Annotated in this window: 105 protein-coding genes, 2 tRNA genes and 1 riboswitch (1 of these 108 only partly in view); of the genes, 53 read left to right on the top strand and 54 right to left on the bottom strand. The window is 65.3% G+C overall.

The annotated features are described in order from the left end of the window. Positions 1-1094: the 3' portion of a glycosyltransferase family 2 protein gene (locus ABFD92_02515; protein MEN6503389.1), read on the top strand. Its footprint begins 85 nt before the window's first position; the window shows 1094 of its 1179 coding nt (coding positions 86-1179); its start codon lies beyond the left edge, outside the window; its stop codon occupies positions 1092-1094. Positions 1095-1208: 114 nt separating this feature from the next. Here ABFD92_02515 and ABFD92_02510 read toward each other — a convergent pair whose 3' ends face one another. The 5 genes from ABFD92_02510 to ABFD92_02490 are packed head-to-tail and all read right to left on the bottom strand — an operon-like array spanning position 1209 to position 7083. Then, positions 1209-2111 carry an alpha/beta fold hydrolase gene (locus ABFD92_02510; protein ID MEN6503388.1) on the bottom strand — a complete coding sequence of 301 codons (903 nt, stop codon included), beginning with the start codon at positions 2109-2111 and terminating at the stop codon, positions 1209-1211. 2 nt (positions 2112-2113) lie between these two features. Then, positions 2114-3442, bottom strand: a complete 1329-nt coding sequence (locus ABFD92_02505; GenBank protein ID MEN6503387.1) for an FtsW/RodA/SpoVE family cell cycle protein — start codon at positions 3440-3442, stop codon at positions 2114-2116. Further along, entirely contained in the window at positions 3439-5409 is a 1971-nt protein-coding gene (locus tag ABFD92_02500) for a penicillin-binding transpeptidase domain-containing protein (protein ID MEN6503386.1), read from the bottom strand. The genes ABFD92_02505 and ABFD92_02500 overlap by 4 nt, the downstream gene beginning before the upstream one ends. A 4-nt stretch (positions 5410-5413) precedes the next feature. Further along, entirely contained in the window at positions 5414-5989 is a 576-nt protein-coding gene (locus ABFD92_02495) for a hypothetical protein (GenBank protein ID MEN6503385.1), read from the bottom strand. Beyond that, on the bottom strand, positions 5986-7083 hold the full coding sequence (locus tag ABFD92_02490) for a rod shape-determining protein MreC (GenBank protein MEN6503384.1): 1098 nt from the start codon (positions 7081-7083) through the stop codon (positions 5986-5988). The genes ABFD92_02495 and ABFD92_02490 overlap by 4 nt, the downstream gene beginning before the upstream one ends. 259 nt (positions 7084-7342) lie before the next feature. Here ABFD92_02490 and ABFD92_02485 point away from each other — a divergent pair, with 259 nt between their 5' ends. From ABFD92_02485 to ABFD92_02400, 18 genes are all read left to right on the top strand, one after another. Further along, positions 7343-8140 (top strand): 1,4-dihydroxy-6-naphthoate synthase, encoded by a 798-nt coding sequence (locus ABFD92_02485; GenBank protein ID MEN6503383.1) that lies wholly within the window; start codon positions 7343-7345, stop codon positions 8138-8140. After that, positions 8137-9918, top strand: a complete 1782-nt coding sequence (locus ABFD92_02480; protein ID MEN6503382.1) for a UbiD family decarboxylase — start codon at positions 8137-8139, stop codon at positions 9916-9918. Before ABFD92_02485 ends, ABFD92_02480 begins: the two co-directional genes overlap by 4 nt. Before the next feature lie 107 nt (positions 9919-10025). Next, a complete protein-coding gene (locus tag ABFD92_02475; GenBank protein MEN6503381.1) occupies positions 10026-11192 on the top strand; it encodes a hypothetical protein in 1167 nt (388 codons plus the stop codon). Between the two features lie 443 nt (positions 11193-11635). Continuing rightward, complete coding sequence (locus ABFD92_02470) at positions 11636-13111, top strand: nicotinate phosphoribosyltransferase (GenBank protein MEN6503380.1); 1476 nt, start codon at positions 11636-11638, stop codon at positions 13109-13111. A gap of 20 nt (positions 13112-13131) precedes the next feature. Next, positions 13132-15201 (top strand): NAD(+) synthase, encoded by a 2070-nt coding sequence (gene nadE, locus ABFD92_02465; GenBank protein MEN6503379.1) that lies wholly within the window; start codon positions 13132-13134, stop codon positions 15199-15201. 118 nt (positions 15202-15319) lie between these two features. Further along, the gene (locus ABFD92_02460) at positions 15320-16009 is read left to right on the top strand and encodes an NUDIX domain-containing protein (protein ID MEN6503378.1); all 690 of its coding nucleotides are present in this window, start codon (positions 15320-15322) and stop codon (positions 16007-16009) included. 46 nt (positions 16010-16055) lie between these two features. Further along, positions 16056-16727 (top strand): bifunctional nicotinamidase/pyrazinamidase, encoded by a 672-nt coding sequence (pncA, locus tag ABFD92_02455; protein MEN6503377.1) that lies wholly within the window; start codon positions 16056-16058, stop codon positions 16725-16727. Positions 16728-16729: 2 nt separating this feature from the next. Next, positions 16730-17203 carry an NADAR family protein gene (locus tag ABFD92_02450; protein MEN6503376.1) on the top strand — a complete coding sequence of 158 codons (474 nt, stop codon included), beginning with the start codon at positions 16730-16732 and terminating at the stop codon, positions 17201-17203. Continuing rightward, entirely contained in the window at positions 17203-18060 is an 858-nt protein-coding gene (locus ABFD92_02445) for a TIGR02452 family protein (GenBank protein ID MEN6503375.1), read from the top strand. Before ABFD92_02450 ends, ABFD92_02445 begins: the two co-directional genes overlap by 1 nt. Then, complete coding sequence (gene pnuC / locus ABFD92_02440) at positions 18057-18794, top strand: nicotinamide riboside transporter PnuC (GenBank protein MEN6503374.1); 738 nt, start codon at positions 18057-18059, stop codon at positions 18792-18794. The genes ABFD92_02445 and pnuC overlap by 4 nt, the downstream gene beginning before the upstream one ends. Then, positions 18791-19795, top strand: coding sequence for an AAA family ATPase (locus tag ABFD92_02435; GenBank protein ID MEN6503373.1), 1005 nt, complete (start codon positions 18791-18793; stop codon positions 19793-19795). Before pnuC ends, ABFD92_02435 begins: the two co-directional genes overlap by 4 nt. A gap of 13 nt (positions 19796-19808) precedes the next feature. After that, positions 19809-21008, top strand: a complete 1200-nt coding sequence (locus ABFD92_02430) for a hypothetical protein (protein MEN6503372.1) — start codon at positions 19809-19811, stop codon at positions 21006-21008. Positions 21009-21044: 36 nt separating this feature from the next. Next, the gene (locus tag ABFD92_02425) at positions 21045-21941 is read left to right on the top strand and encodes a metal-dependent hydrolase (GenBank protein MEN6503371.1); all 897 of its coding nucleotides are present in this window, start codon (positions 21045-21047) and stop codon (positions 21939-21941) included. Then, a complete protein-coding gene (locus tag ABFD92_02420; GenBank protein MEN6503370.1) occupies positions 21934-22335 on the top strand; it encodes a hypothetical protein in 402 nt (133 codons plus the stop codon). Before ABFD92_02425 ends, ABFD92_02420 begins: the two co-directional genes overlap by 8 nt. Continuing rightward, positions 22332-23264, top strand: coding sequence for an ADP-ribosylglycohydrolase family protein (locus tag ABFD92_02415; protein MEN6503369.1), 933 nt, complete (start codon positions 22332-22334; stop codon positions 23262-23264). Before ABFD92_02420 ends, ABFD92_02415 begins: the two co-directional genes overlap by 4 nt. Then, entirely contained in the window at positions 23261-24322 is a 1062-nt protein-coding gene (locus ABFD92_02410; GenBank protein MEN6503368.1) for an ADP-ribosylglycohydrolase family protein, read from the top strand. The genes ABFD92_02415 and ABFD92_02410 overlap by 4 nt, the downstream gene beginning before the upstream one ends. 14 nt (positions 24323-24336) lie before the next feature. Then, entirely contained in the window at positions 24337-24849 is a 513-nt protein-coding gene (locus ABFD92_02405; protein MEN6503367.1) for an NUDIX hydrolase, read from the top strand. Between the two features lie 41 nt (positions 24850-24890). Beyond that, entirely contained in the window at positions 24891-25466 is a 576-nt protein-coding gene (locus tag ABFD92_02400; protein ID MEN6503366.1) for an RNA 2'-phosphotransferase, read from the top strand. On the opposite strand, the gene ABFD92_02395 is transcribed toward ABFD92_02400, so the two are convergent. Genes ABFD92_02395 through ABFD92_02375 form a run of 5 tightly spaced genes read right to left on the bottom strand, consistent with a single transcriptional unit; the run spans position 25454 to position 33584 of the window. Continuing rightward, on the bottom strand, positions 25454-28243 hold the full coding sequence (locus ABFD92_02395; protein MEN6503365.1) for a hypothetical protein: 2790 nt from the start codon (positions 28241-28243) through the stop codon (positions 25454-25456). The genes ABFD92_02400 and ABFD92_02395 overlap by 13 nt on opposite strands. 5 nt (positions 28244-28248) lie before the next feature. Then, positions 28249-31059: a hypothetical protein gene (locus ABFD92_02390; protein ID MEN6503364.1), complete on the bottom strand. Its 2811-nt coding sequence runs from the start codon at positions 31057-31059 to the stop codon at positions 28249-28251. Continuing rightward, positions 31052-31768 carry a hypothetical protein gene (locus ABFD92_02385; GenBank protein ID MEN6503363.1) on the bottom strand — a complete coding sequence of 239 codons (717 nt, stop codon included), beginning with the start codon at positions 31766-31768 and terminating at the stop codon, positions 31052-31054. The genes ABFD92_02390 and ABFD92_02385 overlap by 8 nt, the downstream gene beginning before the upstream one ends. Then, positions 31765-32952, bottom strand: a complete 1188-nt coding sequence (locus tag ABFD92_02380) for an AAA family ATPase (protein ID MEN6503362.1) — start codon at positions 32950-32952, stop codon at positions 31765-31767. The genes ABFD92_02385 and ABFD92_02380 overlap by 4 nt, the downstream gene beginning before the upstream one ends. After that, positions 32949-33584: a hypothetical protein gene (locus tag ABFD92_02375; GenBank protein MEN6503361.1), complete on the bottom strand. Its 636-nt coding sequence runs from the start codon at positions 33582-33584 to the stop codon at positions 32949-32951. Before ABFD92_02375 ends, ABFD92_02380 begins: the two co-directional genes overlap by 4 nt. A gap of 146 nt (positions 33585-33730) precedes the next feature. Here ABFD92_02375 and ABFD92_02370 point away from each other — a divergent pair, with 146 nt between their 5' ends. The 7 genes from ABFD92_02370 to ABFD92_02340 all read left to right on the top strand — a co-directional run bounded on the left by ABFD92_02370 (position 33731) and on the right by ABFD92_02340 (position 40162). Then, complete coding sequence (locus ABFD92_02370; GenBank protein ID MEN6503360.1) at positions 33731-34654, top strand: STM4015 family protein; 924 nt, start codon at positions 33731-33733, stop codon at positions 34652-34654. Next, a complete protein-coding gene (locus ABFD92_02365) occupies positions 34626-35828 on the top strand; it encodes an STM4014 family protein (protein ID MEN6503359.1) in 1203 nt (400 codons plus the stop codon). Before ABFD92_02370 ends, ABFD92_02365 begins: the two co-directional genes overlap by 29 nt. Next, positions 35821-36648 carry an STM4013/SEN3800 family hydrolase gene (locus ABFD92_02360; GenBank protein MEN6503358.1) on the top strand — a complete coding sequence of 276 codons (828 nt, stop codon included), beginning with the start codon at positions 35821-35823 and terminating at the stop codon, positions 36646-36648. The genes ABFD92_02365 and ABFD92_02360 overlap by 8 nt, the downstream gene beginning before the upstream one ends. Next, positions 36635-37963, top strand: coding sequence for an STM4012 family radical SAM protein (locus tag ABFD92_02355; GenBank protein MEN6503357.1), 1329 nt, complete (start codon positions 36635-36637; stop codon positions 37961-37963). Before ABFD92_02360 ends, ABFD92_02355 begins: the two co-directional genes overlap by 14 nt. Beyond that, positions 37948-38820 (top strand): STM4011 family radical SAM protein, encoded by an 873-nt coding sequence (locus ABFD92_02350; protein ID MEN6503356.1) that lies wholly within the window; start codon positions 37948-37950, stop codon positions 38818-38820. The genes ABFD92_02355 and ABFD92_02350 overlap by 16 nt, the downstream gene beginning before the upstream one ends. A 185-nt stretch (positions 38821-39005) precedes the next feature. After that, positions 39006-39090, top strand: a tRNA-Ser gene (locus ABFD92_02345). Positions 39091-39163: 73 nt separating this feature from the next. After that, positions 39164-40162 (top strand): aldo/keto reductase, encoded by a 999-nt coding sequence (locus ABFD92_02340; GenBank protein MEN6503355.1) that lies wholly within the window; start codon positions 39164-39166, stop codon positions 40160-40162. A 52-nt stretch (positions 40163-40214) separates the two neighbouring features. Here the strand turns inward: ABFD92_02340 and ABFD92_02335 are convergent, their stop codons facing one another. From ABFD92_02335 to ABFD92_02265, 15 genes are all read right to left on the bottom strand, one after another. Then, positions 40215-40664, bottom strand: coding sequence for a hypothetical protein (locus tag ABFD92_02335; protein MEN6503354.1), 450 nt, complete (start codon positions 40662-40664; stop codon positions 40215-40217). 13 nt (positions 40665-40677) lie between these two features. Beyond that, positions 40678-41469 carry a type II secretion system protein gene (locus ABFD92_02330; GenBank protein ID MEN6503353.1) on the bottom strand — a complete coding sequence of 264 codons (792 nt, stop codon included), beginning with the start codon at positions 41467-41469 and terminating at the stop codon, positions 40678-40680. An 85-nt stretch (positions 41470-41554) separates the two neighbouring features. After that, the gene (locus ABFD92_02325; GenBank protein MEN6503352.1) at positions 41555-42118 is read right to left on the bottom strand and encodes a PEP-CTERM sorting domain-containing protein; all 564 of its coding nucleotides are present in this window, start codon (positions 42116-42118) and stop codon (positions 41555-41557) included. 234 nt (positions 42119-42352) lie between these two features. Next, a riboswitch (cobalamin riboswitch) is annotated at positions 42353-42545 on the bottom strand. 164 nt (positions 42546-42709) lie between these two features. Continuing rightward, positions 42710-43714, bottom strand: a complete 1005-nt coding sequence (locus ABFD92_02320) for a DHH family phosphoesterase (GenBank protein MEN6503351.1) — start codon at positions 43712-43714, stop codon at positions 42710-42712. Further along, a complete protein-coding gene (locus tag ABFD92_02315) occupies positions 43683-44630 on the bottom strand; it encodes a bifunctional riboflavin kinase/FAD synthetase (protein ID MEN6503350.1) in 948 nt (315 codons plus the stop codon). Before ABFD92_02315 ends, ABFD92_02320 begins: the two co-directional genes overlap by 32 nt. A 139-nt stretch (positions 44631-44769) precedes the next feature. Beyond that, complete coding sequence (locus ABFD92_02310; protein MEN6503349.1) at positions 44770-50499, bottom strand: PEP-CTERM sorting domain-containing protein; 5730 nt, start codon at positions 50497-50499, stop codon at positions 44770-44772. 291 nt (positions 50500-50790) lie between these two features. Then, on the bottom strand, positions 50791-51702 hold the full coding sequence (locus ABFD92_02305; GenBank protein ID MEN6503348.1) for a DUF58 domain-containing protein: 912 nt from the start codon (positions 51700-51702) through the stop codon (positions 50791-50793). Between the two features lie 277 nt (positions 51703-51979). Next, entirely contained in the window at positions 51980-53011 is a 1032-nt protein-coding gene (locus ABFD92_02300; GenBank protein ID MEN6503347.1) for a MoxR family ATPase, read from the bottom strand. 39 nt (positions 53012-53050) lie between these two features. Continuing rightward, positions 53051-57811 (bottom strand): hypothetical protein, encoded by a 4761-nt coding sequence (locus ABFD92_02295; protein ID MEN6503346.1) that lies wholly within the window; start codon positions 57809-57811, stop codon positions 53051-53053. Then, positions 57808-59508 carry a hypothetical protein gene (locus ABFD92_02290; protein MEN6503345.1) on the bottom strand — a complete coding sequence of 567 codons (1701 nt, stop codon included), beginning with the start codon at positions 59506-59508 and terminating at the stop codon, positions 57808-57810. The genes ABFD92_02295 and ABFD92_02290 overlap by 4 nt, the downstream gene beginning before the upstream one ends. Then, positions 59505-61940, bottom strand: coding sequence for a hypothetical protein (locus tag ABFD92_02285; GenBank protein MEN6503344.1), 2436 nt, complete (start codon positions 61938-61940; stop codon positions 59505-59507). Before ABFD92_02285 ends, ABFD92_02290 begins: the two co-directional genes overlap by 4 nt. Then, positions 61933-64647, bottom strand: coding sequence for a BatA domain-containing protein (locus ABFD92_02280; GenBank protein ID MEN6503343.1), 2715 nt, complete (start codon positions 64645-64647; stop codon positions 61933-61935). The genes ABFD92_02285 and ABFD92_02280 overlap by 8 nt, the downstream gene beginning before the upstream one ends. Before the next feature lie 13 nt (positions 64648-64660). Continuing rightward, on the bottom strand, positions 64661-65866 hold the full coding sequence (locus ABFD92_02275; GenBank protein MEN6503342.1) for a prenyltransferase/squalene oxidase repeat-containing protein: 1206 nt from the start codon (positions 65864-65866) through the stop codon (positions 64661-64663). A gap of 83 nt (positions 65867-65949) precedes the next feature. Further along, positions 65950-69693, bottom strand: a complete 3744-nt coding sequence (locus tag ABFD92_02270; GenBank protein ID MEN6503341.1) for a hypothetical protein — start codon at positions 69691-69693, stop codon at positions 65950-65952. A 145-nt stretch (positions 69694-69838) separates the two neighbouring features. After that, entirely contained in the window at positions 69839-70726 is an 888-nt protein-coding gene (locus ABFD92_02265; protein ID MEN6503340.1) for a ribonuclease H-like domain-containing protein, read from the bottom strand. Positions 70727-70806: 80 nt separating this feature from the next. Here ABFD92_02265 and ABFD92_02260 point away from each other — a divergent pair, with 80 nt between their 5' ends. Together ABFD92_02260 and ABFD92_02255 are read left to right on the top strand one after the other, a co-directional pair. After that, entirely contained in the window at positions 70807-71532 is a 726-nt protein-coding gene (locus tag ABFD92_02260; GenBank protein MEN6503339.1) for an SDR family oxidoreductase, read from the top strand. 43 nt (positions 71533-71575) lie between these two features. Then, positions 71576-72157: a CDP-alcohol phosphatidyltransferase family protein gene (locus tag ABFD92_02255; protein MEN6503338.1), complete on the top strand. Its 582-nt coding sequence runs from the start codon at positions 71576-71578 to the stop codon at positions 72155-72157. 205 nt (positions 72158-72362) lie between these two features. Here ABFD92_02255 and ABFD92_02250 read toward each other — a convergent pair whose 3' ends face one another. Further along, positions 72363-72737 (bottom strand): hypothetical protein, encoded by a 375-nt coding sequence (locus ABFD92_02250; GenBank protein MEN6503337.1) that lies wholly within the window; start codon positions 72735-72737, stop codon positions 72363-72365. Between the two features lie 200 nt (positions 72738-72937). Here ABFD92_02250 and ABFD92_02245 point away from each other — a divergent pair, with 200 nt between their 5' ends. The 5 genes from ABFD92_02245 to ABFD92_02225 all read left to right on the top strand — a co-directional run bounded on the left by ABFD92_02245 (position 72938) and on the right by ABFD92_02225 (position 80104). Next, positions 72938-73468, top strand: coding sequence for a hypothetical protein (locus ABFD92_02245; protein ID MEN6503336.1), 531 nt, complete (start codon positions 72938-72940; stop codon positions 73466-73468). Further along, complete coding sequence (locus ABFD92_02240) at positions 73455-75026, top strand: tetratricopeptide repeat protein (protein MEN6503335.1); 1572 nt, start codon at positions 73455-73457, stop codon at positions 75024-75026. Before ABFD92_02245 ends, ABFD92_02240 begins: the two co-directional genes overlap by 14 nt. Before the next feature lie 103 nt (positions 75027-75129). Beyond that, a complete protein-coding gene (locus tag ABFD92_02235; protein MEN6503334.1) occupies positions 75130-78777 on the top strand; it encodes a PQQ-binding-like beta-propeller repeat protein in 3648 nt (1215 codons plus the stop codon). A 10-nt stretch (positions 78778-78787) separates the two neighbouring features. Continuing rightward, a complete protein-coding gene (locus ABFD92_02230) occupies positions 78788-79603 on the top strand; it encodes a hypothetical protein (GenBank protein MEN6503333.1) in 816 nt (271 codons plus the stop codon). 144 nt (positions 79604-79747) lie between these two features. After that, complete coding sequence (locus tag ABFD92_02225; GenBank protein MEN6503332.1) at positions 79748-80104, top strand: hypothetical protein; 357 nt, start codon at positions 79748-79750, stop codon at positions 80102-80104. Between the two features lie 310 nt (positions 80105-80414). Here ABFD92_02225 and ABFD92_02220 read toward each other — a convergent pair whose 3' ends face one another. Next, positions 80415-81194 (bottom strand): sugar phosphate isomerase/epimerase, encoded by a 780-nt coding sequence (locus ABFD92_02220; protein ID MEN6503331.1) that lies wholly within the window; start codon positions 81192-81194, stop codon positions 80415-80417. Positions 81195-81354: 160 nt separating this feature from the next. Here ABFD92_02220 and ABFD92_02215 point away from each other — a divergent pair, with 160 nt between their 5' ends. Next, positions 81355-82731: an excinuclease ABC subunit UvrC gene (locus tag ABFD92_02215; protein ID MEN6503330.1), complete on the top strand. Its 1377-nt coding sequence runs from the start codon at positions 81355-81357 to the stop codon at positions 82729-82731. A 125-nt stretch (positions 82732-82856) separates the two neighbouring features. Continuing rightward, complete coding sequence (locus tag ABFD92_02210; protein ID MEN6503329.1) at positions 82857-83651, top strand: Nif3-like dinuclear metal center hexameric protein; 795 nt, start codon at positions 82857-82859, stop codon at positions 83649-83651. Between the two features lie 22 nt (positions 83652-83673). Here ABFD92_02210 and ABFD92_02205 read toward each other — a convergent pair whose 3' ends face one another. The 4 genes from ABFD92_02205 to ABFD92_02190 form a co-directional block, all read right to left on the bottom strand. Then, positions 83674-85029, bottom strand: a complete 1356-nt coding sequence (locus tag ABFD92_02205) for a sulfatase-like hydrolase/transferase (protein ID MEN6503328.1) — start codon at positions 85027-85029, stop codon at positions 83674-83676. A 209-nt stretch (positions 85030-85238) separates the two neighbouring features. Continuing rightward, positions 85239-85982 carry a phosphoadenylyl-sulfate reductase gene (locus ABFD92_02200; GenBank protein MEN6503327.1) on the bottom strand — a complete coding sequence of 248 codons (744 nt, stop codon included), beginning with the start codon at positions 85980-85982 and terminating at the stop codon, positions 85239-85241. Positions 85983-85993: 11 nt separating this feature from the next. Then, complete coding sequence (locus tag ABFD92_02195) at positions 85994-87361, bottom strand: nitrite/sulfite reductase (protein ID MEN6503326.1); 1368 nt, start codon at positions 87359-87361, stop codon at positions 85994-85996. A gap of 147 nt (positions 87362-87508) precedes the next feature. Next, the gene (locus ABFD92_02190; protein ID MEN6503325.1) at positions 87509-87943 is read right to left on the bottom strand and encodes an Rrf2 family transcriptional regulator; all 435 of its coding nucleotides are present in this window, start codon (positions 87941-87943) and stop codon (positions 87509-87511) included. A gap of 356 nt (positions 87944-88299) precedes the next feature. On the opposite strand from ABFD92_02190, the gene ABFD92_02185 reads away from it, so the two are divergent. Together ABFD92_02185 and ABFD92_02180 are read left to right on the top strand one after the other, a co-directional pair. Next, positions 88300-89493, top strand: a complete 1194-nt coding sequence (locus ABFD92_02185; GenBank protein ID MEN6503324.1) for a Gfo/Idh/MocA family oxidoreductase — start codon at positions 88300-88302, stop codon at positions 89491-89493. A 208-nt stretch (positions 89494-89701) separates the two neighbouring features. After that, positions 89702-91192, top strand: a complete 1491-nt coding sequence (locus tag ABFD92_02180) for a GDSL-type esterase/lipase family protein (protein ID MEN6503323.1) — start codon at positions 89702-89704, stop codon at positions 91190-91192. 183 nt (positions 91193-91375) lie between these two features. On the opposite strand, the gene ABFD92_02175 is transcribed toward ABFD92_02180, so the two are convergent. The 23 genes from ABFD92_02175 to ABFD92_02065 form a co-directional block, all read right to left on the bottom strand. Further along, positions 91376-91939 (bottom strand): phage protein GemA/Gp16 family protein, encoded by a 564-nt coding sequence (locus ABFD92_02175; GenBank protein MEN6503322.1) that lies wholly within the window; start codon positions 91937-91939, stop codon positions 91376-91378. Continuing rightward, positions 91936-92850, bottom strand: coding sequence for a DNA cytosine methyltransferase (locus ABFD92_02170; GenBank protein MEN6503321.1), 915 nt, complete (start codon positions 92848-92850; stop codon positions 91936-91938). The genes ABFD92_02175 and ABFD92_02170 overlap by 4 nt, the downstream gene beginning before the upstream one ends. After that, entirely contained in the window at positions 92847-93128 is a 282-nt protein-coding gene (locus ABFD92_02165; protein MEN6503320.1) for a hypothetical protein, read from the bottom strand. Before ABFD92_02165 ends, ABFD92_02170 begins: the two co-directional genes overlap by 4 nt. Next, entirely contained in the window at positions 93125-93376 is a 252-nt protein-coding gene (locus tag ABFD92_02160; protein MEN6503319.1) for a hypothetical protein, read from the bottom strand. Before ABFD92_02160 ends, ABFD92_02165 begins: the two co-directional genes overlap by 4 nt. Beyond that, on the bottom strand, positions 93373-93606 hold the full coding sequence (locus ABFD92_02155; protein ID MEN6503318.1) for a hypothetical protein: 234 nt from the start codon (positions 93604-93606) through the stop codon (positions 93373-93375). Before ABFD92_02155 ends, ABFD92_02160 begins: the two co-directional genes overlap by 4 nt. Before the next feature lie 2 nt (positions 93607-93608). Beyond that, positions 93609-93782: a hypothetical protein gene (locus tag ABFD92_02150; GenBank protein ID MEN6503317.1), complete on the bottom strand. Its 174-nt coding sequence runs from the start codon at positions 93780-93782 to the stop codon at positions 93609-93611. Between the two features lie 55 nt (positions 93783-93837). Next, on the bottom strand, positions 93838-94056 hold the full coding sequence (locus ABFD92_02145) for a hypothetical protein (GenBank protein MEN6503316.1): 219 nt from the start codon (positions 94054-94056) through the stop codon (positions 93838-93840). 11 nt (positions 94057-94067) lie between these two features. Continuing rightward, positions 94068-94487: a MazG nucleotide pyrophosphohydrolase domain-containing protein gene (locus ABFD92_02140; protein MEN6503315.1), complete on the bottom strand. Its 420-nt coding sequence runs from the start codon at positions 94485-94487 to the stop codon at positions 94068-94070. 22 nt (positions 94488-94509) lie between these two features. Beyond that, a tRNA-OTHER gene (locus tag ABFD92_02135) sits at positions 94510-94588 on the bottom strand. Between the two features lie 11 nt (positions 94589-94599). Continuing rightward, the gene (locus ABFD92_02130; GenBank protein MEN6503314.1) at positions 94600-95223 is read right to left on the bottom strand and encodes an AsnC family protein; all 624 of its coding nucleotides are present in this window, start codon (positions 95221-95223) and stop codon (positions 94600-94602) included. Between the two features lie 20 nt (positions 95224-95243). After that, on the bottom strand, positions 95244-95837 hold the full coding sequence (locus tag ABFD92_02125) for a hypothetical protein (GenBank protein MEN6503313.1): 594 nt from the start codon (positions 95835-95837) through the stop codon (positions 95244-95246). Next, the gene (locus tag ABFD92_02120; GenBank protein MEN6503312.1) at positions 95806-96135 is read right to left on the bottom strand and encodes a hypothetical protein; all 330 of its coding nucleotides are present in this window, start codon (positions 96133-96135) and stop codon (positions 95806-95808) included. Before ABFD92_02120 ends, ABFD92_02125 begins: the two co-directional genes overlap by 32 nt. After that, entirely contained in the window at positions 96132-96995 is an 864-nt protein-coding gene (locus tag ABFD92_02115) for an AAA family ATPase (protein MEN6503311.1), read from the bottom strand. Before ABFD92_02115 ends, ABFD92_02120 begins: the two co-directional genes overlap by 4 nt. A gap of 79 nt (positions 96996-97074) precedes the next feature. Further along, on the bottom strand, positions 97075-98718 hold the full coding sequence (locus tag ABFD92_02110; protein ID MEN6503310.1) for a hypothetical protein: 1644 nt from the start codon (positions 98716-98718) through the stop codon (positions 97075-97077). A gap of 1 nt (position 98719) precedes the next feature. Further along, positions 98720-99550 (bottom strand): hypothetical protein, encoded by an 831-nt coding sequence (locus tag ABFD92_02105; GenBank protein ID MEN6503309.1) that lies wholly within the window; start codon positions 99548-99550, stop codon positions 98720-98722. Continuing rightward, complete coding sequence (locus tag ABFD92_02100) at positions 99528-99836, bottom strand: hypothetical protein (GenBank protein ID MEN6503308.1); 309 nt, start codon at positions 99834-99836, stop codon at positions 99528-99530. The genes ABFD92_02105 and ABFD92_02100 overlap by 23 nt, the downstream gene beginning before the upstream one ends. Beyond that, a complete protein-coding gene (locus ABFD92_02095) occupies positions 99833-100162 on the bottom strand; it encodes a hypothetical protein (protein ID MEN6503307.1) in 330 nt (109 codons plus the stop codon). The genes ABFD92_02100 and ABFD92_02095 overlap by 4 nt, the downstream gene beginning before the upstream one ends. Before the next feature lie 4 nt (positions 100163-100166). Further along, positions 100167-100901: a hypothetical protein gene (locus ABFD92_02090; protein ID MEN6503306.1), complete on the bottom strand. Its 735-nt coding sequence runs from the start codon at positions 100899-100901 to the stop codon at positions 100167-100169. Then, a complete protein-coding gene (locus tag ABFD92_02085; protein MEN6503305.1) occupies positions 100898-101296 on the bottom strand; it encodes a helix-turn-helix domain-containing protein in 399 nt (132 codons plus the stop codon). The genes ABFD92_02090 and ABFD92_02085 overlap by 4 nt, the downstream gene beginning before the upstream one ends. A 60-nt stretch (positions 101297-101356) precedes the next feature. Further along, positions 101357-101878: a hypothetical protein gene (locus ABFD92_02080; GenBank protein MEN6503304.1), complete on the bottom strand. Its 522-nt coding sequence runs from the start codon at positions 101876-101878 to the stop codon at positions 101357-101359. Beyond that, positions 101875-102120 (bottom strand): hypothetical protein, encoded by a 246-nt coding sequence (locus ABFD92_02075; GenBank protein MEN6503303.1) that lies wholly within the window; start codon positions 102118-102120, stop codon positions 101875-101877. Before ABFD92_02075 ends, ABFD92_02080 begins: the two co-directional genes overlap by 4 nt. Then, a complete protein-coding gene (locus ABFD92_02070) occupies positions 102117-102560 on the bottom strand; it encodes a hypothetical protein (GenBank protein MEN6503302.1) in 444 nt (147 codons plus the stop codon). Before ABFD92_02070 ends, ABFD92_02075 begins: the two co-directional genes overlap by 4 nt. Before the next feature lie 25 nt (positions 102561-102585). Next, on the bottom strand, positions 102586-102825 hold the full coding sequence (locus ABFD92_02065) for a hypothetical protein (GenBank protein MEN6503301.1): 240 nt from the start codon (positions 102823-102825) through the stop codon (positions 102586-102588). 161 nt (positions 102826-102986) lie between these two features. Between ABFD92_02065 and ABFD92_02060 the strand changes: the two genes are divergently transcribed. The 16 genes from ABFD92_02060 to ABFD92_01985 all read left to right on the top strand — a co-directional run bounded on the left by ABFD92_02060 (position 102987) and on the right by ABFD92_01985 (position 114746). Next, positions 102987-103514: a helix-turn-helix transcriptional regulator gene (locus tag ABFD92_02060; GenBank protein MEN6503300.1), complete on the top strand. Its 528-nt coding sequence runs from the start codon at positions 102987-102989 to the stop codon at positions 103512-103514. Beyond that, a complete protein-coding gene (locus tag ABFD92_02055; protein MEN6503299.1) occupies positions 103511-103771 on the top strand; it encodes a hypothetical protein in 261 nt (86 codons plus the stop codon). The genes ABFD92_02060 and ABFD92_02055 overlap by 4 nt, the downstream gene beginning before the upstream one ends. Beyond that, positions 103768-104127, top strand: coding sequence for a hypothetical protein (locus ABFD92_02050; protein MEN6503298.1), 360 nt, complete (start codon positions 103768-103770; stop codon positions 104125-104127). Before ABFD92_02055 ends, ABFD92_02050 begins: the two co-directional genes overlap by 4 nt. Before the next feature lie 121 nt (positions 104128-104248). After that, positions 104249-104611 carry a hypothetical protein gene (locus ABFD92_02045; protein MEN6503297.1) on the top strand — a complete coding sequence of 121 codons (363 nt, stop codon included), beginning with the start codon at positions 104249-104251 and terminating at the stop codon, positions 104609-104611. A gap of 17 nt (positions 104612-104628) precedes the next feature. Next, complete coding sequence (locus ABFD92_02040; GenBank protein MEN6503296.1) at positions 104629-104946, top strand: hypothetical protein; 318 nt, start codon at positions 104629-104631, stop codon at positions 104944-104946. Between the two features lie 5 nt (positions 104947-104951). Further along, positions 104952-105134: a hypothetical protein gene (locus ABFD92_02035; GenBank protein MEN6503295.1), complete on the top strand. Its 183-nt coding sequence runs from the start codon at positions 104952-104954 to the stop codon at positions 105132-105134. Continuing rightward, complete coding sequence (locus ABFD92_02030) at positions 105097-105642, top strand: hypothetical protein (GenBank protein MEN6503294.1); 546 nt, start codon at positions 105097-105099, stop codon at positions 105640-105642. The genes ABFD92_02035 and ABFD92_02030 overlap by 38 nt, the downstream gene beginning before the upstream one ends. Positions 105643-105954: 312 nt before the next feature. Further along, positions 105955-107715, top strand: a complete 1761-nt coding sequence (locus ABFD92_02025) for a hypothetical protein (protein MEN6503293.1) — start codon at positions 105955-105957, stop codon at positions 107713-107715. A gap of 12 nt (positions 107716-107727) precedes the next feature. Next, positions 107728-109179 carry a phage portal protein gene (locus tag ABFD92_02020; GenBank protein ID MEN6503292.1) on the top strand — a complete coding sequence of 484 codons (1452 nt, stop codon included), beginning with the start codon at positions 107728-107730 and terminating at the stop codon, positions 109177-109179. A gap of 149 nt (positions 109180-109328) precedes the next feature. Beyond that, complete coding sequence (locus tag ABFD92_02015) at positions 109329-110408, top strand: hypothetical protein (protein MEN6503291.1); 1080 nt, start codon at positions 109329-109331, stop codon at positions 110406-110408. Between the two features lie 12 nt (positions 110409-110420). Continuing rightward, positions 110421-110687, top strand: a complete 267-nt coding sequence (locus ABFD92_02010; protein ID MEN6503290.1) for a hypothetical protein — start codon at positions 110421-110423, stop codon at positions 110685-110687. A 64-nt stretch (positions 110688-110751) separates the two neighbouring features. Then, positions 110752-111291: a hypothetical protein gene (locus tag ABFD92_02005; protein MEN6503289.1), complete on the top strand. Its 540-nt coding sequence runs from the start codon at positions 110752-110754 to the stop codon at positions 111289-111291. Positions 111292-111363: 72 nt separating this feature from the next. Next, positions 111364-112299, top strand: a complete 936-nt coding sequence (locus tag ABFD92_02000) for a major capsid protein (GenBank protein MEN6503288.1) — start codon at positions 111364-111366, stop codon at positions 112297-112299. 81 nt (positions 112300-112380) lie between these two features. Continuing rightward, positions 112381-112734 carry a hypothetical protein gene (locus ABFD92_01995; GenBank protein MEN6503287.1) on the top strand — a complete coding sequence of 118 codons (354 nt, stop codon included), beginning with the start codon at positions 112381-112383 and terminating at the stop codon, positions 112732-112734. A 155-nt stretch (positions 112735-112889) separates the two neighbouring features. Next, positions 112890-114239 (top strand): hypothetical protein, encoded by a 1350-nt coding sequence (locus ABFD92_01990; GenBank protein MEN6503286.1) that lies wholly within the window; start codon positions 112890-112892, stop codon positions 114237-114239. Positions 114240-114332: 93 nt separating this feature from the next. Continuing rightward, a complete protein-coding gene (locus ABFD92_01985) occupies positions 114333-114746 on the top strand; it encodes a hypothetical protein (protein MEN6503285.1) in 414 nt (137 codons plus the stop codon). Positions 114747-114768 lie beyond the last annotated feature (22 nt).

Genomic DNA, 114768 nt, shown 5'->3' with positions numbered 1-114768 from the left:
TCAAGGCCGAGGCGTTCGTCATCGACGACCGCGCGCCGGGACCGCCCCCTTCGCCGCCGAAGATCAGCGTGGTGGTGGCCGCCAAGGACGAAGAGATCTACATCGAGAACTGCCTGCGCACGATGCTGTCGCAGGACTATCCCAACTTCGAGCTGATCGTCTGCAACGACCGCAGCAGCGACAACACGGCGGCGATCATCGACCGCGTGGCGCGCGGCGACGATCGGGTGAAGGTCGTTACCATCACGGAACTGCCCGCCGGCTGGTGCGGCAAGAACAACGCGATGCAGCAGGCGATCGCCCAGGCCGACGGCGAGTGGATCTGCATGATCGACGCCGACTGCCGCCAGGAGTCGTCCCGCACGCTTTCAACGACCGTGCAGCACGCCATCGACGGCAAGATCGACCTGCTCAGCGTGCTGCCCACGCTGGACATGCTGAGCTTCTGGGATACCGTCGTGCAGCCCGTCTGCACCGGCACGATGATGATCTGGTTCAACCCGATGCATGTCAACGACCCGCACAAGCCCCACGCCTATGCCAACGGGGCGTTCATGCTCATCCGCCGATCGGCGTATGACGCCATCGGCACCCACCACGCCGTCCGAAACCGCATCAGCGAAGACATGCACATCGCCGCCCTGGTCAAGGGGTCCGGTCTGCGGCTGCGCGTCGTGCCCAGCGACGGACTCTATCGCGTGCGGATGTACGCCTCCCTCGGCCAGGCCATCCAGGGATGGACGCGTATCTTTTTCGGAACCTTTGGCACCGTCAGCCGCCTGATCATCTCCTGGCTGGCCATGTTCATCGTCGGGTCGCTGCCGTGGTTCACCCTGGCCGGCTCGCTGTGGGCCCTGCTCGCCGGCGGCGCTTCGCCCTGGTGGTCAGCCGCCGCGGGAGCCTCCGCCGCGGCGGTCATCTGCCAGATGATCGCGCTGCACTTCTTCTACAAGCAGATCCAAATCCATCCGGCAATGTCGCTGTTGTACCCGGTGGGCAACCTCATCGGCCTGTACATCCTGCTGGTGGCCCTGTCAAAGCACCTGCCCTCGAACCAGGTCATTTGGCGCAACACCAGCTACGCCCGCCCCTGAACAACCCTCGCCTGGGGTGCCATGGCGGTCGTTGTTCAGCCGCCATGTTTGCAGCGCCGGCCGGGGACATGGCGGCTTGAAAACGGCCGCCATGGCACCCAATACGCCGGTGTTTCAGGCCTTTGAGAATTGAACGCCCCGCAGCAGCGCCTGGTAAAACGCGGCGGGGTCGCTCTGGAACTCCAGCACGTGTGCGGCGTCGAACTCAACCCGCTGCGCCCGATCGGCGGTCAGTCGTGTCACGACCTTCGATGTTGCTTTGTTGTCGATGACGCGTTCGCGCCGCGCCAGCAGCAGCGTACACGGAACGTTCAGCGAACCGTCGGGCGCCCGGGCGATCATGCGGTCCAGCACGCGGCTGGCAAACATGAAGGCGGCGCTGGCCTTGCGGAGCCTCAGCGTGTCGGCCCGAAGGTACTCCCGCATCGCCGGGTTGTCGGTGAAGAGCTCATCGTCGTCCAGCGGAATCGCCAGGCGGACCTTCGGGGCCGCCAGCAGGCACAGCGCCACGGCCAGTTTCGTCGCCGCCGGAACGTCCACCATGGCAGCGATTCCGGGCGCGATCATCGTCAGCGACGCGATCGCCGCGCGGCGCCGCGGCCAGAGGCAGTATGCGGCCGCCAGCTTCCCACCCCAACTGGGTCCGGCCAGTGCCAGGGAGCGGTCGGGGTTCTCCCGCACGATCAGGGCGGCGGCGGCGTCGAGGTCGGCCAGGAGCTGCCCCGCCGAGCGTGCGTGTCCGCGATCAGTGCGATTGTGCCCGCTGCCGCGGCGCTCGATCTGATAGACGCGGCAGCCATGATCGGCCAGTGCCGCAGCGCTTCCGGCGAACCACCCCGGGTGAGACTGAATCCCGTGCAGGTACAATACGCACGGACCCGCCGCAGGCCCGCGCGGCGAATGGACGAGCATGCCCGTCTCGTAGCCGTCTGCAAGGCGCAGGGTCCGCGGCTGCGGGCGGCGGGCGCCCTCGAGCGGACAGTCAAGCGGCCACGGGATGTGCGGCGGTTCGCTCATGGTCAGCGGTTCCGAGAGCGTCGTTCCGGTTCGCCGGTGCTCATGGGGCCATACGGTGCTTCGGGGCCTTCCTTGGCGCCGTGCTCGAACGGTCGCGGCGCCAGCGAGATGGGGCGGCGCTGGGCGACGTTGACCAGCAGCCCCAGGGCAGAACAGTTGATCACCAGCGAGGTTCCGCCGTAGCTGACCAGCGGCAGCGTCATGCCGGTTACGGGCATCAGGCCGATCACGACGGCGATATTGACCACCACCTGCGAAAACATCAGAGCGGCCACGCCCACCGCCAGCAGTCGCCCGAAGGGGTCGTGGGTCCCCACAGCGATCTCGACGCCGCAGATGAAGATTACCGCGTACATCAGCAGCACGGTCAGGCAGCCGGCGATGCCCCACTGCCCGCCGATAACGGCGAAGATGAAGTCGCTCTCGCGCTCGGGCAGCGTGCGATAAAACTGGTTGATCTCGTTCCATCCCCCGCCGCCGAACAGCGCGCCGACCGACAGGATCATCTTCGACTGGCGCAACTGGTAGCCTTCGTCGCCGGCCTTGTCCGGATCGCCCTGCCCCAGCCAGCCCTCAATGCGCCGCAACTGGTGCGGTTCCATCACCGAGAGCATGACGGGCATGACGGCGTAGGGACGCCCCTGGAACTTCATGTTCGCGTACGACAGCGCCTGGCGGTCGGACGCCTCGGCGGCGGGCAGGCCGGAAACGTCGACCGGCCGCGGCAGCAGCATCAGCACGGTCGCCACGGCGATGATGCCCAGCAGGTGGCGCAGGCGCGCCCCGGCCATGAAGAGCATGAAGTACAGCGTCGGCAACAGCAGCAGGCTGGTGCCCAGGTCCGGTTCCTTGAGGATCAGGAACATCGGCACCAGCGCCAGGATGAACGGCGGGATCAGCCCCGACAGCGTGCGGTAGTGGTCGCCGTAGCGCAGGTACCACGCCAGCATCAGGATGAATGAAAGCTTGGCCAGTTCCGAGGGCTGAAACATGATCGGACCGAAATTGATCCAGCGGCGGGCGCCATTGATCGACGGGATCAGCCAGTTCAGCGCGTCGGTCTTGAGCAGGCGCGGAACCAGCATCATCAGCAGCAGCGGCAGCGTGACGCCAAAGAGGGCATAGGCGGCCTTGCCAAACCGCGGGTACGGCACCAGGGTGATCACGAAGAACGCCACCAGCCCCACCACCATGAACGCCGCCTGCTTGCCGGCCAGTTCCGTCCGGTCCGAGACGCTGATGGCCACGATCCCGATCGCCATCAGGGCGACCATCGCCACGATGATCGGCCAGATGTTCAGCCGCAGATAGCGCCGGATGATAGCCGTCATGGCGCCTCTCCGTCGGTTGCCGCGGCATCCTGGGGCGCCGGGCGCTGATTGACGTAGCCCCGCTTGCAGCAGAACTTGACCAGTTCGCGCGCCAGCGGACCGGCGTTGCGGCTGCCGCCGCCGACGACGTACTCGACCACCACCGCGAAGGAGATCTGCGGGTTCTCGCGCGGGGCGTAGCCGGCGAACCAGGCCATGTCGCCCTGGCGCACGCTCATCCCCTGCCATCGCTGCGGCGGGACCGTGGCCGTGCCCGTCTTGCCGCAGACCTCCACCTCCGGCGCCGCCAGCACCGAGCGGTGAAAGACATCGTAGCTGGTGCCGTCGGAGTCGTTGACTACCTTGTACATCCCTTCCTGAATCAGCGAGATATAACGCGCGTCGACGCCGATCCGCCGCCGCGCCTGCGGAGCGGCACCCCCAACCACCAGCGACGGCGAGACGAACTCACCCCTGCGGGCGATGGCCCCCATGTAGTTGGCCACGTGCATTGGAGTGACCACTACCGGTCCCTGGCCGATGCCCATCAGGCGCGCCGCACCCGGACCGGGATGGCGGTTCAGCCAGCTCGCGCTGGGCAGTTGCGCCCGGCTTTCCTCGGGCAGTCCGGTCCCGGCCACGTCGCCCAGGCCCCACTGGCGATACCAGTCGACCAGGCGCTCCGCCGTCACCAACTCGCCGGCATGATAGAAGAACACGTTGCAGCTGTGCTGCAGCGCGCCGACCACGTCGAGCATGCCGTGACCGATGTGGGCCGAGGGCCAGATCCAGCACCGGAACGAACTGGGATTGATCAGATACCCGCGGCACTCGTACTGCGTGTCGCCCTGGACAAGTCCCAGTTGCAGCGCCGCCAGGCCCGACAGCGGCTTGAGCGTCGAGCCCGGAGGGTACAGGCGCGTCACCGCCCGGTTGTGCAGCGGAAAGTTCAGGTCGTCCTTGACCAGCTTGGAATACTGGCGCCCGTATTCGTTAAGGTCGAAGGTCGGCCACGACACCATCGCCAGGACCTGCCCGGTCTGCACCGAAACGACGGCGATGCTGCCGTTGCTTCCGGTTGAGGCCAGCAGGTCGGTCAACTCTCGCTGCAGGTCAATGTCGATGGTGAGTTTTACGGCGGCGCCGGGGATGGCCGGTTCGCCGTCCTCGAGAGGCTCGCCGGTGCGGCGGTCGAGCTTTCGATACCCGCGGTTGCCCCGCAGAGCCTCTTCGCACATCTTCTCGACGCCGCGTTTGCCGATGATGTCGCCGCCGCGGTAGTTGCGGCGCAGGCGTTCCAGGTCGTCGCCCTGCTCGCGGGGAAGATTCAACCGCCGCATCTCGACGTCGTTGACCTGCCCGGTCAGCCCGATCACATGGCACGCCAAGGCGCCGTAGGGATAGTGCCGCTTGAGCCGGGGCACCACCGACGCCCCGATCATGCCCTGCGTGTCGACCATCGTCGCCATGCCCGGAACGACCGGGTGGGCCTGGTACTGCTCGAGCACCGGCGAAATCCGCGCCGCGTCGCGAATGGCGTTGACGCGACGGCGCGTCCGCTCGATCAGCGCGTCGACGGCGTCGCGGTCCATCCCGTTAGACAGCCCGATCTGGTACACGCGCGCCCACGTGGCGTGGATCCGCTGCCGCAGCAATGTGGTCGCCCGCTCGGACGACACCTTCTCTTCTTTCACGATGCGGCTGCGCTGGCGCTTGAACCACTTCTCGTAAAAGGCCTCGTCGTCGCTGAGCAGGCCGTACTCGAGGCACAACTCGTACCAGGGCAGGTTGTCGGCCAGAACCTTGCCGTTGCGGTCGGTGATCAGCCCGCGCACCGGCGAGAGCATCTTCACGTCGGTGAGCATCTTTCCGGCCTGCTCGCGATAGTCCTCCGAACTGAACCCCTGCAGGTGCACCAGGCGCGCGACGATGGCGAGGAAGACGACGGCCGCCAATACCATGAAGCATTTGATGCGGAACTTGTACATGGTCTCATCGGTGTCCGATGGTTCCGCGCCGCCCGCGAGCGGTCGCGGGCACGGGGATCAGCCAGCGGCGCAACTTGCGCAGCAGCAGATATCCGATCGGCGCCAACAGACCGGTATAGATCGACAGCAATACCGCCTGCAGGACCATCTGCCCGTACGATACCCACAGCACCGCGCCGCGGGCCAGCACCGACTGGTACGTCACCCACAGCAGGTGGCTCATCAGGCAGAACACCGCCGCCAAAAACGCCTGCGGCAGCGGGCGCTCGAAGTAGAACCCCTCGCGGATGTAGAAGATCACCCCCGCCGCCACCGCGTAGGCGATGGCCATCGGTCCGATGGCCGTGGCGCAGCCCGGGGCCGTCGCCGTCGTCAGGTCCAGGCCCAGCCCCAGGCCCCATGCCGCCAGCATTCCCATCGTCGCCGTGCGCGCATTCAGGGCGATGAAGACCCCCACGATCGCCACCAGGTCCGGTCCGATCGTGCCCAGCGAAGCCGAGGGGAATGTGATCAGCCCGCCCACCGTCGTCTGCATCAGCAGCACAACATACGCCACCACCACAAAGAGCGTCCATCTCATGGCGAGGCCTCCGGGGTGGCGCCGCGCGGAACCACGATGTACACCTCGCGCAGGGCCGACAGGTTTACCGCCGGTTCGACGCGGAGTCGCACGAACCCGGCGTGTTCAGGAATGGGCGTGACCTCGACCACCTCGCCGATGAGCACCTCGGCGGGCATGAACATCTCGTCGTCGCGCGTGACGAGCTGGTCGCCCGCTCGCGGGGGCAGTTCCGGGTTGTACGCTTCGCCCGGTCCCAGCCATCCCCGCGCCCGCACGCCCTCGCCGTCCCATACGCCCTCGACGAGGACCGACTCTTTGCCGTCGCCGTTGGCCGGGACGCTGTCGATCAAGCTGTTCTCAAGCGTCAGCGGCTTGAACTCGCTGCTGCCCTTGGGGCGGATCATCCGGGGGTGCTGGCGGTCGATCCTGCGGCGGATGCGGGCTTGGATGCTGAAGTTCGCGTCGGTCACCAGTTGCATCCGCGCCGTGAAGTCCGACGTGTGCGTCAACCGCCCCACCAGCGCCGAACCGGTAATCTGGAGCAGGTACGGGTGCTTGCGTTCGATCTCGACGGCGATGGCCGCGGTTCCGGTGGGCTCGATGGCCTTGGAGCGGTCGGTCTTGAGCACCCACGACGTCACCGGAGCGCCCTTGCGCGAAGCGACGGATTGCCGCACGCTCAGGACCCGCCCGCTGCCGTAAGGCAGCGACTCATCCCCCGCCACCCACGCCGGGATGATGTCGTACGGGAACTCCTGGCTGGGACCAAACCGCCCGCCGAACTGCTTTCGCAGCCCGGCGATGATCGTCGCCCGCTGCCACCACTGGTCGCGCTGCTGCACGAGGCTGTAGACCTGCTGGCGAAGCTGCGTGTTCTCCGTCTGCAGGGCGCGGGCCTCGTCGGCGGCGATCGGACGCGGCGCCCGCGCCGTGATCCGCCCCTTGAAATAGCTGACGAAATACATCGCCCCCTCGCCCGGGGCCACGAACAGGTAGCTCGTCACGTTGCGCAGAGGCTCGGCCACCCGCCGCCCCGGAAGGGACGTCAGAAACGCGCAGGCCATCAGAGCGGCCAGCACCATCGCTGCGCTGGGTTTGGGCAAGCGTTTCATGTTCACACGTCGGCGCGAGGGCGCCGCAAAGTGCTCATGATACTCCCTTTGCCCACGCCCCATCAAGCGCCGCTGCCGTCGAACGCCGCCCGGCGATGGCCCGGTGGCAGCGACATGGGTTGTTCAACGCGTCGCCATGGGTTCGCGCAGAGCATTATGGCGACCCGCCGCGTGTCGCTATGCCACCGGGTCATAGTTGGGATATTTCAAACTCGCGGCCTATTCTTGCATAGCCTCTGGAAAGGATTGCATCCTGAATTTGACGCTGGCATATTCGCCGTGTCCCAACGACACGTTCATTTTCAACGATCTGGCGGCAGGGACCTTGCGCCTGGACGGATATGATCTCGATGTGCATCTGCACGATGTCGAGACGCTCAACCGCGCCGCCCTCGAAGGGCGATACGACATCACCAAGCTGTCGTTTCCCGCCTACCTGCGGGTGTGCGGACAGTATGAGCTGCTCAACGCCGGATCGGCCATCGGTTACGGCTGCGGACCGCTGGTGGTGGCCCGGCGTCCGATGCATCCCGACGAATTGGCACGGGCATGCGTGGCGGTTCCGGGCGAGTTGACTACCGCGAATCTGTTGTTTCGGTTGTGGGCTCCCCAGGCCGCGAATCGCTTCTTCACGCGTTACGACCAGATCATGAACATGGTCGCCGCCGGAGAGGCTGACGCGGGCGTACTCATTCACGAGGGGCGTTTCGTCTACCGCGCCCGGGGGCTGCACCTGGTGGCCGACCTGGGGGCGTGGTGGCAGGAGCGAACCGGCCTGCCGATTCCCCTGGGCGGCATTGCCGCGCGGCGCACCCTGGGCGAGCGGACGATCCGCGCCTTCGACGCGCTGCTGCGCAAGAGCGTCGAGAACGCCCTGGCCCATCCGCAAGGGGCGGCTGCCTATGTCCACGCGCACGCGCAGGAAATAGATGCCGGTGTGCAGGCCCGGCATATCGAAATGTTCGTCAACGACTTTACGGTGGATCTGGGCTCGGCGGGTCGCGCCGCCGTGGCGCAGTTGGAGAAGCTGGCCGGCGGGGCGGGGGTGATCACGTGAGCCTCACCGACTTGCGAGCGTTCATCAACCTCCTGGAGTCTCGGGGACAACTCGTGCGAGTGGCGGCCGAGGTCGACCCCGACCAAGAGGTCACGATCATCCAGCACCGCGTGCAGGCCCAGGGCGGGCCGGCGCTGCTGTTCGAGCGCGTCAAAGGCTCGCCGTACCGGCTGGTGAGCAATCTCTTCGGCACGCCGCAGCGGGTGAAAGAAGCCTTCGGGTGCGAGCCGGGCGAGATCGGCCAGAGCCTTGTCCGCCTGGCGCAGCGTCTCGTGCCGCCAACGGCCGCGGCGGTCTGGTCGGCGCGCGGACCCATCCGCCGCCTCCTGCGCGCCCGCATGAAGAGCGTCCGCACCGGTCCGGTCCTGCAGGAATGTTTCGACCCGCCGCACCTGGACCGCCTGCCGTGCCTGAAGTGCTGGCCGCTGGACGGCGGGGCCTTCTTCACGTTGCCGCTGGTGCATACCGTCGACCCGGTCAGCGGCGCGGGAAACCTGGGCATCTACCGCCTGCAGCGACTGGGCTCCGCCGCCACGGGCATGCACTGGCAGATCGAAAAAGGCGGCGCCTTCCACTTCCGCAAAGCCTGCCAGATGGGGGCGCCGCTGCCGGTGAGCGTGATCCTGGGCGGCCCGCCGGCCCTGACGCTGGCGGCCATCGCCCCGTTGCCCGAGGGGCTCGACGAGCGGTTGCTGGCGGCGCTGATCATGGGCCGCCCGCTCGATGTGATCCATCGCCGCTCGACGGGGCATCGCGTGCCCGCCGCGGCGGAGTTCGTGCTCGAAGGCGCCGTCAGCGCCGGCGACGTTGCCCGCGAAGGGCCTTTCGGCGACCACCTCGGACACTATTCCCACAGCGCGGACTTTCCGGTCTTTCGCGTCCACCGCGTGCTGGCGCGAAAGGACGCGATCCTTCCAGCCACGGTCGTCGGCAAACCGCCACAGGAAGACTACTACATCGGCCAGGCGCTGCAGGAAATGATGGCCCCGCTGCTGACGATGGCGTTTCCGGGCGTCGCGAGCGTTTGGGCGTATCCCGAGACCGGTTTCCATCCCCTCGCCGTCGCGGCCGTCAGGCAGCGCTACGCCCACGAGGCTCTCAAACACGCCCTGGGCCTGCTGGGCAGCGGTCAGTTGTCGCTGACGAAGGTTCTGATCGTCGTCGACGAGGATGTCGACACGCACGATTTCGCCCAGGTCAGCGCCGCCCTGTGGGAGAATCTCGATACCGCCCAGGGCCTGCACCTGCTGGCCCCGACGGCCCAGGACACGCTGGATTTCACCGGCCCGGCAATGAATACGGGCAGCCGCCTGATCCTGCTGGCCACGCGAGACGCCGCCCGGTCGCGTCGGAAACCGCCGCCGCCCGAGCCGCCGCTGCCGGGTGCGGTGCATAAGGATATCCTGGCGATGACCCGCCTGGGCCCTGCCGTGCTCGTCGCCCAGATCGATCGCGCCGGCGACAGAACCGCCGTGCGCGAGGCGCTGGCGGCCCATCCGCTCACGCGGGAGTATCTCTTGCACGTGCTGGTCTGGCCGGACGTGCCGTTGGACGACCCGAGGCTGATCCTCTGGGGTTGGTTCACGCGTTTCGACCCGCTGGTGGACCTGCACCCGGCGGGTCGCGACGCCGCCGGCAATCGCATGATCCTTCGATGCCCCATCTGCATCGACGCGACGTGGAAGAGCGGTTACCGCCAAAGCGTCGCCTTCGACAGCGATCTTTTCCATCGCGTCGAGAGGAACTGGGACCGCTACGGCATCAGGCTCTCAACATAAAGGTTGACCTTTTCCACCTTGCGCCCCAGAATTCGCGGTCGCCCCGGTGACAACGGGCGTTTCAAACACTGGGCAACCCTCTACTCTTGCGAAAGGGATGTGACAACATGGCAAAACAAATGATCCTCTGCTGCGTGAGTGGCCTTGTGCTGCTGACTCTGGCGGGCGCTGCCGCTGCGGGACCGCACTGCTGCCCGATCATCGTCGAAGACGTCAAGCTCATCAAAGAAGACCAGCTCAAGCCTAACGCGACCTTTCATCTGCCCGTTCCGATCCTGGGCAAGAGCACGCACCGCACCCGGAGCCGTCCCTCGGTGGTCATGATGTCCGTCCACCTGCCGGAGAACTACGATCCCAAGAAAGCTCATCCCGTCGTGGTACACCTCGGCGGCGGCGTCGACCAGCGCAAGTTCATCGGACGCTGGACCAGCATCACCGGCAACAAGGACTTCATCATCCTGCTGGCCGAATACACCTCCCGCCTCGACTCGGGCCCGCGAAACGCCGCCCAGATGCTGCGGATTCTCGCCGCCGCCACGCCCGTCAAGTACGGCGCCGTGGTCCTGGCCGGAATCTCCTCGGGAAGCTGGGGCATGAACACCAACTTCGCCGACCAGTTCTACACCCGCGGGTTCATGGACCCCTGGGACGGATTCATCTTCATCGAAGGCAACAACAACAAGCACATCACCGTCACGGCCGAGAAACTTCGCGGTCGTCCGGTGTTCTTCGTCGGCGGAAACTCCGGCGGCGCCAGGGCCATCCAGTTGAAGTCGCACGAGGCGGTCAAAGCCGCCGGCGGCGACAGCACGTTTTTCGACGAGGTCTCGGGCTACGGCGACTTTCCGCACACTTGCGACAAGCCCATCATGGAATGGCTCAAGACCAAGATCCTGGACAAACAGGCCAAGTACGACGCCTTCGACAAGAAGGTCGCCGACGCCGGCGACAAGCCTGACGCCCTGCTGGCCCTGTTGAAGGAGCCGCTGCATTACTGGCACGCCAAGCTGAATTGCCTGACCCGGTACATTGAGCTGGCCAGGAAAGAAACTGACGCCGCCAAGCGCACCGCCATGCTTGAGAAACTCAAGACCATCGCGAATCTGCCCATGACCAACGGCGGTCCGTCCCAGGACGCCATGGTGTGGCTGAGCCAGCAGAAGGGCTTCGACACCTTCGTCAAGACCACCCTGGCCAAGCACAACCCGTTTATCGATCCGGTCGTCGATCCCAAGAACGGATACGGCCCCAACGTCGACTTCAGGGCGCGGTAGGATCTCAGGGTTCTTACGCACTGCACGGCGATACGGGTGGCATGGGCGAGACGGTTCTGTTTCTCGTGGGTCGCCATGACCACTCTCATTGCCGGATCCGTCGGATTGATGTACGGCATAGTCGCGAGGCCTGTCGGCGATTGCCGTCAGCAGACCGTTTGTCACGCGGCTGGAGTGTCGGAGTTCATAGTCGACCCGTGGCTAATTCAGATATGCAGCGACTCCGATAATTCGACGTAAGAAGCAGGAATCGTGGCGATGGTGCGAACAATCTCCGCCGGGTAGACATTCCGTGGCGACCTGAGCGGCCTCTCTCGGCGAAGTCCTCGGCACCCGACGGGTGTCTTGATGCCCCAGCCTCATCTTCATATTTCCGCGTTCCAGCTTGACGCGACGGAAAACTAAGTGTATTATTAACACGAAGGCATTAAAGGAATGATCCCATGAACGCCGCGACGACAATCTACAAGCCCTCCTTGGCGCTGCTGACGGACCTGTATCAGCTCACGATGGCGTATGGATACTGGAAGTTGGGCCACACCGACGACCAGGCCGTCTTCCATCTGGTGTTTCGCAAGCACCCGTTCAAGGGCGGCTACACGATCGTCAACGGCCTGGAGAGCGTCGTCCACTTCCTCAAGGCCTTCCGCTACGATGGCGACGATCTGGCGTATCTGGGCACTCTGAAGGGCAGCGACGCCAAGGGGCTCTTTGAGCCGGCGTTCCTGGACTACCTGGCCGCCATTGAGTTCTCATGCGACGTTGACGCCGTGCCCGAGGGCACAGCCGTCTTCCCGCACGAGCCGCTGGTGCGGGTGCGAGGCCCGCTGCTTCAGTGCCAACTGCTGGAGACGCCGCTGCTGAACCTGATCAACTTCCAGACGCTGGTGGCCACTAAGGCCGCGCGAATCTGCCAGGCCGCCCGGGGCGAGCCGGTGCTGGAGTTCGGCCTGCGGCGGGCTCAGGGGATCGACGGCTCGCTGGCCGCCAGCCGAGCTGCCTACGTCGGCGGGTGCAGCGCCACCTCCAACGTGCTGGCCGGGCGGATGTACGGCATGCCCGTCAAGGGCACGCACGCCCATAGCTGGGTGATGTGCTTCGACGATGAACTGGAGGCCTTCGACGCCTATGCCCAGGCCATGCCCAACAACTGCATCTTTCTGGTCGACACCTATGACACGCTGGAAGGCGTGCGCAAGGCCATCGAGGCCGGTCGGCGGCTGCGGCAGCGCGGCGGGGAGATGCTGGGCATCCGCCTGGACAGCGGCGACCTGGCGTACCTGAGCATCGAGGCCCGCAAGATGCTTGACGCGGCCGGCTTCGGCAGCGCCTTCATCGTCGCCAGCAACGATCTGGACGAACACATCATCGCCAGCCTCAAGCAGCAGGACGCCAAGATTTCGGTCTGGGCGGTCGGCACGCGCCTGGCGACGGCCTTCGACGAGCCGGCCCTTGGCGGCGTGTACAAGCTATCCGCTATCCAACGCCCCGGCCAGCCGTGGCAGCACAAGGTCAAGCTCTCCGAGCAGGTCATCAAGACTTCAACGCCCGGCATGCTGCAGGTGCGCCGCTTCCGCCATGACGGGCAGTTCCTGGCCGACATGATCTTCGATGAACTGACGGGTCTGCCGCAGGGCCAGACCACCATTGTCGACGTGAAGGATCCCACGCGGCAGAAGATCGTCCCGCAAGATACGCCATGGCAGGACCTGCTGGTGCCGGTCTTTCGCGGCGGCCGATGCGTCTATGACCTGCCCGCCCTGGCCGACGTCCGTAGCCGCACGCAGGAGCAACTTGCCGCCCTGCACGAAGGCATCAAGCGATTCCTCAATCCGCACGAATACCCGGCCGGTCTTGAGAAGAACCTGCACGACCTCAAGACGCGGTTGATTCTCGCGGCACGGGGCCTGAACGCTTAGAATCTCGCCGGGAAGAAATCATGAAACTCATCAAGGTCGCCGCCGGGATCGTCAACACTACGCCGCTGGATTGGGACGGCAATAAGGCGGCTATTCTCGGGGCGATCGAGGCCGCCAGGGCTGACGGGGCGCAGATCCTCTGTCTGCCGGAGATGTGCCTCTGCGGTTATGGCTGCGAGGACGCGTTCGCCTCGCCGGGGCTGCGGCGGATGGCCCGCCAAGTGCTGCAGGAGATATTGCCCGCCACGCGCGGCATCATCGTCTCACTGGGCCTGCCGGTGCTGTATCACAATGCCTTGTTCAATACAGCCTGTCTCGTGGCCGACGGCAACGTCCTGGGCTTTGTCGCCAAGCAGCATCTGGCCGGCGAGGGGCTGCACTACGAGCCGCGATGGTTCAAGCCCTGGCCGGCCGGCGTGGCCGCCGAGGTGGAGCTCGACGGCCGCACTTACCGCATGGGCGATTTGTTCTTTGATATCGGCGGCGTGCGGATCGGGTTTGAGATCTGCGAAGATGCCTGGGTGGCCAAGCGGCCCGGCGGCGATCTTGCCCAGCATGGCGTCGACATCATCCTGAACCCCTCAGCCAGCCACTTCGCCTTCGGGAAGATCGCCGTGCGCAAGCGCTTCGTGCTCGAGGGCAGCCGCGCGTTCGGCTGCACATACGTCTACAGCAACCTGCTGGGCAACGAGGCCGGGCGCGCCATCTACGACGGCGGGGCCCTGATCGCCACCGGCGGCGCGATGGCCGCCGCGGGGCCGCGCTTTGGCTTCGAGAGCTTCGCCGTGACCTCGGCCGTGGTGGATATCGACGCCACGCGCCTGGCGCAGTCGCGTACAGGCAGCTTCACGCCGGCCGCCGGCGACGGCGCGTGCATCCGCGCGCCCTTCGACTACGCCGCCGGGCCGCTCTGCCGCCCCGCGGCCGATCAGCCCGGCTGGGAGTACGGGCCCAGCGTGCAGGAAGAAGAGTTCACGCGGGCGATGACATTGGGGCTGTTCGACTATCTGCGCAAGAGCCGCTCGCGCGGATTCGTCGTGTCGCTCAGCGGCGGTGCGGACTCGTCACTGGTGACGTGCCTGGTCGCGATGATGGTCCGCAGAGCGTGTGCCGCCCTCGGCGTGGAAGCATTCAAGAAGCGGCTGGGGTATTTCGGCCTCCAAGGCAGCAGCGAGCAGCAGATCGTGCGGGCACTGCTGACATGCGTCTACCAGTCCACAGCCAACAGCTCCGACACCACGCGCAGCGCCGCCCGCCAGGTCGCCGAGGCCGTCGGGGCAGAGTTCATCGAGCTGGACGTCGATCCGTTCTTCAAAGGCTACGTGGCGGCCGTCGAGGGCGCTCTGGGCCGCAGGCTCGCCTGGCAGAGCGACGACATCGCCCTGCAGAACATCCAGGCGCGCGTGCGGGCGCCGGGGGTGTGGATGATCGCGAACCTGCGAAGCGCCCTGCTGCTGGCCACGAGCAATCGCAGCGAGGCGGCCGTCGGGTACGCCACGATGGACGGCGACACCTGCGGCGGGCTATCCCCCATCGCCGGGATCGACAAGGCGTTCATCCGCCGCTATCTGCGGTGGCTCGAGGCCGCCGGCCCGCACGGCCTGGGCCCGATCCCGCAGTTGCACGCGGTGAATGTCCAGCAGCCTACAGCGGAGCTTCGCCCCAGCGAACAGGCTCAGACCGACGAAGCCGACCTCATGCCCTACGACCTGCTCGACGCCATCGAACGGGCCGCCATTCGCGACAAGAAGACCCCCGTCGAGGTCTTCGAATTGATGCTGGCAGAGTTCCCCCAGCACGGCCGCGGGCAGTTGGCCGCGTGGATCGATCGCTTCTTCCGCCTGTGGTGCCGCAACCAGTGGAAGCGCGAACGCTATGCCCCCAGCTTTCATCTCGACGACAAAAACCTCGACCCCAAAACCTGGTGCCGCTTCCCCATCCTCTCCGGCGGCTTCGAAAGAGAGCTGGCCGAGTTGCGGCAGCGAGTTTCTGTCATGACCACAGAGGCGGCGCCGAGTTCCCTCAGCACTCAAGGACGTTCGGCAGCGCAACAGCCTGTCTCGCCCTCCAACATGCCCCACATGCCTTAAAGATGCTGCCGCCGCAATGATCATTGCCGTCGCAGATAATATTTTTGCATTTCCTGGTTGACATAGTGTCCTACCTACACTAATCATAGTGTATAAGTGACACGAAAGGAACGGAACCATGGCACACACGTACGAATATCCGCGGCCGGCTCTGACGGTGGATTGTGTGGTCTTCGGGCTTGACGACGAAGACCTCAAGGTCCTGCTGATCCAGCGCGACCTGGAACCCTTCGCAGGCAAATGGGCCCTGCCCGGCGGGTTCGTGCGGATGGACGAGTCGCTGGAGGACGCCGCCCGACGCGAACTGGCGGAAGAGGCGGGTGTGGCAAACGTTTTTCTCGAGCAGCTCTACACCTTCGGCGATGTCGGCCGCGATCCCCGCGGGCGCGTCGTCACGGTAGCGTACTACGCCCTGGTCAAGCTGGGCGACTTCGCCGTCAAGGGCGCCTCCGACGCCCGCAACGCGGCCTGGTTTGCCCTGGAGGACGCGCCGACGCTGGCGTTCGACCATCAGCGCATCCTCGACGTTGCCCATGATCGCCTGCAGGGCAAGGTTCGCTACCAGCCCATCGGCTTTGAGTTGCTGCCGGGCAAGTTCACGCTGACGCAGCTCCAGCGGATGTACGAGAAGGTGCTCGACCGCCCCCTGGACAAGCGCAACTTCCGCAAGAAGATCCTGGCCATGGGGATTCTGCAGGGGCTCGACGAGGTCGAGACCGACGTGGCCCACCGGGCGGCCCAGTTGTACCGCTTCGACAAGAAGCGATACGACGCCCTGGTCAAGCAAGGCTTTAACTTCGAGATCTGACCTATGGCACGGGCCCCTCGCCCGTGCAGCCGGAAAGGAACAGGCCATGAACAACACTACAAACAACATGAACAACACGAAGAACACGCGACGGGCCCTGATCCTGGTGGACATCCAGAGCGACTTCTGCCCCGACGGAGCGCTGCCCGTGCCCGCAGGCGACGAGGTCGTCGGCGTGGCCAACCGACTGATGGACCTGTTTGACGTGGTCGTGGCCACGCAGGACTGGCACCCGCCCGCCCATGGCTCTTTCGCAAGCACTCACGGCCGCAAGGTCGGCGAGATGGCGGAACTGGCCGGGCTGGAGCAGATCCTCTGGCCGGACCACTGCGTGCAGGGGACGCCTGGTGCTGAGCTGGCGGCCGGGCTGAATGTGGCCGGCATCGACAAGGTCATCCGCAAGGGCACCGAGGCGCTCATCGACAGCTACAGCGCGTTCTACGACAACGCCCACCGCAAGGCCACGGCGCTGGGCGAGTACTTGGCCGCCCGCGGCGTGGGCGAGGTGTTCGTGATGGGTCTGGCGACGGACTACTGCGTGAAGTTCACGGCCCTGGATGCCCTGGGCCTGGGCTACCGCACGCACGTGGTGATCGACGGCTGCCGCGGCGTGAACGTTAAAGAAGGCGTCGCCGCCCGCGCCATCGAAGAAATGGCCACCGCCGGCGCCATCATCCTGACCAGCCGCCACCTCCTCGAAACCAGAAAGGCAGCGTAACCGTGAACGAAATCATCTTCTACAGCACCAAGAGCGAGAACGGGTATTTGTCGAACTTCGCCGCATACCCAATCGAACTGGACGGGCAGATATGGCCAACAAGCGAGCATTACTTTCAGGCTCAAAAGTTCCCACGTACCGAGCATGCCGTGAGGATACGCCAGACGCCCTCGCCGATGATTGCCGCGCGTCTGGGCCGCAGCCGCCGTGTCCCAATCAGACCGGACTGGGAGCAGGTCAAGGACGCCGTAATGCTGGCGGCCCTGCGGGCAAAGTTCTCCCAGCACCCCGACCTGCGCGAGATGCTGTTAGCGACGGGTGAGGCACGGATCGTCGAGCGTGCTAAGAAGGATCGTTACTGGGGCGATGGCGGCGACGGCAGCGGGCGCAACCGCCTGGGTGAGCTGCTGATGCAGGTGCGCGACGAACTGCGGCGCGCGGGTACATGTGGCGTCGATGCGACGGAGGTGCCCTGATGAAAGCGGCCAATCGCAATGACAGGTCGGCCATCGCGCAGGAAACGCTGGCGATCGTAGAGAAAGGCTTTTACCTCAGTCCGCTCGGACGACGAGTCGATCTTGGACCGATGATCGAGGAGAGCCAACAGGGTACCGAGTTGCTCCGCCCGCAGAACTGGGCAGAGATCCATGCCGCTGCACAGGCGGTGCCGCAAGCCGATCACCCTACGATGATCGAGGTTACCGCGGAAACCACACTGGCGGCGGCGCGGCGGTTATCTTGCGTGCCGGGCAGTCGTGTGCTGGCGTTGAACTTCGCCTCGGCCAAGAATCCCGGCGGCGGATTTCTCGGTGGCTCACAAGCCCAGGAGGAAAGCCTGGCCAGAGCTTCAGGGCTGTATCCGTGTTTGCTGAAGTGCCCGGAGTATTACCAAGCCAACCGCACCTGCGGCACGTTGCTTTATACCGACCATGCCATCTACAGCCCATCGGTGCCGGTGTTCCGCGACGATGAGGACCAGCTGATCGAGGAGCCATTTGTCACAAGCTTTGTAACCATGCCGGCCCCGAACATCGGGGCGATGCGAGCGGGCAGCCTCCAGATTGCGGATGTGGAAGGAGTCCTGCGCCAACGCGTCGACCACGTGCTGGCTCTTGCGGTTGCGCGCGGCTACAGCCATCTGGTGCTTGGCGCGTGGGGCTGCGGCGTATTTGGCAATGATCCGGCCGTCGTGGCCAAGGCGTTTGAACAAAGCCTTATCACCTGGGGCACACGCGTCAAAACAACCACCTTTGCAATCTTCGACACCATCGGCCACACCCGGGAGGTCTTTGCCCGGCAACTTGCCCCCGAACAACAAGAAGGAAGACCATGAGCCTCTCGTCAATTGAACAGGAAGCGATCTCGCCAGTGCAGGCGCCTGCTGCTTCACGAGGCACAGTCGTGGGCTGGCTGAAGTATGGCCTCTGCACTGTCGCCTCGGCGGTGCTGGTGGTGGCGGCGTGGCGGCAGTGGATTCCGACGTCACTGACCGAAGCGTTGGGTTTTGCCACCGGCGCGTTCTGCGTGTTGCTCACAGTCGATGCCAAGATCGCCAACTTCCCGGTCGGGCTTGGCAACAACGTCTTCCTGTTCGTCGTGTTCCTGGGCGCGCGGCTGTACGCGGACATGAGCCTCCAGGTCGTCTTCTTTGTCCTGGGAGTGATCGGCTGGTGGAGCTGGCTCTACGGCGGGCCCAGCCGCACGCGACTGACCATCACTCGCGCCCGTCGCTGGGAGTGGATTGTGCTGCCGCCACTCGCGGCCGCCCTCACGTATGGCATGTCGGTGCTGCTGGCGTATCTGGGCGACGCCGCGCCGCTGCGCGACGCCGCGACTGCGGTCCTGAGCATCGCCGCTCAATACCTGCTCAACCGCAAGCGCTTCGAGCACTGGTGGGTCTGGATCCTTGTCGATTTAATCTCGATCCAGCTCTACATCGATCGGCAGATCTACCTGACGGCCGGGCTGTACGTGCTGTTTCTGGGCCTGTGCGTGGCCGGCTTGTGGCAGTGGCGCCGCACGCTGGCCGCCGCCAGCCTGCAGCCCGCGGCGGGAGGCGAAGCATGAAACCGTTCCGCACAGGCGTGATCGCGGGCAAGTTCTACCCGCCCCACCGCGGGCACCAGTTGCTGATCGAGACGGCCCTGGCGAAGTGCGACGAGGTCTACGTGCTGGCGTGCTTCAACGCCTCCCAGACGATCCCCATCGCCCGGCGCGTCGAGTGGTTGCGGGAGATGTGCCCAACTGCTCACGTCCTTTCGGTGCTGGACGTGCCGGCCGATGATGATTCAGCGGGCTGGGCGGCGTACACACGGCAGATTCTGGGCCTCGCCCCCGATGCGGTCTTTTCCTCTGAGGCCTATGGCGACACCTACGCCCGCTGCCTTGGGGCCGTCCACGTCAACGTGGATCCGCAGCGCGGGCAGGTGCCCTGCTCGGCCACGATGATCCGCAACGACCCGCTGGCGCACCTGGACTATCTGGCGCCGTGCGTCCGAGCGTGGTATATGCGGCGCGTTTGTCTGGTCGGCGCGGAATCCACCGGCAAGACCACCCTCGCCGCGGCGTTGGCCGATCACTACCACACGGTTTGGATGGCCGAATACGGCCGCGAGTATTGCGACGTCAAACTCGCCAACGGCACGCTGGAGCAGTGGGACTCGGTCGAGTTCGAGCATATCGCCCGCGAGCACGCGCGGCGCGAGGATCTGCTGGCCCGCCAAGCCAATCGCCTTCTGATCGTCGATACCGACGCCTTCGCCACCGCCATCTGGCACCGGCGATACATGCAGGACTGCCGCAGCCCCGCCGTCGAGCGCCTCGCGGCTGAGCGACAGGGCTTCTACGCGCTTTACCTGCTGTGCGAGACGGACATTCCCTGGGTTCAGGACGGCACGCGCGACGGCCAGCACGTGCGACAGGCAATGCAGGACACTTTCGTTGCGGAACTGACCGCCACAGGCCGGCCTTGGCTGCGGTTGACCGGTTCGCACGACGAACGTCTGCGACAAGCTGTCGCCGCCATCGATGCCGTGCCGACCGGGCAAACTCCAATGCATACGCCATGACAGGAGAACGACCATGAAACTCATCACCATCAGACAGGGAGAGCGGGTTGCGGTTTGGGATAAGAGCGGGCGGATGCGGGTGGTGGATGGGCCGCGGCGGGTCTTTCTGTTTCGCCAGACGGCCCAGCGGCTGCAGCTGTTCAGCGCCGAAGCCAGCCAGTACCTGGCCGTTCGCTATTGCGACGGGCACTGCCAGAACGTGCGCGGGCCGGCGTCGATCTTCTGGGATCCGGTGCTGCACGAGAAGATCACTGTCGAAGAGGCCCTGGCGATCAACGCCCATGAGGCCGTCGTCGTTTACGCACGCGAGGACGGCAAGGTACTGCGGCGCGTCGTGCACGGGCCGGCGGTATTCGTCCCCAGCGAGAAGGAATGGCTGCACGAGTTCTCGTGGCACGGGGCCGACCCGCGAAACCCGCACCGCAAGGTTCCCCACGGCCTCAAGTTCAGGACGCTCTGGACCATCCCCGACCAGATGTACTTCGACGTGCCCGAGGTGCGCACGGCCGACGACGCGCTGCTGGTGATCGAGCTGATGATCTTCTTCGAACTGGCCGACATCGAGCGGATGCTCGACCAGACCCACGACCCGATCGCCGATTTCGTCAACGCGGTATCGGCCGACGTGATCGACTACGTGGGGCGGCGGACGTTCGAGGAGTTCAAGAGCCAGACCGAGAAGCTCAACGACCTGTCGGCCTACGCCAACCTCACCCAGCGGGCCACCCGCATCGGCTACCGGATCAGCAAGGTGGTCTATCGCGGGTACCTCGCCGGCGAGAAGCTCCAGGCCATGCATGACGCGGCGATCCAGGCCCGCACCAAGCTCAAGCTCGAAGCCGAGACCGAGCGACAGGCCCAGGAACTGGCGGACCTGCGCCTGGCCCGCGAGGCCGCCCGGGCCGACCAGCAACGTCAGATGGAGCAGGCCCAGGCCCAGCACCGCATCGCCCTGGAGCGCCTGGGGCACGATGAAAAGCTCCGAGCCCGCACGCAGGAGCAGGAAAACGAAGCCGCCGCCACGCAGCGCCTCAACGCGATCGACCTGGAGCACCGCAAGGCCGCCGACGCCCAGCGCGTCGACCTGCTGCGAGCCATGCAGGCCCTGCAGGTGGACCTGACGAAATACCTCGTCGCCCAGTACCAGAACCCCGACCGCCTGATCCGGGTCGAAGGCGAAAAGCGCACGCAGCTGCACCTGCATGAGAATTAGAGGCGCCGTGAATACCTTGAAAACATTGGACTGCGCATGAACATCATTACACATGTCATGACGGGCGTAACTATTGCGACGCCTCTGGCTGTTCAGCGGCCGCTGACCGCTGCCGCCATCGTATTCGGATCGCTTCTTCCCGACCTGGACGTCCTGTCGCGATGCTGGGGCAAAAAGGCGTTCCTGCGCTTTCACCAGACACTCACACATTCGCTGCCGTGCATCGCGGTTATGACTCTGGCGATGACGGGCGCGTGGCATTGGATGGGCTGGCCGGAGTTGTGGGCGCCGGCCGCCCTGGGGGCGGGCATGATGATTCATTCCCTGATGGACTTTGCCAACACGTATGGCACGACGATCATGTGGCCGTTTGTGCGCCGGCGTGTGGCCCTGAACTGGATGTTTTTCACCGACGCCGTCACGGTGGCCGTCACGACTACCTTGGGCACGGCGTGTATTTACAGCGCCTTGCATGAAGGGTTTTCCGCCTTACCGGCGGTCATTTTCGCCATATTCATTGCCGGATGGTGGACGCTCCGGGCGGTGCTGGCACGGCGAGCACGAGAACTCGCGATCACCCCCGGCGACAGCCTTGTCCCGGGCTCATGGTGGCATTTCTACGGTTGCCACGTCGATGCCGGCGGCCTCGCGGAACTGTATCTCATCAACGCAATCAACGGGACGCGCCGTACGCGGGGCCGGTGCCTCACGATGGACGAGCAGTATGCCCCGCTGCTGGCCAGCGTCCCGGAGTACGTGATGATGCGGAGCCTGTCGAGCGAATATCACGTCGTTGAGGCCCAACCGTGCAGCGAAGGGCTCAAGCTGATCTGCCGCGACCTGCGGACGCAGAACTTCGGTGGACGCTTTGGACAGTTGACCGTCACACTCGACCGAATGGGCAACGTGCAAAGGAAGGTGTTCGATGTCTGAAGACACACTGCCATGGTGGAATGCACAACGGCACAAAGGCTTCAGGTTCTCGCTGCAGGATGCGGTGGCCGTGGCGGCCGCAGTACCCTTGACATGGGTTCTGTGGTCAGCGCTGGGTCCAGTCGGTTTGTTCCTGCCGGTTGTCCTGGGCCATTTCTTTCTGTTCTGCAACGTGTTTCGCGTCGGGAGACGGTTCGAGATCATCTGGGCCATGCTGTTCATGGTCAACGCGTGCGCCCTGCTGTGGTTTGAATCGCTGGTCTGGTGGCGCGCGATTGTGCTCCAGATGCCGGCGACTCTGACGATCCTGGCCGTCACGATCGCCCGCCGGAACTACCGGGGCATCGGGTGGACGAGGATTCATCGCGCTGCTCGCGCAGGGAGCCTGTCATGACGCTGACTGAACGTTATCTTGGGGCATTGATTGGCTTGGCTGTCGGAGACGCGGTCGGAACAGCGCTGGAGTTTCAGCCGCCTGGGAGTTTCTCACCGATCAAGGACATGATCGGCGGCGGGCCTTTCGGGCTCAAGCCCGGGCAGTGGACTGATGACACGTCCATGGCGCTGTGTCTGGCCGATAGCCTCGTCGAGATGAAGGGCTTCGACGCCGCCGACCAGCTTCGACGCTATGTGCAATGGTACAAGCACGGGCAATTCAGTTGCACCGGACGGTGCTTTGACATCGGCGGCACAACCCGCGCCGCGCTGCAGCAGTTCATGCGAAGCGGAGAACCGTATTGCGGTTCGACTGATCCGCACGCGGCCGGTAATGGATCATTGATGCGATTGGCCCCGGTGCCGATGTTCTTCGCCGGCGATGCGGCTGTGGCGATAGAGCGATCCGGCGATAGCTCTCGCACTACGCATGGCGCGACGACGGCTGTGGACGCGTGCCGGTACTACGGCGGGTTGATCGTGGCGGCGCTGAATGGCGTGGACAAGCAGACGCTTCTGTCGCAGCGATACTGTCCGGCCGCCGACTATTGGCAGACCCACCCGCTGTGCCCAGAGGTGGATGCGGTGGCCGCGGGCTCGTTCAAGCACAAGCAGCCGCCGGCCATTCGCGGCACCGGGTACGTGGTCGACGCCATGGAAGCGGCCTTGTGGGCGTTCGATCACTCGACGAACTTCCGCGACGGGTGCCTGGCGGCCGTCAATCTTGGCGACGATGCCGACACCACCGGAGCGATCTACGGCCAACTTGCCGGCGCGTACTACGGTTACTCGGATATCCCGCAAAGCTGGCGTTACAAGCTTGCCCAGCACGAAATGATCGAGTCCTTCGCCAAGAAGTTGTTGACGGGCCGGTGTGAGGCACAATGAACTCATTCGAAATGCATCCCGTGACGTACGCCGGACTGGCGGGCCTTCTGGTCGGCACGGCGATCGGGGACGCTATCGGCCTGCCGAGGGAGGGACTGTCACGGCGGCGGGCGATGCGGCTGTTTGGGCCGGCGCCGCTGGAGCACCGGCTGCTCTTTGGGCGCGGGATGTTCAGCGACGACACGGAACATGCCTGCATGACGGCGCAGGCCTTGCTGGCACATAGCGATAACCCGGCGAAGTTCGCGCGATCGTTGGCCTGGCGGCTGCGGGGATGGTTCCTGTCGCTACCGCCCGGGATCGGCATGGGCACGGCTAAGGCGTGCATGAAGCTCCTGTCAGGCTGGCCCGCCAACCGTAGCGGAGTGTGCTCGGCGGGCAATGGCCCGGCTATGCGAGCGCCGATTATCGGGGCGGTGTTGGCCGACCGGCCGGACCTGATGCGCGAGATGGCGCGAGCATCCACGCGGCTGACGCACACAGACTCGCGAGCCGAAGAAGGCGCGTACGTGATCGCCGCGGCCGCCGCACACGCGGCGGCGGGCGAAATAGATGCTGAGAACTTCTTCGAGCAAGTTCTGCCCCAGATCCAAGGGCAGCAGTTGAAACAGTACTTGGCTGCGGCCCGGCAGCAGTTGGCGGCGGGCGCGTCGCCAGCCGAGTTCGCAACCGAGATGGGCATGGGCATAGGCATCAGCGGCTATATCAACCACACCGTACCGGCAGCGATCTTCTGCTGGCTGCGATATCGCGGCGACTTTCGCCGCAGCGTGGAGGAGGCCGTGCTGCTTGGCGGCGACAGCGATACCGTCGGCGCGATTGTCGGCGCTCTGGCGGGCGCATCGGCGGGGCTGGAAGGAATTCCTGCTCAGTGGATTAAAGGTTTGTTCGAGTGGCCGCGGACGGTTGATTGGATTAAGAATCTGGCGCGGCAGTTGGCCGAGGGCAAGGCGGCCAATGCGCCGCGGCTCTTCTGGCCGGGCGTGCTGCTGCGAAACATGTTGTTGCTGATGATTGTTCTGGCGCACGGCCTGCGACGGCTGCTGCCGCCGTATTGAGAAGGAGGTATCGCGTGGACAGACAGATTGTATGGCAAGGGCGGTTTCTTCGGGCGGTGGTGCGGGGGCGATATGAATGCATCGAGCGGTGCAATATCAGCGGGATCGTCGGGATCATTGCCGTGACCGATGAGGGAGAGTTGGTGCTTGTCGAGCAGTTTCGCCCGCCGCTGCAGGCTCGTGTGATCGAGCTGCCGGCCGGGCTCGTCGGCGACACCGACGCCGGCAGAGATGAATCGCTCGAAACCGCGGCGCATCGCGAACTGATGGAAGAGACGGGATACGTGGCCGCGAGCATCGAGCCGGTGGCCTGTGGCGCGGCCTCGGCGGGAATGTCCAACGAGACGATGACCCTGATGCTGGCGCGAGGGCTGACCAGGACCGCCGCGGGCGGCGGAGACGAGCACGAAGATATCACCGTCCACCACGTGCCGCTGAAGCAACTGCTCGACTGGCTACGCAGGCGGACGGCGGAGGGAATCCTGGTCGACCTGAAGGTCTATGCGGCGATCCCTTTTTGCCAATAACAACCGTGCAGTGAGGACATGGCACCCGGAATGGAAAGATCATGTTGAGTGATAAAGAACGAGTACGAATCAGCAAGTTCCTCAGCCTGGTGCTCAGGCATCAGCCGCAGGCGGCGGGGTTGACCCTCGACCACGCCGGCTGGGTTGATGTGGCCGCGCTGCTGGAAGGCTGCCGCCTAGCCGGCCGGGCGATCACGCCGGAGCAACTTGCCGAGGTGGTGGCGACCAACGACAAGAAGCGGTTCGAGTTCAGCTCCGACGGCCTGCGAATCCGCGCCAGCCAGGGGCACTCCGTCGAGGTGGAACTGGGCTATTCGCCAGCCGACCCGCCGGAGACGCTCTATCACGGCACGGCAGAGCGGAACCTTTCAGCCATCCGCGTCGAGGGGCTTCGCAAGGGTCAGCGGCATCACGTGCATCTGTCGGCCGACGAGCGGACAGCCGCCAGCGTCGGGCAGCGATATGGCAAACCGGTCGTGCTGGCGGTGCAAGCCGGCCGCATGCACGCCGATGGGCACGCGTTTTTCATTTCCACCAATGGCGTATGGCTGACAGGTCACGTCCCACCGCAATACCTGGACTTTCCCCGCCCCGCCGCCCAAGATCACGGCAGCTGAAAGATGCGCACCTTGAACGATTCGGTCACGACGGCAAACTCGCCGGCGTTGCCGGTGTTGAGGACGGCCAGTGGGCGTTCATCGGGCACGTCAAAGCCGCCGATGTACTTGAGGCCGCTCTTGCGAATGTCATAAATGCCCCCCTGCCCGCGACTGGCGACTACCACCATGCCGCTGCTGGTGAAGATCGCCAGTGGGTCGAGCATGCCTTCGCCGAACTTCACCTGTTGCGGCCAGTCGGCGTCGGTGAAGATGACTCGCGCCCCTTCCTCCAGCGTCACGACGATGCGGACAGGCGAGTACGGCGCTGCGGCCGCCATGCTGACGATCGGTGTTTCAAATTCGAGCGTCTCCAGTTGGTCCCCTTGGCGGCGGAACTTTTGACTGTCCCAGTAGAGCTGGTTGCCGATGGCGAACCACACGCCGTTGCTGCAGGGCACGAACATCGGCACAGCCGCCGCCATGCCTGCCGCCAGGCCCACAAAATGCGAGTGCTGCAGTCGCCCGTCGCGGCAGTAGCTGTCCAACTGAAGCTGTTCATTGACCCGGCAGAGCACCCGAAGGCCCACGTTGTCATAGGCTATCGCCACAACGTTCTCAGGGGCCCATGCAGGATACCCGCCCAGGAACCGCCGCCCACTGGGCAGAACGGCTTGCCGCTCATGAAGGCGCCGCCCGCCCGGGCTGGCGACAACCACGTGGCTGGGGCTGTTGGGGTCGACGGCCAGCAGCAATGGCTCGTGACTGGCACAAACCTGCCTCAGGCGCAGGATGTTGTGGCCGGCCTGCCAGTCGTGGGCCAGGATGCACGGCAGGTGCTGGCTGTCGTAGCCGGCGGCGTAGAGAAAACCGTTGGCCGCGGCAAAAACGCTCCACTCGATCGCCTTGGCTTCTTCAACCGGCAACTGCAGCGTTCGCACCAATGCCGCCTTGCCCGCGGACACGCTGGGGCGAACCGGCGCCGCCTGGGCGCTATGCAGCTTCGATTTGGCGCCGCAGTAGCGGTCGACGTCGCGGCTGAGCAGCCGGTCGTGCGGGCACAGACGCACCAGTGTTCGGCCGATAGCGACGGCCGCCGACGGGCTGGCGCCGTCGAGCGTCATGCCGGCCACCACGCGAACGGCGTCGCCGATCACGCGCCGTGTAGGATGATCGGGATACCCTTGCGCGGCGGCGGCCAACGACTCGACCAGCGTGACGGCGTGGCGAGGCAGCGTCTGCGATTGCAGTGTTCGCACCAGCGACTGTGCGTCGCCATGTCGGCCCAGCCGCCCCAGCAGCGAGACCCGCTCCTGCAGGCAAGCCCCCGCCTGCTTCGTCGCCGGCCAGGCCTGGGCCAGAATGTCCAGCGCTTCTTGAGGCGCCTTGAGCTTGGTCTCGAGCAAGGCGGCGGCAGCGAGACTGTTGCCCTCGTGCAGCAACTGGTTCACGGCTTTGCGGAATGCCTCGCCGGCATCTTCCGGGCGGTCGAGAAGCGTGTAGAGATCGCCCACCTTCTCGAAGTGTTTGTGCTCCTGAAAAATCGCGATGGCCTCCAGCAGCAGTCCGCCGCTTTCGAGGCATCGGGCGGCCTCGAGAGGATTCTTGAGATGATCCCTGAAGACGGCGGCGGCTTCGCGGAAGTGCCTGCCCTGCTTGAGCACATTGGCGGCGCTGTGGTGGTCGCCGAGGAGAACAGCGTAGATATAGGCTGCGCGGCGGAAGCGGCCCAGGGCGATCTCGCGGTCGGCGGCCTGGCGGTACTGCCGCATGAGCTGGGCCTGGTATTCGTAAGGCATGTCCCAGAAGTCGGCCGCTTCGCCGCCGCCAAGCCGGCTGAGGTTGAAGTCCGTCGAGCGAGGCCCCAGGCGTGATCCCGGCCGCGCCACGCCGCGATGGGCGGTCGACCCCGCCAGAGGCAAGGCATATCTCAGGCCCGCGTCGGGGTCAGATTCCATCAGCCGCATCAGCCTCGCGAGTTCCTTAAACCGCGCCGCCATGAGGCGCTGGCTTGCGGTTGAGGCTTTCTGCGCCGCCCATTGGGCCATTTTGTCCAACCAGCCTGGGCCATCGCCTCCGGGGCGGCCGCCGGCGCCGGCGGCTGCAGCCTGGCCGCCGCTGGCCCTGGCGCCTCGGCGCAGGGCCGCCAGACCCGCCGCAATCGCCCCCAGCCCTGCCGAGGCGGCCCTGGCCGCCGCCCGTCCCAAGATCCCTCGGGCGGGATCGTCGGGCAGTTGGGCGATCTGGCCGGGGGAATCGCTGGAGATATCCTCCCGCCCCGCCTCGATGATATCGCCGAGTTCATCGAGTTGCGGCCCCGTCACGCTGCGCAGCCTCGGCGCGGCCAGGCCCGGCACGGCGCGGTCCCACGGACGCGAGTCGACGCACGGCGGAGCCACCAACTGATGCGCGGCGACGGCGTCGTCGCTCTGGAAACCCGCCAGCGGCGCCGACGGATGCAACACGTACAAGTGCCCCGGCAGAAGCGAGACAATCTCCACGTCAGATACTTGCGGATGGATCACGGCATCTACCGGCACGTAGAGCTTGCCGCCGACACAGCCGTACGCGACGGCCGCGGGGGAATCCATGTCCGGCGGTATGCCCGGCCCGGCCGCCAAGGCGCCGATGGGCGTGCGGTCGCTGACAGAATTCGCCAGCACATAGAGGCGCAGGTCCTTCATCGCCATGCCCCAAGACGCAATGGTGTCAAGCCACCGCTGAGCATCGCCGCCGGGCAGAAAATACGCGCACGTCCCCCGCACCGCGTCGCCGGCATGCACGAGATGTAGCGTCATTGTAATCATGAGACGGCTGCCGTATTGGCGAATTGCTCCATAAACGTGCAGATCGCGTGCGGTGAGACTGCAGCATGATCGCCGATGAAGTACTCAAGCCCGCACCAGGAACCATCCGACGCCCATGCGCCCGTGTTGCCCTGACTCACCATCACCAGCGACAACTCCGGCAGCTTAGGATTGCTGCTTCGCAGATGCAGCAGTCCGCGGCTGTCGATCCAGACCCTGCTGCCATCCTTGAAACCGGCGACACGCACTTGAAATCCGTAGCGGGTTCGCTGCGGGCTGAACTTTCTTGGTTCCCTCATCGATCCTGAAGATAGCGTGAGCGCCAACCCGAGAGGCGCTGGTCCGACACGCACACCGAGAAGACCGTTCTTCAACTTAAGGCACAAGTTACCCGTGCCCTCTTCGATACCGACTGCCAGTATCTTATCGAGACTGCGACGCAAGCCGCCGGAAGGAGCTCGGAGATATTCGTAGCCAATTTTCTTGGGGGGCGAGCCGGGTTCAAGGGTTGTGGAACAGGAAGTCCCCCCCACCCAATGCAGATATTCCCGTTTGTCCTCGCGCGTAAGATAGACTAGTTCGCCGTCAGGGGAAATGAGGGGCCTCGTATACAGCCGCGGGCCTGGTTTAGGTGCGAATTCCTTGTCTGCCTCCAGCTTGAGAATTTGACCCGTAGGCAGAACAACCCAAAGTCCTTCTTGGCTATGCCGCTCAAATACGGCCAATGTGTCCACAGCCAGTGGCGCCGGGATCGGCAATTCCTGCAGAGCGAAGCCAGAGGGCTGCTGCGACAAGACAGCCCACTTCCCCAGAGAACGGAAGACGCGACCCTGCTGCCACCGCATACCGGTGGCAATGCGCAGGGTCTGGATCGACTTGCCTCCCGGCAGTGATAGCACCTCGATGATCCCAGGATTGATCAGGCAAAGATGATCGCCAATCACGCATGCTCCTTCGAGACGGGCGATGCCGGATAAACGCGTTTCCTTAACACCCATTCCCTCCAGATCGGCTTGAATCAGAAGAAGCCCCTCGTTGGAGGCAAGGATTGTGTAGGCTGACTCTCCGTGGACGCCCAACCAGCGGACATTGTGATTTGGCAGCGAGTCGGACAATTGAAGAGCCCCTCGATCGCGTCTTTGCCAACGCAACAGTTGGCTGTTAGTAGTGACGGCTACTATGCCCTTGTCCGCGGGCGCCCAAAGCTGTACCTCCCCAGGCGTGGACAGCAGCAGCGGCATGGGGCGCACTGAGAACAGCAGCGGCAGGTTGGTGTCTCGGTTTTCGTCGATCAGGGGCTGGCGTTTCTGCGACCCCGCCTGCGGGGTCAGAATGTCGTCGAGCTTGAGCTGCGCCCGGCGCAGGATGCGATGCCCGGCCGGCGACCACGACTGAAGCTGATACTCCCCATCGGCATTGACGGACGCCACATAAAGCGTCCGGTCAGTCAGCGCGTGCAGTTGCAGTTGAAACTCCGGATCGGCCAGAACGTCTTCGCTGGTGATCAAGACATCATCGAGCGCTTCGCCTTGGGGGCCGGCCTGGGCCAGCAGCGCTGCCAGCGCCGAGCCCGGGTGCGGCGAAACGCTGAGCGTCTCCAGAAGTTCCACCAGTCCCTGGCGCGTGAGCAGGTCGGTTTCGACCGCGGCATGCTCCTTCGTGCGCCACGCCACGACCTTCGTGTGCGATTCGGTGGTCGCGGCCATCGCTAGCGCCACGGCCGCGGCGAAGACTCGCGGGACGCCCCAGAGGCGGATGCCGGTGTCGATGAGCAGCCGCCGGCGGGCGGTGGGATTTCGGGGAGGCGTCTCGCGGCGGAAGTACATCGCTTCGTTGAGGGCGACGCGCACGGCAAGGGTCAGGTCATCGTGGGCCAGTTCGCCGGGCAGAAGACGGTCCAGGCTGCCGCGGTTGGCGATGTCGGAGAAGCCCCCCACCGGCAGTTCCTCGTGGTCGCTCACGCGGCGGGGCAGGCACACGACCGCCATCAGATCGTGTGCCAGACGGGACAGTCCGGACAGTTCGCTGTCCTGAGCCAATTGCTCCAGCAGTTCCCGCACGTTTTGGGCAGGCGGGGTCTCGACCGGCGCCGGCTGTGGCAGTTCATCCAGGCCCGTCCGCAGGCGCAGGCCCACGCGATCGCGAGTCAGCGGCATCACCGCAAGTCCCTGGAACAGGGCCGCCAGGCCATCGGCGAATCGAGTGGCCGCGGCTCCGTCAGGGCGCTCGTCTGCGGTGCCATTCTCCATTAGCAGGTCCGGATCGAAGCCGGCCTTAAGCAAGCCTGCGACGGCCTTGGCTTGAGCCGGCGGCACTGCGGGCGGGACGGATTCGAATACAATTTTTGCCAGGCTGACCTTGCTGTCGAGCTTCGAGCGATATTCCTGCGGCAGTTCGTGGATGCGGTCCAGGCCCTCCAGCACCGCCTGCATGAACACCTGCAGCGGGTGCTGGGCCTGGCGCATGCGGTCGAGCAGTTGGTTCGAGCTTTCGGCGCCCGAGGCCTGGACTTCCTTCAGGACGCGCACGATAGCTTTGGACTCGTGATACCGCGCCGCCCCCATCAGCATGCCGCGATCAAGATCCTTCCACGCCGGGCGGCAGGCAGCCACCAGCAGCAGGATCGCCTCGATGGGCGGCAGACCGGTGTCCGCCAGGGCTGTGACGATCGCCTTGATTTCGCTGGCGAAGGCGATGGTCCCCCCGCCGACCCAGGAGGCCACCTGCGCACGTTCCTCCCACCGCCAGAAAGCGTTGGGGCCGGGGGCCAGGTAGCCTAGCGGCATTTCCCTGAACCGCTTAGCCATCGGCCATCTCCTGCGCCGTCAGGCGCGCGGCGCTTCGCGAGGCGGCCACGAAACACTGCTGATCCAGCAGCGCGCTGGTGCCGTCGGGCCAGAGGATAACCAGGTCCTGCGGGCCGGCTTTGAAGACGGCGCGAACCGACTCGGCGTCGATCACCGGCTGCCACTGGTATCCGCAGGGCAGGGCCACCCCCGCTTCTTCAGCCAGCAGCATCCCGCGGATCGGCGGCAGGGGCCAGCCGCGCACAATTACCTGCGAATCGCGCGAGACGGCGAATGATAGATCCCGCAGGCGGATTTCGGCCGCGCCGGCCGCATAGGCCGCCCAGGCCTCCAGGTCCACCAGCATCGCGTTTGCCGGGCGCGGTTGCGACGTTCGCACCAGCCGCAGAGCCGCAGGGGCAGGCAGTTGCCCCGCCAGGGCCGCCAGCGGCGCCGCGGGGCGGAGGAACTGCTGCAGGATCACCCAACCCTCCGCGGGCAGCATGCCCGTCGGGACGCGGGCGCCTGCGGGACGCAGTTGCCCATCGGCGGTAAGGGTGTAACGCAGGGCCCCGGAGAGCTTGCGCAGCGCCAAGTCCGTCGCGTCGTCGAGGACCTCCCCTTTCAGCCAGATCCGCTGATCCTGGACGCAGACCTCAATGCCGCCGCGCAGGCGCAGGCTGCCCAGCAGGTGCGCATCATCCGACGAGATGACGGCGGCCCACTTCATGCGTCGCTGCGCCCCTCGAAGTGTTTCCAGAGTTGGTCGACCTGCTGCTGCAGGAAGCCGCGCTGATTGGCATCGCTGACCCATTGGCAGCGCCCCGCCAGCACGGCCAGCCGGTCGCGCAGCGGCGAGCGGGCAGTGGCGTCTTTTGCCTCGCCGATGGCTTTGCCCAACCACTCCAGGTCGCGCGCCATCGCCTCTGGATCGGGGGCGCTCTGCGCCTGGGCCCGCGGATGCCGCTTCTGCATCTCGACATCTTTCGACAGCGCCTCCTGCACGATGGCCTGGAGCACCTCCTGCTGTTCCTGGCGGTCCCAGATGTATTGCAGGATCCAGAAGTCCGACACGGCTGCCTGCAGCCGCCCGCACAGCAGCGAACTGGCGGCCACAAGACGCTGGAACTTGATCGCGCGGCGGTCGGAGATATCGATGCCCGCGTGGCGAAGGCGGCGGATCAGTTCCAGGTACGGCAGGCGGACGCACTGGATGTCGACCTGGTGGAGGCGCCCCTGCAGGCGGCGGATGTCGTCCATCATCAGCGTCGTGCCGCGTTCGATCAGCCCGCCGTCGATCTTCCAACCGGCGTCGAGCACGTCGCCCAACCGGTCGTCGCTCACGTTGTCGCAGTGCACCCGCATGAGGAAGCGGTCGAACAACGCGCGCAGGGCGTCGTCTTCGGGCAGGCGGTTGCTGGCCCCGACGACCATCAGCAGCGGCAGCGGGATCGTCTCCTTGCCGCGGCGGAATACTTTTTCGTTGAGCACCATCAGCAGGCTGTTGAGGATCGCGCTGTTGGCGTTGAGCAATTCGTCCAGGAACACCAGGCTGGCCTCGGGCAGCATGCCCTGGGTATTGGTGACCAGTTCGCCCTCGCGCAGGCGGCGGATGTCAAAGGGCCCGAACAATTCATTAGGCTCGGTGAATCGCGTCAGCAGGTAGTCGAAAGCCACGCCCTCCAGGCGCCGGCTCAGGTCCTGCACGATGGCGCTCTTGGCCGTGCCGGGAGGCCCCAGGATGAACAGGTTTTCTCCGCCGGCCAGGCACACCCCCAGCAGGTCGATGACTTCGTCCTTGCCCACGTACGTGCGCTTCAGCGGCGTCAGGACTTCATCGACCAGCCGCCGGCCGATGGCAAGGCCGGGTTCTTCGTCTGGCGTCTGCTGAGCGGTTATTGGATTCTCACTCACGTTGGGTTTCCTTCTTTGATTGCGGCCGCGACGGCCGGACAGAGCTCGTCATAAATTCCCAGGCCGGCTCGGACGATGGCGCCCACGCGCGGGTCCTGGGCACGAGGCAGGTCGCTGCAGCGGAGGATCCGGTCGGCGTACAGTTGGCGCAGCGACGGGTCATTGACGAAGGGCCCGATATCGACCGCTCCCACGCCCGCCACGCCCACCGATGACAGCGGCCACTGCTGCGCCAGGTCCATCAGGGCGTACACGAGCGGGTCGTCGCCGGCCAGTCCGCGAGCCAGCGCGATCAGTTGCGGCAGGTGCCGCAGCGCCAGATCGACTGAGTACGCCGCCGACGGCGAGGCAGGTTTGGGGCATGGCTGCGACAGGGTCTGAGTGACGGCCTGGGCGGGAATATCTCTGAACGTCAACGCCTGGCAGCCGCAGTACAGGATGACAGCGCTCCAGGCCAGCGCTTCGGCATCGAGCTGGGGCGGCTGGGCGGGCAAGTCCAGCCGCGCCAGGCGGTCCATCTGGAGGAAGACGCTCCGGCACTGTGCGATATCCTCGGCGGAGGGCTGATCGGGCGCGGCCAGGACAATGTCGCCGCTATCGAGCAACTCTTCGAGAAATGTCTGCAAACTCATTTGACGGCCTCAAACAGCAATGCCCCAGGGTTCGTGAGCAGTACCATATCAGAACTTGAAAACAGTTCCAAGAGTGTGCATAATCCCTCCCGCTGGCCGCGCAAGACGTTCATGCGTGTTAAACAACATTATTCTGGGGCACCATCATGACAATCCACGATCACGAGGAATTCTTTGCCGACCTGCCTGTGCGCAATTTCAACGATCAGGAAGACGCCAGCGTCGGGGCGTCCTTCGCGTGGCGAATCGCCCTGGACTGGCAGCAGGTCGATGACGGCATGACTTTCGAAGGTGTTTTCGATTCCTTCCTGATGAAGCGAGGCGCCGACCAGGTTACCGCACTGATTATCGGAGACTGGGGCCACGCTGGCGAGGGCGACGCCAGCAAAGAGGTGATCGACCACCTGGTCAAGGCCTCCAAGCGACTGGGCGCCATGCGGGCGCTGTTTGTGGGGGAGATCACATACGAGGAAAGCGAGATTTCCTGGATCCACCAATCTGATGTCTCGCCGGTGCTGCAGGCGTATCCGCGGCTGGAGGTTCTGCGCCTGCGCGGCGGGATCGATCTTTCGCTGGGGCCGGCACGTCACGCGACCCTGCGGTCGCTGGTGATCGAAACGGGCGGACTGCCGCCCAACATCTTGACCGAATTGGCCTCGTCCGATCTTCCACAGTTGGAGCATCTGGAGCTCTGGCTGGGCGACAGCGGCTATGGCTGGGGAAGTTCAATGGATGACCTGGCGCCGGTTCTCTCAGGACGGCTGTTCCCGAAACTGCAATACTTGGGACTGCGCGACAGCGAGGTGGCCGATGAGGTGGCAGCGGCCGTCGCACAGTCGCCACTGCTGGAGCGAATCAGCGTGCTGGACCTGTCGCTGGGAACGTTGGGCGACGCCGGCGCCGCAGCGTTGGCGAAGTCTCCCGCCGTGGGCAACCTCAAGCTTCTGGACGTCAGCCATCACTACCTCTCCAAGGACGGCCTGCGTGCGCTCAAGGACATCGGCATCCAAATCCGGGCCGACGACGGGCAAGGGGACGGGGATGAGCGATACGTCGCTGTCGCTGAATGAGAACCGTGCTCCGGCGGACGCGCCGCCGTTTGCCGTGGTGGCCGACAGCCATGACCGCCGCGTGGCACTGTTTCAGCAGGCTCTGGCCGAGCGGAAGCTGCCCGCCGCGACCGTGATCGACTATCGCCGGGTCGCGGCAGGCGAGGTGGCCTGGGAGCGCGAGATCCCGCGCGGATGCATCGTGCGAATCGATTCGCCCGGGCGAGACTTTGAAACCTACCGCTCCCTGTTGACAGTAGGCGCCGACGCCGCCGAGGCCGAGGGCGCGCCTGTTCTCAGCCGCGCCACCCTGGCCCGCCTGGAGCCCCAGAAAGGCAAGATCCTCCTGCCCCGGCAGTGGTATCTCGGTTTTACCGCGGTCCTGGATCGTGTCGGCAGCGCCTTGGCTGAGCGCAGCGATGTTGTCCTGACCAACCATCCACACGACGTCGCCGTCATGTTCGACAAGTCGCTCTGCCACGCCGTGTTGTCGCGGGCAGGGCTGCCTGTCCCGCCGCCGATTGGAGCGGTCGAAAACTTCCAGCAACTTCGCGACCGGATGCGCCAGTTGGCACGGCCGAGGGTCTTCGTTAAGTTGCGACACGGATCGGGCGCCTCGGGCGTGGCCGCCCTGCAACCGACTGTACGAGGCCTGGAGGCTTGGACCACGTGCGAGATGGTAGCAGGATCGGAGGGTGTGGAACTTTACAACAACCGGCGAATCCGGCGGTACCGCAATGAAAGCGAGGTAGCCCGCCTCGTCGATACCCTCTGCCGGCACGGCGCGCATTGCGAAGCGTGGGTGCCTAAGGCCGGCATCGACGGCTGCGCGTGTGATCTGAGAATCGTCGTCATCGCCGGCCAGCCACGCCACGCGGTGATGCGGCTGAGCAAGACGCCGCTGACGAACCTGCACCTTCGCAACGCGCGCCGCGATACCTCGGCCATTCGGTCTCGGATGTCTGAGCCGGCTTGGCGAAGCCTCATGGATACCTGCCGCCGCACGGCGGCGATGTTCCCTCGCACGCTGCACGTTGGAATCGACGTAGCCGTACTGTGCCACTTCCGCCGCCACATGGTGCTGGAGGTCAATGCTTTTGGCGACCTGCTGGACAGCGTGACCTGGAACGGTCAGGATACTTATGCCGTCGAGTTGGCGGCCATGCTCGCGATGACGGGATGCCTCCATGATTGACGCCAATGCGTTGATAGGCACGCACGACATCCTGCTGATGACGCTCGACACGCTGCGCTACGACGTGGCGTGCCGCTGCCTGGAAGATGGCCGCACGCCAAACCTCGCGCGCCTGCTGCCGCAGGGACAGTGGCAGCAGCGGCACTCGCCGGGCAACTTCACGTACGCGGCGCACCAGGCATTCTTCGCAGGCTTCCTGCCGACCCCCGCCGAGCCCGGCACGCACGAGAGGCTGTTCGCCCTGGCATTTGCCGGCAGCCAGACGACCTCGCCCCGCACCTGCGTCCTGGAGGCGCCGGACATCGTGACAGGCCTGGCCGGGCGGGGATATCACACTGTCTGCATTGGCGGAGTTGGGTTCTTCAACAAGCTCAACCCCTTGGGCAGCGTCCTGCCGGGCCTGTTCGCCGAGAGCTATTGGTCGCAGGAACTGGGCGTGACCAACGCTCAATCCACACAAAACCAAGTCGCCATCGCACTGGATGTGCTGCAGCGGCTGCCCGCCGGCCAGCGGTTGTTTCTCTTCGTCAACGTCTCGGCGCTGCATCAGCCCAATTGCATTTTCGCCAAAGGCGCCATCGAAGACAGCCTCCAGACACAGGCAGCAGCCCTGGAGTACGTCGACCGTCATGTCGGCGTACTGGTCGAGGCGATGCAGCGGCGCGCGCCGCTATTGGGGATCATCTGCAGCGACCACGGCACGGCCTATGGCGAAGATGGGTATTACGGCCACCGCCTGTGCCATCCGGCGGTCTGGACCGTGCCATACACGGAATTCGTTCTTCCCCGCACGCAAGGAGCCAGCCGTGCCGGGAGATGACATCCTGGATGCTTTCGAGGCGGCGCCGTTTGGCGGATATGTGTACTCCTATCCGCACAAGACGGCGCATCGCCCGCTGACGCCGGCAGTGCCCCTGGATTCGCTGTGGGCTCAGCAGGGGCGCGATGCTTTGTTTCTGTATCTGCATGTGCCCTTCTGCCCGGCCCGGTGCGGATTCTGCAATCTCTTCTCCCTCTGCTCTCCGCCGCCGGGAATGATCGACGACTACCTGGCCACCCTGGCGCGCCAGGCGCGCGTCGTGCGCTCGGCGCTGGGGGCTTGCTCGTTCGCACGGCTGGCTGTTGGCGGCGGCACCCCAACCATCCTGGACTGCCGACAACTGGAGGCGCTGCTGGCGGTGGCAGACGTCATGGGCGCTGACGTGCCCGGCGTCGGCGGTTCGGTGGAAATCTCGCCCCGGACGGTTGACCTTGACAAGTTGCGTCTGCTGCGACAAGCGGGGCTGCGCCGCGTGAGCGTGGGCATTCAGGCATTCGACGAGGCCCAGGCGCGAGCGCTGGGGCGGGTGCAGTCCCGGCGGCAGATGCACGAGGCTCTGGAGGCCGTGCGGGGCTGCGGTTTCGAGACGCTCAACATCGACCTGATCTACGGCGGGCCCCAGCAGGACATGCAGGATTGGTGCCAGTGCCTGCACGAGGCCCTGAAGTACAAGCCTGAGGAACTGTACGTTTACCCTCTTTATGTTCGGCCGCAGACAGCTCTGGCCGGGCGGAGCATCAGCCCAGACCTGCGGCTGCAGGCCTACCGCGTCGCCAGGGCGATGCTGCTCGATGCCGGCTATCGCCAGATCTCGGCCAGGATGTTCCAGTTGCCGCGCGTTGCCGACGGCGACGACGGACCGGCGTACTGCTGCCAGGACGACGGCATGGTGGGGCTGGGTTGCGGCCCGCGATCGTACACGCGTCAACTGCACTACTCCGGCCGCTACGCTGTCAGCCGCAGTGGAATCGAAGAGATTCTGGATCGCTATATCGCCACCGAGGATCGCGCCTTTGCCTGGGCAGCCCACGGCATATGGCTCGACGACGAGGACCAGCGGAGGCGGTTCGTTCTGCAGTCGCTGCTACAGTGCCGTGGGCTTGACCGAGGGCATTATCAGACCCGATTCGGCTCCGACGCTGTGGACGATCTTCCGCAACTGGCTCAACTGCAGTCGCGGGGACTTGCCCTGTTCTCTGACGATGCCATCCATCTCAGCGAACGCGGCATTGAGCTTTCCGACGCGATCGGGCCCTGGCTCTATTCGGCCGCCGTGCGCCGGCTGATGGACGAGTTTCAATGGCAACAGACCTGACCATTCTGTATCGCGGCTGCCTTGCCGACTGCAACTACTCCTGCTGGTACTGCCCGCAGGCCAAAACGTCGTCAACGCCGAAGGTCTTGCATGACGATCGGCTGGGCGTGGAGCGGTTTGTCGACTGGGCGCAGCGTTACGCTGGCGGGCGATTGTCGGTGTTCTTCACGCCCTGGGGCGAGGCGCTGTGGCGCCCGTGGTATCAGCAGGCCATCGCGCGCCTCAGCCACATGAACCACGTGCGGCGCGTGGCCGTTCAGACGAACCTTTCCTGCAATCTGACCTGGGTTGGGCAGTGCCGTGTCGAGCGCGTCGGCCTCTGGTGCACGTATCATCCAAGTCAAACCAGCCGCCGCCCCTTCCTGCTCCAGTGCGCTGAGTTGTCAGACGCCGGCGTAGCATTCAGCGTCGGAATGGTCGCGGTGCGGGAGCATTTTGACGAAATCCGGATGATGCGGCAGGCGTTGCCCGCTGGGATATATCTGTGGCTCAACGCGTACAAGCACGGCGACTACTATCAACCACAGGAACTGGCTGCGCTGACGGCGGTCGACCCGCTGCTGCCAATGAATGTGCGGCCGCACGTCAGCCTCGGCCGCCTGTGCCGTTGCGGGTCGAGTCTAATCGCCGTCGACCACACCGGCACATTTCGTCGATGCCATTTCATTGCCGAACCGCTGGGCAACATCTATAATGACGCGTTCGAAGACCGCCTCAGGAGCGCCCCCTGCACCAAGGCAACCTGCAGTTGCCATATCGGCTACATCCACCTGGCAGATGCCGCTGGCGATGACACTTATGGAGGGGGCATTCTTGAGAGGATCCCGCGTTTCATAGGCAGGAAACAGACCCAGTAGCCGCTCTGCCAAACTTGAACGAGTTGGCGCTTGATATGCACAGGGGCGGAATCTTGGGACGGAAGGTCGGGCTTGGGGCGAACTTGGGGTCTTCTCCCGGATCCAATGCACAGGCATGCAATGAATACGAAAACACTGGATTCTATAGGGAAAATAGCCGAAACTCCCCTGTGCAGGCTGCATCGGGTAGGGTGTCCGAGTGGCCGAAGGAGCCGGTCTTGAAAACCGGTGTGCCGAAAGGCACCGTGGGTTCGAATCCCACCCCTACCGTTCAAAACGGTAATCAGTGATCAGTAATCAGGGCGATGGTTACTGATTACTTGATTACCGATTACTGAAGAGCATGGAACATCGTCGCGTTGGAAATACCGATCTGGAAGTGACGGCTGTCTGCTTTGGGGCCTGGGCTATCGGCGGGTGGATGTGGGGCGGACAGGATGAAAGCGACGCGCTGGCGGCGGTGCGGGCGGCGATGGAAGAAGGCGTCACCACGTTTGACACCGCGGCGGTGTACGGTTTTGGACGCAGCGAAGAGTTCATCGCCAAGGCGTTGTCCGGCGTCAAGCGCAGCGACGTGCAGATCCTGACCAAGTACGGTCTGCGGTGGGATATCGACAAAGGCATCGACCGCTGGCAGACGGTGGACAACGAGGGTCGGCCGCTGACGGTCAAGAAGTATGCCGCGGCCGAGAGCGTCATCTGGGAGTGCGAACAGAGCCTGCGGCGGCTGGGGACGGATTATATCGACCTCTACCAGTGCCACTGGCGCGACGAATCGACGCCGGTCGAAGAGACGATGGCGGCTATCGACCAACTGATCCGCCAGGGCAAGATCCGCTTCGCCGGGCTGAGCAATTTCAGCGTCGTCGACATCGAGGCCTCCCGCAAGGTCGCGCCCATCGCGTCGGACCAACCGCCCTATAGCATGGTCAACCGCGGCATCGAAAAAGACGTGCTGCCCTACTGCCGCCGGCATGGGATCGGCCTGCTGGTGTACAGCCCGCTGCAGCGCGGGCTGCTGACGGGCAAGATCACCGACGACTACGTGTTCGGCAAAGGCGACCACCGCTCGGGCAACGCGTTCTTTCGCCGGGCCAACCGCCAACGGATCAACGACTTTCTGGATCAAATCCGCCCCATCGCCGAGTCGCACCGCGCGACGCTATCGCAACTGGTAATCGCCTGGACAATCGCCCAGCCGGGAATCACCGCCGCTCTGGTCGGGGCGCGCGATCCTGCACAGGCGAAAGAAAACGCCGCGGCGGCGGCATTGAAGCTCACGGATGGGGAGGTCGCAAGGATCGATTCGCTACTGGAAGATTTACACCTGGAACTGGATTAGCTGCAAACACGTCGAGCAAGCTCGACCGCTAATGTTTCCCGTCCGATGTCTCTCAGCCCGGGCCTGCCCAGAGGAGTTTGCCTTGCCCGTCGCTGACCAGCAGCATGCAGAGCGTTCGCGGCTGGTGACTTTCAGTCAGACGAAGAGTCGCGCGGACCACGTCGCTGCCGTACTGGTCGAGCATCACGATCTGCACATCCGGGGCATTGGCGATCTGCTTGAGGGTGTAGACGGCCATCTCGCGCCGCCCGCCGTCGTTGGGTCCTGCCGGAACCACCTGGGCGGCGATGACGGCATCGAGTTCATTCGTTGCGGCCGTCCGGAGTTGGGTGATCATGTCCTTGACCTGCGCGGCGCGGGGCGAATCGTCCTTCAGTTCCTTGCGCGGGTAATCGCCCGAGCAGCCGCAGAGGGCAGCAAAGAGTCCGCAGCAGCAGAACAATGTCGCACCGGTCAAGGTGCGGAAGGACGCCGTCGCCGCAATCCGCAATCCGTAATCCACAATCCGCAATGTCTTAGTTGCTGTAGTATGGGGCATTGGCGGTGCTGACGAATCCCAGGTTTCGCTGCGCGTTGAGCAGCATTCCCTGGCCCGGCGGCAGCAATCCGGTGCTGCCTGAGGCAAACAAGACGCCGCACTGGGCGCTATGGCGGAAGTGATTGGTCGGCGTGACGGTGCCCGCGGGCACGGGCGGCTCGAGGTACGTGCTGTTCTGGAAGATCGGGACGCCGGCCGGAGCCCAATACAGCGCCGAGTCGGCGTAGACGATCAACTGCGAGGGGTGCGTGATGTCGGCGCCGGTCTTGCGGGGAACCTCGATCGTCGGCGCCCCGACGCGTGTCATGAACTTGCTGTCGAGGAAGAAGGCATTGTACCCGTATGACGTGGTCGGTTCGATAATGCCCGCCTGGGGCACCACGTCTTTCCAGTTCATCGACGGGCACAGCAGGCAGTGGAAGTCCCAGTAGGGATACATCCAACTGGCCTTCTGGTTGACCGGGTTGGTGGCCGCACCCCAACTGTAGATCCAGGTGAACGCCGGTGTGCCCTCGTACGCCACGTTATATTGCGCGCGATATGGCGGAAACTGGTCGCCATGATCGCGGCGGTAGTTATTGATCGACGACCCGATATACCGCAGGTTGGTCTGGCACTGCACCGCTCGGGCGGAACTCAGCGCGCCGCTGATGGTGGGCACCAGCATCGCCGTCAGCACGCTGATGATGGCAATCACCACCAGCAGTTCCATCAGCGTAAAGCCGCCCTGGCGGCCGATTCGCATCGTCTTGTCTATCGCTTGGATCATTTCACGCCACTTAAGCCAACGGTACCGAACCCGGGCCCCATGGCAAGGGCCCGGGTCCGGTCTGTTGGGAGGTTATCTAACTAAACTATGCATGCCGCCGGCGCAGCAGGGCTGCACCGCCGACCAACAACAGTCCCAGCGTGATCGGCTCAGGCACCACGACGGCCGGAGTGACCGGCGAGCGCTGATGGGCCCATGTCTCAAAATCGATCCAGCCCCAGGACCAGCCGTCCCACGCACCATTACTGAGCGGGCGAGCGTCGCAGCCCATGGAATACTCGCTCCAACTGCTACCGTCAGAACTGGTGTAGTATCCCCAGCTATATCCGTCATCCTTGGTCACGCCGGTGCGGGAAATGTCGTTGACCAGATGTGCCTGGAAGGCATCGTACCAAGTTGCATTCACATCAATGGCGCCCGAGGCATCGATGGCCGCCAGCGCATCCCAACCGGTGGCGGTTGCATCCCAGCGATAGCTAAAGGCAAAGTTCTTGCCCACGCCGAAATCGATTACGACCACCGCCTCATTAGCGCCGCTTCCGGTCCACGCCTCGACCTGAACGCCGTCAAACACCGCCGCCTGGGCCGACGCGGCCAAGACCAGCACTCCGCACACTGCAACTACCGTCAACACATTGCGTCCGAACATCTCACAACTCCTTTTGTGCCCTCGGGCACAGACGGAACCGACAGCCCGCACGCGGACCGTCTCGGGGAACAGAAACCTGGGGGAGTTCTTGAAGTGCCGGCGCGAAGAGGGAAACGGGCCCGTTTTCCGCCTCGTCGCGAGCGGCAAAGAAAAATCCCGGACACTCGCGGGAGCAAGTTCCGGGACAATGCGCTGGAAGGCGGATTGTTACCGGCACCCACACACTCGCGGTGGTGCACCAGGTTATCGGCAGGCAGGTCTTCTGGCTTCCGGATCTTCCTCCCGCTGCGCCTTCCCAGATCGTTAACACAACGATCCAGTGGCCTGTGCAGCGGTCGTCACCGGTTACAGCGGCGCGTCCGCGGCCGATTTTCACGGCCTTCCCTTGGGTCCGTCGTCGACGAACACCTGCAGATGTGCTCTTTCTAGTGCATCTCCGGAGCCCTGTCAAGCCGGGTTCTGAAAAAACTTACCGCAGAGGCTCAGATCCGTAGCATGGGCGTCTCGCCCATGAGTAGCACGGCCGTCTCGGCCATGCAATCGGGAATCACGGGCGGGACGCCCGTGAGACTCACGGGCAAGATGCCCGTGCTACTTCACGCCGGCTTCTTTGAGCGCCTCCGCGCATCGATTCACAAACTGGGTTTTCAGTTCGTCGACATCTCCGGCGAGGCGCACGCCGGCCGCACGGCGGTGACCGCCGCCGCCGTACTGGCGGGCGATTTCCGCCACGTCGACGGCGTCGCGGCTGCGAAGGCTTATCCGCACCAGCGTTCCGTTCTCGACGAGGATGATGGCCGTCTCGACCGACGCAATTCGCAGGGCTTCATTGACGAGGTTCTCGGTCTCTTCGTACGTGGCGCCGGTGGCCAGAAAGTCGCTCTTGCGGATCGTCATCGCCGCCAAGGCTCCCTGGCAATGCAGTTCCAGGCTTGCCAGCACCCGGGCGATCAGCTTGAGCCGCTCGGGGCGGTCGGTCTGGTAGAGCTTCTTATACAGCACGTCGGGACGCACCCCGGCGGCCACGCACTGGGCGACCGCCCGCAAGGCCGTGGCGTCAGTGTTGGCAAAGTGCAGCCATCCGGTGTCGGTGGTGATGGCCACCATCAGCGCCTCGGCGACGGCGGCAGGGATCTGCCAGTGCAGGTGCTGGATGATCTGCATGACGAGAATGCCCGCCGCGGCCGCGGATGGATCCACCCATTGGACGCTGCCCAGGTCGTCGATGGTGCGATGATGATCGATGACGACGACTTTGTCGCGCCGGGCGACAATGGCGTCGACGATGCCTTCAAGCTGGCTGGCGGCGCAGGTGTCGACAATCACGACGAGGTCGGCAGCGTCGGCCAGGGCGGCGAACTGGTCGCCGGCGTGTACTTTCGCATCAGGAAACAGGAAGGTGTACCGCTCGGGCAGGGCGTCGGGCAGGACGCAGGCGACGGTCTTGCCCGCGGCGCGGGCGGCGCCGGCCAGGGCGGCCATCGAGCCCAGGGCATCGCCGTCGGACCGCGCGTGCGTGGTGATGAGCACCGAAGCGGCTGCCGAAAGGCGTCGGCAGAGCAGGCTAAAGGGATCGGTTGCAGATTTCTCGCACACGCTGCACGTCCTTGGATATCTGGGCCTTGAGGGCCTCGGGGCCGGAAAACTTTTGCTGGTCGCGCAGGCGTTCCAGCAGGCCCAGGGACATCATCTTATCATAGACGCTTTCCTGCCAATCCAGCAGGAAGGCTTCAACGACAATCTCCTGCCCGTCAAAGGTAGGCTTGGCGCCGACGCTGATTGCGGCCGCAGTTCGCTGAGAGCCAATGCAGGCCCATCCGGCATAGACGCCTTCGGCGGGCACGACCAGCGGTCCGGTGTCGATATTGCACGTGGGAAAGCCCAGGCTTCGCCCGACGCGCCGCCCCATTACGACCGGCCCCTGCAGCGTATAGAGACCGCCCAGGCAGCGGGCGGCGTCTTCCACGCGCCCGGCGGCTACCAGCGTGCGGATGAGCGTGCTGGAGACCTGGACGGTCTGCCCGCCCAGTTCGATCAGGACCGGGTCGATCACGTGAACGAAAAAGCCCAGGGCCGCCCCGCGGCGGCGGAGTAATTCGATGTTGCCGGCGCGCTTGGCGCCGAAGAAGAAGTTGCCACCCTCAACCACGTGCCGCGGCTCAAAGCGGTCCATGACGACCCGCGCGACGAACTGCTCGGCTGTCAGACTCAGCAGGGCCTTGTCGGTGCGGGCCGTGACGACATAATCGGCGCCGGCTTCGAGCAGCAGTTCGGCGCGGCGCTGGGGCAGCGTCAGGCGCAGCGGCGCGTCCTGCGGGCGCATGACCAGGTCCGGGGGCGGGTCGAAGGTCATAGCCACGACGGGCACGCCCTCGCCATCGGCCAGCGCCCGCGCGCGGGCGATGATATGGCGATGTCCCACGTGTACGCCGTCGAAGTTGCCGATGGTCAACACGCACCCGCGCATCTGCGGGAGCACCGACTCCAGGCCTTGTACATGCCGCTCGTTCATGAAGGGTCAGATTCTAGCACCGGCGGCGGGAGTATCCAATAGAGTCTCTGCTGGGTGCCTGTGACATCCGCAAAAAAGCGGGCGGCCGCAGCGGATTGTCCGCTACGGCCGCCCGTTCTCGTTTAACCGGAACTTGCCCTTATGCCCGACGGCGGCGGCGAATCACCACGGCCACTGCGCCCAGGACCAGCAGAGCCATGGTCGCCGGCTCGGGGACATCCACCACCACGTCAGTCAGAGTGATGGTGCCCAGTCCGTCGATGAAATTATAGTTAACGCTGCCCGTGCCGCCGATCCAGTACACGTTGGCGAAGGACATCGAACTGATGTCATTGGTGGCGCCGGTGAAAATCGTCACGACGCCGGGGTCGAGACCGACGCCCAGGGCCGACACGTCGACGTACAGATCAACGTTCGACAGACCCGTCAGCTTCGCATAGCTTGACCCGCTGTGGGTCAGGACGATCTGGTCGTAATCCTCGCCAGCCACGCCGTCGACGCCCAGGACCTCCATGTACCACTGGGCATTCTGGCCCAGGTCATTCTTGGCGAAGTTCAGGGCGCCGTACTGGGCGTCGCTGCTATCGCAGTACAGATCGACCGTCGTGATTCCCGCGCTGTTGCCGGGGTTGATGCCGCCGGCAGTATTGGCCAGATTGCGGGCAATCGTCAGGGTGTCATACCATCCCATCTTCACCGTGCCCGTGCCGGTGACCATCTTGTTCATCGTCCAGGAGTTCTCGCCGATATCCTCGAACTCCAGGACTGCGCCGGTGGCGATATTGACCTGCGCACCGGAACCGAGGGAACCGGCGGCATTGCGGTCGCCGCTGGTGTTCCTGACGTACAGCTTGCCGCCCTGGATATCCCAGTTGCCGCTGTAGGTCTCGGAACTGTTGCGGTCGAAGTACAGAGCGCCCACGCCGGTCTTGGCCAGGTTGCCGCTGCCGTTGAGCACAACGCCCATGTACATCCAGTCGCCTGCACCGGTGTCCTGCTTGATCGTGCCGCCGGCGCTTTCGATGTACAGGTTGTTGTTGTCGTTGTTCTCGCCAAACCAGTAACTGCCGCCATTGACGTTTTCCACCGTACCGCCGTTGAGGTGCATGTTGTAGACAGGCGCCTGGCCGTCGGTGTTCTTGGCCAGCCCGCCGGCATACACATTGACGCGTCCGGTGCGGAAGCCCGAGCCGATCTCAAAGGCGCCGCTGGCGGCGGTGAGATTCACCGTACCGTTGCCCAAGCCGTACGAGTTGCCCATCCGCAGCGTGGCGGTGCCGGCGATCGTGATCGTGCCGCTGTAGTTGGCGTCCGGCGAATCGCCCTGCAGTTGAACAACGCCGTCTCCGGCGATCGCCAGGTTGCCCGTGCCCTTCAGCAGGGCGCCGATGTACAACCTCTGGCCGCTGTCGCTGGAAATCGTCGAGGCGCTGTCCACGGTGATGTTGCTCGAGCTGCCGTTGCCGATCCAGCGGTCGCCGTTGCCGATATCCTTTCGGAGCGTACCTCCCTGAAGGTGCAGATTCGACAGCGGATTGTTCCAGCCGTCCACCGTCGCGACGCCGCCGGTCTGGACATTCACCCGGCCGCTGTTGATGCCTTCGCCGGTCAGGAAGGTGCCGCTGCTGCCGTTAAGGTTCACGGTTCCGCCCGACAGACCGTACTGATTGCCCATCCGCAGCGTCGCGGCGCTGCCGACGGTGATCGTGCCGCTGTACGTGCTGTCCGAGGCGTCGCCTTGGAGGTGCACGCGGCCGTTGCCGGCAATCGCGAGATTACCCGTGCCGTTGAGCACGGCGGCGACGTACAGGATCTCGCCGTTGTCGCTGGAAATCGTCGAGGCGCTATCCATGTAGATATTGCTCGAACTGCCGTTGCCGATATACCGGTCGCCGCTGCCGACATTCTTGGTCAGCGTACCGCCGGCAAGGTGGAGATTCGAGATCGGATTGTTCCATCCATCCACCGTCGCGACGCCGCCGGTCTGGACATTCACGCGGCCGCTGTTGAAGCCTTCGCCGGTCAGGAACGTGCCGCTGCCGGCGACGATATTCAGCGTGCCGCCCGACAGACCGTACTGATTGTTCATCCGCAGCGTGGCGGCGCTGCCAATCGTGATCGTGCCGCTGTAAGTGTCGTCGGACAGATCACCCTGGAGATACACGCGGCCGTCGCCGGCGATGGCCAGCGCGCCCGTCCCGTACAGCGGGGCATTGATGTACAGCGTCTGGCCGTTGTCGCTGGAAATCGTGGAGGCGCTATCGATATAGATGGCGCTGCTGCTGCTGCCGTTGCCAACGCCGAGATCGCCGACGTTCACTTCCTTGCGCAGCGTACCGCCGGCCAGGTGCAGGTTGACGACCGGGTTCCACCAATTGGTCACTTCGGCGACCGCGCCGCTGTTGACGTTCACGCGGCCGATGGCGAAGCCTTCGCCGATCTGGAACAGCCCGCCGTCGCCATTGACGTTCACCGTACCGCCCGACAGACCGTACTGGTTCTGCATTCGCAGCGTCGTGCCGCTGGCGATGGTGATCGTGCCGCTGTACGTCTCGTCGGCGGTGCCGTTCTCAAGCCGCACGGTTCCGTCGCCGCTGATCAGCAGATTGCCCGTGCCGGCCAACTGCGAGTTCACATAGAAGTTGGTGCCGGCGCCGGCGTTGTTGCTGATGGTCGAGGCGCTGTCGACGGTAATCCTCCCACGGATGCGGGCGTCGTTGGACACGCCTTCGATCACGCCGCCGTCCAGATGGATGTTACTGGCCGTGCGGTCGGAGTTAACCGACAGCGTGCCGGTGTCCTTGACGTTCAGGCGGTCGGCGAACGTATTGCCGTTGCCCGTGGTGGCCGTGCCGCCGGCCAGGTCGAACTCGTTGCCGCTGGTAAAGTTCGAGGGATTGTTGCTTTCGCTGTCCTGCCACTGCGTGGTGGTCTGCCAGTCACTGTCGCCGCCGACCCAGGTGTACAGCGTCGAGGGCGGAACGGAGTAGATCGTGATCTTCTCGCCGGCTGAACCGGTGAAGTAGCTGGCGAAATCGACCGATGTGCCATCATCCGCCTGGTAGGTCTGAGTGATGTCATACCAGTCGTTGGCGTTATAGGCGTTGTCCTTGGTGAAGAGGTATCCGCCCAGGGTGAACTGCGAGACGTTCACATTGGTCACGCCGCCGTCCTGGTAGACGACCCCGGCGCCGGAGGCGATGCTCAACATGCCGCCACCGTTGCCCGTCGAGTCGGCCGCGTTGAGGTACAGATTACCGGTGTTGACCGACCAGTCGCCGGTGAAGCTGGTGCTGGCGTTCATCAGCCACAAGTTGCCGTCGCCGACCTTGTTCAGCGTCCCGCTGCCCAGCAGCTTGGCGTACAGGTACATATTCTCGTCGGCGTTGGTCATCTCTATGTTCGAGGAGCTGTCGACGGTGATAACGCTGTTGCCCGTGCCCTGCCCGACATACTGGCCGTTGGTGCCCTTGAGCGTACCGCCATCGAGGTGCAGGTTGGCGAGCTGCTTGTAGTGGCCGTCGCTTTCAGCCACGCCGCCGGTGAGGACATTCACGCGGCCGCTGGCGAAGCCTTCGCCGAGTCGGAACAGCCCGCCCGTGCCGGTGACACTGACCGTGCCGCCGGACAGACCGTTGGGATTGCTCATCCGCAGGGTGCTGCCGCTGTCAATCGTGATCGTCCCGGTATAGGCCGTTCCGATCTTGTCATTATTAAGCTGCGTCAGTCCCGGACCACTGATCAACAGATTTTCCGTCCCGTACAGCCGTGCGTTGATGTAGAACTCCTGCCCGGCCGTGACCGAGGAAATCGTCGAGGCGCTGTCGATGTAAATCTTGCTGCCGCTGTTGCCGCCGTTGCCGACGCTGCGGTTTCCATCGCCCTGCAGTGTGCCGCCCTGCAGGTGGAGATTCCCGACGTAGGTATTGTTGTCGTCGTTGTACGCCACGCCGCCGGTCTGGACGTTCACCTGACCGCCATTGATGCCCTGGCCGATCTGGAACAGCCCGCCCGAGCCGGTCACGTTGATCGTGCCGCCGGACAGAGCATACTGATTGCCCATCCGCAGCGTCGTCCCGCTGTCGATGGTGATCGTGCCGCTATAGGCCGTGCCGGACTTGTCGTTGTTCAGGACGACGCGCCCCGGTCCGCTTGCGAGCAGGTCTCCGGTCCCGTTAAGCCGGGCGTTGATGTAGAAGTCCTGGTCGGCGTTCATGGACGAAATCGTCGAATCGCTGTCCACATAGATCTTGCTGCCGCTGTTGCCGCCGTTGCCCACGCCGCGCCAGCCGTCGCCCTGCAGCGTGCCGCCCTGCAGGTGGAGGTTGCCCACGTACGTATTGTTGTCGTCGTTGTACGCGATGCCGCCCGTCTGGACGTTCACCTGCCCGCCGTTGATGCCTTGGCCGATCTGAAACAGCCCGCCCGAGCCGGTCACATTAACCGTGCCGCCGGACAGAGCGTACTGGTTGCCCATCCGCAGCGTAGTGCCGCTGTCGATGGTGATCGTGCCGCTGTAAGCCGTGCCGGATTTGTCGTTGCTCAGGACGACACGCCCGGGGCCGCTCATGACCAGGTCGCCCGAGCCGTTGAGCTGGGCGTTGACGTAGAAGTCCTGGTCGGCGTTCATCGAGGAAATCGTCGAGGCGTTGTCGACAAAGATCTTGCTGCCGTTGTTGCCGCCGTTGCCGACGCCCCGCCAGCCGTCGCCCTGCAGATCGCCGCCCTGCAGGTGCAGGTTGCTCACGTAGTTGTTATTTCCATCCGTGTAGGCCACGCCGCCGGTCTGGACGTTCACCTGGCCGTTGGCAAAACCCTCGCCGATCTGGAACAGCCCGCCCGAACCGGTCACGTTGACCGTGCCGCCGGACAGACCGTACTGATTCCACATCCGCAGCGTGCTGCCGCTGTCGATGGTGATCGTGCCGCTGTAATAGACGCCGGCGCGGTCGTTATTGAGCCCGACTCGCCCGGGGCCGCTGATCAGCAGGTCGCCCGTGCCGTAAAGCTGGGCGCCGATGTAGAAGTCCTGCCCGGCGTTCACCGAGGTGATCGTCGAAGCGCTGTCCACGTAGATCTTGCTCCCGTTACTGCCGCCGTTGCCGATCTGCCAGTTGTTGTAGCCCTTAAGCGTGCCGCCCTGGAGGTGCAGCGCGGCGATCTTGGCGCCGTTGTTGTCGTTTTCGGCGACGCCGCCGGCCTGTACCAGCACTTGGCCGTTGTTGAAGCCCGCGCCGATGAGGAACTCATCGCCGTCCACGACCACCGTGCCCTTGGCCAGGGCGTTGGCGTTTTCAAGCCGAACCTTGCCGCCGTCGATGGTGAGGGTGCCGGTCCAATTGCCCAACGTGCCGCCATTGAGGCGCAGCAGGCCGTCGCCGGTCTTGACCAGGTTGCCGCTGCCGCCGGCGCCCATGTTGAGAATCGTGCTGAGGTAGAAGTCCGTGCCCGTGGCGACGTTGACGGTCGAGGCCGTCACGCCCGCAGTCGGATCGACGTCGTCGATCTTCAGCACGCCCCAGCCGTGGTTGTACAGCTGCGTCATGCCGCCGGGGCTGCTGGCCACGGTGCCGCCGGCCAACGTCAGGTTCATCGGCGCCGCCCAATTGACGGTGATGTCCAGCGTGCCGCCGGCATTGACCGTCAGGGCGTCGTAGAACGTGTTGCCGTTGGCATTGGCGATGCCGGAGGAAATCGCAAAGGTATCGCCGCCATTGTAGCTGCCGGAGTAGCCTTCCGGAGACCAGTTGCTGCCGGTCATCCACGAAGAGTTATCCGAGCCAACCCAGGTATACGCTGTCTGGGCTTGGGCGGTACTCATCCCCAGCGTCATCACTGCGATGACAAAGAAAGTGGCCAATTTCCTCATGACGAGCTCCTTTGTTCAGTTGAGGACTTGCCGCACGGCAAATTCCTTCCTTTTCTTCTTCTAAACAACCCAGCAAAACAAAATGAATCAGACAGCGTCGAAAACAGGGCTGGGCACCTCTGCTCCAGCGAAAAAACACACGGCGGTTCTCCTACCACCGGAATGTGCAATGGGTATACTAACCGACATTGGAAATTTCGCAAGGAAAAACCGCGCCGATGGTGAAAAATACTCGGAACGAACCTTGGCTATGGGCCCAAGGGTCTCTCTGGCATGCGATTTTCAGATTTGCTATCGTCCGCGGTTGAGGAGGCTGCGGCGGTGGAGGTAGTCGCAGAGGATTTCGCCTTTGTCGCGGCTGGTATCGACGGGGACGTACTCGATCTGGTTGCGGTGGCAGATGTCCTCGATCTGAGCGTTATGTCTTCCCAGGGCATCGAGATAGCTGTTGCGCAGGTCGTCGGGCTGGGCCAGCAGGTTCTGGTCGCTCTCCAAGCCAACAAACTTGACCATGCCCGCCAGGTCGAACGTTCGCTCATCGTGGTGGAGCGTGTGGAAGAGCACGACCTCGTGCTTGTTCCAGCGCAGTTGCTGGAGCGGGCCTTCGAGGCCTTCCAGGTCGCAGAAGAAGTCGCTGAAGATCATGACGATCTCGCGTCGCTTGAACCGCCCGGCCAGCACCTGCAGGCAGGCGCCCAGGTCGGTCTTCTTGACCGGTTGGATCTGGTCGAGCACGTGCGTCATGCGGATGACCTGCCCCATGGCATTGCTGGGGGGGACGTGGTCGACGACGTCCTGGTCGAAGGTCGTCAGCGAGACCTTGTCGCTCTGATGCACCACGCAATAGCCCAGCGTGGCGGCCATCTCGGCGGCGTACTGCATCTTCTGCTGGCTGCCCTCGCCGTAGCGCATCGACGCGCTGACATCGAGCACGAGGTGGCAGACGAAGTTGGTCTCCATCTCGTACTGCTTGATGAAATACTTCTCGCGCGTAAAGTACACGCGCCAGTCGATGTGCTTGGGGTCGTCGCCGGGGACGTACTCGCGATGGCCGGCGAACTCGACGGCGAACCCATGGCGCGGCGACTTGTGCGCCCCGGCCAGGTTTCCCTCGACCAGCAGCTTGGCCTCGATCCGCTGATCCGCCATCCGCGCCAGCACGGCCGGGCTCAAGTATCGCGTTAAGATTGATGTCTGTGCCATAGCAATCATCCAGGTTCGGGGACGGGGAGTGCGGGATTTAGAGGATTAAGAGGATTAAGAGGATTAAGAAAGAAGAGAACTGATTGACACCTGTCACAGTCTTCATCTTTGTTCCGAATCCTCTTAATCCCTTAAACCGCGTAATCCCGCACTCTCCGTCCCCATCTTCGTTTTAATCCTCTTGGTCTTCCTGCCTACCCATCCCCGTCCCCGTCTTCGTTTCTAATCCTCTTAATCCTCTCAATCCGCGTAATCCCGCACTCCCCGTCTCCGGCCGTCACGCCACGGGGCGCTGGTACTGCTTGTCTGCCGGGATCGCCTCGACGAGCATGTCGACGAGCTTGTCGCTGCCGACGTTGGCGGCCTGGGCGGGATAGTTCGCCGCGATGCGGTGCCGCAGCGAGGCGTGGGCAACGGCCTGCACGTCGCCGGTGGTGGCGTGGAAACGCCCGTAGAGGATCGCCCGGGCCTTGGCGGCCGTCACCAGCGTCAAAAGCCCGCGCGGGCCGGCGCCGAAGTTCACCCAGTTGTTGATGAACTCGGGGGCTTCCCCGGTCCGCGGTCGCGACGCCCGCACCAGGGCGTGGGCGTAGCCGAGCACCTGGTCGCTGACGGGCACGCGGCGGACGAGGTCCTGCACCTGGACGATCTGGTCGCCGCTCATAACCGGCGTGATCTTGCCCAGCGAGTCGGTCGTGACGCGACGGGCGATCTCCCACTCTTCCAGGCCGCTGGGGTAGTCGACCTTGATATACAGCAGGAAGCGGTCGAGCTGGGCCTCGGGCAGCGGGTAGGTGCCTTCCTGCTCGAGGGGGTTCTGCGTGGCCAGCACGAAGAAGGGCGCAGGCAGGGTGTGGATCGTTCCGCCGGCGCTGATCTGGCGCTCCTGCATCGACTCGAGCATGGCCGCCTGCGTCTTGGGCGGCGTGCGGTTGATCTCGTCGGCCAGGATCATGTTGGCAAAGAGCGGCCCGGGCAGGAACTGGTACTGCCGCTTGCCGGTGGTCGGATCTTCCTGGATGACCTCGGTGCCGGTGACGTCGCTGGGCATCAAGTCCGGCGTGAACTGAATACGCTTGAACGTCAGGTGCAGCGCCTGGGCGATCGAGCTGATCAGCAGCGTCTTGGCCAGGCCCGGGACGCCTTCCAGCAGCGCGTGGCCGCGGGAGAAGATCGAGATCAACACCTGCTCGATCACTTGATCCTGGCCGATGATCACGTTGGCCAGTTCCTTGCGGATGGTCTCGTAGGCCTTCTGGCACGTCTGCACGGCTGCGATATCGTCTTTGGAAAGCTGCTGCTCGCTCATTATCGACTCCTGGGCGCTGGGCCCGTTTTTCGGTCCGTTCTACTTGACGCTCTGGCGGTAGTTTTGAAGTTTCTCTTCGTATCCAGGCGGCGGCTGCGTCTTGGCGCTGCTCTGGATGGCCGCACGCAACTCCGGCGGCAGTTTGGCAAACCACGGTTTGTCATCATGTTTCTTGGCCGCGACTTTGGCGTCGGCGGTGCGCCGGCCGGGCTTGTTGAGCCCGCCGCCCTTGCCGCCGCCGAAGTTCTGCGGGGCATTGGGGTCGACGTCCGGCGGGGTGACATTGGGCTTGGCCTTTTCCGGAAGGGCGAAGGGGTCTTCCGGCGGCTCGTCGTTCTTGGGCTCGGGCTTGAAGCCCGGAGGCAGCGCCTCGCCCTTGGGGATCAGGTCGTCCATCTTGCCGACTTTGGCCCAGGGTCGCTTGCCGTCGAACTTTCCGTGCTGGTTGCCCTTCTGCGGGCGGTCCTCGGTCGGGTTGCCGGTGCTCTCGCCGCCGACGCCCTTGCCCGGCGTGCCCTGGCCCATGCCCAGATCGCCCGGCGTGGTGCCGGTCTTGCCCGGCGGGGGCTTGTCGTCCTGCTTGTCATCCTGCTTGGGCTGCGGCGGGGCCTTGACGATCTCGACTTCCTCGTCTTCGTCGCCCTTGTCCGCATCGTCCTTAGGCAGCTCGCCGTTCTTGTCCAGCGTTTCGAGGGCCTTGTCGACGACGGGCTTGGTGGCGATCTGCTCGGCCGTCTCTTCCGGCGCCACGGGCTTGAACTCATCGCCCAGGGGCTTGGGCGCCGGCGGAGGCTGGTCTGACGCCTCGGTGATGGTGCGCTTCTTCTTTTCCTTGGGCTTGTCCTTGTCCTCAGGCTTCTTGGCCACCTGGTCCTGCTTGTCGGCGGGCTTGTCCTGCTTCTTGGGCGCCGGCGGCGGAGGCGGCGGCGTGCTGCGACCGGTCGGGGTGGCGGGCGAGGGCTTGCCCGTGTTAGGCTCGAAGACTCCCGGGGCCGAGGGCGGCGCAGCCGGTTGCGCCGGCGAGGTGATCGGCGCCGTCTGAATCACGGTCGAGGCGTTAACGCCTTCTTCGGGCGGGTTCTGCACCTGGGGGTTGTTGGTATCCTGGGCCTGCCCGACAGCGGTGGCGGGGTTCTGGGGCCCCTGGGTCTGCGGGGGAATGGGTATCTTCTCGCCGCCTTCGCTCTTGTCCATCTTTCGCTGCTGGGGCATGGCCCCACCGCCGGCGATCTGCGGCGGCAGCGGCGGTTTGTTGCTGGGCGGGAAGATCGGCGTCGTCTCAGGGGGGATGAACTCCTGCTGCGGCGCGCGGTCGAGATTGGGGTTGAGCTTGGCCGCTTCCTTGAGGGCCTCCTTAAGCGGTTTGTTGGCGACCTTCTTCTGCTGCGAGAGTTTCTCGGCCATGTCGCCCATCTCTTCCTGGGCGCCGATGTAGTCGCCGAGGGCACTGGCCAGGGCTTTGGCCTTGTTCAGGTCCTCGTCCTTCTTATCGCTCTTGGGCATCTCGGGCTGTTGCGGCTGGGCCTGCTGCTGACCTGCCGGGGCCAGTCCGCTCTGTCCGGGGGGCGATTCCGCCGCCGGGGCCTTGCCGGGCTTCTGGAGCTGCGCGGTCGGGTCGGCGGCGCCTGCCCCCTGGTCCTTATCGCCTTTGCTTTCCTGCGGGATCGCCCCGTGCGAGGGCGGCTGGGGGCCGGAGGGCTTCTTCTTGCCGTCGTCGGGCAGCTTGGGCTGGTCGGGATTGTTCCGCTTATTGGGGGGCAGCTTGGGCTGCGGGGCGGCCTCGCCCATCTGGGCGGCCAAGGCGATCAGCTCCTCGCGGGCTTTCTGCTGCTGCTTGGCAAGGTCTTTGAAGGTGTCGGCGAGCTTCTTGTCTCGCTGAAGTTCCTGCTTCTTGGCCTGGAGGTTTGCGGCGGCCTGCTCGATGTTCTTTTTGACATCCTGCTGGGCCTGCGGGGCGGCTTTGCCCGCCTGCGTGCCGCTCTTGGCGCCTTGCTCGGCGGCCTGCTCGGCCCGCTTGAGGGCCGTGCCGGCGGTGGGCTCGACGTTCTTGGCCTGTGCGGCCAGGGCGGCGGCCTTGGCTTGCTGGGCGGCGAGATCCTGCTTGGCCGCTTCGGCGAGTTTCGCCTTGGCGGCTTCGAGATCCTTCAGGGCCTTGTTGAGCATCGCCGCGACGTCGGCCTGGGTCTTGCGCGCCTCAGGCGCTGCAGCACCTGCTTCGATCTGCTTGCCCGCCTGGGCAGACTTTGCGGCTGCCTGGTCAAGCTGCCCCGCCGCTTGCGGTGCGGCGTCCTTGGACAGCGCCGCGGCGGCGGTGGCGTTTTCGGTGACGCGCTGCTGGGCCTTGAGGTTGATCGCCCCGGGCGCGGCGGTCTGGGCGGCGGACTCTTCGCTCTGCGCCTGCGTCTGGGCGTCGGTCAGCGACTGCTGGGCGATGGCGACGGCCTTGGCGGCCTGGGGGGTATTGCCTTCGAGCATGGCGCGGACGGCCGTCTCGGCGGCCTGCTGCACGTCCTGGAGTTTGGCGGTGACGCCGTCGACGCGTCCGGCCTTCTGGGCTTCGAGCGCCGCGGGGCGTCGGGCGGCGTCCTTGAGCATCTCAAGGGCCAGGTCGACAGTCTTCTGCAGTTCATTGACGGCTTCGAGGGGCGTGTTGGCCTCGCCGCGTCCATAGCGAGCGATCGCCGCGGCGGCGGCGGCCTGCGCGGTGGCGGCCTGGTTAAGCTTGTCGGCCATATCCGCCGCCTGGGCGGCCTGTTCCTGCCCTGCCGCTCGCAACTGATCGGCGCGGGCGGTGAGGACTTTCTGCTGGGCGGCTTCGACGGCCGCAAGCTGGTTGGCGACGGACTTCTCCGCGGCGGTCAGCGCCGCGTCGACGCCTTCGGCGACCTTCTCGACCGAGACCAGTTCCCTTGAGGCGGCTTCGTCAAGCTGCCCGGCGGCGGCGACAATCTCGCCGCGGACGAGCTTGGTGGCCTCGGCGAGCAGGTCGGAGGCCTGGAGCGCTTCGACGGACGCCTGGCGGGCGGGGTCGGCGGCGATGTCCTTGGCGATTCGCTCCCGCGACTGGTCGACGAGGGCCTGGGCCTGAAGAATCGCCTTGACGGCGCTGGGGGCGGTGTCCTTGATGCCCTCGGCCACGCCGCGGGCGACGTTCGAAACGGTCTGCTGCTCCTGGACGAATTTCTTGGCGGCCTCGGGCTTGAACCCCCCGTCATTGGACGCCAGGCGTGCGCGGACAGCCTGGGCGCGTTCGGCCACGCTGGCACGTTCGAGGGCGTCGATGGCGCGGGCCAATTCGCCGATCTTGACGCCCAGGGCCTTGCGGTTGGCGTCGGCCAGCGCCCGCTTGACAGCCGCGTGCGCCTGGTCGAGGGCCTCGGCGGTGGCCTTGACGGCCGGTCGCGCCCGCTCGGTCGCCAGGGGGATCACGCGGAAGGCTTCGAGTGCGGCGTCTTTGGCCTGCACCAGACGGGTGGCAACGACTTGGGGGATCATCGGGTACTTGGCATGTTCGGCGGCGACCAAGTCGGCAATGCTCTTTTCGGACGCGGCGGCCTGGGCGGCGTTGCCAAGCTGCCCTTCGATCTGGTCGTGTTGGGCGCGGATGAGCGTCAGTGCCTCGTCGAGGCGCATCAGGGCGGTCAGCTCGTCAGCAAGCTGGGCGGCGGTTTTGTCCGAGCCCAGCGTCTGTTCCGACGCCCGCAGCAGCGCCTCGACGGCAGACAGGCTCGCCAGGACCGCCTTCTGCGGTTCCATCGCCTGGGGCATGGCGGCAGCGGCGAGAACCTGCGCCGCCTTGAGGGCCGAGGCCTTGGCGTTTTCCAGATGAGGCGCCGTCGGCGGAATGTGCGTCAATCGCTGGGCCAGCATGCCCAGGTCGCGATGAATGCCGCGCTGCTGGTCCGCCAGTTGCGGCGCCTCGGCGGCCGAGGCCTTCTGCGTGACCGCCTGCAGCGCCTGCTGGCGACGCTGCAACTCCGTCAGCAGGTTGAGAAGCTGCGAAAAGCTCAGGCGCGTCGCGCCGCTGGTGCCTACCTGGTACAGCAGCGCCGTCAAGCCGTCGATGACGGCCTTCTGCTCGGCGGCGCCCTTGGCGTAGTCGACCGATTCAATCAGCCTGGCCGCGGCCAGCGCATGCTCGCTGACCTTGTGGGCGCGGAGCATTCGAAGCCCATCCGAGGCCGCCGCCCCGGCCGGCGGGCCCCATCCGCTGATGATCGACAGCTCGTCCACCAGCGCCAGCAGCATCGTGTTGACGTCGCGCTGGTCCTGGACGGCCGAGACCGCCCGCGTCTCGCGGGCCTCGAGGTCGGCGATCTCCGGCAGCGTCAGCGTCAGCTTGTGTACCGCCCGCTGCATCTCCAGCAGGTGGTTGGCCTGGTCGGACATGCGGGCCACCCGCATGCGCTCCAGCAACCGCTGGCGTTCCGCCGCAAGAGTCTTGACGACCTCTCGCACCTTGGAGCGGGCCTGGGCGAACAAAGCCTCACGCTGATCGGGACTCACCTGCTGGGCCTTGGTCAGCAGCACCACCACGTCCTTCATCTCGACGTCGGTGAGCCGCTGCACGTTCTGGCGCATCGAGACGATATCCTGGTACACCGGAAGGTCGGTGAGCTGGTTGCAGCGGAACTGCTCCAGTTGCCCGTCCAGCACGTCGGCGATCAGTTCCCCCGCCATCTGGCGCGCCCGCAACTGGGCCCCCTGGTACGTCCGCAGCGCATCGGGCTCCACCCCAACCGCCACGCCCGACAGCAGCACCGCCGCCACGCCGGCCGCGATCAATCTTGTCTGTCTCATGGCTTTGCCCTTTCCTCAATGGTCGTCGACCGATTGATGATCTGGCGAATTTTCTGCTCCGACTGGGCGTCGGGGTCTTTCGTCAACGCCTGCAGCGCCCCGGCCTGGTCGGTCACTTTGAGCATGATGGGCGTGGCCGCCGTCGTGCGCCCGGGCCTCTTGCCGCGATAGTCGCACCCCTCGAGCACCAGTTCGATGGCGTCGCCCTTGGCCAGGCCCAGCGGCGCCAGGTCGAACGAGAAGCCCTCTTCCAGCGGCAGCTTGGGCAGCGGCACGATGGCGCCCTGGGCCAGCAGCGAATAGGTTTTCGTGCGGGCCTCGCCGCCGACAGCCGGGCGAACCGTCAGGCGCATCGTCAGGGCGCTGATGCCGAAATCATCCGCCAGCTTGTACCGCACCGTCGGTCGGGCGTTAGGCAGCACGACCACTTCTTTCAGGCGGGCGACGCTGGCCTCGAGTGTCGGAGCGCGGTCGTCTTCCAGACGGATCTGGCCTTTGATCGGATCCACCGGAGGCAGGTCGTCGCGATCGATCGCGGCGATCTCGTAGTCGATGGGGCCGCTCACTTCCGACAGCGGCGTGCCCGTGGCGGGCAACGTCCACAGGCGCCCGTCCTGGCCGGCGTCGGTCAGGGCGTAGCGCTTGTCGGCCACGACCAGCTCGACGCTCTTGAGGGGCTTGTTGAGGCAGCGCACCTGCAGGTCGACGCTGGCGCCGTCGTAGACAGCGATGAGGCGCTTGGAGACGCCCTCAGCCGCCTCGGCCACGCCTGCCGCCCGGGCGTAATCGGGCACGGTGGGCTTGAAGATCGGCTGCACCACCGGCGGGGGCACGGGGATCAGCCGCGCCCACTGCGTGCGGGCGTCGCCCAGGGCGATCCGGAACTCGAACGCGCCGCTCATCTGCTCGAGCTGGGCCACGTGGACCTGGTCGCCCTCAAGGGCGGTCAGGGGCAGCGTCAGGGCCGGACCCTGGCCGACGGGCTTGATGTCGATGTGCCCCTCGCGGGGAGGCACGCCGGCCCAGGCGACGCGGAAGTTCACCGCCCGCCCCACCGGGCAGTGCGCGGTGAAACCGGGCTCTCGCAGCACGCCCAGCGACTGGCTGTTGATCCGCACGTCGCGAATCTCGGTGTCGGTGGGATAGAACGCCGACGAGAACATCAACCGCATCAGGAAGATGCCGCTGTACTGCGGGAAGATCGCCAGCGTCGCCACCACCAGCGCCATCGTGCCGGCCCCGGCCAACAGCCGCCGGCGCAACCCGCCCTCGGGCAAGTCGCTGGCCAGGCGCCACCGCTGCGTCTGCTGGGCCACGCGGTCGATCACCGCCTGCTCAAGATGTTTGGAGCCCCACGTTGCCGCCGCGGGCGATTCGAACTGCATCGCCGCCACCAGGTCGCTGTCGATCTTGCGATGGCGCTCGACCTTGAGCGCCACGTCGATGGCGTCTTCGCGCCGCGCCAGCCACGGCCGAACCATCCGCGCCATCACCCACGCCAGGGCGGCGGCGACCGCCGCCAGGGCGATGCCCCGCTGCAGGCGCGTCATGAGGAACAGGATGTCGACCAGGAACATCGCGTACAGCAGCCACAGCCCCGCCAGCACCAGCGCCGACCAGCCCATGAAGGCGCGGGCGCCCGCGCGGCGCCGCATCAGGGCCGAGAGTTGACTTCGCAATGGCTTGAGGCTGCTCATGGCACGTTGATCCATTTCCGCAAGGCCCACTCCCCCACCGCCAGCACCACCAGCAGCAGGAAGCACAACCAGGTGCTCGACAGCGGGAAGATCCGCACGTCGGTCTTCTCCACCCCGGCAAAGCGGATCTCGCCGGGCAGCTTGTCCAGCGTCGTCAGGTCGTACACCTTGCCGGCGGTGGCCTTGGCCAGGTCCTGTTCGAGGCTGATGTTCCGCACGGCGCTTTGACGCTCGGCGGAAATATTCGTTACCGAAAAAACCACCTCCGAAAACTCGCCGGTCACCGAGTCCTTGACGCGGATGCGGTAGTCGCCGCTTTCCAGCAGCGGAAGCACCAGCTCGTACTGCCCCTGCTCCTGGCGGGCCAGCGGAATGCTGATCGCCCGGGCGGGGCGCACCTTGCCCGCCTCGTCGGTGACAATCAGCTCGCCCTCGAGCTTTCCGCTGGGCAGCTTGGCTCGCGTCAGCGGCTGGAAGTCTTCGTCGTACGCGTCGACGGTCAGGCGCAGTTCGTCGTCGACCTGGTACCGCGTGCGGTCGCTGCGGGCGATGAACCGCTTCTGGCTGCCGGTGGCGTGGCCCAGGCCCAGGCGGTAGATCAACTGCCCCCAGAACTGGCGGTAGTACTTTTCGCCGTGCAGCCGCCGCAGGCGCCACGTCTCGTCGAACGCCAGGTACGCCACCTCGCCTTTGCCGTACTGGCGGATGGCGATCAGGGGCTGTTTGGTCTTGCCGTCCTCGCAGGTGTCGCTGGGGTGCTCGGCCAGCACGCGCGTGCGCGGGTCGATGCTCTTGCATGGGTTGTACCAGGACAGCGGGCCGATGTTGTCCCAGGCGCGGGCGTTCTCGTCGTCATTGTCGCCGAGCTTCATGAACCCGTAGGCCTTGGCCGCCGGCGTCAGGCGCATCAGGAAGTCCTTGCTGTCGCGGCGCCGGGCCTTGGGGTCCAGCGTCACCGGCAGCATGTCCGCCAGCGGCGTTCCGGCCAACTGCCCCGGTCCATGCACCGGTCCGCCGATCACGACCAGGCCGCCGCCGAACTTGCCGACGAACTCCTTGACGTTGTCGCAGAAGCGCCCGGTGAGGGCGTCGGCGGGCACGTCGCCCAGGAAGATCACGTCGTTAGCGAAGAACTCGCCGCGGTTGGAGTCGATCCGCGGCGTGAACAGCGGGTTGGTCCGCCGCACGTCGGGGTCGCTGGAAAACAGGAACGTGCGGAAGCCCCGCATGCCCACCAGCTTGTCGCGGTGGAACACTTCCTTGATGAACCGCCACTCCCAGTTGGGCTCGTACGCCACGTACAGCAGCCGCATGAAGTCGTCGCGAATATTCACCTCGCGCGACGAGGCGTTGTTCTCCTCGACGCTCTCGCCGCTGACGGGATCGACCTTGGCCGTCAGCCGCACCCGCCCCACTTCGTCGGGAATGAACGGGATCTCCGTCGCCGCGCGGGCGCCGCGGAGCGTCACCTGGCGCTCGCCGATGACGCGCCCCTGGCGGCTCTTGTCCACCGCCCCATCGGCTGTCAGAGGCTCTGCCGTCACGCGCACGGTGACGCTCTGCCCGTCGAGCTGGCTCTGCTGGAGCGAGACGCTCACGACGTCGCGTTCGGCCTTTTTGAGCACCGGCGAGATGGTCATCTTGACCGACAGGTCTCGCGTGGCGACGGGGCCCAGGCCCACGGTGTAGATCGGTCGAGCGAGCCTGGCCGCCGGGGCGTCGGGGTCGGGTCCGGAGTTCTTGTTGAAGTCGCTGAACATGACCACCGCCCCCAGGTCGTCGCGCTTGTACTCCAGGGCGATGTCGTCGATGGCCTTGCCCAGCGGCGTCAGCGGCGCCGCGGCCGTCAGCGCCGCGGCGATGGTCTTGCCCTCGGCGGCGCCGTCGGAAGCCGTCGACGACTTGAGGGCGTGGACGCCCTGGCGGTCGATGGCAAAGGCACGCAGGTGAGCCTTCTTGTTCATGTCGGCGATGAAGTCGCTGCTGCTCAGCAGCCCCTGGATGTACTCCAGGCGGCTCGGCGGCGGCGTCCCGGGCGCCGGCTCGATGCCCGCGCTCTTGCACAGCGCCTGCTGCTGGGCGCTGTCGAAGCGGTCGCGGATCGCCATGCTCTCCGAACCGTCAAACAGCAGGTACACCAGCGGCTTGGGCGACTGGCGGTAGCTGATCTTGAGGATGGGGTCTGCCGCCACGAAGAACAGCGCCGCCAGCACCAGCGCCCGCAGCGCCGCGCCCCAGAACCGCCGCCGGTCGCGGATGCGCGGCTCGAACTTCAGATACGAAATAATCCCCAGCGCCGCCAGGGCCACACAGCCGAAGAACACCCACGCCGGCGCCCCGGCCGCCCAGTGCTCGCCAAACGTCAGTTCCGGCGCCGCGGTGATCGACTTGGCGTCTTTGAGCCCGAACAGGAATTGCCAGAGTTCACCCATGGGCGGCCTCCTGTTGCGGTTTGGCCCGAAGGTTGGGCCAGATGACGATCAGCCGCTCGATGAGCATCAGCAGCAGGACCGACCATATGAGCCATTTCCAAAGGCTCTCGCCGTGGGCCCGCGAGCCCTGAAGGCTGATCGAGTCGCCCTGGCCGACCCACGTGAACTTGACGTCGCCAAGGGCTTTTTTGATCTCGTCGCGATTGAGCAGCGTCACTTGCGATTCGCCGGCAAGACCGTTGAACGCCACGTCGGCTTCGAAGGGCGGCTTTGCGGCGTCGCGGCTGGCCGTGCGCTGGATGTGGTAGGCGCCGCGCTGGGTGACGGTCCGCACAGTCAGGGCGTAGGTGTCGCCTTCGAGCACCTCGACGGGCAGGTCGTCCTTGAGACCATCGGGGCGTTTGAGGGCGAAGGTGTCGAGGCGGTCGGCCTTTTCGATGGGCAGCACCAGCGGGGTGCCCACGCCGCTGGTGCGCTGGGGCAGCGACTTGTGCAGCATCGACCGCAGGATCCGGTCGTACACGATCACCGCGTCGTCGAGACCGACGGTGTTCCATCCGCCGTCCCAGTTGCCCAGGGCGCCGCTGGTACACATGACGATGCTGCCCAGCCCCACCGACCGCTGCACCACCGCGGGCAGACCGTTGCTGAACCGCGCCAGCACGCGCGGGCGGGTCTTGTCGGCCAGGTCGGCGGCCAGTTGCTCGACGCTCTGCCCCTGGGCCGGGCGGCGGTCCATCGGGTCGCCCACACGCTGGCGGGCCCAGGTCAGCCATCGCGGCTGAATCTCGCCGCGGCGCTGCTTGTCGCGAAGGCGGTCGGCGCGCTGCTTGTCGGTCAGGCCGCTCGTGCGGTCCTCATGGGCCCAGGAATCGGTCCCGATGAGGAACGTGAGGTTCTCAGCCGTGCGCTTGGCCTGGGCGGCGACGGCCTTGTCCACGTCGACGGGCTCGACTTTAGGAACGACGGCCTTGAAGAAGTACGGGCCGGCGGCGCCGGCGTAGAGGTCTCGCAGGGTCTCGGTCGAGGCGCCGGGGATCTGGAAGTACTCGCCGATGAGGGAGTCGAAGTTCCACTGGAAGTATCCGGGCGTTTCGCCGCTCTCGCGCAGGGTCTTGCCAAAGGGTTCGTCGGCAAGCTGGGCCGGCAGGATTCCCGCCCCGTCGAGCCAGGCCGAGAGGTTCCAGGCGGCAGGCTGAAAGTCGCCGCCGGCGGCGATGAAGATCTGCCCGCCCTGCTCGACGTACTGGCGGAGGGTCTTGACCATCGGTCCGGGGTCGGTCGTCCCGGCGATCACGACGAGGCGCGCGTCTTCGAGGGCGGCCTGGCCTTGCTGGGCGAGGCGCTCCATCGTCACGTGGCGCACGTCGATGATGGGCAGGGTCTGGTCCTGCCGGCTCAGGCGCGGCGCCAGCAGCATCCGAAGCTGCAGCGTCTCGCCGAAGAGATTGGCGTCGATGTCCTCCCGGTCGCCGTACTGGTCGACGAACAGCACCGGCAGACCGGCGACCACCGGCACGACGGCGTAGCGCACGTCGTCGTGGGGCAGGCGGTCCGGCGGACCGATCGAAACGCTCACGGGCACGAACTCGGTCTGGCCGCCCTTGACGGCGGACTCGATCTTGTGCGTGAAGATCACCGGCTGACCTTGCCCGCCGGCCAGGTCGACGCTTCGCGTGTCGACGACCTTATCGCGGACCTTCAAAGCCACTTCGACCCCGCGTCGCGGCTGGGGGCCTTCGTAGCCGATGGTGGCGGTGATGACGGCAGGGGCGTCTTTGGCGGCGACCTGATCCTGCAACTGCACGTCGGCGACCCAGGCGTTTTCGCGCTGTCCCTGCGGGGACAGGTCGACGATCTGCAGGTCGCTGACCTGCTTCCAGGCGGCCTGGCTGTCGCCGCTCCAGTTGCGACGCTGGTGGTCGGACAGCAGGACGATGCGCTTGTCGAGATCGGTGACGTAGCGGCTGGCCTCGTCGGCCAGTGCCGCCGCCTGCTGCATGGTGACGGCCCGGTCGACCAGGCGGATCTCGCTGACGGCGGACTTGGCGTCGTCAATCGACACGCACGGGTCGAGCATGACCGGCCGCGCCGAGCCGCACAGGGGCACGACGGTCACGCGGCTGCCGGTCGGCAGGTCGTCGATGATGTCCTTGGCGCGTGTCTTGGCGTCATCGAGCAGCGTTCCGTTGGTCTGGCGGTAGCCCATGGACAGGCTGTTGTCGATCAGCAGGATCACGTGTACCGCCTGGCCGGACTTGGGCCCCGCGGCGTCCTGGCTGACGCGGCTGGCGTAGTCGCCCAGAAACGCCACGATCGCCACTGCCAGCAGCAGCGCCCCGGCCACCACCGCCAGGATGCGGCCCAGCGCCTTCTGGACCACCGCCGCGGCGACCAGGCTCAATATCCCGAAGAATCCGCACACCAGCGCCAGCGCCGAGAGGGACCCGTAGCCCGAGGAGAAGAACGGTCGCGACAGCGCGAAGCCCAGCATCAGCAGCGCCGCGGTGCGAACGACCATCAGCAGCACGTCGCGCACCTGCAGCATCTTGCGGCTGCGGACCATCGCCAGGCGCAGGAACTCCATCGGCGCCCAGTGGATCGTGCGGAATCGCTGGCGGTTGAGCAGGTGCAGCGCGACGGGCACGGCCGCGGCGACCACGCCGGCGACGGCAAACACAGCCAGTCCTGGAGGAAAGTTCAGCATCGATCAAACACTCTCACGGGTTGTCCGTCTTTGAACCCTCGACGGTCTTGATCAGGCTTTCAATTCGCCCTTCCTGCAGAATCGGCAGGTAGCGGTTGGGCATGGCCAGCACGAAACAACCGATCGCAGTGCCGTAGAACTGCGCTTCCTTACCGCGCATCCACCAGACGGTGGACTGCCACGTGCCGTGCTCGGGGCTGCCCGGCTGCACGCGTTGGCGTTTGGCAAGCTGGTCGCGCAGGACGGTGTATCCGATTTTCCAGTCCTCACCGCCGCGCTGGTAGAGCGCCTGGCTGAGGTAGTACAGCGTGTAGGCGTCGAAGGGCACGTGGTTGTCCGGAACGGTCATCGTTTCCTTCTTCATCTTGCGGGCGTCGGCGTACTGCTTGATGAAGATCGGCTCGCCCACCTTGACCATGTGCCGCAGGTACAGGCACGCCGGCGCCAGGCGCGGGTCGTCGTACTGACCGAACTCCTGCAGGCAGATCACGCCGATAGCCGTGGTGGTGATGCTCGTGTTGCGGACGTTGCCGGGCGAGTACGAGAACATCCCCATCTGCTTGACCAGCTTGGGATCGTCCACCCCCACGGCAAACTCGGCGCGGTAATTGCGCCGAACGAACTCGACGGCCCGCTGGATCGCGCCGGGGTCGACCTTGAACCCGCAGTCCATCGCGCTGCGAAGCGCCTTGGCCTGCATCACCGTCAGCGACAGGTCGTGACCCTGCGGCTTCGAGATCGCCACATAGTCCCACCCGCCGTCGGCGCACTGGGCGTCCTGGATCAGCCGCAGCGCCCGGTCCAGCGTGCGACCGACGCGCTTGTCGCCGGTCATACCGTAAAGCTGACCGAGAACGAACGTGCAGAGACCGTGGTTGTACATGTCGTGGCCGCGAACGGCGATGTTCATCAGGCCAGACGGTTTGGCGTTGTCAAGAAGATAGTCCATCGCCTGCTGGACGTTGCGGCCGTACTTGCCGCGACCGGGCAAATGTCCGGCTGACAGATACGCCAGCAGCCCCATGCTGACCAGGCCCATCTGCTCGTTGTCCCAGTTGCCCTTGGGGCCCTGGTTCTTGGCCAGCCAGTCGATGCCTCGCTCGAGAGCGGCCTTGCTTTCGGGTGTGACTTCCCAGGTTCCCTCGGCCAGGGCGGCGGCGGGCAAGGCGCCTATCACGGCTACCAGCAGCAGAGCGATCTGTCGCGTATGCCTGTTCACGAAACTCCCATCGTCCCATCTTGAGCTTCAGCACTGGGAAAGTTGAACCCCCGCGGCGTTGTGGGGTCCCGCGAAACTTCGGACTATCCGCCGAGTTTTGCCTGCCACAGTTCCCGCGCGTCGGCGGGGCCCGCGGGCCCGCCTGGGCCCAGGCGCACCGGCTGGAGCCCCGCCGGCCCGCGCACCAGCAGGACCATCTCGTTGCCCACTCCGGTCAGGGCGTCGCATCCGCCGATAGACGCTCCGGCGCCCAGCGGAATATCCACGCGAGAGACCGCTTGCGTTTGTCCGGTCGTGACATTCACCCAGACCATCTCGACCGCCGACGGCGCGCCCTTGACCGCACGGGCGTACACCAGCCCCGCCTCGCCGCCGGCCAGGGCGCCGCCCCAGTGCTCCGCCGCACGCCGCCAGAGCAGCTTTCCACTCGATGCCTCCAGCGCCACCACCTCGTCGGCGGCCTCGACCAGCAGCGCCTCGCCGGACCGGCCCAGGAGGCGGCGGACCTCCAGGGCGGGGCTGACCCAGCGGCGCGTGCCGCTGGCGAAGTCGACGCACTCGACATAGCTCATGCCGGCGTCGCCGATGAAGACGTTCTGCCCGTCGATCAGCACCGCGTCCAGGCCCGCCGCCGGCGACGCCGCGCCCTCGCGCAGCGGCAGGTAGTCGCCGAAGCGAACCCAGTTCACGTCGCCGCCGATGTCGCCGCAGAGGACCGCGCGACCATAGACGATGATGTACCGCTCGTCGACAATCTTCAGCGGGAGGTTCAGATCCGCCGAGGCGAACTGGTCCAGGGGGAAGATCGGTTGATCGCTGGCGGGCTTGCCGTCGCCGCCGATGACCGTTCCTCGCAGGTTCACCTGCCCCTCGTTCTGGTCCGAGGTCTTCTCCTCGAACAGCGCCCAGACCGTGTTGCCGACGACCACCGGCTGCGAGGCCATGCGTCCGGGCACGGGCTTGAAGACGCCCGGTTCGGGGGCGGCGGGCTTGGGTTGTTCCTTCTTCTTCTGCGCCGCCAGTCGTTTGCCCCATCCGCGTGGCAGCACCTTGGTGCGCGTGGCGGCCGGGGCCGGAGTCGACTTGATCCCGCTCGTCGGGGCCGGCGTGGACTTGACGCCCCGCGCCGCCAGGTCGATGCACTTGAGCTCGTGCCCCTGCCGCTGGGCCAGCCACTGCCCGCTAAACGGCAACGCGTGCGGACGGGCGGCCATCAGCAGGGCGATCTCATGCACATTCCACATCTGCGCCGGCACGCCCGCCGGGGCGGGGGGCAATTGTCCCACTGCGGCGGCGTATTTGCCCGCCGGGGCGATCGTCCAGGGCAGATTTGCCGCGCCCTGGCGCGACTGCGCCACCGCGGCGGCCCGAGAAACTTCCTGCTCGATCTGCCCGGGCGTGAAGGTCTGCTCGCCGATGGTGACGCTCTCGGAGGCCGCCTGACCCGCCTGCCGCCCCGCGCGCGCCGCCGCCAGACGCATCCGCGCCGCGGCGCCCGCGCGGGCGACGACATCGGCCGATGCGACCGCCGAGGCATAATGCTCCATCGCCTGGCTGTAGTGCCCGGCAAGGAAACTCTGGTCGCCCAGCCACGTCTTGGCCTCGGCAGCGGCTGCGGTGCCGAAGAACTGCGCCGCGGCGAAGCCCACGCGGAGGGGGTCTTTGTCGGCGATGGCCTGCCGCACCCGCAGCCGCCCGCGGAGCACGTGCTTGTTGAGCTCCTGCTGCACGCGAGGGTTTTTGGCCATCAGCTCGGCGGCGCTGACTTCCATGCTCACCCACCCGTGCGGGTCGGCGGCGTTCTGAACCAGGCCCGCGTTGTCGGGGTCGACATACCTCGCGATGAACAGCTTGGCCGCTTGCTCGATCTGCCCGCCGGCAATCGCCGAGGCGTAGTCCAGCTTGAAGGTGCGCTCGGTCCGGGCGTCCTCGAATGTCAGCGGGTGCTTGCGGGCTGCCTCGTCGGCCGCAACGTCCGGCTTGGACGCCCAGTCCAGCAGGTCCCGGGCCGCCCAGCGGTGCATCCCCCGCGATTGGGCTACCAGCTTCTCGACCGCCGGGTTCTGCGCCACCACGGTCGAGGCGATCTGCCGCCGCACCACGCGCTGCCACAGGGCCTCGACCGTTCTTCCCGACGGCGGCTCAAGCTCAAAGACGCCCGCCCCCAGACCCACATCCGTGCCGCCCTGGCGGCAGAGCCGATCATAGGCGTCTTCGAAACTCGCCCAGCGAGCCGCCATCGCCCCGCCGTCTGCCGTCGTCGCCGGAATGATGTCATTAAGTTGATGCAGCGCCTCAAGCCGCTGCTGCCAGGGTCCGCTGCCGCTTGCGGCCTCAGCCGCCAGCGCATCGCACAGCGCCCCGGCCAGCGCGTACGGCGCACCGTCGGCGATGCTGCGGATCGCGCAGGCCCGCAGCGCCTCGGGCGAACCGCCGGGCGCTTTGGTCAGCCACTCCGCAGCCGTCGCCACCGCGTGCAGGTCCGGAGCGCCGGCGATCTGGTTCTCCGCCGCCAGGGCATTGATCGCCGCATACGGGCGAACCTGCAGGCTCTTGAGCGTGATCGCCCGCGGCGGGTCCTTCTCGCCCACCGCCCCGGGGGCGCAGTAGATGCCCACCGTCGTGACCGGCTTGGCCGAGACCGGGGCGGGCGTTTCGTACAGCCGCGCCCATCCGCCGTTGGCCGTGCCCACCCACACTTTCACCGCCCCGCACGCCCAGAGCATCCGCACGCGAACGGTCTTGCCGACGATCGGCTCCGCCGCCGCCGGACCGCCCGCACCGTATCCGCCCGCACCCTGGGCAGGCGGGCACAACATTATAAGGTTAGGCCCGCCCGCAGCCGCCGGCGCTAACCGCGCCCCGGCCTGGGGAACGCCGTCGCTGTCGCCGATGTACACCCCCGTGCTGCCGGCGGCGTCTTCGACCTCGAAGATGTACTCGCAGACGCCCACCCGCGGCGCCTCGACCGACGCCCATGTGAGCTGCGCATCCTTGGCCAGAGTCAGCTTGACGCGACCGTCGGGCAGCTTGGCCAGGTCCGCCGCCGGCGAGGTCTTCCACGCCATCGCCGCCGGCGCCTGCGGAGGCAGCGCCTTGAGCGCCTCCGGCGCCGCGGGGGCGGGCTCGGTTCGGACCATGTCAATGCTGCTCAGCCCCGCCGTGGCGCCGCCGCTGGGGTCGTGCTCGATGTAGACCGCCTTCGGGGCCGCCGGCATCGCCACGCTCAGCAGATGCACCCCCGCGCACGAGAGCACAAGCTGCCCGCCCTGCCAGCGGATGTCCGTCGGCAGCACGACCTGCGGTTTGTTCGGTTCCGCCGGAGGCTGCAGGCGAACGTGCTTGCCGTTGTCACCCGCCGCCAACGCCACACTCGCCGGCCGCGGGGACTCGCCGCTGCGTGCGGCCTCGTAGGCATACCAGCGGCAGACCGTTGCGGCGTGGTCGTACCACAGCGAGACCCCGCGCTGACCGGACCAGAGGTGAATGCGGATGCGCCCGCCGCCCCAGGGGCGAATCCGCAGCGCCGCGTCGTCAGGCCAGGGCGACAGAAGCTTCCAAAGCCCCGAGAAACGAACCACCCCTGCCGCCAGTTCAGCTTTGCTCTTGGCCCCTTCCGCCGCGGCGAACCACGACTTGAACTCCTCGACCGTGATGGCCTCGGGCACAGCCGGCGTGGCCTGGACCATCGCCGCCCAGGCATGGGCGGGCCCACCAAGCTGGTCCGGCGCGTCCCAGACCGCCGCCTGGGCCCACAGCGCCCCTTGGCTGGCCAGAATGACAACCGCCCCGACCGCCAACGACGTCAACACCCGTTGCCCGCTCATCCCAAGCTCCGTATGTCTTATGCAGGTATGCACCCCATATTGAACCCGCGCGCCCCAACGCCGGTTCGCTGAAAGTGGCTCTCACGTCGCCCCGTCCGAAGCCCCAGCCGGTGAACCGAAGGTTCATGTTCGACTGGGGTAAGTTTCATTCCCCCGCCGGTTCGCTGCCGGTCAGGAGCATCGTCAGCAGTTGAACCATCGCCAGCAGGTCTTCGCGATTAGACTTGAGCACGCGCAGCAGAGGGGCCTCGTCGCCGGTTTCTATGAAATAGCGGTGAATCTCGGGCACGGCCCGGCGGTCGAGGGAGGCCTTGCGGCGGCGGCCGCCAAAGGCTTGCTCCAGCGCCGCCAGGGAGAAGCTGCGCAGTTGACCGCGGTAGCGCTGGCGAAAATCCGCCCTCAGATTGAGCCCGGCTGGCATGCGGTCGGGCAGACTCACCGGATGCAGGTCGGCGCGCCGGCGGAAGGCGGCCACGTCGCCCGATCGCGCCGTGTCGAAGGTCACGGCCACGCTTGCCTGCCCGAGCCTGTCAGCGATTGCCTGCAGCAGGGCGGGCTCTTCGGTTTCCTCCAGGGCCAGGAACTGTTCGATGATCATGTCGTGGCCGCGCAGCGACGCCATGCCGGCCAGGAAGATCGGCGCCTCGGCGCCGCCGCTGCGCTCGAGGCGCAGAAAGAGCACGTCCTCGCCGCGGGCGTCGGAGGCCGCACACAATCCCGGCGAGGCATCGAGCTCGTCAAATCGCTGTCGCGCCCCGCGCATGACGCGGTCGAACTCGGCGACGATCTGCCCGCCGCGGTTGTGTACCTCTGCCGGATCGGTCTCGATGCGACGGCAGGACCCCGTGCCAATGGCAAGAGTGCTGCCCATCGTGTCGGCAACGGGCTCCTCAACGGGTTCTTCCGGAAGGGACGGCGGCGGCGGCAGCGGCCGCGGCTTGGGCGCGTTCTTGAGCAGATCGGCAGCCGATATGATCTTGCCGCCAACGGCGCGTTTGAGGTCTTCGAGTTTCTTGCGGCGATCGTCAGTCATAGCTGGGCTATTCTAGCGTATCGGCTCCTGCGGTGGCACAGGCTTTCCAGCCCGTGGAGGACCGGGTATCATCTGCTCCAATGGCAGCAAACGTAAAAGGCAAGGTCGCCCTGGTTAGCGGCGGCGGGCGGGGGATCGGGCGGGCGATCGCCCTGGCGCTGGGACGGGCCGGGGCGCACGTCGTCGTCGCGGCGCGGTCGGGCGATGAGATTGCGGCCGTGGCGAAGGAGATCACCGCCGCCGGCGGGGCGGCCAGCGCTATCGCGGTGGACCTGGCCGACGAGTCCAGCGTGGTGAATCTCTTCACGCAGGTCGTCGACCGTCTCGGGCGGCTGGACGTGCTGGTCAACAACGCCGGCGTCGGGCGGTACGCCCGCGTGGCGGAGCTATCGGCCGCCGACGTCGACGCCATGATGGCCGTCAACATCCGCGGCACGGCGTTGTGCTGCCGCGAGGCGATGAAGCTGATGATCCCGCATCGCAGCGGGTACATCATCAACATCTCCAGCGTGCTGGGGTTCAAGGGCTACGCCAACCAGGGGGCCTACACCGCCACCAAGCACGCGGTGATGGGGCTGACCAGAAGCCTGGCCGTCGAGGCGCAGGAGCACGGCATCCGCGTCAGCGTGATTTCGCCCGGCGGAGTCGACACCGAGATGGTCCGCCGCTCGCGCCCCGACCTGGACCCGTCGATCCTGCTTTCGCCTGAAGACATCGCCCAGGCCGTGCTGTACCTGCTGAGCCTGTCGGACCGCGCCGCGGTGGACGAGATCTACATCCGCCGCCGCACCAGCGCCCCGTTTTGATTCGCATCCGCCGCTTGCGGCTTGGCATCTGTTGGGAAATGAAGTGCTCAGATACCTCGCATACATCCTGACATTCGCGCGAATCATACTCGCCGCCGCGATGGCGGCGCTGATCGCCTTTGGCGGCGCGACGGCGGCGACGTTCATCGCCCTGCTGGCGCTGGCGGCGCTGGAAGAAGCCTCCGACATCTTCGATGGCATCGCCGCCCGCCGCGCGGGAACGGCCTCGATGCTCGGCGGCATTCTCGACCCGCTGGCCGACTCGCTGGCCCGCCTGACGATCTACTTCGCCCTGGCGCTGGCCGGCTGGGCGACTATCGCCATCCCCCTGACCATGGCCGCACGCGATATTATCGTCTCCTACGCCCGCGTGGTGGCCGCCCTGTCCGGCACGAGCACCGCCGCCCGCCTCAGCGGCAAGATCAAAGCCATCATCCAGGGCGCTGGGCTCTTCAGCTTCATCATCACCGCCTGGATCGCCCACGCGGGCGGCTCGGGGCTGCTGGTTTCCTCCAGCCGCGTCATCACGGCATCGCTGGTCATCGCGGTGACGCTCTGGTCGCTGGCGGATTATCTCGCCGCCGCTGTCCCGGCGGCGAAGAAGATGAGCCACAGACAGAAGTGAAAATTTGCCGGGGCCCGTCGCCGCAAGGCGAGCCTGGAGTGCGGCGGCCCCGACGCCGCCCTGGATGTTTCTCAAACGAGGCAGCGCCCGCAACAACTTTGAAAGCGGCAGCTAAGGCTGCCGCACTCCATATACCGCTGAGATGCAAACATGCCCGCGAGCCATCGCCCGCGGGCATGTGTTTGCAGTCGGTCAATCCTGGGTTTCACTCAGCCGGTTTTTCGGCCGGCGCTGGTTCCTCGGGCTTGGCCTCGGGTTTGGCCTTGGGGGTGTGGGCCACAATCTTTGTCGCCACGCCGGTGGCGGGCGTGATCATGACGCGCATTCCGGGCTTGACGTCAGCGAGCTTGGCTTCCTTGCGGTCGACCATCACGACAGTCTTCTCATCGGTCGTGACGACCGTTTCCTTGCCGGCCTTGTCCTTGATCGTCAGGGCTTTATCTTCGACCTTGACGACCTCGCCGCGCAGCCCAGCGCCCCGCTTCTTGCCGGGCTTGGCCCCGTCCTGGGCCATCGCCTGAGACACCACAAACCCCGTCAGCACCAGAGCGGCCACCAACATTACAGCAATCTTCTTCACGGTAGAACCCTTTCGGTTTGCACGTCCGCCATCCGCCCACGCACGTGAGCGACCTGACGGACACCTCATGCGAAACGCAACGCCCCGGCCGCTATTGCACTTCATAATCATAGTAGCCCGCCGCCGTGGAGCGGTTACAGGCGACTTTTGCCTTTGACGCGCCGCCGTCGCCTTGGTGTAATGCAATCATGCTTGGTCGTTTGCGTCGCACAACCCGGTTTGACGTAGCCTTGGCGCTGTCCTTCGCCGGTTTTGGGTATCTGGCCTGGGCCGCCGCAGCCGGCGTGGGGCGATGGATGCTGGCGACGGCGTCGCCGGGGCAAGGGCAGACGCCGCTTTCGGATGTGGCCAAGGGGCTTTTTGTCGACGGCGCACTGGTGCTCAACCTGGCGGGGCTGGCATGGCTGTGCCTGTCGCTGGCGCTGGTGGTCCGTGCCAGCCGCCAGCGGTGCAGCGTCTCGTGGGCGTGGGTGTCGTCGGCCTGCCAGATGCTCCTGGCCGCCGGCGCAGCGATGCTGGCCGGCGTGGCCTGCCGCGCTATGATTCCCACGCCGCCGGCGGACCCCCAGAACGCCTGGGAACTGGCCAACAGCCTCTCCCTTCCGGTCATGCTGGCCGTGGCGGTGCTGGTGTGGGTGACCTTCCTGGTCTGGCTGCTGGTCGAGCGAGCCCGGATGGACCGCTACGGCCCGACGTTACGCGATGGCCTGCGAACGAATGCTTACCGCTGAACCCGTCACACGCCGATGGCCGGGCTGGCTGATCGCCGCCTGCCTGATCGCCGCCGTGCATCCGGCCGCTGCGCAGTCGCGACCTGCCGCCGCCGGACCGCAGGAACTGCTCAACAAGGCCGTCGCTCACCACAACGCCTACAACGACCTGTACACGTCGCTGGACTATGTCCGCGCCGCCGCCGAAATGAAAGCCGCCATCCGGCTCTACGCCCAGGGCGCCAAGGAGTTCCCGGGCAACACAGCCTTCAACCTCGGTCTGGGCGTCTACCAGAACCTCACCGGGCAATATCCCCAGGGGCTCAAGTCGCTCCTGCGGGAACGCAAGATCATCGAGAGCTTCAAGCAACCCTCAGCCCATCTGGTGATGGTCGACGAGGCTCTGGCTGAGAGCTACGAGGGCATGCTCCAGTTCGACAAGGCCGCCGACGCCTATCAACGCGCCGCCAAAGGCGAGCCGAAGAACACCGCCGCGGCCGCGGCCGCCCAGCGCTGCCGGACGCTGCACGAGAGCTTCCGCACGTTCGACGCCTGGCTGAGCGGCGCCTTGGCCAAGGTGCCCGAGGGCGCCAGCGTGAAAGTCGCCTACGATTCCGGACCGACCACCTATCCCGGACACCGAAAAATCAACTACACGCTGTCCAAGAAAGGCGGCCGCGCCAACCTTTCGCTGGACGTCTCGCTCTTCTACGCCGGTCGCAAGGCCAATCGCATGAAGGTCGAGCAGCAGCTGGCCGACATCCTCAGGCTGGTCGAGGCGTGCTATGGCCGCAGCGGGGTCGACCTTCACGTTCGCTGCACGTTCGTCGCCAGCCGCGAGGCGCTGACGGCGTGCAATTCCGTCAGCATCTGGGACCACTACCGCCCCGCCGACGCGCGGATGGGCGACGCGCTCAACTGGGCTATCCTCACCGCCCGCGGGCTGGAACTGACCGACGAGATGGCCGCGGCGACCATCGCCCACGAGATCGGGCACATGGCCGGGCTGGGGCACCCGCCGTGGTACCCCGACAAACCGTACTCCGACGTGATGACGGCAGGGCATCCGTGGACGCCCATCACGTACAAGCGCGTGTTCCCCGACGACATGCGGCTGCTGTTGAGCCAGTTGACTGCCCCGCAAGGCCTCCAGGGCCTGCCCACCCGCGCCAGCGCCCTGGCGGGCGAGGGCAAGAAGCCCCAGGCCATCGCGATGCTCAAGGAGGCCTGCCGCACCTGGCCGGACGACCGCATCTGCAAGGACTGCCTGGGCGGTCTGCAGTTCGACGCCGCCGATTACCAGGGCGCCGCCGAAACCTTCACCGACATGATCCGCCTGACGCCAAACGACTACGTGCTCTACCTGCTCCGCGGCGCCTCGCGCCTGCGGGCGGGGCAGTATCGCCCTGCCGTCAAGGACTTCAGCGCCGTCGTTGCCCAGCACAGCGGAGGCCTGCACGACGCCGCCTATTTCGAGCGGGCCCAGGCCTACGAAAGACTCGGCCTGCACGACAAAGCCAAAGCCGACCGCGACAAGATCGGCAAGCTGCCCGTGGCCGAAAAGCCCGAAGATGAATGATCTTCAGGGCCGCCAACTTCTTCTTGTGCGACACACCCGGGACAGGCGGCGGTTTAACCGGGTGATGCCATGCCCGGTCGGTCTTGTGCTCCATGCCATAGCCATGCGCCGCTGTCTGGCGGCGGTCGCGATGTTGTGCTGCGCGGCGGGCGCCGCGGCGGCGGCAGAAACTCTCCCCGGTCCGCAGGAGGACTTCATCCCCGCCCCGTGGCGACAGATCAGCGTGCAATGGAAGGATTCGTGGGAGCAGACCCTGGCCGAGAATCTTGCGCCCCTGCGAGCCGCGGCCGCGGCTGCCAAGGGCGATAACCCCGCGCCGGCGACCATCGCGGTCCTGCGCGAGATCGAACTGTACAAGGCGATGATAGCTCATTTCCCGCAGCGCCGGGACCAGCACGCCCAGGCATACCTGGCGATGGCAGCCCTGTGCCGCCGGGCCGGCCTGCCCCAAGCCGGGGCGCATTACGCCTGGAAGGTCACGCGCGAGTTCGGCGGCCAGGGCGATCTTGTCGCCCAGGCGTATCTGGAATTGGCGGATTGCTCGGCCGGAATCGACGCGGACGACGCCGCCTGGACGAAGGCTCTCGACGAGGCGCTGGACCTGGCCCAGCGCGGGGCGATCCCGCGCGGGCACCCGGCCGTGCCGGCCGTCTGCGAACAGGTCCGCCGCCGCATCTGCGACGAGATGCGCTACGACCGCTTTGCCGGCGACCTGGATCGCTTCACGAAGCTCGCCCGCACCGACGAGCGAATCTACAAGACCATCGCGGAGATGCTGAACCATTTCGGCGAATCGGAACTGGCGGCGTCGCTGATGCCCCAGAAAGAAGACGCCCGCTGGGGCGCCGAGGCGGTCCGCCCGACCCCTGGAAACCTGCCCCCGCCGCCGCGCAACGCCGAGCTTGAGACGCGCTGGGAGGCCTTTGCTCGCGGAGCCCAGGGCGTCGACGCCTCCCGCCCCATCGACGCCGATCAGGTGCAGCGGATTCTCGATCTGGCCGCGGCGGGCGACGCCTTCGCCGCGCGCGGCGATGTACACTACGTCTCGTATCGGACGCTGGCACAGAGCGTCCTGGACGCGCTGCCGGAGGCGAACCTGGCGCCGCTGCGGGCTCTTCAAAATAACGCCGCAGGACGGCTGGCTATGGCCATCCGAAGTGCGGAAGACCCGGCAGCGGTGGCGAGGTTGACGCGACTGTACCCCTACGCCGTCGGCGTACACGAGGCGCTGGTGGACGTGGGCGAGCGGGCGCTGCGGGCGGGGCACTTCACCGCCGCAACGGCGGCCTTTCGCCACGTGGTCCGTTATAGTCAAGACTCGACGCTGCGGGCAGCGGCGCAGATCGGCCTGTGCCTGGCGCTGGGCGCCGGGCGGGGCTCGGACGAAGAAGCCCGCGCGATCCTGGCGGCGGTTCCGGATGCGGCCGAGGTGCCCTGGCGCGGCGCCACTGCGCCGGCGGGGCAGATAAAGGCCTCGCTTCTGGCGGGGACCTCCGGCGGCGAACCGCCGCGGGCGCTGTCGGATCTGCCGCGCGTGCCGATCGCCCTGCCGGCGGACTGGCCTCTGATGCAGCGCCACCGCGAGGGTCCGGTGCGGAACTTCGGTTTGCACGCGCCGTGGCCGGTCACCCGCATCGAGCGAGTGGGCGCAGCGTTCTTCGTCAGCGGACCCGGGCGGCTGGCTCGCTTCCAGGCCGGCAGCGCCGCGCCGCTCTGGCAGGTTCGCGCCTCGGCCGCCGCTGCGCCGGCCGAGGCCCAGCCGCCGTCGCAGTACATGCAGCACCCATGGCGCGACGTCTATTGCCGCCCCGTCGGCTCGCCCGCCGCCGGCTCCAGCGCCGTCGCCGAAGATGGGCAGGCGGTCTACCGCCTCTCGGGCGGCGGCGCGGTGTCAGCCGTTGACTCGCGCACGGGCAAAGACCTCTGGTCCACCGCGACAGACCCGCAGTGGCGCGGCCTGGCGGCGATGAACTACCCCGCCGCCGCGGACGGACGCGTGTACGTGCTGGCGGTGCCGGCGGCCGAAAGCGACCGGGCAGCCGCCAAGCCCATGGCGTCGAAGGGCCCGTGGCACCTGGTCTGCCTGGACGGGCGCAGCGGGGGCATCGTCTGGAAGACGCCGCTTTCGTGGTCCGACAGCGGCGAGTTGGATCTGGCCCGAGACGGCACGGCGGTGACCATCGACGCCGACTCGGTCTACTGCTGCCCGGGCATGGGGCTTGTGGCCCGCTGCGACGCGCGGGACGGGCGGCTGATGTGGGTGCGCGGATATCCCTCTGCCGTGGGCAATGTCGCGATGGCCGACGCCTTGGTCTACTCTCGCGAGGGCACGTCGCCCATCCGTGCCGACGGCCGCCTTTTCGTGGCCCCGCGAGACAGCAGCGGCGTGACGGCACTGCAGGCCGACACGGGCGAGCTGCTCTGGAGCGTGGCGATGGCGCCCTCGGACCGCATGCTGGGCGTCAGCGGCGGCTCGCTGGTGACTCTCAGCGGCCAGTGGGTTGCCGCTCTGGACGTCGCCACGGGCAGGCCGCTGTGGCAGCGCCGCTTTGCCCAAGGCGCGCCTGTCCAGGGCGCCCTGTCCGGCGCGAACGTCATCGTGCTGGAAAACCGCCGCCTGCACCTGCTGTCGGCCCGGACGGGCAAGACGCTGGAAGAGAAAACCCTCGACGGCGACCGCGACGCCCAGTACGCGTTTCTGGCCGACGGCGCGCTGGCCGAGCTGCTGCCGCCGCGCGTGGCGCAGATCGCCCCCGGGGCGGTTTTGGCCGCCCCCCTGGCCTTGCCACTGGCGAAGGCGGCGTATATCGGCGCCGACGAACCCTCGCTGGTCGTATCCCCCAAGGGCGACGAGGCGGGCTTCTGCATCCTCTCAGGCAGGCGATTGCTGCGCGTCATGACACAACCGCAGTTGACGATCGCCTGGCAACGGACGCTGGCGCTGCGTCCTCTGGCCGCCCACATCGTCGGTGGGCGGGTCCTGCTCTCGGGCGACCGGCGGCTGGCGGCACTGGACCGCTCTGACGGTGCGGACCAGTGGACGCTCTCGGTGCCGCTGGTGCCGTACGACGTGGGCGGCAACGACTCGCTGGTGACGGCCTTGCCCGGCAGCTACGGAGCGGCTCGCCTTGCGGCGATCGACCCGGCGGCCGGTAAGCTCCTCTGGACGCGCGGACTGGTCGAGGCGGCCCGCTTCCGCGGGGGCATATACCGCGTCGAACTGGGCCGCGGGGCCGGCGCCGCCCGGACCGTGTCGGTGGTGCTGCGGACGCTGTTCGACAACGGCTGGCAGGGCGGACGCGTCGAGTTGAACCCCGCCGGCGGCGCGGTCACGACGATCGTGCCCTTCGCCCCGCCGCCGCAGGAAGGCATCTGGTTCTCCGGGCGCGGGCTGGTCAACGCCGGGGCCGACCCGGCGGTCCGCATCGCCGCCGGCGCGGCGCCCGGACGAGCGGTGTACGAGTTGCCCAAGCCCGACATGGCGGGGGTTCACGAGATCCTCGCCTGCCGCGCCTCGGGCCAGCGCATGATCGTCGTCTCGGGGCTGGCCGCCCGCCAGCGCCAGCAGGGGCGCGTGTATGTGGATGTCTTCGACAGCGTCACGCGGCGGCACCTGGGGCGCCAGACGCTCGAGGGGCTGGCCTACTGCACGGGCGGACAGAGCGGATATGATACCCACGCGGAAATCCTGGACCGTGCGGTCGTGGTGACCGACGCCGGCGGCGTCCATGTTTTCACCGCCGCAAAGTAATGGAGCTTCGATGAAACGTTACCTGCTGCTGCTGATCGGCCTGACGCTGGCGACCTCGCCGGGATGGGCTCGTGGCATCTCGGCCCTGTTCACCTCCGGCGCCTACGACGCAGCACAAGAGCCCAACGCCGTTGACCGCGAGGCGGCGGCAAACCGCCAGACGCTCGCGCAGTTCAAGCTCGATGTGGCCGCCGCGTTTGCCAACGGCACCGGCGGGGTGATCACCTTCGACCGCGCGCGGCCGGGGATCGACCCCGACGGGTCGAACGGGCGGTCGGGCAATTATCCCGACGACCGGCTGTCGATCTTCTTCGGTCTCGACCAGGCGTCGTCGCTGGAGATGAGCGTCGACCGCGTGGTGATGACCAACAGCCGTGGCCGTTCATCCTACTCGATGCTGGATATCTGGCAGGGCAACCGCCTTCACTCGACGCCGATTTCAGGTCCGATGATCAAGAACGACGGCCGACCCGCGACGGCAGGGGCGTTTCTCACGCCGGGCACCAACATCGACAACGACAAAGTCGCCAAGCTGAACTTCAGCAACGGTCAGATCCGCCAGCTCGGGGTGACTGCCCTGTCGGCCAATGCGCCGCAGACGATGACGATCACGGTCTTCTTCAGCGGCGGGCTGTCGGAATCGCAGAGCGAGCGATTGGCCGCCGGGGCGGGCGCCGACGACGTGTTCTTCTATTTCGCCGCCCCGCCGCGGCAGACGATCGTGTCGATGCGATGGCAGAGCGACACGATCAACCGCCCGGGAATCGACGACCTGGCGTTCCTCTTCGACGCCCCCGCCCGCTGCATGTTCGTAGTAGATGATTGACGCGCTGTCGGAGAAAGATGGCTTTTGGCCGGGCGATCGATATAATGAAATGACGTTTTAAAAAGGGTGCGGCGGCGCGGGCTGTCGCAGGTTTGGCGGGCGGTCGGGCCACCGTCCGGGAAACAGTGTTTTCCGGAGCGACCCATGCCTGAATCTGCCAATAAGACCGAGTCTGCAAATTCCCCCGGTGACATCAGCGGCAGCGGGTGCCTGCTGCGACTGGGATGGATGCTTCTGGGTCCGGCGGCCCTGGTCATTTGCATCATGAAGATCATCCGCAACCCCGTGGTGGAGCTGTCATTCGCCGACGCTGTGTTCTGGGGCGTCGTGATCATCATGGCCGTGCTAAAGCGGGTGGATATCACGAAGATGCACGGCCGCCTCGCCGACGACCGCCCCGCCACGCTGGAACACTGGAGGCGATACCTCCTGATCCTGGGCGCTCTGGCCGTGGCGGTCTGGGCGGGCGCCCACGGCATCGCGTGGTATCAGAGTGCATAGACTTCTGACGGCGACGGGTGGCCATGACGGTCAGCGCACACCCATGGCGACCCGCTGCGCGTGTCGCCATGCCATCCGCCCTTTGCGGTCTCATTGATCAACTGCCCTAGCGGCCGGATATTTCACCGCGGAGATCGCAGAGACCGCAGAGGTCTTTTGAATGAAATGACTTACAGAGAATTACGGAAGTGGGTCGCCTGGACAGTCTGTTTTTCCGATTAACGTCGACCGCGGCGTTAGATGGTCTGGTTTTGAGCCTACTTGCTTCTCTGCGGTCTTTGCGGTCTCTGCGGTTCATGAAGTTTTTGGGCTAGCGGCCGAACATCTCGCGGGCGGCTGTGATGAACGTCCGCAGTTTGGCCCGGCGCTCGTCCAGCGAGACGCGGTTCTCGCCGGGCAACTCGAAGTTGTAGAGGCCGGCGTATCCGATCTCTTCCAGCGCCGCGATGAGCGGCCACCACTTGACTGTGCCGCGCGGCTGGCGCGGGAAGATGTGCAGGTCGGTCTTGCCGTCGTTGTCGGAGATATGCAGCCCGCGCAGGCGCGGGCCCCAGGAACGGATCAGGTCCGCCTGGTCTTCGGCGGTCAGGTTCACGTGGCCGCTGTCCAGGCAGACGCCCACCTGGGCCGGGGCGGTCGCCCGCAGCAGCGGCGCCAACTCCCAGCCGCTGCAGCAAGGTTCCAGGCACATCACCACGCCCGTGCCCTGGGCGTGAACGGTCAATTCGTGCAGCCCGTCGAGTTGACGTTTCAACCGCTCGTGAGGATCGCTGATCCTGCCCCCGCCGGGATGAATCACCGCCGCCGTGATGCCTGCCTCGGCGAACAGGTCGATCCGCCGCTTGATCGAAGCCATCATGTTGTCGATGGCATCGGTCGAAGCGATGTCGGCAGGCAGGTCCAGGTGCCCCTGCTCGACGCTCACCCCCAGATCATCCGCGACTTTGCGCAGGGCCTCGCCTGAGCCGCGCCCCCGCTGGATCAGCTCGATGCTATGTTCGTCGGAAAGCTCCGCGAACATCCACCCCGCAGCCGCCTGCTCGCGCAGCGCGTCCTCGATGGGAATGTCCCACAGGAAACTCGTCCACATGGAAAACTTCTTGGGTTGGCTCATGCGGCGAAGGTACCAAAAACAGATCCTCGATCCTAGGTCCTAGGTCCCAGGAGAGAACGCGAGCTCCGGGGGCTGATATCTTCCTAGGATCGAGGACCTGGGATCTAGGATCTTCTTTTGAACGTATAATGGGTGCGTGCCCACGCGAAACGAAATCCTGGACGCCATCCGGAGCAAGGTCGGCCAGTTCCCGACCGGGCCGGGCGTGTACCTGTTCAAGGACGCCGCGGGCGTGGTCATCTATATCGGAAAGGCCAAGTGCCTGCGCTCTCGCGTGGCCAGCTACTTTCAGCCCGCGGCGAATCTGCTGGCCAGCCGCGGACCCGACGTCGCCCGCATGGTGGCCGACCTGGTGACCGACGTCGAGTACCTCGAATGCGACAGCGAGGTCGACGCCCTCCTGCACGAGAGCCGCCTGATCAAGGACACGCAGCCGCGATTCAACGCGATGCAGAAGGACGACAAGAGCTTTCCCTATCTGCAGATCACCACCGGCGAAGACTTCCCGCGCGTCTCGGTCACCCGCCAGCCGCGCCATAAGGGCGTCAAGCTGTACGGACCGTTCGTCTCGCCGGCGGACCTGCGGGCCGCCCTGCCGCTGATGCAGCGCGTCTTCAAGTTCTGCACCTGCCACCTCGACTTCGACGACGGCCCCGATCGCAAAACCTACCGCCCGTGCATCCTCCACAGCATCAAGCAGTGCTCGGCCCCGTGCGCGGCCCTGATCAGCCGAGAAGACTACCTGCGCCGCATCAAAGACTTCATGCAGTTTATGGACTCCAAAGCCGCACCCCTGCGACGCAAGCTTACCGCCGAGATGCAGGCGGCCGCCGAGGCGCTCGATTTCGAGCGTGCCGCCAACATCCGCGACGAACTGCGAGCGATGCAAGGCCTTCAGCAGCGCGGACTGGCGGCGGAACACGTGCAGCCCGAGGTGTTCTACGTGGACCAGGCCGCCGGACTGGCGCGCCTGGGCGAGGTGCTGCACCTGGCCACGCCGCCGCGCACGATCGAGGGCATCGACATCGCCCACCTGGGCGGGCAGGAAATGTGCGGGGCCATGGTGTGCTTCATCGACGCGCGGCCGTTCAAGAACTCCTATCGCCGCTACCGGATCAAGACCGTCGCCGGCAACGACGATTACGCCTGCATCCGCGAGGTGGTTTGGCGGCGGTACAAATACGCCGGTATGGAAGCCGAGCTGTTCCCCGACGTGATCCTGATCGACGGCGGCCGCGGGCAGCTCAACGCAGCACTGTCGGCGTTTGAAGACATGGCCTTCACGCCGCCGATGATGGTCGCCCTGGCCAAGAAGGAAGAGACGCTGTTCGTTCTCGGCCGCGAGGAACCGCTCAAGCTCTCGCGCCACGACCCCGCGCTGCAGTTGCTCCAGGCCGTGCGCGACGAAGCCCACCGCTTCGTGCAGGTATACCATCACATCCTGCGCCGCAAGAAGACGCTGGAGGAAGATTCACCGCAGTGCACGCGGAGACCGCAGAGGAAGAAAGAGTAGAGACGGACGGTGGAAGAGAGGATGGGATGGATGGATGGATGATTGGATGTTCGTCCTCGTCGTCGTCCTCGTCCTCGTCGTCGGTTTTTCGTGTTTGGTTTTGGCTTTCTGGAAAGGACTCTTCAATGATCTGTCGCGATATTCACGAGCATCTCAAGACCCAGGGCTCTTGGGTGAACTGGGATTCGACGGCTGACACGTTCAAGGCCGGCGATCCTGAGCAACCTGTTACAAGAGTGGCGGTGGCGTGGAAGGCGTCGTGGGCAGCCTTGAAGGAAGCTCACGCGCGCGGGGCGGAGCTGTTCATTTCGCACGAGTCGATCTGCGTTTGCGCGTCGAACAACTCGACGCAACCGGAGTCGATCTCGGCTTTGCCAAGCGAAAAGCCCAAGTTCGACTGGCTGGCCCAGAGCGCCCTGGTCGTCTACCGCTGCCACGACCTGTGGGACCGCTTCCCGAAGATCGGCATCCGCGACGCCTGGCAGCGTGGGCTGGAACTGGGGGGCAAGATCGTCAACGAGACCGGCAGCTTGCTGGTGACGGAGATCGCCCCGATGCGCGCGGCCGATCTGGCGCAGCACGTGCTGGGCAAGATTCGCCCGCTGGGGCAGAACGGTCTGCTGCTGGGCGGCGACGGCGGCAAGATCGTCCGCCGCGTGGCCACCGGCACCGGCGTGACCGTCGACCCGATCGCGATGATCGACGCCGGGGCCGACGCGGGAATCATCACCGACGACTACTATTGCTTCGTCCGCATGGGCACCCACGCCCGCGAACTGGACTTCCCGACGCTGACGGTCAATCACGGCGTGGCCGAGGAATGGGGCGTGGCGAATCTGGCGCGATATCTGGCGGAGACCTTTCCGCAGCTTGAGGTCTTTCACATTCCGCAGACGTGCGCCTATACGGTGATGACTTAAGAGAGAGCCGACGGCCCCTGAGCTAACCGCCCAGGGTAAAGTCGTCGCCGCTGCGCGCGATCCAGTCCTGGAGCATCCGGCGATGGCGGACGAGTTCGCCGGCCGCCGATGATTGCACCGCCAGGTTGCGCGTCTCGCCGGGGTCGTCCTGCAGGTCGAAGAGCATCTCCGGATTTCGCCCGTGCGAGAACGCCATGTACTTGTACCGCTTCGTGCGGAGCAGGCGGCCCTTGTGCTCGAGGCGCTGGGGGTCGGGCTGGAGTTCCGTCACGGCGTAATCGCGCCCGGGCGCGGAGGGGTTCTCGATAATCCCTCGCAGGCTCACGCCGCCGCATTCTTTAGGCATGGCCGTACCGGCGTAGTCGGCGATGGTAGCCGGCACGTCCAGCGCGCTGACGATGTGCTCGCAGTCCAGGCCGCGGCGTGCGATGCCCGCCGGCCATCGCACGATCAGCGGCACCTTGACGGGGTTCTCGTAGAGCATCAGCTTGACGACCCAGCGGTGAGTGGCGACGCCCTCGCCGTGGTCGCACGTGTAGATCACCAGCGTGTCGTCTTCAAGGCCGCTTTCGCGCAGGGCTCCGAGCACGCGGCCGACGGTCGCGTCGGTATGCTCAACGAAGCGATGGTACGCGTACAGGTACCGCCGCCAGTGCAGTTCGTCCCATGTGTGCGTCCAGTCGATCTCGTTGCCGTAGTGCCCGCGATGGCGGCAGAACTCGACGAACTCCGACTCGACATCGGGCAACTCAAAATTCGTCGGCAGCGGCGGTAATTCGGGTGCCGTGGCGGGAGGGTCCGAAGGACCCGACAGCCACGACCCCATCTCCGGATACAGCTTGTTGAAGACCTCGTGCCCCTGGTCCATCACCCAGTAGCAGATGTCATGGGGATTGTAGAACGACGCCGTCAGCAGGAACGGCCTCTCGTGCGGGCCGCGGATGAACTTGATGGCCCGGTCGGCCGTCGGAGCGTCCACATTCGCGCCCAGGTGCCAGCCGTTGGGCATGTCGAACAGCAGGTTCTCAAAGCCCGGAATCTCGTCGACGTGCTGGGGGTAGTTCTCCGGCACGTGCCACTTGCCCGCCCATGCGGCCTTGTACCCCGCGGCCGTCACCATGTGCCCCACCGTCGGCACATCCGCCGGAACGGCCCGCTCGTTGACGTTGATGCCCAACTCGTGCGGCATGCGCCCGGTGGCAATCGATGCCCTCGCCGGCGTACACACCGGCGAGGTGCAATACGCATTGGCAAAGCTCACGCCCCCCGCCGCCAGGCGGTCAAGATTCGGCGTGCGAACATACGGGTTCCCCCGGCAGCTTAAAGCCGTCGGGGCGTGCTGGTCGGATTGAATGAGCAGAATGTTCGGGCGTTTCATGGCGAGCATGATACCCGAAAATCAAGACGTGAGCATGCCGCATGTGGAGTGCGGCAGCCTTAGCTGCCGCTTTCGATGTTGTTCAATTTCGTGATCCGCATTAGTGGCGAAAACATGTATTCGACGTGGTCTGACTGCCAACAACTGCCAAAGCGGCAGCTAAGGCTGCCGCACTCCATAGGGCTCTGCGACCTTTGCGAACTCCGCGGTTAAATCCCCTCCCCGTCCTTGTGCAGGCCGCATTCTTTTTTGCCGTGTTCCCAGGGGAACTTGCCGGCTCGTTTGCCGAACTCTTCCTTGACGGGGATGTGGCAGGCGGGGCAGCCAATCACGCCGTAGCGCTCGCCCAGGGGCGAGACGTAGTCGTAGAGCTTGTTGTACGGCAGGGCGCGGGCGCGCGTGTACTCGTCCACCTGCTCGCCCGTCCAGTGCAGCAGCGGGCTGAGCTTGAGGACCTTGCGTCCCTTGGCGGCGGGCTCGAAGGACGCCTTGCGGGCGTGCTCGCGGCGGTGGTCGCTCTGGTCGGCTCGCAGGCCGGTAATCCACACGTCCAGCGTGGCCATCGCCCGCTCGTGCGGACGCCCCTTGCGGACGCGGCAGCAGTGCTCGCGGGCCAGGAAGTGCGGCCACTGTCCGAAGGTCTTGTGCAGCCAGTCGACCTCCTCGGGCGCCGGGGCGAACCGCTCGACGGTGATGGCGTAACGCTTCTCGATTTCCTCCAGCAGGTCGTACGTCTCGGGGAAGTTCTGCAGCGTGTCGACGAAGAACACGCGGTATGGGCGCGCCAGCGCCGCGGCCATGTCGATGATGATCACGCCGGTCTTCTGCAGCGACGTGCCGATGGCGCAGCGGTCGGAGAAGTTCTCGATCGCGTAGCGGATCAGGTCCTCGGGACCCATGGCCTCGAGGGCTTCCAGGTCCACGTCGTCGATGTTCATCCGTGTCTGCAGCATGAAGCCTCCATTCACCCCGGCGGCCTTGAGGAGTCGAGGTGGCGGGCGATTTCCTCCACCACCTGCGCGACGGTGAGCTTGCGACCCAGTTCGCGGCCGAGCTGGTCGCTGCGCCCCATGCCGCCGCCGACGGTCAGCGTGTAGGCGTCGGCGCCGTCGCAGCGGCCGCCCACCAGGCCGATCTCCGCCACGGCGGAGTGGCTGCACCCGTTGGGGCATCCGGAAATGCCGACGGTCGTCCCCTGCTCCAGCCTCGCGCCCAGGGCGTCGCGAATGGCCGCGGCGGCCGCGACAGTGTCTGTCAACCCGTGAGAGCACCATCGTGTGCCGGGGCAGGCGATGATGGCGGCGGGCTCGTTCATCGCGGCGGCGAGGACCTCCTGTCGCCCCAGCGCCTGCAGCAGGCTGCTGCGGTCGGCGGCGAAAACCACCACGCGATGCTGGTTGCCCAGCCGCACGAGGCACTGCCCGCCGTCGGCAAGTTCGCCCAGCGCGCGGGCTTGTGCGGGCGAGACATCCCCGCCGGCAAAACATAGCGAACGCTCAGCGCGAAGACCGGTCGCCGCAACGGGCATCGGCGGCCACTCGAACTCGCGGCTGGCGGCGAGTTTTTCGAACCGCTCGGTCAGGGCGGCCTTGAACGCCTCGTCGCCCAGACGCTGGCGCACGTGGCGCAGGCGGGCCTTGCGGCGATTGGTGCGGTCGCCCTCGGCCGCGAACAATTCCAGCGCCGCGGCGGTCAGGGGCAGCACGTCGGCGGCGGGCAGGAACGGGCGGAACTCGATGCCGGTGGCTGGCAGCGCCCCGAGCGAGCCGGCGGCGATCACGCGGAAGCCCCGCTCGCCGGCGCCATTGCGGACGGCGATGAAACCCAGGTCGTTAATGAACGGCTGCGCGTCGGCCAAGTCCGACGATGAGAGGCTGATCTTGAACTTGCGAGGCAGTTCGCCGACGCCGGGTGCGTCTTCGAGCAGGCGGCGGATCTGCCAGGCCAGCGGCTCGAGGTCGACACTGCCGTCCAGAGCGCCCGAGGCGGGGTCGACGGTGATATTGCGGACGGTGTCGCCGCAGGCGCCGGCGCCGGTGAAGCCCGCCGCGACAAGGGCGGCCTGCAGGTCGGGCACATCGGCTGCGGGGACGTTGTGGAACTCGATATCCTGGCGCGTCGTCAGGTGCAGCGGCGCGTCCGGCGTGAACCGCTCGGCCAGATCGGCCAGCGCCCGCCACTGCGCGCCACTGAGGCGCCCGCCGAGAATTTTGATTCGCTGCATCCAGAGCCCCTCCTGTCGCTGCGGGTACAACCCGGCCAGCCGAAGCCGCGCCGGCGCAGCGTCCATCGAGCTGCACGGAAACACGTCCTTGGCGAAATCATTCTCCATCAGCTTCTTTTCCTTTTTAAGCCGCTGAGGTCGCTGAGGTCGTAGGAGATAAAACAACACCTTTCCTCTGCGTCCTCAGCGACCTCAGCGGCTAGTCTTTCTTCTTCGCTTCGTGTTCTTTGTGACCTTTGTGGCAAAGCTTCTTCCTTAGATCGCATAGCTCGGTACCGACGCCGCGGCGCGCTCGCGCGTCAGGACGTCCTGGAACGTCGTGCCGTCGTACACGTCGGTGATCGACTGTTGCGCGCGGTCCCAGACGGCCGCAAACGCGCACGAATGACCGCAATGCTGCCCGTTCGACGCGGCGACGCAAGCCGTCGGCCACAGCGGACCGTCTATCAGGCGGATGACGCGCCCGAGCGTCAATTCCGCCGGCGCCAGCGCCAGGGCGTAGCCGCCATAGCGCCCCCGCCGCGACTCGACCACGCCGCCCTGCCGCAATTCGTTGAGGATCAGCTCCAGGAATCGCACCGGAATACCCCGGGCGGCCGCAATGTCGCTGATGATCGTAAGCTGCCCATCCCGGGCCGCCAACTCCAGCACCGCCTGGAGAGCGTACTGACATTTCTGCGATAGCGCCAATTTCGTAATCCTAACCCGGCAAGTAACAGGTGATTGCAATTCCTTTAATCTCGATAGATTTTATGTAGATTAGCGGACAATGGCAAGAACATTCTGAAAATTTCGCCAATGGCCAGGATAGGACCGATGGGACACACATGAGACGAATTGGACATATGCGCCCCCTTCCATTCTTCCCGCCCTCTGGTTTCCAATCCTCTTAATCCGGTTCCCATCCGCGTAATCCCGCACTCCCCGTCCCCCGACCGCACCGCACCGCAGCGGATTCCTGTTTACGCCCCGGCGGCTCAGGTGTATATTTCCAGCCTTGCGCAATTCGGCGAATACAATATGGTCCTTAAGACAAGGAGCCTGACATGGCAAAGAAGACCAGTTTGAATGTCGCGTTGATCGGACAGGGTTTCATGGGCCGCACCCACTCCAATGCGTGGGGGCAGGTCGCTAAATTCTTCAAGGTGCCCGTCAAGCCGGTGATGCATACCAGCTTCGGTCAGCCGGAAGAGAACCCCGCAGTCTTCGCCGAGCGTTGGGGCTGGCAGAACGTCTCGGACAACTGGCAGAAAACCGTCAAGAGTTCCGACATCGACCTCGTCGACGTCGTCACCCCCAACTACATGCATGCCAAGGTCGCCATGGCCGCCCTGGCCGCCGGCAAGAACGTCTCCTGCGAAAAACCCATCGCCGGCACGCTGGCCGAAGCCCGCGACATGGTCGCGGCCGCCAAGAAAGCCCGCGTCAAAACCTTCGTATGGTACAACTACCGGCGCTGCCCTGCCGTGGCGCTGGCGTACAAGCTGGTGCAGGAAGGGCGCATCGGCGAGATCCGCCACGTGCGCGCCCGCTATCTGCAGGACTGGGCCGGCGACTCGGTGCCGCTGGTGTGGCGATTCGATAAGAAGCTCGCCGGCTCGGGCGCCCACGGCGACCTCAACGCCCACGTGATCGACATGGCCCGATTCGTCACCGGCCAGGAAGTCACCGAAATCTGCGGCGCCATCGCCGAGACGTTCATTAAGGAACGCGCCCTGGCCAGCGGCACGGCCGGGGGCAAGATCGCCGACAGCGGCGGCAAGGGAGCAGCCAAGAAGGGCAAGGTCACCGTCGACGACACGGTGCTGTTCCTGGCCCGCTTCAGCGGCGGGGCTGTGGGCTCCTTCGAAGCCGCCCGCCAGGCCACCGGACACCAGAACGACAACGGCGTCGAGATCAACGGCACGAAAGGCTCCCTGAAGTTCAGCTTCGAGGACATGAACTATCTGGAGTACTACGACGCCACCGCCCCCCGCCACGTGCAGGGTTGGACGAAGATCATGGTCACCCACGGCGGCGATCATCCGTACATCGAAGCCTGGTGGCCGGACGCGCACATCCTGGGTTACGAGCACGGATTCGTGAATCAGGCGTACGACATCCTGCAGGTGCTGAGCGGCCAAAAGCCGGTGGTGCCGATCCCGGACTTCAACGACGCCTACCAGACCCAGCGCGTCCTCGAAGCCGCCCTGCTGTCGGCCTCGAGCAAGAAGTGGGTCAAGATGGCGGATGTGAAGTAGCTCGATTGCGGATTTTGGATTTCGGATTGCGGATTACGCCCCCGAGCCTCGCCGGCCGGGGGCGTTTCTTATATGGAGTGCGGCAGCCCTGGCTGCCGCTTTGGGAGTTGTTCGGAAGGACAGCCTTTGCGTGCTCTGCGGTTCGCTTTTCCCGATTCGATAGACGGCCGGGCGGGTTGAACGGAACAGACATTTTCAGGAGCTTAGTATGTCCAATGCGAGGCAATGGATTGTTGCGGTGGTGGTGTTAATTCTCGGCACGGCTGCGATGGCGGGCGAGAAGATCAAGATCGGCGTGCTGGGCGACAGCATTTCGAAGAATCGCACAGCCGCCGGGGGCAAGGGCTGGCCGATGTACCTGGGCAAGCTGTTGGGCGAGGGATACGACGTGCAGACCTTCAGCGCCAACGGCGTCGACTGCCTGCGCGTGCCGTCGATCAACCTCTGGTCCAAGAGCGAACTGCCCCACCTGATGGAGTTCAAGCCCAACATCGTGCTCATCATGCTCGCGGCCAACTCCGCCCGCAAGGGCGTGCAGCATTACGTCACCCGCTACGGCGGCGACTACCGCTACACCATCGACTACGTGCGCGGCTGTTCGTCCAAGCCCAAGGTCTACTGCTGCGCACCAGTGCCAGTCGAGAAGGACAATTACGGCATCCAGGCCGACATCCTCCACGGGCAGTTCGACCCGGTCATCCGCAAGACCGCCAAGGAAGCCGCCGCCCCGCTCATCGACACCTACAACGAACTCAAAACCCAGAAGGGCATCACCAGCGACGGGGTACATTTGTCCGTCAAGGGCATGCAGGCCGTCGCCATCGTCGTCTATAAAGCCCTGATGGAGAAAGACCCGCCGGCAGACAAGGTGGCCGAACTGGCGAAGGACTACGAGGCCGAAGAGGCCGCACGCCTCGCCAAAGAACAGCAAGCCTCCCGCGCGAAACAGGCCCTGCACGACCAGATCATGGACGTGCTCGACGAGCGGGCCAAGACCGCCCCCAAGACCGCCACGCTGACCGCCGATGCCGTGCGCGATGTGACCGGCGACGGCCCCGACCGCAAGGGCAACACCCCCGACGACACGTGGGGCTTCTGGCTCGAGACCGTTCACGCGCCGGGCAATTTCGTGCGCCTGGACCTGGCGACGGCGACGATGACGCCCGACCAGCGACAGAACGGGATCGTAGACCTCAAGGCCAAGCGCGGGCAGAAGAAGGTGCAAGGCCCCATCGCCAGCAAGCTGCCCAACCCCGCCGACAGCGAGGGCTGGATCTTCCACAGCGACTGGAACGGCTGCTTCGAAGGCGTCTGGGGCGACAAGAAAGCCAACCAGGTCATCCTCTACCCGTACGTCGAGAAGAACACGCACATGGGCATAGCCGTGACGTACCTGGTGGCCAAGGCGGGCAAGTACGCCGTCACCGGCAAAGTGACCGACCTGCAGGTGCAGCCGGAGTTCCCCCAGCATGACGGCGTGTCGTGGCGCGTCGAAGTGGCCCCCTGGGACGGCACAGCCGGAACCAAAATCGCCGCCGGCGGACCCGTCGGCGACGGCCACGACAGGCCCGACTCGATGGACTTCAAGACCGATTCTTTCGACGTCAAACAGGGCCAGGCCATCCGCCTGGTGATCGACCCCAACAAATGGTGGGGTTCGGACATGACGGCCGTCGAGATGAAGATCGAGCGGGAATAACGGCAGGAAGAGGGGTTGGATGGTTGGATGATTGGATGGTTGGATGGTTGGATGGTTGGATGGTTGGTGTAGGGGGACGGTCTTTAGGATAGGCAGAAGCGCTCTTTCGGGCAGCAAGACTTGGGGGAAAGAGGGGGTAAAGATGGGGGGGAAAGTGAGGGCAACAGAACGGGGTTTTGCAGATCAGCCCGCACTGGCGGCGTCTCCTGAACGGCTGGAGTCTGACTGCTGTCTTGTCGGCAGTGGCTCGTGCCACGGCTGGTAAAGACGGCCGTTCCTGTCAAGTTTCACGTCAGTGGCAAGCGGCACATTTGACCTGAGGCCCATGCGGTAGAAGATGGCCTTGACGCCCTCGATCAGCTTCGTGAGGTCCTCAATCTCCATGTCCTCGAACGCCGGCGAGCAGCGGCCGCACGTCCGCTCTTGCCACTGCATGGACCTCAGCGGCGGCTTGGTCCACCCAGGCGGCACGATGTGGGCTATGGCGTAGCACAGGGCCACGAGGTTGGCCTTGGCGTCTCCTGAGGCACCCACGCGGCCGAACGGCGTTGGCATTTTGTACCGGACGCCGGCGAAGTAGTTAAGCCAGTCCAGAGCGTGGTTGACCTGGCGGTCGGTCATCGCCTTGCAACTGTCGACTCCGGTCAGTGACGTGAGCAGTTGGCGATACGCGGCGTCGTCCAGGCCGAGGTTCTTCTTGGCCTTGTGGATCCGGCCGTACTGCTGGAGTCGCTGGGTGGCGTTCATTGCATTACTCCATCGCTTGAGAGGCATCCGGCTTCTTTAGCTATCCCGCTCAGAATCACCCGCGCCGTGTCGATCTGCACAGCCCTGCCGATCTGGGTACCAACGTCAGTCGGGGATCCAAAGAACATGTAGTCTTCGGGGAAACCCTGAAGACGCGCAGCTTCCTGCCACTCCAGTTGCCTCACGCCGCCAGGCAGCCGCTCATCGTAGACCAGGAACTCAGGATCATGCCTTGAGGTCAGAGTGCAAATGGTAGGTGACTTGCCTTCGACCGGAGCGACATAGGCTTTGTCCGGGCTGAAGGCGTTGCTGGTTACAAACTCGCGGCCATGCGACCTGGCACCGATCCTGAATGGACCAGCACGAAGGCGGTCTTTCAGGACCTCTTTCGACTCTGGCTCAAGAAGCGGTCCAACTCCTGTCGGACGGGGGAAATTGCCGACGTAGATTCGTTTGCGGCGCTGGGGAGAATACGCTGCAGCGTCGATTTCAATCCACGGAGTTCCGGCCGGAAGTTCCTTTGCAAGGCCCTTGACATCTTCCAGGCAGTACCACTGAGGACCTATCGCGGCAACAAGATCGAGAACGCTATTGAGAGTCGCCCTCTGCTGTTCTAACTCCTCATCGCCGACGCCGTTCCCGACGTTGCGCCGGATGGACAGCCACTCGCATGGAATGCCGCCAAGGATAAGCTGGACCTTTCCTGAGTAGTCATCGATCACCCTGCGCTGAAGGGCTGCGTCTCTCAGGTCGCCGTTGATGACTGTTGTCCGTGGGTTATTGATTTGGTACGTCATGCAGGCTGGCCTCCAGAGGTCCACGGCTGCCACAATGTTGATGCCAAGGCCGCGTGCTGCCACGGCCCATCCCCCCCCCCCGCAGCAAAGATCAATAGCGTCGATAGTCTTCATGCTGTTTGCTCCGGGCCGAAGTGGCGGGTTGCACATTCCTTGCAGAACCACAGGCCGCAGTAGAGGCACTTGTAGGCCATCATCAGGTGCAGCGTGCGCCCGCACGGACAGGTCACCCAGCCGGTCTCACGAACCTCCCTGATCTGGTCAGAAAGCAATTCCCTGAGTGCGCCTAATCCGTTGTCGCTCTTGTTTGGATTATCAATGAACGCAGCACGGACTGGCCGCGTGCACCTGAGTCGGTATGCCTTCTTGGGCAGTTCAAAGAGCATCGTCATAAAACAGCCTCGATTCTCCACGCGGGGCGAACGGCGTCGTGGAACAGGACCGTGCAGTACTTGGTTCCATCGGGACCGATGACGTGGCAGCGGCTTGCCATGGTGCAGCCGTGGCAGAGACCCAGCCCATCGGCGAAGGCAATCGTCAGCATGTCGATCACGCGCTGGGGGATGAGGCCGGCCAGGAACGAATCGCGGTGCACGCGGCGGCTGCCGTCTCTTCTGCAAAGCCAGATCCAGTAGTTCATGATCCGCCCCCGATCTGGGTGTCGGCGTCGAGGGCGCCTTTAATCTTGTGCCAGGTGTCACGGTCGCCCCAGGCGAACTGGCTGACGCGAGGCAGCAGGTCCAGGCGGAACTTATGGCCGAAGGCGTCCAGGGCGTTGCCTCGGGCGACGATGGTCAGCAGGCGCTGCGCCTCGGGTACCGTCAAGTAGATCTTGAGCCCTTTGCCGGAATAGGTTGCTTCTACGATCATGGCTACCACTCTTCCTTTTTGACATTGGTTTTCACCGAGGCCTCTTCCTCCAGCCGTACGATGGTGTGATCGATAAGGGACCTTCTCCAGTCGCCCTCTGCGTAGAGGCTTAGATAATGGAGAACCGGAAGATCTTCTTTTACTGCTGCACGATGGCATTCTTTGATCCGGTCCATGTATTTCCTAGGACTCTTTCCGATGATGTGTAGCTGTTCAAAATTAAGCACCTGATCAAATCTCCTTTGCCGCCAGGTGCAGCTCGGCGGCGACGGCTGCGAACGGCCCCCGGTGGGGCCAGAGTTCTTCGAGGATGGCGGCGTGGTAGGCGGCCTGGGCCTGGTCGAGGTCGGGCTGATGGGAGATATGGAACGCCACGCTGCCCCACGTCGAAGCGACGCGGCCGCCGGCGTCCACCATCACCGTGCCCTTGATGACATGCGCCTGTGCCATTCACCAAGCCCTCATCTCTCAACGGTCAGAAAGTACAGGCCGCAATCAAGGCAATGGAATCGTGGCATTATGCCCTTGCTGCACGTTCCTGCGGGCTCAGAGTGGACGTGACTGCAATTGGCAAAAGATGTGTTGCGCCACTCCTGTTGGTCGTCATGCGGCGCTGCAGGATTATCGCGATCTTCGAGCTTGGCGGCGGTCGAACGCATGACATGCTCAAGGCCATCAAATCCAAGGCCGACAGACAGGACAAAGAGAACGGTTGCCGCGTCGCCGAGCTCTTCCATGATGTCCAGCTTCTTGCCGACGATGATGGCCTCGCAGAGCTCACCAACTTCCTCCATGAACTTCCTGACCGTCTTTGGGACATTGACGCCCTCTCCGTAGTGCCTGACGTGGTATTCCCAAAGCTTTCGTTCTGTAATGGTCATCTCATCGACTCCTTATTCTCACTGCAGCGGGCAGGACTCGAACCTGCGACCAACGGTCCATGTGCACTGGCCGTCTGCTCTGCCATCTGAGCTACCGCTGCACGTTCCATCGTTACGCGCCAATTTCCTGCAGGAGTTGGCGGGCCTTGTCGAGATTGGCCTTGTCGGCCTTGGTCAGGAAGATCGCCCCGAACTCATCGGCCAGGCAGGTGCGTTCGGCGGCGAAGGCGACCGGGTCTTCCTTGATGCCGACGAGCATGCGCCGCAGCAGGGAGAACAGGCCCGTTCTCCGCTCCACCGGCAGCTTGGCGATTTCGGCCCAGGTGCTCGGGCGGTCGGCGTCGGCCTCCTCGTCGGCTACGCTGATGAGCTGGTCGAACATTGTCAGTTCCGCCACGGCCGTGGCCGACATGCCGGTGATCTGCGTCATCAGCTTGGCATGGTCGCTGAGGTAGCAGCGGGTGCGGCTGCGGTGGGCCTTGACCAGGGATGCCCGGCGCTGCTCGCTTTCGACCCGGTCCAGCAGGATGTAGCCTTTGCCATTCTCGGCGATGGTGATGGCGTGGCCGCGATCGCGCAGGTTGTGGATCCGCTCGCGCACCTGCCTTCCAGACACGTCCCCGAGGCGCCGGCCGATGTCGGCGGCTGAGAGTCCGGGGTTTTCCTGCAGGCAGCGAAGCACGCTGTCTGCCCTTCGGTCCAGTTCTTCCGGCGAGATCTTGTTGCTCTTAACCATGGTTCGACTCCATTCGTGGTTCAAACGTTCAGGAGCGACGGCCGCCCCTGGATGACTTCCATGCCCTTGGCCAGCGCTTCGCTGGCCTGATCCTGCCGGATGCCGACGACGGCGGCGATTTCCTTGACCGGCATTTCCTGGACGATGTGCATGTACATCACGGCCCGCGTCAGCGGCAGCAGGCCGTAGAAGATACTGCCGATGCGTTCGAGGCTGGCGGCCCGCTCGCTGGGGTAGACGGCCATCGCCCCAAGGTAATCCTTGATCGGCCGCGTCCCTTCGGCCATCGCCTGGTCGATGCTGATGGGCCCTTCGATGCCGATGGCCCGCCGCGAGCGCCCGACCTCGTCGGCTTTGCGGACCTCGTCGAGAAGGTGCGTTCTGACCTTGTTGAACAGGAATGATTGCAGCGAGACGTTCGCCGGCTTCTTGTCCAGGGCCAGGATCGCCCGGCACAGGCCCATCATGGAGATCTGCCGGTAGTCGTCGATGGTCAGTCCGTTGTGCAGGCCCATGCGTTCGCGGGCGTACGCCGCGACGCGGTCGGCCACGCCGGTATTGGCATCGAAGAGGTCCTGCTGCTCAGGCGTCAGTTGTGTGCGCTTCCGTGCCATGGCTGTCCCTTCCGTGGGATTTCTGGATGTGCCTGCAGGAGGTGTTGCTCTTGTGGCAGGCGGGATAGAAGTTGATCGCTTTGGCTTCGTCGAAGGCTGCCCGAAGATCGTCAGCGGCATTGGCCTTGAAGAGTTCAAGGGCCTGGCCCTGGCACTGCTCATCGCAGCAGTGCAGGCGGTACGCCGCGTCGAAGACGCGGTCCATGATGTCGCATTCCTGGGCCGCCCGGTTCATTGCCTGGATAAAGAACTCCGGATCCATCGCGAGATTATCGACCAGGCTACGGACGGTCTTCATTTTGCACCGCCTTCGGCCCCGCGTTCGGCGCTGGCGGCGCGTTCGATCAGGCGGGCGTCGATGGCGTCGGCCTTGATCCGGAAGCCCTCGAACAGCGCGCGGCTGACGACGTTGTTGATCAGCAGCGGGTGGCGCTTGACGATGCTGCCCAGGCGGGCAACGCCGTCTGGCGTGATGGGCATCGACTCGCTGCCGCAGCGGTTGAACTCGAATGCCAGATAATCCTCAAGCGAGTCGCCCAGGTCGGGCATTTCGACGATCTCCATGCGTTCGTCGATTTCCTTGCACGAGCGGGCCATGGCCAGCAGCGACGGATGGCCGATCAGGATCACGCTCAGCAGCCGGTCGAATCCGTACAGATCGTCCCAGAGCCGCTTGCACATTTTCAGGAAGGCAAGCTGGCAGTCGTGTGCATCATTGACGGCCAGCACCACGGGCACCTGGCGGGCGTTCTGGGCCTCCAGCAATTGGCGGCACTGGTGCGCCCGGTCCTCGCGCGTGCGCTTGAAGGCCGACTGTGCCGATCCGTCCGGAGGCGCGATCGAGTAGACGATGGCGTGATAGATCGTGCTCTCGTTGTACTTGCTGGGATTGAGCCCCATCGGCTGGGAGAACTTGGGGGCGATGCTCTCCTCGACCAGCAGCCGCTTGGCGTGGCTCCACGCGGCCGTCTTGCAGCTGCAGGCCTCGCCGCTCATCACCAGAAACGAGCGGTGCTTGATGACGTGGACGATCTTTTCGACTACGTCTTCAAAAGCAGGCCAGACGAACATGCCGCCTTCGTCTTCCATGTGCTTGCCGAATGGCGTGGCGGCGGGGTTGAGGCCCCAGAAATCCTTGCACTTGCGATTCAGGTCCATCGTTCGACTCCTCGTGTTAACGGTCAAAAACTTCCAGCGTTCACGGGCGGCACTCACCGCCCGACTCTTTTTCCAGGGACTATCCTGCAGCGACGTTGCGGCCTTCGCCCTTGTCGGCCCCGCGGGACAGGTCGGCAACGGCCGCCGCGATCTGCGCCGCAGACACGCTCTCGCCCCAGCCCAGGCCGTGCACGTCGAAGCGGGTCAGCTCGCGGCCGATCTTGTCGGAGAGCTTCAATAGCGCGTCGGTGCGTGCGTACATCCGCACCGGCTGGGCGGGCCGCATGACGGCCGGCCGATGCCCGGCCGCCACGGGCATGGGCTTGATCGATTCGATGTCCGCTTGGGGTAGCGGCGGAACGGGCTTGGCCAGGCGAAGCTCGCGATCTTGCGCCGCCGCTTCAAGGATCGCGTCGCTGCGTTTCTCGTACACGCGGTGATCGGCGTAGACGCCCGAGGCGTCTTTGACCTGGGCGCGTTCGATGATCATCTGGCCGTCGTGATAGATCCTCACCGGGCGGGTCTGCTCGTCCCATTCCAGGACCGCCTTGGCGACCTCGACGCTGTCGCCGGTAGCCAGGCCCTGCAACGTGCCTACGTAATACTCATGACCCTCATAGGAAATCAGGTGCCCGCCGGCGACGCTGCGGGTCTCGCGGGTGGAGGTCGCCATCTCGACGAACACATCCCACGCCGGCGGCAGGACGATGGCCGTGCGGTTGGCGGCGTAGTGGGCCGTTCGCGTGGACTTGGTGCGGGTGAAAATTCGGGTCTGGCAGAAGCGGGCGTTGTAGAGCTCTGCCCGCTCGTTGAGTTCGTCCAGGCTCTTTGCCGGCCAGAGCATGAGCTCCGATTCAAAGAACTGCTCCCACAGCCGCATGAGGCCCTCGACGTGCCCCTTGGCCCATGAGTGGCCGGCGGCGTGGGTGCGATGCTCGATGCCCAGGGCCTGGCAGACGTTCAGCACGGCCGAGGACTTGTTGCCGGGCCCCTTGTCCAGCACGAGCACGTCGGGCTGGCCTGCCATGGGCAGCCGGTCGCCCAGGGCCGAGGGCGTCATCGCGAAGTACAGGAACTGCAGCGTGATGTCGGCAGACTCACCGGCCGTCTGGTAGTAGCGGACGCGGAACATGCCGCTGGGGGGATCGATGGCGGCGTAGCGGATGACCGGAGGGGTCTTTGCAGGCTTGTTGCGGTAGACTTCGCCCCGCCGCGTGTAGCGGATTTCGCCGGTGGGCTCGGTGAAGAACCACTGGCTGCAGTTGGTCGAGTCCATCTGCAGCACGTGGCCGACAGCGCCCCAGTTGATCACGCGGCTGCTCTTGGGTCCTGAGGCCTCGACGGCCTCGACTCCGCCGGCCTTGAGCATCCTCATGTGCCGCTGCACGTGGTGAGGCTTGAGGCCGAACTCCGGTCCAAGAACGCCGATCTGGATAGCGCGGTCGATGGCGACCCACGCGGGCATCCGGCCGCCTGACTTGATGATGATGTTGGCGACGGCCTCGCAGGCCGCAGCGCGATCGGCGTCTTTGACGACGCCCTTGTCGGCCCGCTGTTTGTAGCCGAAGGACGCCCCGGCATTGGCGGCGGCGCGTCGCATCGTGGCGGCCGTCACGCCGCACAGCCGCGCGTAGTACGACACCACGTCGCCGCGTTCGCTGCGGCGGGCGCAGGTCGCCAGGCGGGCAACCATCTCGACTATGATGACCGGATCGATAGCCACGTTATTCCTTACGCGCCTTCTTGGCTTTGGCAACAAGCTCGTTGTCGACGACTTCCTGCACGAAGTCCCCGAAGTGGTTGATCCACAGGTCGTTCATCTCATCCCTGAGTTCGGAATAAAGCGCGGAGTGAAGCTTGATGAGGTCTGCCTTGCGGGGCAGGGCGTACTTCCAGGCCTTGACGAATCCCCAGAACTGGTTTCGCAGATGCTCCACGCGCAGCGTCTCGTCTTTGACGTGCTCGGGGATCTGGTAGCCCTGCTGCGCCTGCTCAAGCTTCCGAGTCAGTTCGGCAACCTGCTCGCTGAGGGCCGCCAGTTGCTCCTGCCCCTTCTCGATGCCCTTGCGGAGTTTCTTGTTGTGATCGACCAGGGCGGCGCGGGGGAGCTTGTCGTCCTGTTCGGACTTGGGGTTCATCATGGCGTCGAGAAGTTCCACATCGTCGGCGTCGTCGTCGCTGATGGCCGGCAGTTCCTTGGGCTTCTTCTCACCCGAGGAGATCAGGTACCGCTGCATCCATCGGTTGATGGTTCGGTGCGATATGGTCGGGAATCTTTCGCTGCAGAACTTCATCCACTCTCCGTGAGTGGTGAGGCTGATCTTCAGGCTGACGAGGAACTCTCCGGCCATGATGCCCCCACTGAGGCTCATGTCCTGGATCGACTGGTGAATGTAGTTGACGATCATCACAGCCTTGTCGATGTTGCCAGGCGTGAAGGCCGTTCGCAGGTCTTTGCTCACCAGCTTGAACTTGTCCAGTTGATGCTGCCCGGCCTGGATCATGAACTCTGGAATGCTGCCGCTCTTGCTGTCAGAGGCTTTCCGTGCCATCATTCTTCTCCTGTCTAATAACTATTGACTTTTCCAAATTGGACACGTGTCGAATTTGGTCATGGTCCTGCTGTCTAATATTGCTGAGGGGCTTGCTCTCGATGGTGTGGCTGACGACGCGCTTGACAGGCCGCCCGCCGAAGGGCGTGCACGGGCAATTTGTGTTCAGCACTTCGAACTCGTGTTCATCGAGCGGCCGAAGGATTTCCCTAAGTGCGACGTAGGCATGGCCAAAGATCGCTTCGTTGATCTCGTCGCGCTCCTCGGGCGTGAGTTCGCCGAAGTTCATCGCCGGCCCTCCGCTGCGAAGCGCTCGGCCAGTTCGAGTTCCAGGCGGATGCGGCTGTCGCTGAACTGGGGGAACATCGCCTGGGCGATGGTGTAGAAGACCTCGTCGCGGGTGAAGTCGCGGCGCAGCTGCATGAGCAGCCCCCGGCGCCGCCACGTCTCGTAGCGGGCGGCGGCTTTGATGTCGGCCTTGAGGTGCCGCTCGTAGAGGCGGCGGGCCAGCTTCAACGCCGCCCAGCGCTCGCCGCACGGCGGGGCCTGGCGGGCCTGCATGTACAGGGCGTTGAACAGCGACAGCGGCACGCTGATGGTTTGTTCCTGATGCATGGGCCTAGCTCCCTGTTCGGTACAGTTCGTAAAGCCTGTCGATGTCGCCGAAGCGCCGCCCCCGCGCGGCGTACCAGTTGGCCACGGCCTGCTGCAGCACGGGCGTCGGGGCGTGCGGGTCGAGCCTGACGCGAAAGAGCCGGTAGTAATCGTCCAGCCAGATCGGGGTAAGCTGGAACTCGCCGCGCTCGCCGGCCTGCCCGACGTGCCCGCGCCCGCTGCGGGGATCCATCCCGTAGCGGCTCTCGCGATAGTGCGTGTACTCCACCGCCCGCCAGATCAGGGAAGAACTCACCGCAGAGGTCGCGGAGGTCGCAGAGGAAGACTGTTGACGGGGAGCCGCAGGCTTTGTCGCTGGGGTCGCTGCGGTCCCTTGGGCCTGCCCGCCGAAGCCTTGGCGAAGGCTGGTCCCTTGCACCGGCTGGGCGCTCCAGTCCAGCAGAGGCGGGTACACGTCGGCTCGCCTGGGCGCGGGCCTGAGGTACGGCCGGATCGGCGCGGCGGTCATCTGTCGCGCCTGACGCCGCCCGTGCTGGATGCCCGCCCCGACGGCGCAGGCCAGGGCGGCGAACAGCGCCGCCGCCAGCACGGTGCCCCGGTCGGTCAGAGGCCAGCGGAGGCGCAAGGCCGCTCGTCCATGAGCGGCCTGTGGAGGCTGCGCCGGGTTGCATCCGTTCGGTCCGCTGTTGCCGCCGTCACAAAGATCGAGCCCGCTGTAGTAGGTTCCGACGTGCTTCACGACTGACCCTCCTGACCCTGGCCGAACGTGAACGCGCCCTTGATGTTCTGCAGAGCGCCCAGCACGGCCGATACCTTCTGGTCGGTCAGGGCCTGCAGCTGCACGAGCTGGGCGGCCACGCAGCCGATGTAGGCCGTGGTGATCTGGAAGAGGCGCGGGCCGATCTGATATTTGCCGGCGGTGACTTCCTCCAGGTACCCGCCATCGGCCAGCGAGCGGAGCTTGCCCGAGATGGTGCCCTTGCTGATGCCCGTGGCCCGCTCCACGTCGGTGGGGCCCAGTACGACAAGGCCGCTGGTCTGGAACAATTCGAGGATCATGAACTCATCGGGCAGCTTGCGGGCCTCGCCCTTGGCCGCCGCCTCGTCTACCGCAATTCCGTTTGCCTTGGTCATCGCCGACTCCTTTCGCTTTGAGATCTCAAATCTCAAATCTGAAATTACAGAGGCCGCCACTCAAGCGGCCGTTGGTTTGCTGATGTCGAACAGTTCGCTCACGCTCATGCCGCACAGATCCGCCAGGGCTGCGCGGTAGCGGGCGGATCTCCACACGCCGCGCGCCAGCTTGCTCATGTCTGGCCTGCCGATCCCAAGAAGACCGGCCGCCTGGGTGAAGGTATTGATGCCCCTGGCCTTGAGAAGGCGCATGATGTGGACCTTGAGCTTCTCGCCGACGACGGGGGCGTAGCCGGGGCCTTTGTCCTCTCCGGCCGCGATGGCGGCGTCGGCCTCGTTAATCCTGATCATCGCCTCGTCGGCAGCCATGCAGGCCGATTCGATCCGTCCCCACGGATGCGTTCCAACGCTGTCCAGTTCGATCAAGGTCGCTGCTCTGATCATCAGGGATCCGACTGCCCTGAGCGCCGTCAGCACTTCGACTCCTGAAGACCGCGCCGCCGCGTTGGTCCGCGACGTGAGGTTTCGCGCCTCGAAGCCAACATCGTGGAGCTTGTCTTTGAGATCGGCGATGGTGTTCATGCCTGCACCGCCAGTCCCGTGCGGTCGAAGGCCAGGGCGAACGCGGTTGCGAAGTCCGTCGACAGCGCCGTGTGGGTCAGCGTGAAGGTGTCGCTGGCCTTGAATGAAATCTGCACTTCGAACTCGGTCAGGCCATCCGTCTGCGACGGATAGGTGATCAGGTTGATCGTGCCGCCTGCGGCGCGAATGGCCTTGAGGCGGGCGTTGAACAGCTTCTTGTTTTTGATGGCGGGGATCTTCATGCCTGCACCGCCTTGCGGGTGCGACGGGCCTTGAGTTGCGTAGGCAGTTGCGAGTTCTTCCCCGTTACAAGATCAAGAAGATGCTGCGATGCAGCGATTGCTTTTTCAACGCGCGCCTGCCACTTCTGATCCTTGATCCGTTCGAGGTGCCCATCACGCACGGCGTCGGCGATGTGCGCCTCGACCAGGTCAAGTTCGCGGTCCATGCCGCGCAGAGACCGGATGGCCTTGGCTACGTCATTTTCAGTCCACGGATTATCTCGCCAATACCTCACTTTCGATGCGTCGGTCAGCCTTCGGGTGTCGCGGACGATTCGGGCCACCGTCTCCCCGGCGTACTGGCTGAGCGTGGCGGCTTCGACGATCATCGCCGCTGCGCGGGTCCAGACCGCGAATCCCCTCGCTTCAAACCGCTCGATGTAATCTTTCCATTCGTTCATGGCTCGACTCCTGTTCTGCCGCCACTCAAGCGGCTCGGTGTTTCAAAAGGGATGGATGCGTGTACGCGCCGAAGATGTCCTGAGGCCTGCAGCGGCACAGGTCGGCCAGGGCCTTCTGCTTGTCTGGGTTGCGCCGCCTGCAAGAAAGAAGGTTTGAGAGATACGCGCGGCTGATCCTCATCCGACGCGCCGCTTCGGCAAATGTCTTGATGCCGGCCTTGGCCAGCCTCAGCCCCACCGTATACTTGACTAACGTCTTGTTCATGGTACACTCGCTTGTCCTGGGTGCCTGTCTGGAACGGAATCCTTCGCTTGCTTCGTTTTCCGACAGTCACCAAAACAGGAAACTTGTTAACTGTCAGTCAATGATATCGGGTAGCTCGGCTGGCTGGCAACAATAAAATTGCTACTGGCAAACGAATTCTTATGGGCGTTGACGAAGCGAAACTTGCCGCAGAGATCGGGGACCGGATCAAGGAATCCCTCGGAAGAATTAAGCAGGCTGAATTTTCTCGCGCCCTGGGCTACGGAACTTCGGCCGTGAGCCTTTACCTGGCCGGCCAGCGCCCTATGCCTCTTCCGTTCTTTTTCTCCGCGTGTGAGTTCCTCAACGTCAGCGCCGAATGGCTGCTCACCGGCCAAGGTCCCAAGCGACGTGGGAGCTTCGACTGGTCGCTCATCGACGCGCTGTCCATCCATGAAGAGGCGCGGCGTGTTGAGGATGAACTTGCCTTGACGCAGCGGGCATACACGGAGAAGGCCGAACCTTTGATGAAGAAGAAGCGCGATGACCTGATGCAGCGGATGGAGAAACTGCGCCGACTGGTCGCCGCCAAGCGCGAACTTGAGGCTGTGCAGATTGCCGACGCCGCTCTTGACGATACCTACACGCCTCCATCGGGATTCGAGAGCGAAGCCGATAAGATGAAGCGACTCCGCAAGGATAAAAAATGACCGACACGTACACGCTCAAGTCGAACGAACTGGAAGTCTCGCAGATCGTGGGGCTGAGAATCCGCCAGTCGATGGGCGAGACGACGGTAAAGGACCTGGCCGACTTTACCGGCTGGAGCGAGGCTGAGGCCGCCGCGTTCCTGGACGGCTCGGCGCCGATCCCGCTGGCGTTTCTGGCCGGGGCGTGTATCATCCTGAACATCAGCGCCGACTGGCTGCTGACCGGGTCGGGTACGAGACAGGGAGTCACGCGATGAAGTACTGCAAGATCTGCAATCGCAATGTCGAGCCCAGGCGTAGCTGGACGATCCTCGATCTGCTGCTCTTCCTGGTGATCGTCCCTGCGGTCGTGGGTCTGTTCATCTGGATCCCGATCATTGGCTGGATCATAGGTGCTGCTGCAGGGCCGCTGTTTATCGCCATCGCATCAGCGGCGAAGAATGAACGATGCCCGATCTGCCACGGGAATTGTTGGTCCCCGCCGCGTTCGCTGCAGAAGGATGTGCCCGTGGCCGTGGAGGTTGCCCCGCCGCTGATCGATTACGACGAGCGGGGACGGCCGCGCCCGCCCGTGCAAAGACTTGCGGCCGGCGCGGCGCTTAACCGCACGTAGCGGCCGACCCTTTGCCTCTTACCTCACCTGCCCTCTGTGCCTCTGTGGTAGATCCCCGTCCCTGAATCGTAAGCTCCCCCCGTGACATGGGGCCACGTCGCAAAATTCCGAATATCACCTCATGGCTGGTATCGACGCCCTGAGACTGCTGGAGAATATCGACGCCAAGCTGCGCGCCGTCGAGAGCGGATTCCGCCAGGACATCGCACCGCACGTGCGGTCCATCGGCGACATCCGCGAACGGCTGGTGAGGCTGGAGGAGTTCCGCGCGTCCGTCGACGCCGGGGCCGTGGCCTCCATCCGCTCCGACGTGGATCAACTGATGCGCTGGCAGGCGGGCGTGATCGAGCGGTTTTCCGAACAGACCAAGGCCAGGAGCGCCCGACGCGAGGCCCTCCAGAAGATGCTCTGGTCGGTGGGCGGGGCCCTGGCGACCTGGGGGCTGATCGAACTGGTGAAAGCGATTATTGCCGCATGGCGGTAGAAACACAAGGAGCGCACATGAGCGCGATCAATGACAATCGGGCGATGCAGATCCGCGAGCTTGGCCTGCAGGCCAAGAGCCTGCTGGAAAAGGTCGGAACCATCATGGGTGCTGACGGCCACGCCTTCAGCGACGAGGAACTGTCGATCCTGGCGGCGATGGACCTGGTGGGCGTGATGCTCTTCGACATCACGACCAACAAGACGTTCGTCAGCGAGCAGGACCTGGCGATGTTCGCCATGCTCAGCGGGATCCTGCGCGACGTGAAAGACGCCCTGGCCAGCCGCCTTCGCGTGCGGGGCGATTACCAGGCCTACATGCAGTCGGGGAGGTAACTCCGATGACGGCATGCACAGTCGAAATCGCCAGCGACTCGATCATCGAACGGATGTACCAGCTGCGCGTGCTGCTGCTGCACCGGCGCACGACGCGCGTGGCGGCCATGGCGGCGAGCTGCGCCCGGCAAGCCCAACAGGAGTCCAACCGTGAGCTACGATCCTGCGATCCGAACCGAAGCGTTTGAGCTGTACCTGGCCGGCAACTCGCCGGGCGACATCGCCCGCGAGCTCAAGCGCCGCCACGTCGGCAAAGACGTGCCCAGCGCCAAGACCATCGAGAACTGGGCCTACGTCCCCAAGGAAGGAAAGACCTGGTCCGAGCGCCGCTACGAAGCGGAGAAGGCCAGCCAGGACGCCGTGAGCACGGAGTACGTGTCGGCCCGCTCGCGCGTCATGGCCGACATGCTGCAGCTGCGCGAGAAGCTGGCCGGCCGCGTGCTGCGGATGGTCGAAGACGCCGAGGAGGGCAGCCTGTCCCAGGAAGTGTTCGCGATGATCAATGTCAGCAAGTTCGCCGATAACGCCCTGGACAGCCGCCTGGCCGAAGAGACGCGAAAGAAGGACGCGATCGACTGCCTCATGGAGGCGATCCGCCGCACCGTGCCGAACTTCGAGAAGTACGAGCCGGCCATCAAGATCGAATGGCAGCGGCTGGTCAACGCCCGCGAGGGCGCGACGGCCGCAGCGGGATGAGGATTCACCGCAGAGGTCGCGGAGAACGCAGAGGTTGACTGTTAAGAAACTCCAGCGGGCGCGGGCATGGGCTGGGGCGTCTTGCCCGAGACACCGACTCCAAGCTTCAGCCCACGCGGCCCGGTGCCACTCACACCGGGCCGCACCTTTTTTTTAGCCGCTGAGGTCGCTGAGGACGCAGAGGCAGTGAGTGGGGAAGACGACTAACCCCTTGAAGATTCCCAAGCTCAATCGCCTCTGCGTCCTCAGCGACCTCTGCGGTGAACCGGCTGTTCATGCCAGAAATTCCGAATGAGGCTTATGGCCCCGCGTGTGAAGAAAACTCCATCCAACGTCCGCAACAAGGCGAAGATCGCTGCGCTGCTGGGCGATAAGCCCGTCGCCGCAAAGCGCGAGACGATGCGGCACTTCGCGGCCGATGAGCATATTGCCTGGGTGGAGGCCAACTGCTATCGCGACACCAAGGGGATAGGCTGGCAGCCGTGCACGTACCGCGCGTGGCAGCGCGACGCCATCCGCAAGCTGCTGGCCGTCACGGATGACGGGCTGCTGCGGTACCTGACGATCATGCCCTGCTTCCCCCGCCGCTGCGACAAGAGCGGCATGACCCACCGCTACGACATCCACCGCTGCCTGGCGTTCAAGAATCAGGTGGTGGTCATCCAGGCCAACTCGGCAGACCAGGCCGAGGGGACCGTTTTCGGAGAGGCCAAGCTCACGCTGCAGTTTTCGCCTGCCCTTCGCGAACTGGTCGACCGTGGCGAGATCGAACTGCTGGCCGACGTGATCCACTTCCACAAAACCGGCTCGCGCATCGAGGTCCTCCCGGCCTCCGAGAAGTCCACCTACGGCCGCAAGATCCACGTCTACCACAACACGGAGCTCTGCAAAGCGCCGGACGACAGCGTGTTCCAGACCGGCGCGTCGAGTACTGGCGACGCGTGGTGCGGCGTGACGATCGTCGATTCCAACATGGGCGATGCCACCGGCCAGGTCGCACAGATGCGCGACCGTGCTGAAGCGGCTGAGGCCGAGGCCGCTGCGGCTGCCGAGCAGGGGCGCGAGATAGACCCGATGGTCGGGGACCCCACCATCGGCTGCGTGTGGATCCACTTCGCCGATCTGGCCGACTGCCTGAAGCGCGGCTGCGGCGAGGGTCTGGAAGAGGGCGTCGAGCCGATCCACCCCTGGCTGTCGGCGGCGTGGGTTCGCGGCCGCTACGCCAACATGACGCGCGGGGAGTTTCTGCGAAACCACTGCAACATTCCATCGGGATCCGGCGAGGCGCTTTGGAGCGCAGAGCAGATCGACCCGCTGTTTGACAATTCCCTGCCGGCCATCATCGAGGGCGGAAAACTCGATGCGCTGCGCGGGATGTTAGGGGGCACTTCGATTTCCGTCGGCGTCGGGCTCGACCGCGCCAGTGCCTTCAGCAAGACGCCCGATAGATCGGTGCTGGCGGCCGTGGCGCGTGTCGTCATACCGGGCATCACCGGCATGCCCGTCGACGTGTTCGACGAGCGGGGCAACAAGATCGCCGCCGAGATCTGCGACGGCTCGATGTACATGCTGATCGGGGCGTGGGAGTTCATGTACGCCCTGGCCGATCCGATCAAAGACAAGCTGCTGCAGATCGACCGCACGTGGGGCATCGGACGTCTCAAGCTCGAAGCGTACCAGGCCAGCGACCTGTGGGAATGGTGCAAGGGTCAGCGGTTCGGACCGCGCACGTCAGCGGACCATATGACCAGCCAGGCCAAGCTGCAGCTGGTGACGTTCATGCACAACCTGGTCATCACCCGCCGCTTCAAGGCCAGCCCGACGTACAGCGTCCTTCGCCGCGAGTTCACCAACTATCGCGAGGACGCCTCAACATCCGTGCCGTCGTTTGGCGGCAAGCGCGACGGCAATGTCGAACTGGACCGCCCCGACGCCGTCACGGGGATCGTCACGCGCCAGAAGACGTGGATCAAGGATGACTACCTTGAGGCCACGCTGTGGGCCGTCGAGGCGGCGCGGGACGCCAAGCCGCGCGGCACCGCCCGCGTGCTGGCAAAGCCCGCCGGCTGGTAACAGGAGTTTTTCATGGCTACGTTCAAGACCCCCGACCTGCTGACCAACAACGCACCGTGGATGAGCGAAGCGGAGCGCTCTCGCATCAAGAACCTCGAAGGGCTGCGCCAGATCTACGAGGGCCGACACAAGGAATACTTCTACCGGGGCAACCGCACCCAGCACATCTACAAGGCCCTGGGTCCTAACGCCGCCAATGTGATGTACCTCACCGAGAACATCGCCGGCCGCGCGAGCCTCAAGTACGCCGACCTCCTGTGCGGCGAGCCGCTGACGATCGAGCCGGAAGACTCCGACCCCAAAGCCAAGGCCGCCATCACCCGTCTTTCAGAGCAGTCGAGCCTGGCGACGATGCACTACGAGGCGGCGGCGACGGCCTCATGGGCGGGCCGTGCGTACTGGCAGGTGATCGTCCAGGGCGGCGTGGTGAAGCTCGACTCGATCACGCCCGAGAACATCCACCCCCGCTACGACGCCACGGGCAAGAACCTCATCGCCGCCGTGGTGAAGTACGTCGTGACGGTCGCCGGGAATAAGTACGTCCGCGTGATCGAGCACACGGTGGGCAAGATCGTCCACCAGGCGTATCTGCTCGACGGCAACGCCGTCAAGGCCCGCGTGGATCTGGCCGTCGTCGAGGCGGGCATTGAGGAAGTCCAGGAAACCAAGATCGACGAACTGACCGTGATCGAGGTCTGCAACTTCTCCACCGGCGGCGTCGGGGCGACGGACTACTGCGGCGAAGTGAACAGCCTGATCGACGAGGTCAACAACCGCCGCTCCCAGATCAGCCGCATACTCGACAAGCACGGCGACCCGGTCGCCCAGGCGCTGGAGAGCCTGTTCGACGCCCAGGGCAACCTGAAGACCGGCGACGTGCTGGCCGTCGACGACATGTCCAAAGACGCGATGCGCTACGTCACGTGGGACGCCAAGCTCCCTGACGCGGCGGCCTCTCTGGTCAACGCCCGCGACAGCGTCTACGGCGAGCTGGAGATGGCCCCCGTGCTCATGGGCGTCGGCGGCGGGGCGACCTCTGCAGAGACGTGGAAGAAGTTCAAGCTCCAGGTCAACCAGACGATGGCCCGCGTGAAGCGCAAGCGCCTCTACATGTCGCCTGCGGTCAAGCGGTCCATCCGCGTGATGATGCTGATGGACAACGCCTTCGGCCTGGGCGTGGGGCGCTACGAGGTCAAGGCGGTGTCGCTGACCTGGAGCGACGGGCTGCCGTCTGACCCCGAGGACGACATGAGGGTCATCGTCGGCTATCGCAGCGCGGGGCTGCTGTCGCGCAAGCGGGCGCTGATGTGGATCCATGACGGCGACATGAACGTCGTCGAGGAAGAGCTCCAACTGCTGGCCGACGAAGAGGCCGCGAGCCTGCCGACCGGATTTGCCGATCCGGCCAGCGTGATCGACGAAAGCCAGGCCGATCCGGACGCCCAGACCGCCCCGCAGGGGTGATCCGGCAAAGCGGAGAATTGGCCCCAGGTTGATTTAGCCCGTCCGGTTGTAGCCCGGACGCCCTTGAATGCCCCACAGGGGCATTTCTACGGCGTAGCAGGGCCTTCTGGCGGGCCGGATTGAGGTAGCGAAAGCGGATTTTTGCCCCTATGCAGACACCCCAACCATCCGATCAGCAGTTGGCCGTCCTCCAGCGGCTCTACGGACAGGCCCAAAAGGACCTGGTGGGGCTGCTCTCTGGGACCGACTTTCAGCGTGGCAAGGCCGCCGTGCTGATCCCCCAGGTGCGGGCGATCGAGCGGCGGCTGGGCATCGCCTCCGACCGCTGGGTAGGCGGAAACGTCGGGCCGCTGTACCGGGCCGGGGCGGCGTGGGCGGATAACGAGCTGCTGCGGATTGGCCTGAAGACTCCGCTGGCCGGTGGGATCGACGCCCAGTGGATGAAGATCAATGAGCGGGCGGTGAACACGTTTGCCTCTCAGCTCGCGCGGGACCTGGCGGGGGCGAACAAGTCGATGGCCGACAACTGCCGGCGCATCATCGCGACGACTCAGCAGGTCCTGGTGAGCAATCCCGAGCTCTCGACGGTGATCGCCAAGGGCCTGATCAGCGGAGGATCCATCGGCAAGATCGCACGCAACGTGCGGGACCGCCTGGCCGAGGGCGGCCGCGAGCTCGCCGAAAGCGGCGCACTGTCCGATGAGCAGCTCAAACAGATCGCCGACTTTCAGGACGGGTACATCACCCCCGGCCGCAGCGACCATCCCATCCGAGTCACCCAGTACTGCACGCTGGTCGCCAGCTACCAGCTTCGCCAGGCGGTCAGCGAGGCGACCAAGCAGCGCCTGCAGGAGACAGGCGAGGAGCTTGGCGACCCGATGCTGCTGGACCTGGTCACCATCACCGGTCCCTTCAGCGGGGACTTCTGCGATTTCTACGTGGGCAAGATTTTCAGCGTCTCGGGTCAGAGCGGGGAGTATCCGCCGCTGTCGTCGATCCCATCGAGCGGACCGCCGTTCCACCCCAATTGCACGCACAACCTCGCTCCGTTCGTGGCGAAGCTGGCAACGGCCAAAGAATTGTCGACCGGACGGATCAACGAAAAGTTCCTCGGCATGGACGGCCGCCAGGCTCAGAAGGCGTACCAGGGCATCGACAAGATGTTCGCCGCCCGCAAGAAGTACGACGGCCAGCGCGGCGGGCCGGCCGAGCCGGTAGGTCCGGAATAGGTGGAGAAGATTATGAACGAATGGCAGCCAATAGACACAGCGCCCAAAGACGGAACGCCTGTACTCGCATGCACCATGCCGATGGTTGAAAAGGACGGCCGCCTCTGCCCGTGGAACTTCCCGTCGACTTACATGTGGGACTATTACCACCCAAATGCGAAGGGCAAGAGTTGTTGGCGTGATTCATTCGGCCGCAAGAATCTGAGCCTTACACACTGGATGCCGGTGCCAGGGTACAAGCCCGGCAAGAAGCGCAAGGCAAAGAGAAATTCCGAATAGACGTTATTGAGCGGCGACGGCGGGCCGCATGGAACACTGCCGGCTAACAACGAAAGGACGGCTTATGGCCATCGCAGCGGAAGACAGACAGGAGATCATCGGCATTATCGACAACGCCATCAGCGGCGCTGCCGAGATGACCAAGAAACAGATCAAGGACCTCAGCGACCAGATCGCCGCGCAGCTCGAAGGCATCAAGGTCAACGGCAAGCCCGTCGACGAGTCGGCCATCAAGGCGATTGTCGCCGACACGATCAAGGCCCAGCAGGACGCGGCCGCCGCCGCTGCCGCCAAGGACGAGCAGGCCAAGGCCGACAAGGCCAAGGCCGCCAAGGCCCGCGACGACTACATCGCCGCCAACGCGCCCAAGATCCCGGCGGCGTACCTCAAGGGCGTTCCCGAAACCGAAGACCCCGACGCCCTCAAGGCCGCCGTCGACGCCGCCGCCGCCGCGTACAAGGGCGACGTGGACAGCGGAGCGTTCAAGCCCGCCGACGTTGGCGCTGCCGCCCCGGCCGCCGCCAGTTCCTCGGCCGCCGACATCGAGAAGCTCAGCCCCACCCAGAAGATCGCCGCCGGCCTGGCCGAAGCGGCGAAGAAGTAAGACGACATCGCGGCGGGGCCGGCCGCTTGTGGCGGCCGGTCCCAACGTGACATCCTGTATCGGAGAATAGACATGGCAGAGTTGCTCATTCAGTACGCCGCGATGACCCCCAACGCAGTGGCTCGCGGCGTGGTCGAAACGTTCGTGGCGACCAATCCGCTGTTCAACGTCCTGCGGTTCCAGGACACGGCCGAGGCGATCAGCTACGAATACAATCGCGAGGCGTCCCTGGGCGGCGTCGGCTTCCGCGCGCTCAACGCCGACTACACCGCCGCTGAAAAGACCAGCGGCATCAACAACCCCGTGATCGAACGGCTGGCGATCATGGGCGGCGAGGTCAACATCGACCGCCAGCTCTCGGGCAATACCCGCGTCAAGGCCGACCGCATCGCCAAGAAGACCAAGGCGGCGGCGAGGTTCTACGTCAAGAACTTCATCAAGGGCTCGACGGCCACCAGACCCACCGGCTTCGACGGCCTCTACCGCCGCATCGCCGGGGACAACCTGGTGTACGCCGGAACCCACGGCGGCACGATCGACCTGGAAGTCCTGGACGGCCTGATCGCCCGCGTGCCCGGCGACAACACGCGCAAGGTCCTGCTGATGGGCTCGGCGATGCAGATCCGCCTGGGCTCGGTGCTGCGGACCCGTGGCGCCACGGTCATCTCGATGGCCGAGTGGCAGGGCCAGAACATCGTGACCCGCTACGGCGGGGCTCAGATCATCGTCCCCGGCGATGACGAACTGGGCGCCGAGATCATGGCCTTCAACGAGACGCGGGGCAACTCGTCGGTGAGCGGCTCGATCATCGTCTTCGTGCCCGGCGTCAACGACGAGGAAGACGTGGTGGGCCTGGCCCGCAACGCCAACAACTTCCTGGAAGTCGCCGATCGCGGCATGAGCGGCACTCAGGATATCACGGTGGTCGAAGGCCGGGCCGGCATGGCCGCCCATCACCCCCGCTGCGCCGTGCGCTACGCGGGCATCCTCAACAGTAACCCGGCGTAAGCCAAACGTGCCGCCGGCCGCTGATGGGCAGAGCGGCCGGCGGCGTAACTTTTTCACGGACCCTTTTCAGGAGACACTGACTTGCTCGATGCACTACAACAACTGATGAACGCCCAGACGCTGGCCGAAACCGGCGACAGCGAAAGCGTCGTCGATCTGGGCGTGGGCTTCGCCCCGACCCCGGACAAGGCCGCCCGGCTCGATATGAACGTCACGGCCCTCGATGCAGTCACCGGCAACGAGACCTACACCGCCGAGGTGCAGGAATCGGATGACCTGCAGGCCTGGACCGCGACGGGGCTGCTGCTGACCGTCGCGGCGGTCGGCCAGATCAGCAAGCTCTTCAGCGCCACCAAGCGCTACCAGAAGCTGGTCTGGACGCTGGGGGGCACGACGCCGTCCGTGACGGCCTCGGCCTGGATCAGCTTACCGTAAGTGTCCTTTTGCTCCGTTCCTTGTTGGAACGGGTTCAAGTGCCGCAAAGACGCGCCGCCCGCAAACGGCGCGTCTTTGTTTTTACCGAATGACCATTGGACCAATGCGTCCCGCTAGGTGCGCGGGATATCACAAACTCACATGAGGATCATGCCATGAAAGACGTACTGTCCCAGTTGATGAACGCCCAGACCCTCGCCGCAGACGGCGTCAGCGCTGCCGTGATCGACCTGGGCGAAGGCTTTGCCCCCGTCCCGCACATGCCGGTGCTTCTGGATCTGAACGTCACGGCCCTGACCGCCCATGCGGCGGGCGATCTGGACCTGATGACCGCCCAGGCGGTGACCGCCAGCGGCGACAGCGAGGCCGTCGCCGATCTGGGCGAGGCGTTCGAGCCCGACCGCGACGTTCCGCTCAAGGTCCTGCTGGACGTGACGGACCTGGCGCTGTTCGACAGCGACGATCTGGAACTGATGGACGCCCAGGCAGTCGTTGCAGACGGCGACAGCGAATCGACGGTGGATCTGGGCGCGACGGCGGCGGGCGGGCCGATGGCGATCAGCCTGGACGTGACGGCCCTGGCGGCGTTCGACCCGGCCGATCTGGAGCTGGCGTCGGCCCAGGTGATCGCGGCTACCGCCGACAGCGAATCGACCGTGGACCTGGGCCGCGTAATCGACGGGCCGATGGAGTTCACGATGGACGTGACGGCCGTCAAGACCTCGGCCGGCACGGAGACCTACACTGTCGAAGTGTTCGAGTCGGCCGACGAGCAGGCGTGGACAACCACGGGCCTGAAGTTCACCGTCGCGGCGGCGGCCGCAGTCAGCGGCCACTTCACCGCCTCCAAGCGCTACGTCAAGTTCGTCGCGACCCTGGGCGGCGACGAGCCGTCGATGACGCTCGACGCGGCGATCACCGCCTACGAGGCGTACACCGCCGAGGTCATGGAAAGCGCCGACGAGCAGGCCTGGACCTCCACCGGGGCGAAGATCACCGTCGCTGCGGCGACGGAATACACGATCCCGTTTGTGGCCTCGCAGCGGTACGTGAAGCTGGCCTTCGCCCTGGCGGGCACGGCGTCGAGCCTGACCGCCTCTGCGGCGATCGTCGCCAGCGAGAGCTACGCCGTCGAGGTGATGGAGAGCGCCGACGGCGAAACGTGGACCTCGACCGGGGCCCGGATCGTCGTCGATGAGGCCGCTGAGTACGAGATCGGATTCAAGGCCCTCGCCCGCTACGTCAAGCTGGCGTTCGTGCTGGCGGGCACCGCGTCGAGCCTGACCGCCGACGCGCATGTCAGCATTCTCGAACCGCTGGAATGCGAGGTCCAGGAAAGCGCCGACGGCGTAACGTACGCCTCGACCGGCCTGAGGTTCGCCGTGACGGCCGCAGAGCAGATCGTCAAGCTGGTGGGCATCACGCAGCGCTACGTGCGCCTGCGCTGGTACGTCGCCGGCCGCGTGGCGTCGGTCACCGCCTCGGCGTGGCTCAACCCGGCGTAATCGACAGCACTCAATGCCAAGGCCTTGCGGCCGCTCCCTGCTCGTTGCAGGGGCGGCCGCAGCCGTTTGGGCGGGCTTTGCCGAATAGAGGTCATGGCCAAGGCTCTGAAAAACTCCGTCGCGGTGATCGCTCTGGAGGGCGACGCCAAAGGCCGCAAGCCCGGCGACGTGATCCGCACGTTTAGCGGGGGCATCCCGGCAAAGACCGTCCTTGAGCCGGGCAATTCGTTGCTGGTTGACCTCGCTGTGCATGACACGCCGGCCAAGCGCCTGTCGCTGGCGGTGAACAAGCTCAGTCAGCGGGCGACCGCCGCACGGGCGCAGGCTGAGGGCATGAAGCGGATGACGAGCAAGCTCACGGTCGAAGCCATGAGCAGCGACCCGCTGGACCCGTCGACGGCTGGCAAACACGCCAAGGCCCGCGCGCAGGTGAAGGAATCGCTGGCGGCGGAAGATTACGCCTCAGCAGCCGAATCCCGTTTGGCGGCGGCAAGGGGGGCCAAATGAAAGTCTATTACGTCGTCGACGC

It is taken from the genome of Planctomycetaceae bacterium, from assembly GCA_039680605.1.
Taxonomy (GTDB): domain Bacteria; phylum Planctomycetota; class Phycisphaerae; order SM23-33; family SM23-33; genus JAJFUU01.
The sequence above is the reverse complement of the archived record's forward strand: the minus strand, read 5'-3'. Positions and strand labels throughout refer to the sequence as shown.

Coding starts and splice junctions, on each gene's coding strand:
- ABFD92_02510 (MEN6503388.1), bottom strand. CDS start 2,111: ATGAGCGAACCGCCGCACATCCCGTGGCCGCTTGACTGTCCGCTCGAG.
- ABFD92_02505 (MEN6503387.1), bottom strand. CDS start 3,442: ATGACGGCTATCATCCGGCGCTATCTGCGGCTGAACATCTGGCCGATC.
- ABFD92_02500 (MEN6503386.1), bottom strand. CDS start 5,409: ATGTACAAGTTCCGCATCAAATGCTTCATGGTATTGGCGGCCGTCGTC.
- ABFD92_02495 (MEN6503385.1), bottom strand. CDS start 5,989: ATGAGATGGACGCTCTTTGTGGTGGTGGCGTATGTTGTGCTGCTGATG.
- ABFD92_02490 (MEN6503384.1), bottom strand. CDS start 7,083: ATGAAACGCTTGCCCAAACCCAGCGCAGCGATGGTGCTGGCCGCTCTG.
- ABFD92_02475 (MEN6503381.1), top strand. CDS start 10,026: ATGGCAAAACAAATGATCCTCTGCTGCGTGAGTGGCCTTGTGCTGCTG.
- ABFD92_02470 (MEN6503380.1), top strand. CDS start 11,636: ATGAACGCCGCGACGACAATCTACAAGCCCTCCTTGGCGCTGCTGACG.
- nadE (MEN6503379.1), top strand. CDS start 13,132: ATGAAACTCATCAAGGTCGCCGCCGGGATCGTCAACACTACGCCGCTG.
- ABFD92_02460 (MEN6503378.1), top strand. CDS start 15,320: ATGGCACACACGTACGAATATCCGCGGCCGGCTCTGACGGTGGATTGT.
- pncA (MEN6503377.1), top strand. CDS start 16,056: ATGAACAACACTACAAACAACATGAACAACACGAAGAACACGCGACGG.
- ABFD92_02445 (MEN6503375.1), top strand. CDS start 17,203: ATGAAAGCGGCCAATCGCAATGACAGGTCGGCCATCGCGCAGGAAACG.
- pnuC (MEN6503374.1), top strand. CDS start 18,057: ATGAGCCTCTCGTCAATTGAACAGGAAGCGATCTCGCCAGTGCAGGCG.
- ABFD92_02435 (MEN6503373.1), top strand. CDS start 18,791: ATGAAACCGTTCCGCACAGGCGTGATCGCGGGCAAGTTCTACCCGCCC.
- ABFD92_02430 (MEN6503372.1), top strand. CDS start 19,809: ATGAAACTCATCACCATCAGACAGGGAGAGCGGGTTGCGGTTTGGGAT.
- ABFD92_02425 (MEN6503371.1), top strand. CDS start 21,045: ATGAACATCATTACACATGTCATGACGGGCGTAACTATTGCGACGCCT.
- ABFD92_02420 (MEN6503370.1), top strand. CDS start 21,934: ATGTCTGAAGACACACTGCCATGGTGGAATGCACAACGGCACAAAGGC.
- ABFD92_02415 (MEN6503369.1), top strand. CDS start 22,332: ATGACGCTGACTGAACGTTATCTTGGGGCATTGATTGGCTTGGCTGTC.
- ABFD92_02410 (MEN6503368.1), top strand. CDS start 23,261: ATGAACTCATTCGAAATGCATCCCGTGACGTACGCCGGACTGGCGGGC.
- ABFD92_02400 (MEN6503366.1), top strand. CDS start 24,891: ATGTTGAGTGATAAAGAACGAGTACGAATCAGCAAGTTCCTCAGCCTG.
- ABFD92_02395 (MEN6503365.1), bottom strand. CDS start 28,243: ATGACGCTACATCTCGTGCATGCCGGCGACGCGGTGCGGGGGACGTGC.
- ABFD92_02390 (MEN6503364.1), bottom strand. CDS start 31,059: ATGGCTAAGCGGTTCAGGGAAATGCCGCTAGGCTACCTGGCCCCCGGC.
- ABFD92_02385 (MEN6503363.1), bottom strand. CDS start 31,768: ATGAAGTGGGCCGCCGTCATCTCGTCGGATGATGCGCACCTGCTGGGC.
- ABFD92_02375 (MEN6503361.1), bottom strand. CDS start 33,584: ATGAGTTTGCAGACATTTCTCGAAGAGTTGCTCGATAGCGGCGACATT.
- ABFD92_02370 (MEN6503360.1), top strand. CDS start 33,731: ATGACAATCCACGATCACGAGGAATTCTTTGCCGACCTGCCTGTGCGC.
- ABFD92_02365 (MEN6503359.1), top strand. CDS start 34,626: ATGAGCGATACGTCGCTGTCGCTGAATGAGAACCGTGCTCCGGCGGAC.
- ABFD92_02360 (MEN6503358.1), top strand. CDS start 35,821: ATGATTGACGCCAATGCGTTGATAGGCACGCACGACATCCTGCTGATG.
- ABFD92_02350 (MEN6503356.1), top strand. CDS start 37,948: ATGGCAACAGACCTGACCATTCTGTATCGCGGCTGCCTTGCCGACTGC.
- ABFD92_02340 (MEN6503355.1), top strand. CDS start 39,164: ATGGAACATCGTCGCGTTGGAAATACCGATCTGGAAGTGACGGCTGTC.
- ABFD92_02330 (MEN6503353.1), bottom strand. CDS start 41,469: ATGATCCAAGCGATAGACAAGACGATGCGAATCGGCCGCCAGGGCGGC.
- ABFD92_02325 (MEN6503352.1), bottom strand. CDS start 42,118: ATGTTCGGACGCAATGTGTTGACGGTAGTTGCAGTGTGCGGAGTGCTG.
- ABFD92_02315 (MEN6503350.1), bottom strand. CDS start 44,630: ATGAACGAGCGGCATGTACAAGGCCTGGAGTCGGTGCTCCCGCAGATG.
- ABFD92_02310 (MEN6503349.1), bottom strand. CDS start 50,499: ATGAGGAAATTGGCCACTTTCTTTGTCATCGCAGTGATGACGCTGGGG.
- ABFD92_02305 (MEN6503348.1), bottom strand. CDS start 51,702: ATGGCACAGACATCAATCTTAACGCGATACTTGAGCCCGGCCGTGCTG.
- ABFD92_02300 (MEN6503347.1), bottom strand. CDS start 53,011: ATGAGCGAGCAGCAGCTTTCCAAAGACGATATCGCAGCCGTGCAGACG.
- ABFD92_02295 (MEN6503346.1), bottom strand. CDS start 57,811: ATGAGACAGACAAGATTGATCGCGGCCGGCGTGGCGGCGGTGCTGCTG.
- ABFD92_02290 (MEN6503345.1), bottom strand. CDS start 59,508: ATGAGCAGCCTCAAGCCATTGCGAAGTCAACTCTCGGCCCTGATGCGG.
- ABFD92_02285 (MEN6503344.1), bottom strand. CDS start 61,940: ATGGGTGAACTCTGGCAATTCCTGTTCGGGCTCAAAGACGCCAAGTCG.
- ABFD92_02280 (MEN6503343.1), bottom strand. CDS start 64,647: ATGCTGAACTTTCCTCCAGGACTGGCTGTGTTTGCCGTCGCCGGCGTG.
- ABFD92_02270 (MEN6503341.1), bottom strand. CDS start 69,693: ATGAGCGGGCAACGGGTGTTGACGTCGTTGGCGGTCGGGGCGGTTGTC.
- ABFD92_02265 (MEN6503340.1), bottom strand. CDS start 70,726: ATGACTGACGATCGCCGCAAGAAACTCGAAGACCTCAAACGCGCCGTT.
- ABFD92_02260 (MEN6503339.1), top strand. CDS start 70,807: ATGGCAGCAAACGTAAAAGGCAAGGTCGCCCTGGTTAGCGGCGGCGGG.
- ABFD92_02240 (MEN6503335.1), top strand. CDS start 73,455: ATGCTTACCGCTGAACCCGTCACACGCCGATGGCCGGGCTGGCTGATC.
- ABFD92_02235 (MEN6503334.1), top strand. CDS start 75,130: ATGCGCCGCTGTCTGGCGGCGGTCGCGATGTTGTGCTGCGCGGCGGGC.
- ABFD92_02230 (MEN6503333.1), top strand. CDS start 78,788: ATGAAACGTTACCTGCTGCTGCTGATCGGCCTGACGCTGGCGACCTCG.
- ABFD92_02225 (MEN6503332.1), top strand. CDS start 79,748: ATGCCTGAATCTGCCAATAAGACCGAGTCTGCAAATTCCCCCGGTGAC.
- ABFD92_02220 (MEN6503331.1), bottom strand. CDS start 81,194: ATGTGGACGAGTTTCCTGTGGGACATTCCCATCGAGGACGCGCTGCGC.
- ABFD92_02210 (MEN6503329.1), top strand. CDS start 82,857: ATGATCTGTCGCGATATTCACGAGCATCTCAAGACCCAGGGCTCTTGG.
- ABFD92_02205 (MEN6503328.1), bottom strand. CDS start 85,029: ATGAAACGCCCGAACATTCTGCTCATTCAATCCGACCAGCACGCCCCG.
- ABFD92_02200 (MEN6503327.1), bottom strand. CDS start 85,982: ATGCTGCAGACACGGATGAACATCGACGACGTGGACCTGGAAGCCCTC.
- ABFD92_02195 (MEN6503326.1), bottom strand. CDS start 87,361: ATGGAGAATGATTTCGCCAAGGACGTGTTTCCGTGCAGCTCGATGGAC.
- ABFD92_02185 (MEN6503324.1), top strand. CDS start 88,300: ATGGCAAAGAAGACCAGTTTGAATGTCGCGTTGATCGGACAGGGTTTC.
- ABFD92_02180 (MEN6503323.1), top strand. CDS start 89,702: ATGTCCAATGCGAGGCAATGGATTGTTGCGGTGGTGGTGTTAATTCTC.
- ABFD92_02175 (MEN6503322.1), bottom strand. CDS start 91,939: ATGAACGCCACCCAGCGACTCCAGCAGTACGGCCGGATCCACAAGGCC.
- ABFD92_02170 (MEN6503321.1), bottom strand. CDS start 92,850: ATGAAGACTATCGACGCTATTGATCTTTGCTGCGGGGGGGGGGGATGG.
- ABFD92_02165 (MEN6503320.1), bottom strand. CDS start 93,128: ATGACGATGCTCTTTGAACTGCCCAAGAAGGCATACCGACTCAGGTGC.
- ABFD92_02160 (MEN6503319.1), bottom strand. CDS start 93,376: ATGAACTACTGGATCTGGCTTTGCAGAAGAGACGGCAGCCGCCGCGTG.
- ABFD92_02155 (MEN6503318.1), bottom strand. CDS start 93,606: ATGATCGTAGAAGCAACCTATTCCGGCAAAGGGCTCAAGATCTACTTG.
- ABFD92_02150 (MEN6503317.1), bottom strand. CDS start 93,782: ATGGACCGGATCAAAGAATGCCATCGTGCAGCAGTAAAAGAAGATCTT.
- ABFD92_02145 (MEN6503316.1), bottom strand. CDS start 94,056: ATGGCACAGGCGCATGTCATCAAGGGCACGGTGATGGTGGACGCCGGC.
- ABFD92_02140 (MEN6503315.1), bottom strand. CDS start 94,487: ATGACCATTACAGAACGAAAGCTTTGGGAATACCACGTCAGGCACTAC.
- ABFD92_02130 (MEN6503314.1), bottom strand. CDS start 95,223: ATGGTTAAGAGCAACAAGATCTCGCCGGAAGAACTGGACCGAAGGGCA.
- ABFD92_02125 (MEN6503313.1), bottom strand. CDS start 95,837: ATGGCACGGAAGCGCACACAACTGACGCCTGAGCAGCAGGACCTCTTC.
- ABFD92_02120 (MEN6503312.1), bottom strand. CDS start 96,135: ATGAAGACCGTCCGTAGCCTGGTCGATAATCTCGCGATGGATCCGGAG.
- ABFD92_02115 (MEN6503311.1), bottom strand. CDS start 96,995: ATGGACCTGAATCGCAAGTGCAAGGATTTCTGGGGCCTCAACCCCGCC.
- ABFD92_02105 (MEN6503309.1), bottom strand. CDS start 99,550: ATGATGGCACGGAAAGCCTCTGACAGCAAGAGCGGCAGCATTCCAGAG.
- ABFD92_02100 (MEN6503308.1), bottom strand. CDS start 99,836: ATGAACTTCGGCGAACTCACGCCCGAGGAGCGCGACGAGATCAACGAA.
- ABFD92_02095 (MEN6503307.1), bottom strand. CDS start 100,162: ATGCATCAGGAACAAACCATCAGCGTGCCGCTGTCGCTGTTCAACGCC.
- ABFD92_02085 (MEN6503305.1), bottom strand. CDS start 101,296: ATGACCAAGGCAAACGGAATTGCGGTAGACGAGGCGGCGGCCAAGGGC.
- ABFD92_02080 (MEN6503304.1), bottom strand. CDS start 101,878: ATGAACACCATCGCCGATCTCAAAGACAAGCTCCACGATGTTGGCTTC.
- ABFD92_02075 (MEN6503303.1), bottom strand. CDS start 102,120: ATGAAGATCCCCGCCATCAAAAACAAGAAGCTGTTCAACGCCCGCCTC.
- ABFD92_02070 (MEN6503302.1), bottom strand. CDS start 102,560: ATGAACGAATGGAAAGATTACATCGAGCGGTTTGAAGCGAGGGGATTC.
- ABFD92_02065 (MEN6503301.1), bottom strand. CDS start 102,825: ATGAACAAGACGTTAGTCAAGTATACGGTGGGGCTGAGGCTGGCCAAG.
- ABFD92_02060 (MEN6503300.1), top strand. CDS start 102,987: ATGGGCGTTGACGAAGCGAAACTTGCCGCAGAGATCGGGGACCGGATC.
- ABFD92_02055 (MEN6503299.1), top strand. CDS start 103,511: ATGACCGACACGTACACGCTCAAGTCGAACGAACTGGAAGTCTCGCAG.
- ABFD92_02050 (MEN6503298.1), top strand. CDS start 103,768: ATGAAGTACTGCAAGATCTGCAATCGCAATGTCGAGCCCAGGCGTAGC.
- ABFD92_02045 (MEN6503297.1), top strand. CDS start 104,249: ATGGCTGGTATCGACGCCCTGAGACTGCTGGAGAATATCGACGCCAAG.
- ABFD92_02040 (MEN6503296.1), top strand. CDS start 104,629: ATGAGCGCGATCAATGACAATCGGGCGATGCAGATCCGCGAGCTTGGC.
- ABFD92_02035 (MEN6503295.1), top strand. CDS start 104,952: ATGACGGCATGCACAGTCGAAATCGCCAGCGACTCGATCATCGAACGG.
- ABFD92_02020 (MEN6503292.1), top strand. CDS start 107,728: ATGGCTACGTTCAAGACCCCCGACCTGCTGACCAACAACGCACCGTGG.
- ABFD92_02015 (MEN6503291.1), top strand. CDS start 109,329: ATGCAGACACCCCAACCATCCGATCAGCAGTTGGCCGTCCTCCAGCGG.
- ABFD92_02010 (MEN6503290.1), top strand. CDS start 110,421: ATGAACGAATGGCAGCCAATAGACACAGCGCCCAAAGACGGAACGCCT.
- ABFD92_02005 (MEN6503289.1), top strand. CDS start 110,752: ATGGCCATCGCAGCGGAAGACAGACAGGAGATCATCGGCATTATCGAC.
- ABFD92_02000 (MEN6503288.1), top strand. CDS start 111,364: ATGGCAGAGTTGCTCATTCAGTACGCCGCGATGACCCCCAACGCAGTG.
- ABFD92_01990 (MEN6503286.1), top strand. CDS start 112,890: ATGAAAGACGTACTGTCCCAGTTGATGAACGCCCAGACCCTCGCCGCA.
- ABFD92_01985 (MEN6503285.1), top strand. CDS start 114,333: ATGGCCAAGGCTCTGAAAAACTCCGTCGCGGTGATCGCTCTGGAGGGC.